Genomic DNA, 112,977 nt, shown 5'->3' on the forward strand with positions numbered 1-112,977 from the left:
CGCGATAGATGATCGGCGCCGAACGAACGATTGTGACGACGCGTTCCGGCGGCTTGGCGAAAGTGATGGTCTTGCCGCGATGATCGACGAAGGCGTTTTCCGCCTGAGAGGCGGCCGGCATTGAGATGAGAGCGGACCCGGCCAATACGGATGAGATTATCAGGCGGCTAAACATGGTTTGCTTCCTTGCGCTTCGGAGGGCTGACAGATGGTGCGACATGCCTTGGAACCGATATTATGAGCTTCGTATTCAAGTTATCGATGCATGTCCAGCATCCGATGAAGCGTTGGAGGCCTGGATCGGCGATGTATCGTTCCTCCCCTGAAAAAGGGGAACCTGGCACGTAGAGGGCCCAAGTCATTTTGGGATCGTGTCACGCCCCGGCCGGGAGGCGATTTACGAGATGTGCCTACGGCCCAAGGGCTTCCTTTTGGGTGACATGCCCGGCATCTACCGCATGCAGCCGTCGCGAAAATTCCTGTCGTGCGACGAAGAAAGCCGTCGCGGTCTTGGGAGTTTCGCAACGGCAAGCGCGCCTGTTCGTGCCGCTCGTGCGGCCCTGTGGCGGGACCGCTAGTTCAGAACGACCACGGCTTCCACCTCGAAAAGCATGGGGTCTATTGCCAGCTTGGGAACTGGAACCAAGGTCTGCGCGGGCAGCCTGTCACCGAACATTTCCGTGACGTTCCGGGTCAGTACCCCAAGCTTTGACATATCGTGATCCACCACGAAAACGGTGAGTTTGGCGACCTGGTCCGGCTTGGCGCCGAGCGCTTCGAGGGCGGCGCGCAAATTTGCATAGGCTTGTTTCACCTGGGCCGCGAAGTCGGGTGACAATGCTCCCGTGCTGTCCTGGCCGCCCTGTCCGGAAATATAGGCAATTTTGGCACCGGCAGGCACGATGACCGCCATGCTGTAGCCGTTCGGCGTCGGATCGCCGAGAATCGGCGGGTTGACGATGGTCAGCTCGTTCGCTGTCGCCGCAGTGGAAATTCCCATGATGATTAGCCCTCCAATGAGCAGATGCTTGATTGCGCGTGGCATGATTTTCCTGGTCCCTGGGGTCCGAGATAAGATCGGAGGGAGCATTGGCGTGTCGCCCGCTCCTGACCGACGACGCACTCTAAGCGGCCATACCTGTCAATTTGTGTCAGGTTGGATTACGCTTCCCGCATGCGTGCAAGCCGCCTTCTTTCCATCCTGACGACCCTGCAAGCGAAGGGACACGTCACCGCCCAGGCGCTCGCCGCAGAGTGCGAGGTTTCGCTGCGCACAATCTATCGCGATGTGGATGCGCTCAGCGCAGCAGGTATCCCGATCTACAGCGTGCAGGGCAGCAGCGGAGGCTATCGGCTGCTCGACGGCTACCGGGTCCGCCTGAACGGCTTGTCCTCGACCGAGGCCGAGGCGCTGTTCCTGGCCGGCCTCACGCGCGAGGCGGCCGAACTGGGATTGGGGGCGGTTGCTGCGAGCGCGCGCACAAAGCTCCTGGCCGCCTTGCCGCAAGACATGCGATCGGGCGCGATGCGGGCGCGTTTCCACTTCGACGCGCCAGCCTGGTTCGCCGAGGCCGAAACCCTGAGCCACCTGCCCGCCGTTGCCGATGCCGTGTGGAACCAGCGCCCTATCCGCATGCGCTACCAGAGCCGGAAGGCAGACAAGGAGCGGCGTGTCGAGCCTCTTGGAATCGTCCTCAAAGGTGGTGCCTGGTATCTGGTCGCCCAAATCGACAAGGCTGCCCGCACCTTCCGTATTTCTCGAATTAGAGAGATGGAGGTGCTGGATGAACGCTTTGAATATCCAAAGGCGTTTGACCTCGAAGCGTATTGGGCCGAGAGCATCCGGCGCTACGAAGTGGACCTTCATCCGAACCGGGCTGAAATCCGGCTTTCGTCCCGCGCCATCGGCATGATGGAGGAGCTTCTGCCGCCCTATGTCCGCGCCGGGGCTGTGATTTCCGGGGAGGCCGACGTGCGGGGCTGGCGGCGGGTAACTCTGTCGGTCGGTTCCATGGATCACGCCGCGATGGAGATCCTTCGCTTTGGTGCAGACGCCGAGGCCGCGTCCGTCAAGTTGGTGTAATTTCGGGTGTGGTTCCGGGCCGTCATGATCAGGCGGCTCTGGGTGTAATTTGAAGTGTGGTTTCCTCCTCGACTGTCGATGGATTCAGCTCGGCCATCGCCTCGACCTGCATGTATCGGCTGAGCAGCTGCCATTCGTCGTTGGCTTCGAGCAGGACCGCGCCGATGAGCCGGACGATGCTGTCCTCGTTGGGAAAGATGCCGACGACATCGGCGCGGCGCTTCACCTCCTTGTTCAGCCGCTCCAGCGGATTCGTCGAATGTAATTTCGTGCGGTGCTGCGCGGGGAAGGCCATGTAGGCCAGCACGTCGGCCTCGGCGTTGTCCATGAAGGTGCCGAGCCTGGGCCATCTGACGCGGAGCTGGTCGGCGACATGCCGCCAGGTCTGGACGGCATTGTCATGGTCGGGCTGGATGAAGGCCTGGCGGATCGCGGCGGCGACCATGGTGTGCTGGCCCTTGGGAACGTAGGCCAGCGCGTTGCGCATTGCATGAACGCGGCACCTTTGCCATGTCGCGCTGAGGATGCGGGTGATGGCGGCCTTCAGCCCTTCATGAGCATCGGAGATCACCAGTTTGACGCCGGTGAGGCCCCGGCGCACCAGATCGCGCAGGAAGCTCGTCCAGAACGGCTCGGCTTCGGAGGGGCCGATATGCAGGCCGACGATTTCCCTTTTCCCGTCCGTGTTGACTGCCACCGCGATTATCGCCGCCACCGATACAATGCGCCCGCCCTCGCGCACCTTCAGATAGGTGGCGTCGAGCCATAGATATGGCCAGTCGCCGGAAAGGGGGCGCTTGAGGAAGGCGTTCACCCGCTCGTCGATGTCCTTGCAGAGCTTGGAAACGGAGGATTTGGAGATGCCCGTCATGCCCATCGCCTGCACCAGTTCATCGACCTTGCGCGTCGAGACACCGTTGATCCACGCCTCCTGGATCACGGCGACCAGCGCCTTCTCCACCATCTTCCTCGGCTCCAGGAAGCCGGGAAAGTAGGCTCCCTGCCGCATCTTCGGTATCTTCAGGTTCAGCGTGCCGAGCCGGGTGTCGAGCGAGCGGTCGCGGTAGCCGTTGCGCCATGTCTGGCGGCCGTCACCACGTTCATAGCGGCCAGCGCCGATCAGACCGTCAACGTCGGCTTCCATGATCAGTTGCAGCACGCTTTCGGCAATCGCTCGCAGAAAATCACTGTCGCCGCTCTTCGCGGCAAGCTCGGCAAGGGGTAATCTATCGTCGGTCATCGGGGTTCCTTTCGGTCTGGTTGAAGCTTTGCAACTCCACCTTCTCCGACAGGCCCGGTGCCCACCTTGCGCTCAACGAATACGGCAGCCCATTCTCCACCGCCGTTTCCACCTCAATGCGCCTCCGAAATTACACCATCTGCGCGGACGCTACCGACGCCGAAGTCGTCGGGCCGCCAGAGCTTCGCGCCAGAATGGCGGAGATCGTCGGCACTTTGGCTAAAGTCTATGCCGGTGACGTTCCTTCCGCCCCCCTGTCGCAATCAGAACCTACATGACAATCGCCCTTCGGATGCCGATGACGGGGCGAGGGTCTTCGTTCTGATCCTTCTGTTCGTAAGGGCATGTCCGGCTCCACGGATACCCGCGCATATCCGATGTATCTGGCGTCCCCCGACGTCGGCTCCCGACCTCATTGCAGACGTTCAGCAGCAACGCAGGCGGTTACCGGAAGCAGACATTCACGGCCCCTGAACAAAGACGCAGACGCGCTGATTGGCGCTAGGGCAAGGTGTCACATCAGCCCATTGTCCTTGAGCAGTTGGACTTCATCGCCAGTGATCCAGCCAAAAGCCTTCAGCTTCCCGTCGTTCTGCTCAAGGAGATAGGTGTTGGTGAACGGGATATTGATATGCCTGCCATCCTTCTCGAACTCGCTATTCCAGCCCACGTGAGCGAGACAGTGCGTTTTGTCGATTGGATGCACCTCGACGGCGGTGACGGTCATCGCCTTTGTTCCGATCTGGCGATACTGTTCATATTCTTTCGACATACGTTCGCCGAAGGCATCATCGTTGTCGCCTGCCATGACCCCTTGAGGTCCCGCGGCAATGAACTGGGTAGAGTAGAGGGAACGGAGAGTTTCCATATCGAGCGAGCCCTCCAAGCCGTGCTTGAACACCATGGCATATCGATGAAAAAACTGCTCCACATCGCCTTTCGAGATAGTCATCCGTAGCTCCTTTCTCGGCGTTCGAACGCGTGTCCGCTATAATAGCCGGCTCCATTGGAAGCTGTCAGACCGCTTACGGTCGAAAGCTGCCATTCTCGTGCGCAGAAATCCCGAGTTTTGCGAGGAGATCGGCGGAGAAGGCTGTCTCCGTGGCCTCATGGAGCGCGGCCGGCAGAACGGACCGCGGCCTGATCAGCAGTTCAGCCGTGCGGCCACGTCCGAAGGATCAATTGACGTGCGTCGTCTGCGGCAGCGCGCGTTCCGTCACGGGGCAGCCCTCCTGAATCTTGGTCCAGGAGGAGACGTTCAGTTTCATCTCGCAGCGTGCGAGATAGGAGCCGCCATCGACCCTCAGGCAAGAGGTCTCACCGAGCTCGAACATGACGCCGCGATTCCGGCATTTGCAGTTGTGAGCATCTGCCAGGGTGGGGATCAAGGCCATGACCAGGCCAGCTACGAGCACTCCGAGACGCATGGATGAGGCTCCTGACGATAGGTCGCCAGATTACACCTGTCCGTCGGCATCGTCAAAACGACCATCAGGCGGTCGAGATCGACAAGACGCTGGGAACGCCTACGTCATTTGCGGCGAGGGCCTCCTCCATCGATCCAGCGTCCCCGAGGTCCGGATGGCCGTCGGTATCGGGGGGTGCCGGAAGCGTCCGTTGTTCGACCAAACGACGCCCTGTGGATTGGAACAACAGTAGAGAGATCGGAACCATGGCGCTCAAGCGGATGGATAATATCGGATTCGTCGCAGCGCGGGCCTGTCCTTCCCGTATGGGATCATCCTCGATGAGTACAATCGCGTGGAGTTCGACAAGGCATCCGACTTCGCCTCGACCAAGTCTATCGGAAGCGTGAGTGCGGTTTTCTCGAAAGGATCGCAGCGGTCATCAAGCAGGCTTCCGCCAGCCGCCAGGTTAAGGGCGTCAACAAAGGACAGCCGTCGTCGGCGAGCCGCTGGATATATTCGGCGCGCGATGGAAGAACCCGGTCATCGGCCTGCTTTTTTGCGGCGTGGTAGCCTCGGCGCTGGCAACGATTGCCGCGGTCTATATCGGCCGGCTGGTCCTTCAGCCCGTCGAGGCACTGGCGGTCCATAGCCGCGCGATCATTGCCGGCGGTGACGCTGCTGACCTTTCTTCGCTCCGGCCTTCGACACGGCTGCGTGATTTGATGTCGCCGGCTGAAGCCCGCCGACTTGCCGGCGTTCGCATAGGCGGATGCCGCCCGATATCCTGTTTTCTACGCCACGCGCCCGCGCGGCCGCTTTGGGTCTCCCTCCGGCAATGTTCTCGGTGACAGCGCCTACCCGGCGGATCTTTCGTGATCGTTTTTGATCGTTCTTTACTGAATGATCTTCCTCTCTGCTCGGATCGGCCGGTCTTCCCGTTGATATGCTGCAACGTCTTGGTGATTGTGCCTGGGGAGGAGATCAAATGATCAAAGAGCAGCGACACGCGCGGATTCTTTCCCTGCTGCGCCAACAGGGCGTGGTGAGCATGGAGGAATTGCAACGCTTCATGCCCGGCGTCGCCGCGGTGACGATCCGGCGCGACCTTGTCCAACTGGACGAGCTCGGCGCGCTTCGGCGCCGTCATGGTGGCGCGGTGTTGCCGGACGATACGCTCGTACGCTCCAAGGGCGCTCTGCCGGGCACGGAAACGAACCCGCTCGCCTCCGATCTCGATTCGCTCAATGCAGTCATCCTGCCGCCGATCTCCGGGCGGGGAAGCGAGGTGCTGAGGCGGGAGATCGTGCGCCGCGGCATTCCCTTCATCGCGGAAAGCGCATCCCAGCCGGGCGGGGCCTATCTCGGGCCGGACAACTTCGCCGCCGGGGTGGAACTCGGCCGGCTGGCAGCGCGCGAGGTCGGCGACAGGCCGCTGTCGATGCTCGTGATCGGCGTCGCCGAATTGCCCAACACGCGCGAGCGTGTGGCGGGTTTCGAGGCGGGCCTGGCCGAGGCTGGCGTCAGGCCGGCGGCAGTCCATCGGGTCAACGGTCAGGGCAGCTACCGGATCGGCCTGCGCGTCGCCCACGATGCTTTCGCCGCGGACGAGACGATCAACCTGGTCTTCGCGGTGAACGATCATGCCGCCATAGCGGGGATCGAGGCGGCGGAGCGCCTGGACAGGAAGGTCGCCGTCTATTCGATGGGGGGAGAGAGCGCCGCGTTCATGGCGCGGCTTCTCGAACGGGGCCCGCTTCGGGCCGTCGGCGCTTTGTTTCCGGAGGTCGTCGGGCGCCTTGGCATCGATATGGCCGTTCTCGGCATTCTCGGGCAAAGTCCGCCGCATACCGTCACGCCGCATGCCATCGTCACGCCGGAAACCCTGGCCGACTATTTCGAGACGGGCGTGCAAGGCTGGCGCCTGAGGGAAGACGTCCTTGAGCGGCTGGGCGATATCGGCCCCAGCTTCCAGGCGAAGCTTATTCGCACGCGCCGGATCGGTTTCCTGCCGCATTATCCGGCCCACGACTGGTATCGCAGCATGGCGGCGGCCATGCAGGTGCGTTGCAAGCTCTATGGCGCCACGCTTGTCGTATCGCCGCCGCATCACGGCATTTCCGCGGAGATTGCCCGACTGCGCCGCGAAATCGCACAGAGCGCGGCCCAACTCGTTCGTCCCGGAATGATCGTCGCCCTGAACGAGGGGCAGGCGAATACCTTCCTTGCGGAGGAACTGCGCAGCCTGGCCGTGCGCAAGCCGGAGCAGATGCAGGGCGTCACGGTCGTGACGAACGCCTTCGATGTGCTGCATGCGCTCGAGGACGTCGCCGCGATCAAGGTGATCCTGACCGCCGGAGAATACCAGAAGGCGGACCGCTGCCTGGTCGGCCCGAGCCTCGGGGCGATCTTCGAGCGGGTACGCCCGCACCTTGCCTTCATCGCCGCCGACGGCGTGACGCCCGGCTTCGGTCTCTCCTCGCTCGATGAGCGCCGGGCGCTGGCGGCGCTGCGGTTCATCAATGCGGCGGAGGCGGGCATCGTGCTCGCCGACAGCGTCGCGCTCGGCTCGGACGCCAACCATCGCATCGCCGGCATCTCGCAGATCCGCTCCGTGCTCACCGACGACGGCGCCTTGCCCGAGGATCGCCAACGCTTCCGCTCGGTCGGCATCGACGTGCTGATTGCGGGCGAAATCCATCCCGAGCCGACGGCAGAGGCGGACGGGAACTACCGAAATCAATCCTGAGACAATCCAATCGCGAGGGAGGAAACCATGGCGCGATCACTGATGACGACCGTATTTTTTGGAACGGCCCTGCTTTCGGCAAGCCCGGTGCTTGCCCAGCAGGTGACGCTGCAGTTCTGGGACAACCAGCAGACCGAAAGCGGCCTTTCCGATGTGCAGAAGGCGGCGGTCGAGTGGTTCATGACGGAAAACCCGGATATCCGGATCGAGGTGACGACCGTTCCCTATCCGGAATACCAGCAGCGGCTGCTGACGGCGGTGCAGGGCGGCAATGCGCCCGATATCGCAACGCTCGACCAGATCTGGGTCGGCGCCTTCGCCAAGGCGGGGGCGGTTTCCGATCTGACGGAAGAGGCTGCCGCAGCCGGCCTTTCCCGCGACGGCTTCTTCGGCGGCGCCTGGGATTCGGCCGTGCTGGACGGCAAGCTCTACGGCATTCCGTTCAATGTCGATGTCTGGCAGTTCAGCTATTACAACAAGGCGCTGCTCGATGCGGCCAAGGTCGATCCGGCCAGCCTCGGCACCTTCGAGGGCCTGAAGGCGGCGGCCGAGAAGCTCACGGCCGACGGCAAGTTCGGTGTCGGCCTGTTCGGCCACAAGGGCGAGGACACGGTCGTCGTCGGCGATTCCTTCATCTTCTCGAATGGCGGCCGGATCCTCAACGACGACGGAAGCTGCGCCCTGACCGAGGCGCCCGCCGTCGAGGCGCTCACCTATCTCCAGGAGCTTTCGAAGTTCGCGCCCGGCGGCATCCTGAACGCGTCGTCGGGCGACATGCGCGAATTGTTCCTGAACGGCTCGCTGGCCATCGAGTTCTGGCCCGCGCTGGAGCAGCCGACCCTGCAGAAGAGCAGCCTCAGCTGGGGCTTCGTGAACGGCACGGCGCCCGAGGGCAAGACCCCGGTCGGCACCTTCGGCGGCTGGAACCTCGCCGTCTTCGAAACCTCCGCGCACAAGGACGCGGCCTGGAAATTCATCCAGTTCATGGTGCGCGAGGACGTCAACGGCGACGTCGTCGACCTTATCCCGGCCAACAAGAAGGCTGCCGAAGCCTTCCTGGCGGAAAACCGCCAGGAGCCGCAGACGATCATGACGCATCTCGACAATGCCAAGGCCCGGCCGCTCTCGCCGCGCTATCTCGAGCTTGCCGACGCGCAGGTCGCGATGTTCCAGGACATCTATGCGGGCGGCAAGCCGGCCGATGCGGCGGCGAAGGCCTGCGACACCATCAACGCCCTCAACTAATCCATCTTCCGCCGCATCCCGGAAACGGGATGCGGCACAGGACAAGGCTTTTCCGATGCGCCAAGACCGCCGGCTTCACTGGCTGCTTCTTGCACCCGCCCTGCTTCTGATGGCGGTCATGCTGTACTATCCGATGGTCGGTACGGTCTATGAGAGCTTTCACGAGACGAGCTTTCTGAACCCGGATCCGAAATTCGCGGGCCTCGCGCTCTATCGGCGCGTCCTTGCGGACGGCACCTTTGCGGAAGTGCTCGTCAATTCGATCGTCTGGACCCTCGGCGTGGTGCTGCTCCAGAATGTTTTCGGCTTCCTCGCCGCGCTTCTCTTGAACCAGAACCTGCCGATGCAGGGCGCTTTGCGCGCCATCGTGCTCCTGCCCTTCATCCTGCCGGGCGTCGTCGCCGCGATCCTGTGGCGCTTCATGTACGATCCGCAGCTCGGCCTCGTGAACTCGCTGCTTCTTTCGGCGGGACTCATCGAGAACAGTGTCGCCTGGCTCGCCGACAGCCGCATGGCCATGGCCTCCGTGATCGTCGCGGCCGTCTGGAAAGGGTTTCCCTTCTCCATGCTGATCTATCTGGCGGCACTCCAGAATGTCGACAGGAGCCAGATCGAGGCGGCGATGCTCGACGGGGCAGGGCCGGTCCGCCGGCTGATCGACGTCACGCTGCCGGCGATCCGGGACGTCATCGTGGTCAATATCGTGCTGACGCTGATCCTCACCTTCAACTATTTCGACATCATCTGGGTGCTGACCAAGGGTGGTCCGCAATCGGCGACCCACATCTTCCCGACCAAGATCTTCGAAACGGGCTTCGGCCAGTTCCGCTTCGGCGAGGCGGCGACCTACGGCGTGTTCTCGATCCTCGTTTTGTCCGTGCTCGTGGCGCTCTACGCCGTCGTCCAGGGCGGGGCCAGCCGGCGGAGGGCCGCGGCATGAACCAGACCCGCGCGACGCGCCTCGGACTGATGCTGCTCCAGCTCCTGCTGGCGACCGTCGTCCTCCTGCCGTTCTTCTGGATGATCTCCGTGAGCCTCAAGCCGCCGACGGAGCCCTTCGCGATCCCGGCCCGGCTCTGGCCCGACGACCCGACGATCGACAACTACATCACGGCGTTCCGGCCCGAATTCCGGACCTACTTCCTCAACTCGCTCGTCGTGTCGCTTTCGACGGTCGCCATCACGGTCAGCCTCGGCCTGCTCGCCGCCTACAGCTTCACCCGCGGGCAGCTTGCCGCCATTTCGGCGCTGATCGGGCTGGTAGTCCTGGCCCAGATGTTTCCCCATTCGGCGATCATCATCCCGATCTACAAGATGATGCGCGGCGCCAATCTGCTCAATACCTACTGGTCGCTGATCCTTGCCTATGTGTCGGTGACGCTGCCGGTGGCGATCTGGATGCTGCGGGGGTTCTTGCTGAAGCTTCCGGCGGCGCTGGAGGAATCGGCGGCCGTGGACGGCGCGACGCCGATGCGGGTGTTCTGGGACATCGTCGTGCCGCTCTCGCGGCCGGGCCTCATCGCGACCTCGGTCTACGTGCTGATCGTGACCTGGCAGGAATTCCTTTTCGCGCTTTCCTTCACCTCGACGAAGGAGATGCGCACCCTGCCGGTCGGCCTCAACGACTTCATCGGCCAGTACGGTATCCGCTACGGCGAACTCATGGCCTCCTCGGTCATGGTCTCGCTGCCCGTCATGGCCGTCTTCTTCTTCCTGCAACGCTACTTCGTCGCCGGCATCACCGCCGGTGCCGTGAAAGGTTAGGCCATGGCGCTGATCGAACCGTCGGATCTGTCTCCCGGCATCCGCCAGATTCTCTTCAACCGGCCGGAAAAGCTGAACGCGCTCTCGACGCCCCTGATGCGGGAATTCGAGACCGCGCTGGATGCGGCCGCTGCCGATTCCGGCGTGCGCGTCATCGTGCTGCGCGGGGCGGGCGGCAAGGCCTTCGTCGCGGGCGCCGACATCGCCGAATACCAGGGCAACAAGCGGGCGGAATTCACTGCCTACCAGTTCAACTCCCGCCGTGTCTTCGACCGGCTCGAACGCATCGGCAAGCCGGTCATCTGCGCGATCGACGGCTTTGCGCTCGGCGGCGGTTTCGAGATCGCACTGTGCTGCGACATCCTTATCCTCTCCGAGACGGCGCAACTCGGCCTGCCGGAGGGCCGGCTCGGCCTCTGCCCGGGCGGCGGGGGCACGCAGCGGCTGCTCCGGGCGATCGGCAAATATGCGGCCTCCGACCTTCTCCTCGCAGGCTGGCGGCTTTCGGCGCAGCGCGCCTTGGAGCTCGGCATCGCCGCCGACGTGGTGCCGGCGGCGGGCATGGACGAGGCGATCCTGCGGCGGGCGCGCGCCTGTCTCAAGGTTGCCCCGCTGGCCGCGGCCGAGATGAAGCGGCTGCTGCGCGAAGGGCACGACGCAGGCATCGAGACGGCCAAGAGCCTCGAGCAGGAAGTGCTGTTCCGCCTCTATTCGACGGCTGACGGCCAGGAGGGGATCGATGCCTTCCTGGAAAAGCGCGATCCCCAGTTCAGGATGGAATAATCATGGAATTCAAGGGCAAGGTCATTGTCGTGACGGGCGGCGCCAAGGGCATCGGCCGCTCCTGCGTGGAGATTTTCGCGGCACGGGGCGGGCAGGTCGTCTTTTCCGACATCGACGAGACAAGCGGTGCAGCGCTGGCGGACAGGCTCGGGAACGACGTTGCATTCCTGCGCGGCGACGTCCGCCGTCTTGCGGACATGGAGGCGATGGCGCGGCTTGCCGAAACGCGCTTTGGCGGCCTCGACATCATCGTGAACAATGCCGCCGTCGCCCTCAACGGCGTGATCGACGAGATCGACGAGGAACGCTGGACGACGGTGATCGACACCAACCTGACCGGCTTCTGGCGCACGATGAAGGCTTGCGTGCCCCTGCTCCGCAGGCGCGGCGGCGGGGCCGTGGTCAACCTCTCCTCGGTCCAGGGGCTGATCGGCTTCCAGGGCTGGCCGGCCTATGCGGCCGCCAAGGGGGCGATCATCGCGCTGACCCGCCAGTGCGCGATCGATCTCGCCAAGGCGGGCATCCGCGTCAACGCGGTCGCGCCCGGCACCATCATGACGCCGATGAACGAGAAGATCTTCGAGGAGACCGAGGACGCGCAGGCCCTGATCGATAGCTGGAACCGGGCGCATCCGATCGGCCGCTTCGGCCAGCCGATGGAGGTCGCCGAACTCATCGCCTTCCTGGCGTCGGACAAGGCGAGCTTCATCACCGGCGAGATCGTGCGCTGCGACGGCGGCCTCGCCATCCGGGGCGAATGATGCAGGATCTCGTGTCCATCGGCACGGCGTGCGGTACGCTGCAGTTCGACCCCGCGGTCGGCAACATCCCGCGGCTGCGCTTCCACTGGGCCGGCCGGTCGTTCGAACCGCTCTATGCCGCGCCCTGGCGGGAGGAGCCGGCGACGCGGACGCTTCCCGGTCTTTCGCCCGCCGAACGCCGGCTTGCGGGAGACTTCTTCTGCGCCCCGTTCGCGGCCGCCGCCGATCCGGACGTTCCCGCCCATGGCTGGACCGCCAACAGCCCGTGGCGTGTCGAGGTGCAAGAACCCCATGCCATCTGCTCCGTTCTCGCGCGCGACGTATCCGGCGCGCGGATCACGAAGCGCCTCGAAATCGCGAAGGACGCGCCGCTGCTCTACCAGGAGCACAGGATCGACGGGGGGCAGGGCGTGCTGCCCGTCGCCCATCACCCGATGCTGTACCTGGCGGGTCGCGGGCGCTTCTTCACCTCGCGCAAGCGCGCCGCGCTCACCTTTGCCGAGGTTTTCGAGGCGGGCCGTTCATGCCTTGCCTATCCGGCGCGCAGCACTGACCTTTGCCGGGTGGCCGGCGCCGGGGGCAAGACCGTCGATCTGTCGCGCTGGCCGATCGGCCGGCGCAACGAGGATTTCGTCACCCTCGTCGAGGCGCCGGATGCGGCGCTCGGCTGGTCCGCGGTGATCCGCGAGGATGAGGACGACATCGTCTTCTTCCTCAAGGATCCGTCCGTCCTGCCGGTCACCATGCTCTGGTTTTCGAACGGCGGGCGCGACCATGCGCCATGGAACGGCCGGGTCGTCGGCGTGACGGGCATCGAGGACGGCTGCTGCGCCGGGCCTGCCGGCGAAGCAGCGACCGCGGCCGCCAATCCGGTCGCCGCCGAGGGCGTGGCGACGGGCCTGCCGCTTGCCGCGGGGCGCAGCCATGTCGTCCGCCATGCGATGGGCGCGTTGCCCCTTCCGGAGGGGTGGGCCGATATCGCGAACATTTCCGTCGAGGGGGATCGGCTTGCGATCTCGGACAGTGCCGGGCGGCGGATCGAACTGCCCTGGCGCCGCGACTTCCTGAAAGGACACAAGTGACATGGCCGCAATCGAACTGCGCAAGCTGACCAAGAGTTTCGGCGCCTATACCGCCCTTGCGGGGCTGGATCTTTCCATCGGAGACGGGGAGTTCCTCGTCCTGCTCGGCCCCTCGGGCTGCGGCAAGTCGACGACGATGCGCATCGTCGCGGGGCTGGAAGAGCCGACCTCGGGCGAGATCCATATCGGCGGCCGGCGGGTCAACGACACGCCCGCACGCGACCGCGACCTTGCCATGGTCTTCCAGAACTACGCGCTCTACCCGCACATGACGGTCGGCGAGAACATCGCCTATCCGCTGAAGATCCGAAAGATCGCGCGGCCTGAGCGGGAGGCGCTGGTACGCGCCGCCGCCGAGCGGGTGGACATGGGCCATCTCCTGACCCGGCGCCCCGCCGAACTGTCCGGCGGCCAGCGCCAGCGCGTGGCGCTGGCGCGCGCCATCGTGCGCCGTCCGCAGGTCTTCCTGATGGACGAGCCGCTCTCCAATCTCGACGCGAAGCTGCGCACGGTGATGCGGGGCGAGCTGAAGAACCTTCAGCGCGACCTCGCCGTCACGACCATCTACGTGACCCACGACCAGGTCGAGGCGATGACGCTGGCCGACCGGATCGTCGTGCTCAACAAGGCGACGATCCAGCAGATCGGCACGCCGGCCGAAATCTATGCCCGCCCGGCCAACACCTTCGTCGCCGGCTTCATCGGCTCGCCGCCGATGAACCTCCTACCGGGCCGGCTTCTGGACGGCTGGTTCTCCAGCGAGGGCGGGCGTTTCCCGCTGGCGCATGCGGCCGGCGACGTCCTTTTGGGCGTGCGGCCCGAGCATGTGCGCATCGCGCCGGAGGGCAACGGTCATTTTTCCGGCACGGTCTTTTCGTCCGAACTGCTCGGCGACTGCACGATCCTGACGGTGAAAGCCGGCGATGCCCTGATCGCCGCAAAGCTTGCGCCGGAGGCGGGGCTGGAGCGCGGTGCGCCCGTCACCCTGAACTTCGAGCCCGGGCGCATGCATCTCTTCGATGCGGCGACCGGCCTGCGCCGGGGGGAGGTGTGATGCCGGTGCCTCTCCTCGCGCAGGATCGCCTGCGGGTGTTCTTCGACGGGATCTGGAGCGAGCCGCGGCTCAGCCATCCCGAAGGCGTGGCTGTCGGCCCGGATGGCTGGGTCTGGTGCGGCAACCAGGACGGCGAGATCTGCCGCATCGCGCCGGATGGCAGCCGCATCGAGCGGGTCGCGGGGACGGACGGCTTCATCCTCGGCCTTGCCTTCGATGGCGACAGGGCGCTCTATGCCTGTGACCTCAAGCACGCCGCCGTCTTCCGGCTGGACCTCGCCGCCGGCTCCCTCCGGCGGCTTGCCGCACCGGGCCTGCGCATTCCCAACTATCCGGTGGTCGATCGGCTGCGGGGCCGGCTTCTCGTCTCGGACAGCCATGATCCCGGCCAGCCGGGGCCGGGCATCTGGTCCTTCGATCTTGCGGGCGGGGCTGGAAGCCTCTGGTGCGATGCCGGCTTCACCTTCGCCAACGGGCTCGCCATGCGGCCGGGCGAGGAGGCGCTCTACGTCTGTGAGACCTTCGCCCGGCGCGTGTCGCGCATCGCGATCGCGGCGGATGGCGGCGCGGGCGCGATCACTCCGTTCTCCACGGACCTGCCCGGCTATCCGGACGGGCTTGCCTTCGACGGGGCCGGCAATCTGCTGGTCGCGCTATACGAGCCTTCGCGCATCCTGCGCGTCGATGCGCACGGCGCCGTCGCCACGCTGGCGGAGGATCCGACGGCCCATGTGCTCTGCCATCCCACCAACATCGCCTTCGACGGCACACGGCTTTTCGCGGCCAATCTCGGCCGTTGGCATATCGCGGCGATCGACTGCGACATCGGGGCGCCGCCGCTGTGGAGGGCCACGGCATGACCTTTATCGGCCTCACATGGGATCATCCCCGCGGCTACGATGCCCTGGCCGAAACCGCGCGCCGGGTGAATGCGGGTCTTGCGCAGCCGCTCATCCACTGGAACAGGCAGCCGCTCGAAGGCTTCGAAAGCGCGCCCATCCGCGCGCTCGCCGAACGCAACGACCTCCTGGTGATGGACCATCCGCATATCGGGGAGGCGGTCGCGGAGGACTGTTTCATCCCGCTCGAAGAACTCTATTCCGCCGAACAGCTTGCGACCTGGCGGCGGGACAGCATAGGCCCTTCCGCCGAGAGCTACCGCTGGGACGGCAGGACCTGGGCGCTGCCGCTGGACGTCGCTACCCAGGTCATGGCCCGCCGCGCGGACCTCATTGCCGAACCGCCCCGTGACTGGGACGAGGTTTCGGCACTGGCGGCGCGCCTGCCGGTGGCGCAGTCGCTCGCCGGCCCCCATGCGGTGCTGACCCTGATGTCGATGGTGGCGGGCGCGGGCGGCCGCGTGGGGGGCGGGGACTTCCTGCCCGATGCGGAAGGCGCGGCCGCGCTGGAGATCATGCACCGCCTCTATGCCCGCCGGCCCGCGGCAAGCGAAAGGCTCAATCCGATCGGCCTTCTGGAGGCCATGGCGCGCGGCCGGGACATCGCGCTCGTGCCGCTGGTCTTCGGCTACGTCACCTATGCCGCGCCGGGCCATGCGCCCAACGTGATCCGTTTTTCCGACACGCTGTGCCAGGCAGGCGGTGCGGGCGGCGTCATCGGCGGCACGGGCATTGCGTTTTCCCGCCGCTGCAAGCCGACGCCGGCGCTGCTGGCGCATGTCGCCTCCCTGCTTTCTACGCCGACGCAGGTCGAAATCTTCCCCGCCTTCGGCGGCCAGCCCTCGGCGCGGGCCGCCTGGCAGGATGCGGGGACGAACGCCGCCTGGGGCGATTTCTATCGCAACACGCTCGCAACAGTGGAAACGGCGCTGCTGCGCCCCCGCTTCGACGGATACATCGCCTTCCAGACGGCCGCGGCGGAACGCATCCGCCTGGCGCTGGAGCGGCGGGAAGAACCGGAAACCACCCTTGCCGTCCTGCGCACCCTCTGGCTCCGCGCGCGCCATGGTGCGAGGGGCCATCTCGACGACCGAAAAGGCTGACACCATGACCGAGACCCAGACGTCCACGCCCGCCGCCCTCGCAGGCATCCGCATCCTCGATTTCTCGCACCTCCTGCAAGGCCCCTTCGCCACGCAGCTTCTGGCCGACATGGGGGCGGACGTCATCAAGGTCGAGCGTCCCGGCAAGGGCGATCTCTTCCGCTCGCTGACCTTCCGCAACAAATGGGTGGGCGGCAGCGAGAGCCCGAACTTTCTTGCCTGGAACCGCAACAAGCGTTCGATCGCGCTGAACCTCAAATCCCCGGACGTGCATGGCGTCCTCATGGAGATGGCGAAGAGCGCCGACATCGTGGTCCAGAACTTCCGGCCCGGCGTCATGAAGGCGATGGGCTACGGATACGAGGATTTCCGGGCGGTCAATCCGCGGATCATCTATTGCTCCGGTTCCGGGTACGGCGAGGACGGTCCCTATGTCGACCGGCCGGGCCAGGACATGCTCGTGCAGGGACTTACCGGCATCATGGCGGCGACAGGGCAGGCCGACGCACCCCCGACGCCCGTCGGCGCCGGCTTTTCCGACCAGATCGGCGCGATGAACATGGTCTACGGCATTCTCTCGGCGCTTTACTGGCGCGAGAAGTCCGGACAGGGGCAGGAGGTCAAGGTGAATCTCCTGGCCGGCATGCTCGCGCACCAGAACCAGGAAATGGTGATGGCGCTGAACTTCAACGAGGATTTCCAGCGGCCGCGTTCGGGCATCGGCCATCCCGGCATGGATGCGCCGTTCGGCACCTATCCGACCCGGGACGGCTGGGTGACGATCGCCATGAGCCCCTACCGCACGCTCGTCGGCGTGCTCGGCAACGACGAGCTTCTCGTCTATGACGATCCCGAAAAGCTCTTTGCGCAACGCGACGAGATCTGGCGCCGGCTGGCGGCGGAGACCGGAAAATGGACGACGGCGGCGCTGCTGGAGGCCTTGCTGGCCGCCGACATCTGGTGCGGCGAGGTGAAGTCCCACCTCCGGGCTGCCGAGGACCCACAGGTGCGCCACATGGGCCTGGTGACGAGCTACGAGCATCCGCGCGCCGGCACGGTCAAGGTCATAGCGCCCGCGGTGCGCCACTCCGAGACGCCTGCGACGATCCGCCGGCCGGCGCCGCTGGTCGGCCAGCATACCCGCGAGATCCTGCGGGAATTCGGCTATGCGAACGAGCAGGTCGACGCCTGGCTCGCGTCCGGGGTCGCGTATTCGGACCCGGCCCCTGAATAGGGTGGGCAAGCATCATTCATGTGAACCGAACAATGTTTGTTCCATGGTCATGGCGATCGTGTCAGGGCGACCTACGCAGCGTGGACCGGACCCGGCGTGAGTGTCCACTGCGATGGTATAGGCATACCAATATGGCCAGCGTGGATACGGGGCGCAGAGCATCGTGGTTCTGCGCGGCAAGGAGCCGGAAGGTCGAGGTGCCCTGCGCCAGCCCCGAAATGGTCGTCTAAAGACACTGGCAATCGTTCCGCCCGTCTTCTTTGGTGGCCTCACCATACCGGCGTCCTGGAACTGGGCAGATGCAACCGGATGTGATGTCAGGAAATCTGTCGAATATGCCGCACGGTTACCGATTTCAGCTTCTCGACGTCCTTCATCGCGATGGCATCGACCATCTCGTAGTGTTCCAGGCTCGACTGCTGGATTCGCGCGCGCGTGATCCATTGCGAGACCGGCGCGGAAGACGTGCGCTGCCGGATCTCGGCTATAAGGTTCACCAGCTCGACATTGCCGCAAAGCGATAGCAAGGTGTGGTGAAACGCCAGGTTGGCTTCATAAAGATCGATCGTCGTTCCATTCAGAATGACGGAATCAAATCGGTCGGCGAGCTGTCGCAATTCCGCGACCGCATCCGCGGTGGCATTCTCGACGATCTTTTCCGCAACACCGGTTTCAAGCAATATGCGGATCTCGCTGACCTGCCGCGCGCGATCCCCGTCCGGCTCGAAGACGTGATAGCCCCTGTTCGGGACATGCTCCACGATCCTTTTCTGCGTCAAGCGGTCCAGCGCGCGCCGAACATCCGGCCTGCCGCAACTGTACCGCCTCTCGAGATCGATCTGCTTCAGCCATGATCCCGGGGCAAGGACGCCCGTCTGGATGTCGTGGAGGATGAGGTCCGTCACGTCGACGGTCTGCACCGCCTCGCTTTCCTTCGGCTTCATCGTCTTCATCCGCCCCAATCTCCCATAGCGTCGAGCCCCAATGTGCTTCGTGCGAAAATATAATCGGCGCAGGCTCTTGCGTAAATCCAAAATCGGAGCATAAATTGGTGCCAATTTTGGATAACATTGAAATCGAGGCGGATCGATGAAGAATGCGGATGCGGTTTGGGCGCTGGTTGACGAAAAGGGGCCGGCCTTTGCGGCTCTTAGCGACCGCATCTGGGACACGCCTGAAACGAACTACGAGGAGTACCGCTCGAGCGCCGAGCAGGTCGCAATGCTGGAGGCGGAAGGTTTCCGCGTCGAGCGCGGCATCGCGGGCATGCCCACCGCCCTCATGGGCGAGGCCGGCGAGGGCGGTCCGGTCATCGCCATCCTCGGCGAATTCGACGCTCTGCCCGGCCTCAGCCAGGAAGCGGGCGTCGCGGAAGAGCGGCCGATGGTGGACGGTGGAAACGGCCACGGCTGCGGGCACAATCTGCTGGGGTCCGGCTCCATGCTGGCGGCGGCGGCCGTCAAGGACTACCTGAAGAAGAACGGCCTGCCGGGCCGTGTACGCTATTACGGCTGCCCGGCCGAAGAAGGCGGTTCCTCCAAGGGTTTCATGGTCCGCGCCGGCGTCTTCGACGATGTCGACATCGCCATTTCCTGGCATCCCGCCGCTTTCGCCGGCGTCAACAATCCCCTGTCGCTTGCCTGCAACGAAATCGTGTTCCGCTTCATCGGACGCGCATCGCACGCATCAGCCTCTCCCCATCTGGGACGCAGCGCGCTCGATGCCGTCGAACTCATGAATGTCGGCGTGAATTATCTGCGCGAACACATGCCGTCCACCGCGCGCATCCACTACGCCATCACCGATACCGGCGGCCATGCGCCGAATGTCGTGCAGGCCAGGGCGTCCGTGCGGTATCTCGTCCGGGCGCGGACGCTGCCGGAACTGCTCGAACTCGTGGAGCGGGTGAAGGACGTCGCCCGGGGGGCCGCCCTGATGACGGGAACGTCCGTCAGCGACGCGGTGGTGAGCGGCGATGCCAATCTGGTCGGCAACACGCCGCTGGAGCAACTGATGCACCGCAACCTCGAACGCCTTGGGCCTCCGGAGTTCGACGATGCCGACCGCGATCGCGCGGCGCAATTCCAGCGCACGTTCAGCGATGCCGATATCGCCGCTTCGTTCGGCCGTTTCGGCCTCAAGGTGCGCAAGGGCGTTCCCCTTTGCGACGTGATCTTCCCGCCGGAAAGCGGCGATGGAACGCTGGTCGGCTCGACCGATGTCGGCACGGTCAGCTGGGTGGTGCCGACGGTGCAGATGCGTGGTGCGACCTATGCCGTGGGAACGCCGGGCCATTCCTGGCAGCTCGTCGCCCAGGGCAAGTTGCCGGCCGCGCACAAGGGCATGATCCACGCGGCCAAGGTCATGGCCGGCACGGCGGTCGATCTCCTTGCCGATCCGCAGGAGATCGCCGCCGCCAAGGCCGACCATGCCGCCCGGCTGGAAGGCACGCCCTTCGTCAATCCGATCCCCGACGACGTCAATCCGCCACTGCCGGAGAAGGCCGATGCCTGAGCGTTCCTTCGAGCCGGACCGTGACCGGCTGATGGCCCATATCGGAGAATTCGCCAGGCGTGTGAAACTCTCCGGCACGCCGCAGGAGCGCGAGAGCTTCGCCTATCTCCAGCGGCAGATGGCCTCCTATGGCTATGAGACTCGGATCATCGAGCACGATGCCTATATCAGCCTGCCCGGCGAGGCCCGGCTGAGGGTCGAGGGCGGCGATATCCGCTGCATCACCCATTCCATGTCCGCCTCCAGCCCTGCCGACGGCCTGACGGCCGAGGTCGTCTACGGCGGCGACGGCGGCCCGGTGGATTTCGCCCGCCTCGACGCGCAGGGACGGATCGTTCTGGTCGATGGGATTGCGACCGAAGAGGTCGCAGCGCAGGCGCGCGATCACGGTGCCGCGGGGCTTATTCATGTCAGCCCGAACGAACTGCTCTACGAGATGTGCGTCTCGCCGGTCTGGGGCAGTCCTTCGCAGCTCACCCGCGATCAACTGCCGGCCGCCGTGATCTGCACCATCGCCGCAGAAGCCGGCGCGGCTCTGCGGGAGCGCTGCAAGTCCGGGGAGACCGTCAGCGCAACCATGTGGGCGAGCGTCGACACGGGCTGGCGCAAGACGCCGATCCTCGTCGCGGAGCTCGACGCCTTCGATACGACCGATGCCGAACGGCCCTTCGTCCTGTTCTCCGGCCATCACGATACCTGGCATTTCGGCGTCATGGACAATGGCGGCGCCAACGCCACCATGCTGGAGGCGGCGCGGCTGCTGGCCGAAGGCCGGGGCCGCTGGCGCCGGGGCCTGCGCCTCTGCTTCTGGTCGGGCCATTCCCATGGGCGCTATTCGGGGTCGGCCTGGTATGCGGACGAATATTGGGACGAACTTGACCGGCGCTGCGTAGCGCATGTCAACGTCGATTCCACCGGCGGCGAAGGTGCGGACGTCCTCACCAATTCCGCCGTCATCGACGAGCTGAAGGCGCTTGCCGCCGAGGCCGTGCTGGCGGAGACCGGTCAGGTGCATGCAGGGCGGCGCCACGGCCGGGCGGCCGACCAGTCCTTCTGGGGCGTGGGCCTGCCCTCGATGTTCGGCAGTCTCAGCCATCAGCCGCCCGGGCCGGTCAGGATGCCGACGGCGCTCGGCTGGTGGTGGCACACGCCCCAAGACACCGCCGAGCATATCGATCCCGCCAATCTCGTCCGCGACACGCGCATCGTGCTGCGCGTATTGGACAGGCTGCTGACGGACGAGGTGCTGCCGCTCGACTACGGCGCCACCGCGGCGTCGCTGCAGCGCGAACTCGAACGGATCGGCACCGATCTCGCCGGCCGGTTCGATGTCACGCCGCTGATCGCCGAGGCGCAGCGACTCGGCGAGCTGACCGAGGCGGTCAGGGTGCGAGCGGCCTCGGCGACCGGCGCAGCAGCGCACGCGATCAATCGGGCGCTGATGCGGGTCGCCCGGCTGCTGGTGCCGCTCAACTACACGCAAGGCAACCGCTTCGTTCACGACAGCGCCCTGCCTCATGCGCCCTGGCCGTCGCTCGACGGGCTGCGCGCGCTGGCGGCCGCTGAGGCGGGCGAGGACGTGCTCTTTCATGCCGTGCATGCACGGCAATGCAGGAATCTTGCCGCATACGCATTGCGGGAAGCCAAAGCCGCGCTGGCGGCACTCTAGCCACCAGTGCGATTCAACAGGACCGGACAGAAGGCCGGTTCGAAGAAAGGGGAATTCGAAATGACCAAGCTGGGAATTCTTGCGGCCGTGACCGCAATGGCCCTGTCCGCAGCCGTCGCACCGGCAGGCGCGAAGGACTGGACCCATGTCAAGGTGGGCATCGAAGGCGCCTTCCCGCCATGGAACGCGCTCGACTCCAAGGGCGCTCTCACGGGTCTCGACGTCGAGGTCATCGATGATCTCTGCGCCCGGGCCAAGGTGGAATGCGAGCTCATCACCGGCGAATGGAGTGCGATGATCCCGAGCCTGAACGCCGGCAAGTTCGACCTGATCATGACGCTGGGCATCAATGCCAAGCGCAAGGAAGTGGTGGACTTCACCGTGCCCTATGCCTCGGGTGTCGCCACCTTCATCGTCCTCAAGGATGGCCCTGTCGCCGCGCTGCCCATGGCCGGCGAGCGGCTGAACCTCAATGACAAGGCGACGGCCGATCCGGTGATGGCCGAAATCGGGACCATGCTGAAGGGCAAGACCATCGGCGTCGTCCAGTCGACAAGCCAGGAACAGTTGATCAACGCCTATTTCGGCGAGAGCGTGACGGTTCGCACCTACAAGAATTCCGCCGAGCGCGACCTCGATCTCAAGGCGGGCCGCATCGACGCAGGCTTCGACAGCGGCGTCTACGGCACCTCGATGCTCGCCAAGCCCGGAAACGAGGATCTCGCCATGGCCGGCCCGCTGCTGAAGGGCGCCATGCTGGCAACGGAAGTGGCCATGGGTCTGCGCAAGGGCGAGACCGACCTCAAGGAAAAGTTCGATGCCGCCATCAAGGAGGCGGCCGCCGAAGGGGTCATCAGGAGCCTTTCGGAAAAATGGAGCAAGCTCGACCTGACGCCGTCCTTTGACCAGTAGAGAGGTCGCGCCGCCCCTGCCATCGCGGGGCGGCCCCTCAATGATCGCTGACAGCGTGCGGAAGGATCGCGCATGAATTCACCTGGCTTTTTCGAGATCTTCGGCTTCGGGCCGGACGGCTGGGGCGCCGCGCTTGCCGCCGGCGCCGTGATGACCGTGCTGATCGCCGTATCCGGCTTTGCGATCGGGGCCGTCATCGGCATTTTCGGCGCCTGGGCGAAGATCGCCGGTGGCCCGGCGGCCCGCGCCGTCGCCGGCACCTACACCACCGTCCTGCGCGGCATTCCGGACCTGCTCGTCATCTACCTCTTCTATTTCGGAGGATCGGCCGCCATCTCGGCGGTCGGGCGGCTGTTCGGCAACGAGGGCTTCATCAGCTTCCCCGGATTTCTCGCCGGTGCCCTTGCCGTCGGCGTCACGTCGGGGGCGCAGCACACCGAAGTGTTTCGCGGCGCCTTTCGCGCGGTCCATCCCGGCGAAATCGAGGCGGCGGTCGCGTGCGGCATGCCGCGGATGCTGCGGTTCCGCCGTATCGTTGCCCCGCTCACGCTGCGCCACGCACTGCCTGGCCTCGGCAACGTGTGGCAGGTCGTTTTGAAGGAGTCGGCCCTCGTCTCCATCACCGGCGTCGTGGAACTGCTCCGCCAGTCGCAGATCGGCGCCGGCTCGACCGGAAGGCCGTTCGATTTCTACGTCGTCGCGGCCGCCCTCTATCTCGCGATCTCCACCTTCTCGGGCCTCGCGCTGCAACTGGCCGAAAAGCGCAGCCGGCGCGGAACCGGGAGGGCGTCATGAACTTCGTCTTCATGTGGGAGACCTTCCTGGAGCTCATCGCGGCCGTGCCGACGACGCTCCGGCTGGCGGTGACGGCCGTGGGTCTCGGCGCCGTGCTGGCCTTGCTGCTCGCGCTTTGCCGCACGTCCGGCCTGCGCATCCTCGACTGGCCGGCGCGCTTCTACATCTACGTCTTCCGCGGTTCGCCGCTCCTGGTGCAGATCTTCCTGATCTACTACGGTCTCAGCCAGTTCCCCGAAGTGCGCCACAGCGTCGTCTGGCCGATCCTGCGGGAGCCCTACTGGTGCGCCGTCATCGCGCTGATGATGAACACGGCCGCCTATTCGGGCGAGATCATCCGCGGTGGGCTGCTTTCGGTTCCGCAGGGGCAGATCGAGGCGGCGCGGGCCTGCGGCATGTCCCGGTTCCTCGCCTTCCGGCGCATCGTGCTGCCGCTCGCCATCCGTCAGGCGCTGCCCGGCTACGGCAACGAGATGATCTCCATGGTGAAGGCCACTTCGCTCGCCTCGATCATCACGATCATGGAGATCACCGGCGTGGCGGCCAGGATCATTTCCGAGACCTACCGGGCGATCGAGGTCTTCCTTGTCGCCGGTGCCATCTATCTCGCCATCAACTTCGTCCTGACGCGCTGCGTCGCGTTCCTCGAATACCGGCTGAGCGGCCATCTGCGCCAGCCCCTGCCAACCCGATTGCGGGAGACTGGAGACAGCCCATGACCATGTCCGAAATCCCGTCCGAACCCGTGGTGGTCGTGAAGGACCTTCACAAGAGCTTCGGCGCCGTCAAGGTGTTGAAGGGCATCTCCCTCGACGCACACCAGGGCGAGGTGATCTCGATCCTCGGATCGTCCGGCTCCGGCAAATCCACGCTGCTTCGCTGCATCAACATGCTGGAGACGCCCGATGCGGGAACCATCACGGTGGCGGGCGAGACGATCCGCCTCGTTCCGGCGGCGCACGGCAGGAGCCGGCCCGCCGACCAGCGGCAGGTCGACCGGATCCGTACCGGTCTTGGAATGGTGTTCCAGAGCTTCAATCTTTGGACCCACAAGACGGTCCTCGAAAACCTGATCGAAGCGCCGATCCATGTGCAGAAGCGAGCGCGTGCGGAATGCATCGAGGAGGCGGAGGCGCTCCTGGAGAAGGTCGGCATCGCCGAGAAGCGGAACGCCTATCCGGCGCATCTGTCCGGCGGCCAGCAGCAGCGGGCCGCCATTGCCCGCGCGCTCGCCATGCGGCCGAAGGTCATGCTGTTCGACGAGCCGACCTCGGCGCTCGACCCGGAGCTGGTCGGCGAGGTGCTGCGCGTCATGCGTGCTCTGGCCGAAGAGGGACGCACCATGCTGGTCGTCACCCACGAGATGGGGTTCGCCCGGGACGTCTCGAGCCGCGTCGTGTTCCTGCACAAGGGCGAGATCGAGGAGCAGGGAACGCCGGCGGATGTCTTCGGCAACGCCCGTTCCGAGCGCTTCCGCCAGTTCATCAGCAAATAACCAATCACTGCATCGAAACGAAAAGGGGAATTCAATGCACAAACATGCAATCGTCCTGGCAGCGACGCTGGCCGTCGCCGCCGCCTTTGCGCCGGCCGCATCGGCCGGGGACAAGATCACCATCGCCACCGAGGGCGCCTTCCCACCCTACAATCTCACGCGTCCCGACGGCACGCTCGATGGCTACGACGTCGAGCTGGGCAACGACCTTTGCGCCCGCATGAAGATCGAATGCACCTTCGTCGCCCAGGCCTTCGACGGCATGATCCCGGCGCTCACCGCCGGCAAGTTCGACGCCATCATGGCCGGCATGTCCGCCACCGACAAGCGCAAGGAAATCATCGACTTCTCCATTTCCTATGGCAGCACCGGCCAGTCGTTCGCCACGCTGAAGGGAAGCCCGCTCGCGGATCTGCCGATGAAGGGCGAACTCTTCTCGCTGGCGACCAACGAAGCCGGCGCGCGCAAGGCCGCGGAGGAGCTGAAGCCGCTGCTCAAGGGCAAGGTCATCGGCGTGCAGACCGCATCCATCGCCGCCCGCTTCATCAATGAATACCTGAAGGACGCGGTCGAGGTCCGCGAATACAAGACCACCGAGCAACATGATCTCGACGTGATCGCTGGCCGTGTCGATCTCACCATGGCCTCGATGGGGTACCTGGTGACCGCAGTCGAGAAGCCGACCAATTCCGACATGGTCATCGCCGGTCCGCGATTCCAGGGCGGCATGCTCGGTGCCGGCAGCTCCGTGGGCCTGCGCAAGGAAGACACTGCCCTCAAGGCCAGGTTCGACGGAGCCATCGAAGCGGCAATAGCCGACGGCACCATCAAGCGCCTGTCGGAAAAGTGGTTCGGCTTCGATCTGACACCGCAATAACGTCCATCATCGATTTCCCGATCACCGCCGCAAATGGTGGTGATCGGCGTCACGCTCTGGATCGCTGAAGCCGGGTTTTCCGGCAATGGAGGCCCGGCGACTTTTCCACCTGCGCGTTCAAAGATATTCCTTGAAGAAATCCAGCACCGCCTTGCGCATATGCGCTGTTTCCCGGTGGCCGGTACCTGCTTCGCTGAGGAGCGCAAGCCGATCGGAGGCCGCAGCGCGAAAATAGGCGCCGGCCGTCTGCCGGAAGGCACGTTCGACGGCAAGTGGCGGCGTCAACGGGTCTTCCGAGCCGATGCAGACGAGCTGCGGGCGCGGCGCCACGAGGCCGGCGATTTCACCGGTGGAGGTCTCCGCCAGGAGGCCGGGCATGGTGAGATAGTGGCCGTGCAGGTCGTGCGCGCCGGTTTCCACGAGCGTTGCGAAATCGGTGTAGCAGCAGAGATGGGCGACGGCGGCGATGCGCGTGTCCAGGGCGGCGAGGAAATAGGCGAGCGTTGCGCCCATGGAAAGGCCCGTCATGCCGATGCGGGCGGGGTCGACATCTGGTCGGGCCGCAAGCCAGGCAAGGGCGGCGGCCTGTTCGCCGAGCATCTGGCCGCACAGCGTCCGCCCCTGCCAGAGCGCGGCCTTCACCGCCGCGCTTTCCGTGATGTTTGCGCGCTCGCCAAAGGTCGGCATGTCGATGGAGAGCGTCACATAGCCCTCGCGTGCCAGCACCGGCCCCGGCGGATTGAGCAGGGCAGGGCGACCCTCCGTCAGTTCGCTTGCGCCCACCTCATATCTGTTGCCATGGGCATGAGCGTAGAGGATGGCGGGATGCGTGCCTTCGTGCGAAAGCGGCCGCGTCAGAAGCCCGCGTACCGGTGTGCCTTCGGGCAGGCGGAAGCGCAGGCGCTCGACAGCATGGTCCTCGCGCGTTTCGACAAGGCTTTCCTCCAGCCGCAGTTCGGTTTCGGCAAAGCCGGTGAGCAGCCGGAGCCGCTCGGAGGAGATCGTCATGATGCGTGCCTACCGAATGAGCCAGCCGCCGTCGACGGGCAGCACCGTTCCGGTGACATAGCCGGCGGCGGGGGAGGCGAAGAACAGCACCGCCGCGTCGAGATCGCCGGGCGTGCCCCAGCGGCCCATGGGAATGCGGGCGGAAATCTGGGCGTTGCGGTCCGGGTCGCCGCGCAGCGCCTCGGTGTTGTCCGTCGCCATGTAGCCGGGCGCGATGGCGTTGACGGTGATGCCGTGCGGGGCAAGCTCGTTCGCCATCGCCTTGGTGAGGCCGGCAATGCCGTGTTTGGAGGCGGTGTAGGCGGGCACGCGGATGCCGCCCTGGAAACTGAGCATGGAGGCGACGTTGACGATGCGGCCGGGCCGTTTCGTCGCCACCATGTGGCGGGCGGCGGCCTGCGACAGCCGGAAGACGGCCGTCAGATTGACGTCGATGACGCTGTTCCAGTCGTCCTCCGAATACTCGAGCAGGTCGGCCCGGCGGATGATTCCGGCATTGTTGACGAGGATGTCCACGCCGCCGGCCGTCGAGACGGCCTCGACGAGGACGGCGCCGGCATCGAACGGTTTGGAAAGATCGACCGTCATGGCATGGAAGCGGCGGCCCATCGCGGCCACCCGTTCCGCCGTCTCGGGCATGGCGGAAGAACCGAGGGCGACGATGTCGGCGCCTGCTTTTGCAAGCGCCAGCGCCATGCCCTGGCCGAGGCCGGTGCGCGCGCCGGTGACGAGCGCGACCTTGCCGGTGAGGTCAAACAGCGTGTTCAAGGCGCAGCCCCCTTTCGTCGAAGAGGTGGATCGGCGCTGCGGCGAGCGACAGCTCGATGCTTTGGCCCGGCGCAAGGTCATGCTGGCCCGGCGCGACGACGAGGATCTTCTGGCCGGCGAGATCGGCATGCAGCACGGTCTCGGCGCCGAGCGCCTCGACGAGCGTGAGTTTTGCCGAAAGGCTGCTTTCGCTGCGGCCGAGCGTGATGTGGTGCGGGCGCGCGCCGACGGTCACGCGCGAACCCGCCTTGCCGGCGATGCCGGTCGAGGGCAGTTCCAGCTTCTGGCCGCCGGCGAGCGCCACGACGCTCCGGCCCGCCCCCGATGTCTCCACCGTGCCGTCGAGGAAGTTCATGTGCGGCGAGCCGATGAAGCCGGCGACGAAACGGTTGGCGGGGCGGTTGTAGAGGTCGAGCGGCGTGCCGACCTGCTCGATGCGCCCGGCGCGCAGCACGACGATGCGGTCCGCCAGCGTCATGGCCTCGACCTGGTCGTGGGTGACATAGATCATCGTGGCGGAGAGGCGGGCGTGGAGGGCGGCAAGCTCGGCGCGGGTGGAGCCGCGCAGCTCCGCGTCGAGGTTCGACAGCGGCTCGTCGAGCAGGAAGGCGACGGGACGGCGCACGATGGCGCGGCCGATGGCGACGCGCTGGCGCTGGCCGCCCGAGAGCTGGCCCGGCCGGCGGTCGAGATAGGCCTCGATCTCCAGCATGCGCGCGGCTTCCCCGATGCGCGCGGCGATCTCGTCCTTCGGCATGCGGGTGTTTTCGAGGCCGAAGGCGAGGTTCTGGCGCACGCTCATATGCGGGTAGAGCGCGTAGGACTGGAAGACCATGGCAAGGCCGCGGTCGGCGGCCGGCACGGTGTTGACCACCTTGCCGTCGATAGCGAGATCGCCGCTGGTCGGCCGGTCGAGGCCGGCGATCATGCGCAGCAGCGTGGACTTGCCGCAGCCCGACGGGCCGACGAAGACGACGAACTCGCCGTCCTCGATCTCCAGGTTGACATCGTGGATGACGTCGACGGCGCCGAACGATTTCTTCACGTTGGTGAGCTTGATATGGCCCATGGTGCCCCCCTTATTTCAGCCCGGTGCCGGCGATGCCGGTGGTGATGAAGCGCTGCAGGAAGATGAAGACCAGCACGACCGGGATCATGGTCACGACGGTCATGGCGAGGATGAAGTGCCACTGCACGTTCAGTTCGCCGGAATAGATGCTGAGGCCGACCTGCAGCGTGTAGAGCTCCTTGCGCGAGAGCACGATGAGCGGCCACAGGAAGTCGTTCCAGCGCCAGACGACGGAGAAGATGGCGAGCACCGCCAGCGCCGGCGCCGTCAGCGGCAGGATGATGCGCCAGTAGATCTGCCATTCGGAGGCCTTGTCCATGCGCGCGGCGTCGACCAGTTCGTCCGGTATGGTGAGCATGTACTGGCGCAGGATGAAGACGCCTGTCGGCGTCGCCACCGTCGGCAGGATCACGCCCCACAGATTGTTGAAGAGACCGAGCGCCGACACGATGGAATAGAGTGGCACCATGATGACGGAGAGCGGCACCATCAGCGTGGCGAGGATCAAAAGCATCGCCAGCGTGCGGCCGCGGAACTCGTATTTGCTGAGTGCGAAGGCCGCCATGGAATTGACGACGAGCGTGATCAGCGTCGCCGTCACCGTCACGAAGACGGAGTTCCAGAGGTAGCGCACGAAATCGAAATGGGTGAAGGGCTCGGTGTAGTTGTCCGTGGCGAAGGACATTTCCCGGACCGGCATGCGCTTGGCGATGTTGACCTTGACGATCTCGCCGGGGTTCTTGGGATCGACCATCTGGCTGACGACGCCGATGCGGCGCACTTCCGCCAGCACCGCCGTCGAGCCGTCCTCCAGCGTCGCCTCGTAGAGGTCGAGCGGCTTGTCGTAACCTTCGACCGTCACCTTCTGCGTGACATAGGGCAGGATGGTGGGCGGGAATTCGGCAAGGGCCGCCGGCGACTTGAAGGAAGAGCCCACCAGCCAGACGGCGGGGCCGAACATGATGAGAAGACCGCCGATGAGCCAGGCCCAGGTGACGATATCGGTCCAGTGCCAGCCCTTGCCGCCCCTGCGGCGCGTGAGGAAGCGTATCATCCCGCTCATTTTCGGCCTCCCTTCTTTTCGGAGCGGCCGAGGCCGAGCTGGAGCAGTGTGAGCACGACGAGCACGGCGCCCATGAGGATGGAGGCGGCGGCGGCAAGGCCGGGATTGCGCAGTTGCGCGGCAAAACCCGTCTCGTAGATGTACTGCGTGAGATAGAGCGTGCTGGTGCCAGGCCCGCCGCCGGTCAAGACGTAAACCTCATCGAAGATCTGTACGGCGCGGATGAGAACGAGCACGACGACGACGAGGAGGTTGGGCATCAGGAGCGGCAGCGTGATGCGCCAGAAGGCGCGTGCCGGCCGGGTGCCGTCCATCTCGGCGGCCTCGTAGAGGTCCTTCGGGATCGCCTGCAGGCCGGCGAGCAGGATGAGCGTGTAGAAGCCCATATGCGCCCAGATCGACACGCCGATGGTGGCGGCGAAGGCCCAGTTGCGGTCGTTGAGCCAGACATAGGGATCGAAGCCGAGGCTGTAGAGTCCGAAATTGAGGAGGCCCTGGCGCTGCAGGATCCACTTCCAGATGAGACCGACGACGACGGGCGAGAGCAGCACGGGGAAGAAGAACACCGCCCGCCAGAAGCTGCGCGCGGCAAGGTCGCGGTTGAGGATGAGGGCCGTGACGAGCGAGACGAGGATCATCAGCGTGACCTGGAGCACGACGAACCAGGCGGTGTTCTTCACCGCGGTCCAGAACGTGTCCTCCACGCAACTGCCCGGTTCCAGATAGCTGCCGCAATCGAAGAGGCGCGCATATTGCCCGGCCCCGACGAAGGAGCGGTCGGGCAGGAAGAGCGCGGTGCCGCCGGTCATCGAATAGGCGAAGTTGATGAAGAAGGGCAGGAGCACGAAAATGCCGAAGATCAGCATGTTCGGCATCAGGAAGAAGGCCGCCATGCCGCCGATGCCGCTCACGCGCTGCAGCCAGCGCAGCGGCGCATCGAGAATGCCCATGAGGAAATGTATCGGCGCCAGCACGATCGCGCCCAGGCCGGATTTGCCGGAATTGTCCGTTCTCATTCTGTCCCTCCCATGCCGGTGGCGCCGCCCGGCAGGGCCGGGCGCCATCTGCGGCGCGCGACGGGGGAGGCGCCCCGCCGCAGATGGCGGCTTCATGCCGCCGGCATCGCGTTTCCGCGCCTGTCCTGCCGGCGGCGCGCGGTCCGGCCCTTAGAGGCCGGAATCCTTCACCTTGGCGGCGATATCGGCGTCGATGCGGGTGAAGGCTTCCTCCACCGGCATTTCGCCGGCCGCCGCCTGGCTGATGCGCGTCACCATGGCCCCGTAGAACGTATCGGACCAGAACCAGCCCGGCAGCTTCTGGGCGAGCTCGGAGAGCGAGCCGGTCGCCGCGACGAAGGCGTTGAGCGCTTCCTTTGCCTGCGCGTCGTCGGTCTTGAAGTCGAGGCCCTTGGCGAGCAGTCCCTTGTGCGCGGGCAGGAACAGCGTGCGCTCGGAGAATTCCTTCACGATGTCTTCGCGGGCGAGGTAGTCCATGACCTTGGCGACTTCGGCCGGGTTCCTGGTGTACTTGATCGCCACCAGGCCCGCGCCACCCGGCATGCCGGTGCAGTTGACAGGGCCGCAGGGGCTGCCCGTTGCCACCCAGTCGAAGTTCGAGCCGATCTTCGTGGAGAAGTTCGGCACCTGCCAGGAGCCGGAATAGTAATAGGCAAGCTGGCCGTTGATGAAGTCGTCGGCGGCCGCGCGATAGGTGGAGCCGGCCGCAGAGACCCAGACGTCCTTGCTCATCGTGCCGTCCTCGATCCAGCCGACGAACGTCTTCAGGAAGTCCTTGGCGCCCTGGTCGAGGAGAGCGGGCTTGCCGTCGGTGCCGATATAGTTCGCGCCATAGGCAAGGACCGGGCCGGTCAGGCGGTGGCCGGAGCGGTCGAGCGCCATGGCGAAGGGCACCTGCTGGTTCTCGGCGACCTGCTTGGCGGCCTTCGCCCAGTCGTCCCAGGTGGCGTCCTTGCCTGGAATGGCGACGCCCGCCTGCTCGAACAGCGTCTTGTTGGCAAAGCCGCCGGCGAGCGTGATCTGCGTCATGAAGCCGGAGATCTGGTTGGAGCCGTCAGGGCGCATCCAGTCGGCCTGCGCACCGAAATTCTCGTCCCAGTAGGCGGCGTCGGCGACGAGCGGGCGCAGGTCGAGCCAGTGCTGGCTCTGGGCCTTGAGGTTGGTGACGCGCGCGATGTCAGGACCGTCGCCCGCTTCGAGCTGCACCGGAAGCTGCTCGCGCACCACGCTGTAGGAAACGTTGTCGAGGATGACGTTGATTCCCGGATTCTCCTGCATGAAGCGATCGAGGAGATCCTTCAGGACCTCGCCTTCGACGCCGTCGGAATACCACATGATGCGCACGTCGCCGGCCAGCGCCGACGTGGATGCCAGAAGCCCGACGGCCAGCGCCGCCAGAATGGTCTTGGTCTTCGTCATGGTCGTTCTCCTCCTGAAAGCGGGCCTCCCGCCCGCTGCGTTCGAAGCCGCCTGCCTCATGCAGGCGGGTATGCCGGCTAAGCTGCCGATAACATCGTCGCCGTGCCGGCGACGGTGAATGTCTTGGGCACGATGGTGCGGCCTTCCGCCTCGGCCGAGCCGTCGGCGCGGAACCGCACGGTGCCATAGTCGGGATCCTCGATGACAAGCGTGCCATCGGCCTCCTCCTGCACGAGAAGCGCCGAGAACCGGTTCTCGACGGCCGCAAGGCCCGGGGCCTCGCAGACGCGTACGATCCAGCGTGTCCTGCGGCCATGCAGGCGCAGTTCCGCATTGGTCGAGGGACCTTCCTTCACGCTCTCGAAGGGCGCGTTGCCCTTGAGGAACAGTGCGCCGCCGCCGCTGCGGGCAAGGGCGATATTGCCGGAAACGCGGCTCTCGTCGAATTCGGCGACCGGGAACCAGGCGTGGCTGAAATCGGCCTGTTCGTCGACCGTGGTGAAATCGAGCACGGCGAGGCCGCGATACTGGTGGGTACGCGGGACAGCGCCGCAGCCGCCCCAGTAGGACGGGCGGCCATAGCCGAACTGGATCGTCTCGCCGGGATGGTTGATCCAGACGGCGGCCTCCGGTCGCTCGCCGATGCGAAGATGCAGCACCGTTTCCTGGTAGCCCCACTCGTCCCAGCGGTAATGGGCGGCCGAGCCCATGGCGAAGGCGCGGCCCTTGTAGTGATAGAGCGTGGCAAAGCGGTTCTCGCCCTGCGCGAAGCACCACTCCTGATGCTCTTCGCCGCGATGGTTGGCGATTGCCGCGAACGCCTCGGGCACAACGAGGCCATGGTCGCGCAGGCACACGGCAAGCTGGGGCAGCGCATGGACGCGCCGCCCGTACCAGCCGCGCCCCCAGAGCAGGCGCGCGACCGCGGAAAGCTCCAGCGAGCGACCGGCGCAGAGCGTGTGTTCGTAGGAGCGCCCCTGCGCCGCCGTGACCATGCCGTGATGGGCCGAGCGCGCGATGATCTCGCAGAGCCGCACGATGCCCTTGCGGGCGCGTTCGGCGATGTCGGCGTCGGGGGCGAGGGCGGCAAGCGCCGTCAGGCCCTTGAGGTCGATCGGGAAATAGGGGGCGGAGTTGAATTCCGCCATTTCCCAGACCTCGAAATGATCAAGCCAGGCACGCACCCGCGCGGCACCGACGGCGCGCTGCTCCGAGCCCCTGCGGCCGGAGCGCACGAAGGTTTCTTCCGGCAGCAGGTTGCCGGCAAGATAGGCCGAGGTGTGGAAGAGCAGCGCGTGGTTTTCGGAGAAATACCACTGCACGTCATTGCCCGGCTCGTCCATCCAGTAGCGGAAGCCGAGGATGGCGCGGTCGATGCGCGCGCGGGTCGCCGCGCCGATGGCGCTGCCCCAGGTGGTGCGCGACCAGATCAGCGGCACCAGCGAGAAGTCGGCGCAGTCGTGGCAATCCTCGATGGAGGGCAGGATCTCCTCGATCATCGCATCCGTATCCGCCCCGCCGCGGCCGCTCGCGAGGCGCGCGAAAGCGCGCACCGTGTCGCGCTCGGAGAATTCCGAAATCTCGTCGAGGGTTTCCGCGATGCGGGCGGCAAGCGAGGCGGGCGCTTCGCCCTGGCGCTTCGTGTGGCAGATCTCCACGCCGATCGAACGCGCCGCGACGAAGCCGTTCGCATCGAGCGTCACGCGAAAATGGCGGAAGTCGGCGGGCATGGCGCTTGAAGAGCCGACACGCAGATGGGTCTCGCCGGCCTTCAGCGTGAAACCGTAGTCGAGGCGCTCCGTGGACATGAAATCGCCCTCGACCGCGACGTCGACGCGCACGTCCGTCGGCAGGGGGGCGGCGAAGATCAGCGTCATGTCGCCGTCGAAATAGGCCGGCCGGTCGAAATGCATGCCGTCGAGCGCGGCTTCCACCACCTCCACGGCATGGCCGGCGCAGGGCACCGGCACGGCAACAGCGGCCTTCGGGCCGGAGAGATAGTCGAGCTGGATGAAGTAGCGGGCGTCACGCTCGGCCAGATCGTCGAAGAACAGGACGATCTCGTTGAGGCCGGCCGTCAGCGGCAGGTCGAATTCGGCCTTGGCTTCGAGGTTGCGGCTGTAGGGCGCCATCCAGCCGGCTTCCGCGCCGTTCAGGAAGACGACGGCGCCGCCGCAGGTGCCGAGACGCACCTTGGCCGTGCCGGCGGTGTCCGCCTCGATGAAGGTCCGCGCCCAGGTGGCAAGGCGTGTCGGGCGGAACCAGAAGCCGGAGAGGTCGAGCCGCGGCGAGCCGAAGGGCAGCCACCAGCGGGCGGCGTTGAAGGCGCCGCGCACATCCGGCCGGGCGCCGCGATAGCGCTCGGCGAAGACGGTGCGGCAGGGATATTCGTGCGGAATGAAGTTCTTGTGCTTGGTCAGGAAGAAGAAGGGGTCCATCTCGCCCTTCATCGGCTGGTCCGGCACGTCGAAGCGCTCCTCGGCAATCGCGCCGAGCTGCCAGTAGCGGATGGCCTCGCCCGCAAGGAGGGGCTTCCTCATATGGAAGGTCGTATCGGTCATTTCAGCTCAGCCACGGCTACGGGGGAAACGTCGTTGTATTCCTGATTCTCGCCGGTCATGCCCCAGACGAAGGCATAGGGACCGGTGCCGGCGCCCATATGGATCGACCAGGCGGGCGAGAGCACCGCATCGCCATTGGCGACGACGAGGTGACGGGTTTCCTCGGGCCGGCCCATCATGTGCATGACGCGGTCTTCCGGGGCGAGGTCGAAGTAACAATAGGCCTCCATGCGCCGTTCGTGCAGGTGCGGCGGCATGGTGTTCCACGCGCTGCCCTCGGCAAGATCGGTGATGCCCATCAGGAGCAGGCAGGAGGGCGAGACCTCCGGGTGGATATACATGGCGAGCCGGCGCTTGTTGGAGCGCCTGGTATCGCCAAGATCCAGCGGCTTCGCCTCCTTACGGGTGATCAGCCGGTGCGGGAAATCGGTGCCGGCGGGCACGGAGTTCATGTAGAAACGGGCCGGCACATCCGCCGACAGGCTGGAGACGACGATCTCCCGGGCACCGCGGCCGACATAGAGCACGTCGCGGTTTTCCAGCGTGAAGGTCTCGCCGTCCACCGCGATGGTGCCCGTGCCGCCGAGATTGGCGATGCCCATCTCGCGGGCGGAGAGCAGGTAAGGCGTGCCGATATCCTCGCCGGAGCCGAAGGCAAGGCGGGTTTCCACCGGCATCGCGCCGCCAAGGATGAGGCGATCGACATGGGTATAGGCGAAGTTGACCCGGTCGGCGGCAAAGAGGTCCGTCATCAGGAACGCGTCGCGCAGGCGCTGCGTGTCGTAGCCCTTCACGTCATCCGGCGCCGCGCCGTAGAGTACCTTCATCGTCATGCTGCCTGTCCTTCTTTCTCGACATGTTCCAGTGCCTCGGCAAGGCAGAGGATGGCCAACGCCTGGCCGTAGCCGGTCGGCTGGATCGGGATGTCCTTGTAGAATTGCAGATCGTGGCCCATGCGCGTGCCGTAGGAGACGTTCAGCACCGTGCCGCTTTCATCGATATTGTCCATCACCGCTTCGAGCGCCTTCATGCCCGCCGCGCGCCAGGCCGGCGTGCCGAGGCCGAGGCGATAGCCCTTGAGCAGGCCGTAGCCGATGCCGGCGGTCGCCGAGATTTCCTCGTAGGAAGAAGCGTCGTCCAGCAGCGTGCGCCAGGCGCCGGAAGGCGCCTGAAGGGTGAGCAGCGCATCGACCTGCGCGACCAGGACACCTTCGAGGAACTGCCGCACCGGGCGGTCGAGTTCGGCAAGGTCGAAGAGGTCGAGCACGCCGGCCGTGATCCAGGCATTGCCGCGCGCCCAGCGGGCACGGGCGAAATTGTGCCGGCCGTCGAAGGTCCAGCCGTGGAACCAGAGGCCGGTCTCGGGATCGGCGAGATAACGCGCATGGACGAGGAACTGGCGGGAGGCTTCGTCGACCAGTTCGCGCCGGCCGCTCGCCTGTCCGTAGGAGGCCAGGAACAGCGCGACCATGTAGAGCGTGTCGTCCCACAGTTCGTTGTCGTTGACCTTGTCGGAGACGTGGTGCTCGAAGCCGCCTTCCGGCGTGCGGCCCATTTCGGAGAGCACGCGGTTCGCCCAGGCGTCCAGCACCGGCTGCCAGCGCGGGTCGCGGGTCCTGGCCCAGAGCAGCGAGAGACCGAGCATCGGGGCGGTCGTGTTGACGTTGAGGGTCGGAAGCCCCGCGGCGATCTGGGAGGAATACCAGTCCTCGACGCGCATACGCAGGTCTTCGCGCCCGGTCAGCAGCCAGAGGCGCACGAGGCCGTAGAGACCGACGCCCTGCGGCCATTCCCAGCTGTCGAAACTGATATAGTCGCCGGCCGTGCCGTCGAGGTTCGGTTCATGAAAACGGCCGCTATGCTTGAGGCCGGTCATGCCGGCGACAAGGCGATCGAGTCCGGTGCTGATGTCATGGCCCGTAAGGCCCATGGCGCTCCTCCCTGCGGTCACCGATGGACGAATTGGGGTCGATAATGCATGGTGATTTTTCTTGCGCAATCTGAAAATTTTTCTCATGATCAGGCGCAAGAGAGGTGCGCGGTGACCGTCAAACCATTGCCCGGCAAACGGGGAAAGAAGAGCAGGAAGGTCCGGCTGGAGGACATCGCCGAGCGCTGCGGCGTCTCGCTCAGCACGGTTTCCCGGGCGCTTGCGGGTGAAAAGGGCGTCCGCCCGGAAATCCGCCAACTGGTGCTGGAGGCGGCCAAGACGGCGAACTACGTCATGCCGACGGCAGTGGCCGGGCAGAAGGTCATCCTCGCCGCCTCCAGCGCCGCGATGATCGACTACGTGCGCAACCAGTTCACGCTTTACGTACTCGACGGCCTGAAGGAGCGGGCGCAGGCGCTCGGCCTGGAAATCATCACCCGCCCCATCGCCGACAAAAGCGAGGAACTGTCGCTCTTGAAGGAGGCGAAGGACGATCCGGAAATCCTCGGCCTTCTGTTCCTCACCGTCGACGACGAGGCGCTGCTTGCCGCCACACGCGGCTTCGAAAAACCGGTGGTGCTGCTCAACGGCGACGACCCGTTCATGCGGCTGTCGAGCGTGACACCGTGCAACCGGTCGAGCGCGCGGCTTGCCGCCGACCATCTGATCGGTCTTGGCCATCAGCGCATCCTCTTCCTCATGCGGCCCGGGCGGCGCACCATCGAGCGCCGCTTCGAGGGCTGGCGGGACGCGCTGCTCCATCGCGGCATTTCCGTCGATCCCGATCTGGTCGTGCCGGTCGATGACTGGTTGCCGGAACTGGCGACGCAGGCCATCGTTTCCCGCATCGGGAAGCGCGGCCTGGATTTCACCGCTGTCCTTGCGGCCGGCGACAGCCTTGCCGTCGGCGCGATGCTGGGCATCCAGCAGATGGGTTATGGCGTGCCGCGCGACGTCTCGGTGATGGGCATGGACGACCTGCCGCAGGCCGCATTCCTCAACCCGCCCCTGACGACGATGCACATTCCGATGCGGGAAATCGGCTCGTCGGCCCTTGACCTCCTGCGCGACAGCCTTTCCAGTCTGCCGTTTCCGCCCCGAAGGCTGGAGCTTGCCTGCCATCTGGTGGAACGTTCGTCCACCGGACCGGCTTCCAGACAAGCTGCAAAACCAAGGCCTGCAGATGGGAACAAGGCATCTTGAGGCGATTTAGTCTCAGCTTTGCGGGGAGCCTGCGACGTCAGGTCTTTGAGATCGTCTCACGCCCAAAACGCTGAATGAGAAAATCGAGAAAGACACGGATTTTCGGAGCCACGTGCTGACGTGAGGGATAGACTGCAAAATGCGTGATCTCCGCCGTCGCCCAGTCAGTCAGCACCGTTTCCAATCGCCCCTCCTGAATGTCGTTCTCGACGTAGGGACGCGGGATCAGGCTGATGCCAAAGCCCGCGCGCAGCGCATCCCGCACAGCAAGGCTGGAGGATACCGAGTAGCGTGCCTTGACCGGAATGCGTTCGGTCTGGCCGTCCCTTGTGAACTCCCAGACATCGGCGTTGCCTCCATAGGGAAAGCGGATGTGATGCAGAGCCTTGAGGTCGGAAGGCGTCTGCGGTTTTCCGTGCGTTTCGAAATAAGCGGGAGCTGCGCACAGCACATGCGGCATTACCCCGAGCTTCCTCGCGATCAGGCTTGAATCTTCAAGGTTGCTATAACCCCGAATGGCGAGATCGAAGCCTTCGCGGACGATATCCACGCGGCGGTCATCGAGATGGAGTTCAAGGCTGAGATCGGGATAGCGCGAGAGGAATTCGGGGACCGCTTCTGACAGGCGGACTAGCGCGACGGTCATCGGGGCGCTGACCCGCAGCGTGCCGACGGGCGACGATTTCGCGGGCGAAAGCGCTGCTTCGGCTTCGATCAGGGCATCCAGGCCCCGCGTGACATGGTCGAGGTAGGTCTTGCCCTCTTCGGTCAGCGCCATGCGCCGCGTGGTCCGGTTGATCAGCCGCACGCCCAGATGCGCTTCCAGCTCTGCCACGTTCTTGCTCACCGCGGGAGGTGAAAGACCGAGCTTCCGGCCCGCTTCGGCAAAGCTGCCCAACTCGGCCACATGCCGAAACACCTGCAAGGCCGTATACCGATCCACTCTATTCTTTCCTATTGGATATGAATATCTTTCAAAATTACCATATTATGATCCAGTATGGAATTCTTTATCTCCATGGAAAAGAAATTTCGCCAGGAGATACCAATGCACCATCCAGCAATTGACCTGATCGAGCGACGTGTTTCCGCCAATCGCTTCGATCCATTACATTCCCTGACGAACACCGAGATCGAAGGCCTCGTGCGGCTTGCAACGCGCGCGCCCACGGCCTTCAACCTTCAGAACTGGCGTTTCATTGCCGTCCGGAAAGCGGAGGCCAAAGCGAAACTGCGAGACCTCGCCTATGGTCAGGTCAAGGTTTCCGACGCCGCTGTAACCTTCATCATCTGCGGCCAGTCGCCCGATCACGAGAGCCTTGGCGAGCGACTGCGGCCCTTTGTCGAAACCGGCCTGATGCCGGAAGCGATGGCTTCGGGATGGCAAGAAACCGCCCGTGCCAAATATGCCGCCGATAGCGAAGCGAGTCGCGATGAAGCCATCCGCTCGGCAACCCTCGGGACGGCAACGCTGATCTACGCAGCCGAGGCCATGGGGCTCGCGTCAGGCCCGGTGAGCGGGTTCGACGCTGCCGCCGTTTCTCGCGAGTTCGGTCTCGCCGGGGGTGAGATCCCCGTCATGCTTCTTCCTGTCGGTCGCGCAGCGCCGGGCAACTGGCCCCAGAAGCCGCGCCGTCCACTTTCCGAGGTCCTTCAACTGTCATGAAACAGAACCTTTCAGACCTGTCGCTGACGGCCCTCGCACCGATGGTCTGGGGCAGCACCTATATCGTATCGACGGAATTCCTCGTGGGATTCTCGCCGATGACGGTCGCAATGCTGCGTGCGTTGCCGGCAGGCGTATTCCTGCTGGCGATCGTACGCCAGTTGCCGGCCGGCATCTGGTGGTTGCGCTCCTTCATCCTGGGTGCGCTCAACATCTCGATCTTCCTCAGCATGTTGTTCGTCGCCGCTTATAGGCTTCCTGGCGGTGTCGCTGGCACCGTGCTCTCGGCCCAACCGCTGATCGTCGTCTTCCTGGCTTCGTTTCTGTTGTCTTCCCGGCTTCGCGCGTTGGCGGTCCTGGGCGCGTTGGCGGGCATGATCGGGGTTGCTTTGCTCGTCCTGACGCCGGACGCTGCGCTCGACCCCATCGGCATTGCAGCCGGTCTGGCTGGCGCGACCTCCATGGCCATGGGCGTCACTTTGGCGCGCAAGTGGCAGCCACCCGTGTCGCCGCTCACCTTCACGGCATGGCAGTTGACCGCCGGTGGCCTCCTTTTGGTTCCTGTCGTCGTGCTGATCGATGGCTCCATCCCTGTTCCAACGCTTTCCAATCTCATGGGCCTTGTCTGGCTTGGCCTGATCGGCGCAGCTTTGACTTATGTCCTCTGGTTTCGCGGGATTGGACGGCTGGCGCCTTCGGTTGTCTCCTCGCTCCTGTTCCTTAGCCCCCTGACAGCGATGCTGTTCGGATGGGGGTTCCTCGGACAGTCCCTGACGGTGTTGCAGATCACCGGCGCCAGCCTCGTCATCGGCAGCATCTGGCTCATCCAGCGCTCGAGCTGATGCACGTCCGGGGGATGCGATGCAAGCCGGCTTCGGCGCGCCCCGCAAGGGACGCCATGCCGGTCACATCTTGCCGATGAGGACCAGGCGGCCGGGCTCGATGACGCGGATGGCGTGTTCCACGCCCGCCTCGACCACGAGATGGTCGCCCGGCCCGCAGGAAAGCGTGGTGCCGTTCATGCTCAGCTCGAAACGGCCGGAGACGACGATGGCGAATTCGGCCGTTTCTCCCGCATGGGACGGGATGTCGGCTTCCACCGCAGCGTCGATCACCAGCATGTCGCCGAGCCTTCCGGTGATGCGGCCGCGAAAGCCGGGGGCCTCGATGCGTGTTTCCTCGCTCATGCCGCTTCCTCCCTGGTGGCGATGAAGAGATAGCCGGCGCCGGCGACGTCGCGCGTTTCGACCGGCACCAGCCCGGCATCATGCGCCCATCGCGCGAGCGTCTCCGGCTCGTCGAAGCGCATGGTCTCCGCCATGCTGGCGGAAACCCTGGCGATCTGCCGGCGGAAGGCGGGCGGGGACGTGACGAGCGCCAGCTGGCCGCCGGGTTTCAGCACGCGCGCCATCTCCTTGAGGCTTTCGGACGGCTGGGGAAAGAAGAAGAAGGCATTGAGGCAATAGACCTTGTCGATCGTGCCGCTCGCGACGGGCAGGGCCGCGGCATCGGCCTCGTGCAATGTCAGCCGCCCCCCGGCGAGCGCCCTGGCGTTCAGCCGGCCGGAATTGGCCACCATGTCCGGGCTGTGATCGATGGCGACGGCGCGACAGCCGCTTTTCAGCAGCCGGCGCAGGAAGACGCCACCGCCGCAACCGACCTCCAGGACGAGATCGTTCCTTTCCGGCGGAAGCCGCCGGAGCGCCAGATCGAAGCCGATCTTGTGGCCGAGGGGAAAGCGGTAGAGCAGGTAGCCGAGAAGGCCACCCGGCCGCCGCGCGATGCGGTCGACCATCGTGGAGGAAAGTTTCAGCATGGACTGGCCTCGATTATCGGGTCACGGGGATGGCGCGCGCGGCGCGCGAGACGAAGAGAAGGGCAAGGACGAGCGCCAGGCCCGCGCCGGCGAAGGCGGGCACATAGCCGGTGCGCCCCGCCACCCAGACGACGAGGCCGGCAATCGCCATCTCGCCGAGGACGTTGGCGCTCTGGAGCACGGTGACATCCGTGCCCGCCTGTTTTCCCGCGCCGCCGAAGGCCATGATGATCGTCGCCGCCGAGACGGCGATGAAGCCGCTGGCGACCGACAGCACGCCCATTGCCGGCAGGACGGAAGACCAGCCTGTCGGCAGGATGCCCGCGGCGATGAGGCCGAAGAGGGCGAAGGACACGGCGGCGAGCGTCATGCCCGTCCCCATGGCGAGCCAGCGGTTGCGGGCCGTCAGCGCGCTGCCGAGCGGGCAGCCGAGCGCCAGCATCGCAAGGCCGCTGAACGTGGCGACGAGACCCGTATCCTGGTTCGACCAGCCCTGGTCGACGAGGAAGATCCTGCTGACGCTGAGCCCGCCCGCATGGGCGCCGCCATAGATGAAGGCGAGCAGCAGAAGCAGCGCGATGCCGGGGCGGCGGAACGTATCGGCGAGCCGGGCCTTGCCGCTGCCATGTGCCGTGGCGGGACGCGGCGGCTCGCGCCAGGAGAGGGCGAGCGCGATGGTCAGGACCGGGGCCAGCGCGAGCAGCAGGAATATGCCCTGCTGGCCAAGCCTGTCGGCGACCATCAGCACGCCGCCGCCGCCCACCATGAAGCCGCCCATCATGCCGCCGACCTGCAATGCATTGGCATAGGCAAGTCCGCGTCCTGCAAGCTGCTCGGCAGCCAGGCCGTCCGTCGCCGTGTCCTGCGTGGCGCTGGCGATCGAGCCGATCATGAGCGCCGTCACCGCCATCCAGAGGCCGGCCCCATCGAGCGGAAGGACGGCGAGCAGAAGGAGGCAGGCGGCAAGGATCGCCTGCATCGGCACGATCCAGCTCTTGCGGCGTCCGAGGCCTGCGCGCCAGCGGTTGTCGACCGTCGGTGCCCAGAGGAACTTGACGATCCAGGGCAGGCCGGCGAGCGGCACCAGCGCGATGACGTCCATGGAGACGCCGCTCTGGCGCATGAGCACGGGCACGGCCTCCATGGCAAGCCCCATGGGCAAGCCTTGCGTGAAGTAGAGCGCGCCGATCAAAAGGAAGAAGCGCAGCCGGCCGGCTTGCGCCGGCGCGGGCGCGTCGGAGGCGGCGAGGAGCACGGCATTGTCGGTTCCGCTCATGTCACCACACCCTGGCAAGCGTGATGCCGATCGTCCGGCCGGGCGCGGCCACGCCCATGTCGGTGCCGCTATAGCTGAAATAGTTCTTCAGGTAGCGCTCGTCCGTCAGGTTCTTGGCCCAGAGGCTGGCGCTCCAGCCGTCCTTCTCGACGCCGACATGGGCGTCCACCAGATGCGTCGGCGCCTGCCGGTACGCGTTGTCGGCGGTGAAGGCGTAGGAACTGCGGAACGTATAGTCGAGGCCGGCCTTCAGCACGGCGCCGGCGTCGAGTTCGCGCTCGAAGCGCAGGCCGGCGCTGAAGCTGTGGCGCGGCGCGAAGGGCAGGTCGTTGCCGGTATAGACCGCGCCCATCACCGTATCGACAAAATCGTCGTACCGGGCACGAGTGTAGCCGTAGCCCGCCCGAAGCGCGAATTCCTCGGTGATCTGCGCGGTCGCCTCGATTTCCAGGCCCCTCGACGTCGCCGCCGCGGCATTGCGATAGACGCGCGTGAAGGGCGTCGTGTAGATGACCGCCTGCTGGTCCTTCCAGTCGATGTAGAACAGCGAGGCCGCCAGGGTGAACCGGCCGTCGTCGGATGTCGCCTTGGCGCCGAGCTCGTAGGACGTGGTGGTTTCCGGGTCGTAGCGGTTCGCGTTGCCGTCCGCCTCGATATAGGGGCTGATGCCGCCGGACTTGTAGCCGCGGCTGACCTTGGCATAGGCGATGTTGCCTTCGGAGACGTGATAGGTAAGGGCCGCCTCCGGCGAGAAATTGGAGAAGGAGACGTCGCCCTCGGCCCGGCCGGGCATGCCGAACATGAAGCTGCCGCTCGGCGAGGAAATTTCGCTCGTCGTCGACTTGCGGTCGTAGGTGTAGCGCCCGCCCGCCGAGACCTCCCATTGCGGCGTCAGGAAATAGCCGACCTCGCCGAAGACCGAAACCGTATCGGCCGATTGCTCGAAGACGTCCCGGCTCCAGACATCGCGCGGGAAGGACGCCAGGTCGAAATACTGCGTGCCCTCGAAGCGCTCGTGCATGTAGAAAAGGCCGCCGCTCCAGCGCAGGACGTCGTCATCCAGCGAGGACAGGCGGATTTCCTGGCTGAACTGGCGCTGCGTCTCCTCCTGGGCCTGGCCGATGAAGGGCGTGGCGGTGAAGTCGCCGTCAAGATAGCTTTTCATCCGGTGGCCGCGGAACGCGGTGATGGAGGTCAGCCGCACGGTCTCGAAGTCATGGTCGATGCGCACGGAAAGGCCGCCGCTGTCGACGCTGTTTTCCGGCTCGAAGTCGTGGGTCGCCTCGTGGTCGAAGGCGAGCGGCAGCGGCGCATACCAGAGCCCGCCGTCGCCGCGGTCGCGCGTGTAGTCGCCGATGATCCTGACCGTCGTGCCGTCGCCCACCTCGCCGGTGGCGACGATGCGGCCGGAGAAGAGATCGGTGTCGCTGACATCCTCGCCCGTCACGAGGTTTTCGATATAGCCGCGATTGCCGCTCCAGGCGGCGGAGGCGCGCACCGCCCAGTCCGTCCCCTCGATCGGCGTCTCGAAAGCCGCCTTGAAGCGCGTGTCGAGGTCGGTGCCGATGGTGGCGGAGACCGTGCCGCCGGGGGTGTCGCCGGGTGCGCGTGAGATCAGGTTGATCGCGCCGCCGATCGTGTTCTTGCCGTAGAGCGTCGCCTGCGAGCCGCGCACCACCTCGACGCGCTCCAGGTCTTCGAGGATGAAGGGGTAGCCCATCGGGCGGGCAAGGTAGACGTCATCGAGGAACAGGCCGACGGCCGGCTGCCGGTCGACGCCGCCGGCAATGCCGAGCGAGGTGACGCCGCGAATGCTGACGGGGCCGCCCTGTCCGTTGAAGAGCACGTTCGGGGTCCTGAAGGCGGCGTCCTCCATGGTGTCCGTCCGGCCCTTGCCGAGCTCCTCGGCGGGGATGGCGGTAACGGCGACGGGCGCCTCCTGGATCTTCTCCTCCCGCCGCCGCGCGGTGACGACGATCTGTTCGAGAACGGTTGCCCCGGACGTATTGCCGCCGGCCTCTTGCTCCTGCGCGGCAGGCGAACCGGCGTCGATGAGAACGAGGCCCGTGGCCGCAAGGACGGTTGCGGCGCGCAGGGCGGCGTGGCGTTTTCCATTCATGATGAATTCCCTCATATTTACGAGGGTCTTCGCATGGGGGCTGCCCGGCGGACAATCGCATGGCCGTTCGGGATCGCGGCAAAGACGTTCGGGAATCGGACTATCGGGCTCAGCGCGCCCTGCCGGCGATGGTGGTGGGCGCGACGCCGAAGCGGCGGCGGAATTCCGTGGCGAAATGCTGCGGCTGGTAGCCGACCTGCCGGGCGACGCGGGCGATCGACGTCTCGCCGCCCTCCAGCAGCAGCCGGGCGGCATCGAGCCGGCTTGTCTTGACGAAGCCGTAGACGCTGGTGCCGAACAGCGCCTGGAAGCCGCTGCCCAGCTTCTTGGCGTTCGTGCCGACGCGGCGGGCGAGCTCGGGCACGCTGGGCGGGGAGGCGAGCTCGGCGAGCAGGATGCTGCGCGCCTCGTGCAGACGGGCGATGTCACGCGCCGGCCATGCCGCCGTGATGCCGGCGCCGGTACGGTCGGGCGCGCTGGCCTCATCGAGGACGTGGGCGACCATCTCCATCGCCTTGCCGGTCATGTAGAGACGGCGGGCCGGGCCCTGCAGCGGGCAGCCGAGCATCTGCCAGGCGATGGTGCGCGCGGCTTCCGGCAAGGCAAGGCGGGGATCCGGCGTCTTGCGCGAGATCAGCGCGAGCGTGTCACCGCCGACCAGCGGTTCGGCCATGTCAGCCTCGATCTGCACGAAGACGGCCGCAACACTGCCGTCGCGCTGAACGACATGGCGCGTGGCGACATTTTCGCTGGTGGAGAAGATCGTGCCGCCGCCGCTTTCCCAAAGGTGCTCTCCGAAACCCTCCTGCTGGACGGACAGGCTGCCTTCCAGCAGGGTGCCGAGCCAATGGCCGGGCGGCGTGATGCTTTCCCAGACCGTTTCCCGCCGCACGGTGGCGGTCTCCAGGAAGATGTTGAGGCCACAGGCGCGGATGATCTCCACGGCATTCTCCGGGGGAGAGGGAGGCGTTGCGGCTGGCGTGATGCGGTATGCCGCGAACGCGTGTTTCGACCGGAGAACGATCACAATATATGAGTATGATAGTCAAGTTAATTGTGCGATCGACCTACCAAGGAAACGGCGGCGCCAGCCGGCTCGACGGGGATCTGATGAAGAGGCGTGACAGCATGACCGGCGGAATCCAGGATTGCGCCCCGCAGGTCTTACGGGTCGGTTCCGCGGTGAGATATGGGCGCCTGCGAGAACAAATCACCGGGATTCATCAGGTCGATATTGTCGTCGGACGTAGACCGACTGCAGCGATTGAATCCCCAGCCCATGAGCCCAGAACGGTAGGGCTCATGAGTTTGGCCTCGTATTGGCCTATCGGAGAATACGGCGCAGCCTCGCGTCCATCTGCGCTGCTGCATCTTCAGGGCTCATCGAGCCTCCGATTACCGCGTTGAAGAGCGTGCGGATGATCTCGCTCACTTCGTTATACCGCGGCGTCACTGGCCTGGGGATTGCACTTTCAACGACGGCACGGGCGCTTTCAACCCAGGGCATGGCGTTCTGTACGTCCGGGTCGGTGTACAGTGCAGTCCGCGGCGGGAGATAGGAGGCCTCGATGGCCTTGATCTTGGTGGCTTCCGCTCCCGACAGGAAGGTGACGAGCTTCTTTGCTTCCTCCTGATGGCGCGAATAGGCGGAAACGGCCCATTCCCAGCCGCCGAGGCAACTCACGACCTTGCCGCCGTCGACCGCGGGCAGGGTCGCGACGCCGACCTTGCCCCGAACAGCGGCATCCTCGCCCTGGAAGTTGCTCCAGCCATAGCCCCATAGCGACGCGAACACCGCCTTTCCGGCCTGGAATTCCCGGCGCGTGTCGTCGGTCCCGACCTCCGAAATGTTCTTCTTCGCGATGCCTTCGTCGACGAGGCTCTTCCAGACGTTGAAGGCCGCGACCGCGCCGTCCTTGTCGAAGGAGAATTCGCCATTCTTCGTCAGGTCGTGGCCGGCGCTCCAATAGGGCAGCAGGAAGGTGCAGACGGCGCCTTCGATGGCCTTGCCCTGGAAGCTCATGCCCTGCAGGTTCGGGTCGCCTTCGCCGGCCAGGATCTTCCTTGCTGTTTCGGCAAGCTCCGTCCAGGTTTTGGGCACGGGAAGCCCGTATTTGTCGAGCAGATCCTTGCGATAGTAGAGAAGCAATGCGTCGGCATGTGCCGGCATGGCGATGAGCTTGCCGTCGACGGTGTTCGCGTCGGCATAGGCCTTGATGTAGTCTTCGAGCATGGGCGCGGCTGCAGCCGCATCGCCGAGCGGAGAGATCCAGCCGGCAGCGCTGAACTGCGCAGGGCGGATGATGTCGAGGATCAGCACGTCCAGCGACGGATCGCGGCTGGACAGGACCGTGTTGAGGTATTGCGCCTGCAATTCCGACGTGGCGCCGCCGAGTTCGATCTCGATCTTGATGCCGGGATTCCGCTGCTCGTACAGGTCGGCGATCTTGCGGTGGATGCCCGGACTTCCCTGGCTCGAGACGAACATGCGCAGCGTCGTATCGGCATGGGCCGGCGCTTGCAAGCCGATGGCAAGCGCTGCCGCCGTCCAGGCGATGATGGGGCTTTTCATGCTTGGTTCCTCCTCCAAATTGCTCCCATGCTAATAATAGCGCTGCATAATGATGCGTCAATCTGTGAATCGAGTTCGGAAAATGATCGTATTTCCACAATATTTGTATGTTAAATCAGCTAGATAATCACAATATCGGTGCGGTCGCTTATAATAGCGCTACGATTTTATTTGATTTTACCCGCCTTGCTGCGTAACGTTTCCTCGGTCAGAGGCTCCATGGCGGCGGTGCTGCCGGGGCGCAATCGAGAGGAGGAATGGGATTGTCAGACCTTATACGCTACGGCCTGATCGGGGCCGGCATGATGGGGCGCGAGCATCTTCGCAATATCGCGATGACGCCGGGCTCCAGGATCACGGCCATCGCGGATCCGGATGCCCGGTCGCGTGCGCTGGCCGCCGAATGCGTTCCCGAAACGGCCCAGCTTTTCGACTCGGCCGATGCGCTCCTTGCCAGTAACGCCGTTGACGCCCTGGTGATCGCAACGCCGAATGACACGCATGCGGATGTGCTGGCAAGGATCCTCGACCGGGGCCTCAGCCTGCCGATCCTTCTGGAAAAGCCCGCCTGCACCTCCGCCGAACAACTTACCTGGATGTCGACGGCGCTTGCCGGCTACACGGCGCCGCTATGGATCGGCATGGAGTATCGCTACATGCCGCCGGTTACGGAACTCGTGGAAGAGGTTCGCAAGGGAACGGTCGGCGACCTCAGGATGATCGCGCTGCGCGAGCATCGCTTTCCCTTCAAGGAGAAGGTTGGCAACTGGAACCGCTATGCGGCGCGTACGGGCGGCACGCTCGTCGAGAAGTGCTGCCATTTCTTCGATCTCATGCGGCTGATCGCCGAGGACGAGGCGGTGCGCGTCTATGCCTCCGCCGGCATCGACGTCAACCATGCCGACGAGCGGCGCGAGGACGGGAAGCGGCCCGACATCATCGACAATGCCTTCGTCACGGTCGACTTCAAGTCGGGAATCCGCGCCTCGCTCGATCTTTGCATGTTCGCCGAAGGCGCTCTCTGGCAGGAGGAGTTCGCCGCGACCGGCTCGCTCGGCCGGGTCGAATGCTTCGTGCCGGGGCATCGCGGCGAGGAGGCCGGCAGGCATTCCGAAATCGAAATCAGCTTCCGGCAGGAAAAGCGCCAGCCCGAACGCCGCATCGTCGAGGTGGACGCGCAAGTGCTGCATGCCGGCGCACACCACGGCGCGACCTTCTACGCGCACCAGAAATTCCGCAAGGCGATCCTGGGTGCCGGTCCGGTCGAAGTGACGTTGCAGGACGGCCTGAAGGCGGTTGCCATCGGGCTGGCGGCGGAACGTTCCGCCAAGGAAAAACGCGTCGTCACCATCGACGGACTGACGCTGAACTGACGGGCATGGCGGCGGCAAGCGAAGGATCGGCGGTGCCGCCGATCCTTCGCTTGCCCCGTTGAGAAGCCCGCTCCGTTCGCGCCCAAAGGGCAACTCTTCGTTTCCGTGCAATCGGCGACAAGCCGCACCCTGCGCTCCCGCCGGAAATGCCCTAGCTGCTGCGGCGGTGCTGCAGCGTGAAGCGGGTGTCGATCGTGCGATGTGCGTCCGCTTTTTCGCCGTGCAGGTGCTCTTCGATCAACCTTGCAGCCTCCCGGCCGATCAGGTCGCCGGACGGACGGATCGTGGTGAGCGGCGGGTTGCAGGCGGCGCTGAAGCTGAGATCGCCAAAGCCGATCACGGCGAGCCGGTCCGGCACGGCGATCTTCTGGCGCTCGCAGGCAAAGAGCACGCCGAGCGCGATATGGTCGTTCGAGCAGGCGATGCCATCGGTCTCGGGGTGGAGTCGCAAGGCTTCCGCCAGCAGCATCGAGCCGATTTCGGCGGAGGCCGTGTCGGGATGCTCGACGACTTTCGCAGCCGCTCCGGTCACCCTGGCCGCCTGCAGGAAGCCGTTGCAGCGCTGCCTGGCGCGGCGGTCCTGGTGCATGCGCGCGCCGAGGAAGAGAAGGTTGCGACGGCCCTGCCGGACCAGGTGCTCCGCCGCCGCGATGCCGACCTGATCGTGGTGGAAGCCGATGGCGGCGTCGATCTGCGGGCCGCCCAGCTCCCAGATCTCGATGACGGGGATGGCGACATTGGCCAGCAGCCGGCGCGTCGCCGCGCTGTGCGAAAGGCCGGTCAGGACGATCGCCGCCGGCGCCCAGGAGAGCGCCATGCGGACCAGTTCCTCCTCTTCCTGCTCGTCATATTCGGTATGGCCGAGAATGAGCTGCAGGCGCTGCTTCTTGAGCGCCGTCTGCATGGAAGAGACCGTCTCGGCGAAGAAGGCATTGCGCACCGAAGGCACGAGGATGCTGACGGCGCGGGAGGACGCAGCGGCCAGGCCGCCGGCCATGAGGTTCGGCACATAGTTGAGCTTGTCGATCGCCCGGCTGATCGCCTGGCTCGCAGTCGCCGAAACCGCCTCGGGCTTGCGCAGGAAGAGCGACACGGTGGAGGGGGAGACATTGGCGAGCTCGGCCACGTCGGACATCGTGACGGACTGCATCTTGCGGCGATGGCGCGGCGGCTTTCGCATTGTGTTGTCCACGGTCAACTCCATAGCGCTATTATTGTATAAATAGCACACTTTTGATCATGTCGCAACGACAATCGCAGGTGTGCGAATATGTAATATTCTGAAAATAAAGAGACTTTTGTCAAATTTCATGGAAATTGCGTTCTCCCTCGCACCAAAAAACATTTTTCAAGCCCGTCTTGCATCAAATAAATCGTAGCGCTATTATCGCCTGAGATGAGCCGGATGCCCGGCCGCGCTTGGGAGAGAGGAATGGCTTCTGTCAGCCTGCGAAAGCTGGAAAAAAGTTACGGTTCGCTGCGAATCGTGAAGGGCGTCGACCTTGAAATCGCCGATGGCGAGTTCGTCGTCTTCGTCGGCCCCTCGGGCTGCGGCAAGTCCACGACGCTGCGCATGGTCGCCGGCCTCGAAAGCATCAGCGGCGGCGAGATCCGCATCGGCGAGAAGGTGGTCAACCGCCTGCCGCCGCGCGAGCGCGACATCGCCATGGTCTTCCAGGACTATGCGCTCTATCCGCACAAGACGGTGCGCGAGAACATGGGGTTCAGCCTGAAGGTTCATGGCGTGCCGGCGCGCGAAGCGGATGTCCGCATCAATGAAGCTGCGGAGATGCTCGGCATTTCCCATCTGCTCGAGCGCCGCCCCGGCCAGCTTTCCGGCGGCCAGCGCCAGCGCGTCGCCATGGGGCGCGCCATCGTGCGCCGGCCGAAGGTCTTTCTGTTCGACGAGCCACTGTCCAATCTCGACGCCAAGCTGCGCGGCCAGGTGCGCACCGAGATCAAGCGTCTGCACCAGCAGATCGGCACGACGATCATCTATGTCACGCACGACCAGGTCGAGGCCATGACCGGCCGCAAAGCGTCTTCGTCGGCGGCTTCGTCGGTTCGCCGGCGATGAACTTCGCCAAGGCGAAGGTCGAGGCGGGCTGTCTTGCCTTTGCAGACGGCAACAAGCTGCGGCTGGAGGCCGTGCGGGCCGGGCGCGAGACCGGTGTGGAGGGTCGCGACGTGGTCGTCGGCATCCGGCCGGAGCATTTTGGCACGGCAGCCGATCCGGCGGCCGCGCTTGTCGCCCGCGTGCAGGTCGTCGAGCCGCTCGGCTCGGACACGCTGGTGCACTTTGCCGTCGGCGGCGACGTGCTGACCGCACGCATGCCGCCGGAGATGCGGCCGGAGCCCGGCTCGGAATTCCGGATCGGCGTCGACCCCACGAAAATCCATCTTTTCGATGCCGCAAGCGAACGCGTCATCAACTGAATGCCAGGCGCTTTGTGCGCTCCATCAACGGGAGGATAGAATGAACACCAGGATCCTGGCGGGTGCGCTCGCCACTGCCGCCATGCTTGCCTTCGCCGCGCCGGCCTTTGCCGACACGGATCTGAAGATCTTCGTTTCCAGCCAGCACCAGCCGGATGTCTGGCGCAAGGTGCTCGACAAGTACGAGGCCGAAAATCCGGGCGTCAAGGTGGCGATCGAGACAGGCGGCAACACCTCGGAAGCGCAGGCGCAGTACCTCAATACCGTCATGTCCGCCAAGGACACCAATCTCGACGTGCTGATGCTCGACGTCATCCGCCCGGCGCAATATGCCGCCGCCGGCTGGACCTCCGCCTTCGAGGGCAAGGACATGTCGGTCTACCTGCCGGCCTATGTCGAGGCGAATACGGTCGACGGCAAGGTCGTCGCGCTGCCGGCCTTCGCCGACGCCATGTTCCTCTACTACCGCAAGGACCTGCTCGACAAATACGGCATTACGCCGCCGAAGACCTGGGACGAGCTGGCGGCCGCCGCCAAGAAGGTCGCCGAGGGCGAGAAGAACCCCGACCTGCAGGGCCTTTCCTTCCAGGGCAAGGCCATCGAGGGCGCGGTCTGCACCTTCCTGCTGCCCTACTGGAGCCAGGGCAAGAATCTGGTCGAGAACGGCAAGCTGACCTTCGACCATGACGCCGCCGTCACGGCGCTGTCGCTGTGGAAGGGCTTTGTCGACGACGGCACGGCCAAGAAGAACATCGCGGAAGTCGCCACCGACGATACCCGCAAGGAATTCCAGGCCGGCAGCGCGCTCTTCGCGGTCAACTGGTCCTATGCCTGGACGCATTTCCAGGGCGCGGAATCGGCCGTCAAGGGCAATGTCGGCGTGACGCGCCTGCCGGCGCTCGGCTCCGGCGAGCAGGCAAGCTGCCTCGGCGGCTGGGAATGGGGCGTCTCGGCCTATTCCACCCATCAGGACGAGGCCAAGAAACTTGTCGAATACCTGTCGAGCGAAGACGTTTCCGTCTTCATGGCCGCCAACGGCTCGCTGCTGCCGACCTATGCCGGCGCCTACAAGAACGACGAGGTGCTGAACGCCGTGCCGTGGTTCGCCGACGCGCTCCAGGTGGTTGAGACCGCCAAGGCCCGCCCGGTCACGCCGCGCTACAACGAGGTGAGCGAGGTCATCCGCACCACGGTCAACGCGGTGCTCGCCGGCGTCACGACGCCGGAGGACGGCGCAAGCCAGATCGAGGCGCGCCTCAAGCGCATCCTGCGCTGATCGCGATACCCATCGCCGGAAGGGCAGGGCGGCCTGCCCGCCCTTCCGCCTCCCCAACCTGAATTGCCGGGAGTTGCCCCCGTGTCGACGACCTCCACCCTCAATGCGGCAAGCTCTGCCGACCGCGGCCCGCCGGCCTGGACGCGCTGGCTCGATCTCGGCGACCGGGCGCTGGCCGTGGTCCTGCTCGCGCCCGCCGCGATCCTCCTCGCGCTGATCATCGTCTACCCGGTACTGCGCCTCGGCTATACCAGCTTCTTCAGCCTGTCGCTGACGTCAGGCCTGCCGGCGGAGTTCGTCGGCCTCGAAAACTACAGCCTGATGCTGGAGGATCCGGTTTTCTGGGAAACCACCTGGAACACCATCCTCATCACGCTCATCACCGTGCCCGGCGCCCTCCTGGTCGGGCTGGCACTGGCCCTGCTCGCCAATCTCCCCTTCGGCGTGCAGTGGCCGGTGCGCCTTTCCCTGCTGATCCCCTGGGCGCTGCCGCTCTCCTTCGCCGGCCTGATCTTCGCCTGGTTCTTCCATTCTGAATACGGCGTCGTCAACGACGTGCTGAACCGCCTCGGCTTCGAGGGCATCATCTGGTTCAACTCGCCGAACTGGGCCTTTGCCGCCATCTGTCTGACGATCATCTGGAAGACCTCGTCCTTCATGGCGCTGATCATCCTCGCCGGCCTGCAGACGATCCCGCGCTCGCTCTATGAAGCCGCCGATGTCGACGGCGCCGGGCGCATCCGCCAGTTCTTCGAGATCACGCTGCCGCTCCTGAAGCCCTCCATCGTCGTCGCGCTGATCTTCCGCACGATCACGGCGCTGCAGACCTTCGACATCCCCTACATGATGACCGGCGGCGGCCCCGGCACGTCCACCGCCACGCTCGCCATGTACATCCACCAGAACACGGTCTCCTTCCTCGATCTCGGCTACGGCTCGGCGCTCGCCGTCGTGATGTTCGCCCTGTCGATGTGCGTGACCGCCGTCTATCTCCGCGCCATCCGGACCAAGGAGTAAGCCATGAGCGCCGTCGCCAATCCCGGATTCTCCTCGCTTCTCTCCGGCCGTCCGCTGCGCTTCATCGCCGGTGGCGCGCTGATCGTCAACGGCATGTTCCCGGCGCTGTGGATCCTCTTCACCTCGCTGAAGACGGAAGCCGAACTCACCGCCAAGCCGATCACCTGGATCCCGCACGCCCCGACGCTCACGAACTACATGCAGGCCTTCTCCGACCAGCCGCTGCATCTCTTCCTGTTCAACAGCTTCATGGTGGCGCTGCTGTCGACCTGCCTGACGCTGCTGGTCTCGGTGCTGGCGGCCTATGCGCTGGCGCGGCTCAACCTGCGCTATCGCGGCCTCATCCTGTCGCTGATCATCGCCGTCTCCACCTTCCCGCTGGTGACGCTGCTCGTGCCCCTCTTCGAGATCATGCGCACGCTGAACCTGCTCAACACCTGGGTCGCGCTGGTGCTGCCCTATACCGTGCTGTCGCTGCCGGTCTGCACGCTGATGCTCGTCTCCTTCTTCGAGGGCATTCCGCGCGATCTGGAAAACGCGGCGATGATCGACGGCTGCACGCGTATGGGGGCGCTCTTCAAGGTGGTCGTGCCGCTCTGCGCGCCGGGCGTCTTCACCGCCGGCATCCTTGCCTTCGTCAATGCCTGGGACGAGTTCCTGCTGGCGCTGTCCTTCAATTCCAATCCGTCGCTGCGCACACTGCCCGTCGGCATCCAGCTCTACCAGGGCGAGTTCGCCTTCCCATGGCCGGTCATCTCCGCAGCCCTCGTCGTCGGCATCGTCCCGGTCGCCGTGCTGATCGTCATCTTCCAGGAGCGCGTCGTCTCTGGTCTCACCGCCGGGGGATCAAGGGATGACGAAGCGCGAGCTTTCCGAACTGCGCAGCCAGCGCTGGTTCGCCTCCGACGACATGCGGGCCTTCGCGCACCGCCAGCGCACCCAGCAGATGGGCATGCGCCGCGAAGAATTCATGGGCCGGCCGGTGATCGGCATCATCAACACCTGGAGCGAGATGAGCCCCTGCCACGCGCATCTGCGCGACCGGGCCGAGGCCGTCAAGCGCGGCGTCTGGCAGATGGGCGGCTATCCCGTCGAGCTGCCGGCGATCTCCGTCGGCGAGGTCATGGTGAAGCCGACCACCATGCTCTACCGCAATTTTTTGGCCATGGAATGCGAGGAGCTGCTGCGCTGCCATCCGATCGACGGGGCGGTGCTGCTCGGTGGTTGCGACAAGTCCACTCCGGCGCTGCTGATGGGCGCCTTCTCGATGGATATCCCGGTGATCTTCTGCCCCGCCGGACCGATGTCGAACGGCCAGTGGCGCGGCGTGAAGACCGGGGCGGGCACCCACACCAAGAAATACTGGGACGAGCTGCGCGCCGGCAACATCACCCGCGAGGACTGGGTGGACCTCGAAAGCCGCATGACGCGCTCGCCCGGCACCTGCAACACCATCGGCACCGCCTCGACCATGACCTCCATCGTCGATGCGATGGGCATGACGCTCTCCGGCGCCTCCTCCATCCCCGCCGTCGATTCCGGCCATACGCGCATGGCCTCCGCCTGCGGGTCGCGCATCGTCGAAATGGTCTGGGAGGACCTGAAGCCGTCGAATATCCTGAATCGCGACAGCTTTTTGAACGGTCTCGTTGCCTATATGGCGCTCGGCGGCTCGACCAATGCGGCCGTGCATCTCATCGCCATGGCGAAGCGTGTCGGCGTGGCACTGACGCTGGACGACATGGCGGCAATGGCGGGCAAGGTGCCGGTCGTCGCCAATGTCTTCCCGTCGGGCGAATATCTGATGGAAGACTTCTACTTCGCCGGCGGCATCAATGCGCTGCTACGGAAGCTCTCGCGGCATCTCAACCTCGACCGGCCGACCGTCAACGGCCGCACGCTCGGCGAGAATATCGCCTCGGCTGATTGCTGGAACGACGAGGTGATCCGCAGCGAGGACAATCCCGTCGTGCCGCTCGCACGCGGCAAGACGCTGGAAGTGCTGCGGGGCAACCTCGCGCCGAACGGCGCGGTGATGAAATCCTCCGCCGCCAATCCGAAATTCCTGAAGCATGTCGGCCCGGCCATCGTCTTCGACGACCCGCGCACGATGAACAGGACACTGGACGACCCGGACCTCGACATTACCGAGGATACCGTCATCGTGTTGCGCAATGCCGGCCCGGTCGGCGCGCCGGGCATGCCGGAATGGGGCAACCTGCCGATCCCGAAGAAGCTGCTAAAGCAGGGCGTGCGCGACATGGTGCGCATCTGCGACGGGCGCATGAGCGGCACCCATTACGGCACCTGCATCTTGCACGTCTCGCCGGAAGCCGCCATCGGCGGGCCGCTGGCGCTGGTCAGGACCGGCGATCTCATCGAGCTCGACGTTGCCGCCGCGACCATCAACATGCGCGTCTCCGACGAGGAACTGGCCCGCCGCCGCGCCGAGTGGAAGCCGACCGCGCCGATCTACGAACGCTCCTTCGCCGCCCTCTACCAGCGCCATGTCAGTCAGGCGCACGAGGGCTGCGACTTCGACTTCCTGACCGGCACGCAGCCCGTGCCCGAACCGCCGATCTACTGAGGACCGATAGCATGAGCAGCAACAACCCCTTCAAGTCCTGGCTCGGCGACACGACGCGTGCCACCCCGCTCGGCACCTGGCTGATGGCTGCCGCGCCCGCGACGGCCGAAGCGCTCGGCTATGGCGGCTTCGATTTCCTCGTGGTCGACATGGAGCATGTGCCGGTCGAGTTCACCGACCTCGCCCATATCCTGCGCGCCATCGGCTGCACGCCGGCCGACGCCGTGGTGCGGCTCGCCTGGAACGACCAGGTTCTCGTCAAGCGGGCGCTCGATGCCGGCGCGCGCACCGTCATGCTGCCCTTCGTGCAGAACGCGGAGGAGGCGAAGGCCGCCGCATCCTATACGCGCTATCCGCCGCACGGCATCCGCGGCGTTGCCGCCGTGCATCGCGGCTCGCGCTTCGGCACGATCCCGAACTACCTGAAATCCGCCAATGACGACATCTGCACCATCGTCCAGCTCGAAACGCCCGAAGCCATCGAGCGCCTGCCGGAGATCGCCGCCGTCGAGGGCATCGATGCGCTGTTCGTCGGTCCCGGCGATCTCTCCGCCGCCATGGGCCATATCGGCAATATCGCCCATCCCGAGGTGCAGGCGCTGATCGAGAGGGCGGCGAAGGACGCGCACGCCGCCGGCAAGCCGGTCGGCATCGTCGGCCCCAACCCGGACATGGTGAAGCGTTTCATCGGCTACGGCTACGATTTCGCCGCCATCGCCTCCGACATCGCCCTGATGACCGGCCGGGCGAGCGAATGGCTCGGCCAGTTGAAGGGCGTCGAGAAGGCCCCCGCAACGCCGATGGCGGCTTACTGAGGGCGGCGCGGTGGAAGAAGGTTTTGCCCCCGTCCTCGATTTCAAGGCCGCGCTCGGTGAATGCCCGCTGTGGTCGGTCGCGGAGCAGGCGCTCTATTTCGTCGATATCAAGCGCTGCCGCATCCACCGCTACGATCCGGCGACGGGCGCGCTCGACGCGATGGAGCTGCCCGAGGAAGTCGGCTGCATCGGCCTTGCCGAGGGCGGCGGCTTCGTCGCGGGCCTGCGCTCCGGCCTCTGGCTTATCGACGCGGACGGCACGCTCCGGAAGAAGCTCGCGGACAATCCCGAGGACCAGGCGACCAGCCGCTTCAACGACGGCGGCGTCGATCCCGTCGGCCGCTTCATCGCCGGCACGGTGGACGAGACGCGCGAAAAGGGCATCGCCAGCCTCTACCGCTATGATACTCGCGGCCTGGCGCGCCTTGCCGGCGGGCTGCTCACCTCCAACGGCGTCGCCTTCTCGCCGGACGGCAAGCGGTTCTATCATTCCGATACGCTGCGCTACACGCTCTATGCCTGCGATTACGATGCCGAGACCGGCGAGGCGACGAACCGGCGGGTTTTCGCCCGCTTCGGTAGCGAGAGGGACAAGGGCCGGCCGGATGGCGGGGCGGTGGATGCTGAGGGTTGCTACTGGACCGCGCTCTATGAGGGTGGCCGCGTGCAGCGCTATGCGCCGGACGGCAGGTTGCTGGCCGAATACCCGGTGCCGGCGAAATGCCCGACCATGATCGCCTTCGGCGGGCCGGATATGAAGACGCTCTATTGCACCAGCGCCTCGATCGGCCGGCCCGACGAAGAGCTTGTCGAATACCCGCTTTCCGGCGCGCTCTTCTCCATGCGCACCGCTGTCGCCGGCCTCGCCCGACCCCTGTTCAACCCAGCCCGCTGAGGCATGCCATGACCTACGATACCGTACGCTACCATTCGCTCGAAGGCCGCACCGTGCTGATCACCGGCGGTGCCTCCGGCATCGGCGAGGCCATGGTGATGGCCTTCCGTGCGCAGGGCGCCCATGTCGCCTTCCTCGATATCGACGAGAAGGCGGGCAAGGCGACGGCGGAAGCGACGGGCGCGGAGTTTCATGCCTGCGACCTTACGGACATTCCGGCTTTGCGCGATGCGGTGGCGAGGGTCGAGGCTAGGCACGGCGCGGTCGACGTCCTCGTCAACAATGCCGGCAAGGACGACCGCCACCGCATGGACGAGGTGGAGCCGGACTACTGGCGACGCATGCTGGCGCTGAACCTCGACCACCAGTTCTTCGCGACGCAAGCGGTCGCCAAAGGCATGCGCGAGAAGGGCAGGGGCTCCATCGTCATGATGGGCTCGGTGTCGTGGATGCGCGGCAATCCGGTGATGGTCGGTTATACGACGGCCAAGGCCGCGATCAACGGCATGACGCGCACGCTCGCCCGCGACCTCGGCCCCGACGGCATCCGCGTCAACTGCATCGTGCCGGGTGCCATCGTCACGGAGCGGCAGAAGGCGCTCTGGGCGGGTGCGGAGGAGAGCCAGAAGTTCATCGACCTGCAATCGTTGAAATTCCGTCTCGACGCCGGCCATGTCGCCCGCCTCGCGCTCTTCCTCGGCTCGGATGAAAGCAGCGGCTGCACCGGCGCCAATTTCATCGTCGACGCCGGCCTCACGCAGAACTGAAGGTTTCGCCATGCTCCTCGAAAAGACCGCCACCGGCTTCACGCTCTCCCTCGACGGCCGCGAAATCCTGCGCCACGCGGCTGACAATCCCGCCCTCTTCACTGGCCGCGGCGAGGAGCGCATGGACATGTATCGCGGCAATTTCGATATCGAGGACTATGTGGTCGAGCGTGTGGCGCTCGCCCATGCCGAGGTTGAGGGCGACACGATCCGCCTTTCCAACGCGCCCGGCCAAGCGGTGCGCCTCGTGCTGACGGTCGAGGGCGACAGCCTGCTGCTTGCCGCGCCCGACGCCTCCGTCAACCGCCTCTGGCTGCGCACGGTCGCCGGGAAGGACGAGCACGTCTGGGGCGGCGGCGAGCAGATGTCCTATTTCGACCTGCGCGGCCGCCGTTTCCCCCTCTGGACCTCCGAGCCCGGCGTCGGCCGCGACAAGACGACCGAGATCACCTTCCAGTCCGACGTGACGGGCAAGGCCGGCGGCGACTACTACAACACCAACTATCCCCAGCCGACCTATATCTCCTCCCGGCGCTATGCGCTGCATGTGGATACCACGGCCTACGCCGTCTTCGATTTCCGCCGCGAGACCTTTCACGAGGTGGAAGTCTGGGAAGTGCCGGAAAAGATCGAATTCTTCGCCGCCGATACCTTCCGCGACCTCGTCGGAAAGCTCTCGCTGCGCTTCGGCCGCCAGCCGCAGTTGCCCGAATGGGTCTATGGAGGCGCGATCATCGGCCTCAAGGACGGCAAGACGTCGTTCGAACGACTGGAAAAAATTCGCGCCGCCGGCGTGAAGGTCTCGGGCCTGTGGTGCGAAGACTGGGTGGGCCTGCGCCACACCTCCTTCGGCGCGCGCCTCTTCTGGGATTGGGTGGGCAACGAGGAGCGCTATCCGCATCTGCGCCAGAAGATCGCCGAGCTTGCCGACGAGAACATCCGCTTCCTCGGCTATGTGAACCCCTATCTGTGCGTCGACGGCTCGCTCTTCCCGGAGGCCGAGGCCAAGGGCTATTTCGCGACGGATGCCGAGGGCAAGACCGCGCTGGTCGATTTCGGTGAATTCGATTGCGGCGTGGTGGACTTCACCAATCCCGATGCGGCGGCCTGGTTCGCCGAGCGGGTGATCGGTGAGAACATGCTGGATTACGGCCTGTCCGGCTGGATGGCGGATTTCGGCGAATACCTGCCCATCGACGTGAAGCTTGCCAACGGTGTTGACGCCAAGCGGATGCACAATGCCTGGCCGACGCTCTGGGCCGAGGTGAACGCCAGGGCCGTGGCAAGCCGCGGCAAGACGGGTGAGGCGCTGTTTTTCATGCGTGCCGGTTATACCGGCGTGCAGGCCCATTGTCCGCTTCTGTGGGGTGGCGACCAGTCGGTGGATTTCTCCCGCCATGACGGCCTTGTGACGGTCATCTCCGGCGCGCTTTCTTCCGGTCTCCTCGGCAATGCCTATCACCATTCCGATATCGGCGGTTACACCAGCCTCTTCGGCAATGTCCGCACGGCCGAGCTGCTGATGCGCTGGGCCGAGATGGCGGCCTTCACGCCCGTCATGCGCAGCCACGAGGGCAATCGCCCGCGCGACAACCTGCAGATCGACCAGGACGAGGTGGTACTCGCCCATTTCGCCCGCATGACGACGATCTATGTGCACCTCGCTCCCTACCTGAAGGTGCTTTCCGCGGAAGCGGCCGAAACGGGCCTGCCCGTCCAGCGCCCGTTCTTCCTGCATCACGAGGACGACCGCGCCACCTATGCCATCCAGGACGCCTATCTCTACGGCGCGGATCTCCTCGTCGCGCCGGTCTGGCGAGCGGGCGAAACGGAACGGACCGTCTACCTGCCGAAGGGCGCGCGCTGGGTGCATGTCTGGAGCGGCGCCGCACATGAGGGCGGCTTCGAGGCGACCGTCGCGGCGCCGATCGGTCAGCCGCCCGTGTTCTATCGCGCGGGTGCGGCGCACGAGAAATTGTTCGCGGATATCGGGACGCTCTGATCATGGACACGGCAAGCCTTGCCGTCCTCCTGCTGCTCGCGGCGGGCGCCTCCTATGTGCAGACGCTGACCGGCTTCGCCCTCGGCCTGCTGATGATGGGCGGCGTGGGGCTGACGGGCGTCGTGCCGCTGCCGGATGCGGCCGTTCTCGTCGGCATCCTCGGGCTCGTCAATGCGGCACAGGTGCTCGCCAGGGGCTGGCGCGATATCGCAAGGCGCGAATTCCTGCTGGTGATCTTCGTCAGCCTCGCCTTCCTCGTCCTCGGTTACTGGTTGCTCGGCCTGTTGCTCGCGGCCTCCCTCGACTGGTTGAAACTGGTGCTCGGGGTGATCATCGTCCTTTCCAGCCTCCAACTGCTCCTCAGGCCCGCACCCTACGAAAAGCCGTCGGGACCGGGCTCCTTCGTCTTCTTCGGGGCGATTGCCGGGGTCATGGGCGGGCTTTTTTCCACGGCCGGCCCGCCGCTCGTCTATCATTTCTACCGCCAGCCGCTGCGGCCGGTTTCCATCCGCGAAACGCTTGTCGCCATCTTCGCCGTCAACGGCATCCTGCGCCTGTTTCTGGTGGGGCTGGCCGGCAACATGCCGTCCGCATCCTTCTGGTGGGGCCTGCTTGCGATCCCGGTCGTCATGGCCTTCACCGCGCTCGCCCGCCTCTACCCGCCGCCGCTGACGCCGACGGGCCTGAGACGTGTCGCCTTCTGTCTTCTGTTCCTGTCCGGCCTGTCGCTCGCCGCGCCCGCCTTCCTCAAGCTTTTCGGAGATCTCTCATGACGCACCCGCTGAAAACCGCGCTCAAGGATGCAAGCCTGCTCGCCGACAAGGCCTTCGTCGCCGGCCGCTGGGTTTGCGCCGCCGATGGCAGGACCTTCCCCGTCACCGATCCCTTCGACGGCTCCGTGATCGCCGAGGTTCCCTCGCTCTCGCGCGAGGAGGTTTCCGCCGCCATCGACGCCGCCGAGACGGCACAGAAGCTCTGGGCCAGGCGCACCGCCAAGGAGCGTGCCAAGGTGCTGAACACCTGGTTCCAGCTCATCCTCGACAATGCCGACGATCTCGCGCTCATCCTCACCTCGGAACAGGGAAAGCCGCTCGCCGAGGCGAAAGGCGAGGTGATCGCCAACGCCGCCTATCTCGAATGGTTCGCCGAAGAGGCAAAGCGCATCGATGGCGATATCATCCCCGGCGCCAATGCCGGCCAGCGCATCCTGGTGCTGAAGCAGCCGGTCGGTGTCTGCGCCGCCATCACGCCCTGGAACTTTCCCAACGGCATGATCACCCGCAAGGCCGGCCCGGCGCTCGCCGCCGGCTGCTCCATGCTGCTGAAGCCCGCCTCGCAGACACCGCTCTCCGCGCTGGCGCTTGCCGTTCTCGCCGAGCGTGCCGGCGTGCCGGCGGGTGTCTTCTCCGTCGTCACCGGCGAGGCGCGGCCGATCGGCACGGAGTTCTGCCATAACCCCAAGGTCGCCAAGATCACCTTCACCGGCTCGACCGGCGTCGGGCGTTGGCTGATGAAGGAGGCTGCCGACGGCATCAAGCGCCTGTCGCTGGAACTCGGTGGCAACGCACCCTTCATCGTCTTCGACGACGCCGACCTCGATGCGGCTGTCGACGGCGCGATGATCTCGAAGTTCCGCAATGCGGGCCAGACCTGCGTGTGCGCCAACCGCATCTATGTGCAGGAAAGCGTCGTCGAAGCCTTCACGGAGAAGCTGCTGGCGAAGGTTTCTGCGATCACGCTCGGCCGGGGCACGGACGCCGGCATCACGCAAGGTCCGCTGATCGACGACAAGGCCGTCGCCAAGATCGAGGAGCATGTGGCGGACGCGCTGGAGAAGGGCGGCCGGCTGGTGGCGGGCGGCAAGCGCAGCGTGCTCGGCGGCACCTTCTACGAGCCGACGGTCATCACCGGCGTCACGCAGGCGATGAAGGTGGCGGCGGAAGAGACCTTCGCCCCGTTGGCACCGATCATTTCGTTCAGGGACGAGGACGAGGTCATCGCCATGGCGAACGACAGCGAATACGGCCTTGCCTCGTATTTCTACGCGAAGGACATGGCTCGGGTCTGGCGCGTCGCGGAGGCATTGGAGGCGGGCATCGTCGGCGTGAATTCCGGCCTGATCGCCAACGAGATGGCGCCCTTCGGCGGCGTCAAGCAGTCTGGCCTCGGCCGCGAGGGCTCCAAATACGGCATCGAGGGCTTCCTCGAAATCAAATATGTCTGCGTCGCGGGGCTTTGACATGGCCCTCGATTGCGACATCCTCGACCTTAACTGAGCGCGTCAAGCCAACAAAGCTCACGGTTACGCAGCCCCACAAGCGGAATGCGCCTTGGAGGTGCCTCAGGCCGTCGCTCCCCATCTGATCTTCAGATCGAGTACGACGGGTTCCCGTTCGGCATCTTCCATTTGATTGCGCTCGGTCAGGGACCATCCACCTTGAGGGCGGCAGGGTTGGTGGTTTCGCGGACGATCCGGCTCAGTAATCCACGATCCGGTCGTCGGCCGGGTCGGCCCAGCGCGTGTTCGGCACGGTCGAGAACCAGCCAGGGCGGGCGGGGTCGCGGTCATAGGCGTAGCCGCCCAGCGACTTGTAGAGATCGGAATACCGGCCGAGCTTGTCGTGGTCGAGCGTGACGCCGAGGCCGGGGGCGGTGGGCACGGCGATCTTGCCGTCGACATAGCGCATCGGGCCGCCGACGATCACGTCGTCGACGAGCTGGTGATAGTGCGCATCGCCCGTGAAGACGAGGTTCGGCAGCACCGCGCCGAGATGCAGCATGGTGGCGAGCTGGATGCCGAGCTCGCCGGAGGAGTGCACGGCGATGCCGAGCTGGAAGGTCTCGCAGACGGCGGCCGCCTTGACGCAGGGCCGGATGCCGCCCCAGAAGGTCGTGTCGAGCAGGATGACGTCGCAGGCCGGCGCCAGAACATTGGTGGCAAGCTGCTCGAAATTGACGACGATCGTGTTGGTGGCGAGCGGTATATGCGTGTTCTCGCGCACGCGGCGCATGCCGTTGAGGCCCCAGGTCGGGTCCTCGTAATAGTCGTTGTTGAGGTCCTCGATGCCCTTGGCGAAGCGGATCGCCTCCTCCACGGTGAAGGCGGCATTGGGGTCGTAGCGCACGCTGTCGGTGCCGACGGCCTTGGCCAGCGCCCGGTAGACCTCCAGTTCGTAATCCGGCGGAAAGACGCCGCTCTTCAGCTTGTGGGCGGTGAAGCCGTGCGACTTCTTGAGGTTGAGCGCCTGATCGATGAGCTGGTCGGCAGTGCGGATCTCGCCCGCGCCTGTCTCCTTGTTCGGCAGGCGGAAGAACAGGTAGCTGGCAAAGCCCACCGCATCGCGCATCTTGCCGCCGAGAAGATCATAGACCGGCACGCCGAGGAACTTGCCCATGATGTCGAGGCAGGCGAACTCGATGGCCGCATGCATCTGCGTGCGGTTGTTGTAGAGGCTGGCGGTCGGATTGCAGATCTTGAAGCGGAGCTGCTCCAGTTCGAACGGATCGTGGCCGACGAGATAGGGCTTCAGCGCCCGGAAGGCGGCCTCGGCGCTTTCGCCGCCGCCGCCCATCTCGCCGAGCCCGACGAGGCCGACATCGGTCTCGACCTCCACGATGGTGCGCACGAAGCGTCCCCAATGGGCGCCGTTGGAATGGCGCAGCGGCGCCTCGAGCGGCACCGTCACGGTGGTGGCGCGGATGTCGGTGATGACGGGCCGTTTCATGGCGGGTCTCCGGTTCTCGTTCATTCGGGCAGGACGATGCCGAGCTTGGCCATCGTGCCGCCATCGATCTTGATGTCCGCGCCCGTGATGAAGCGGGCCTTGTCGCTGGCGAGGAAGGCGACGAGATCGGCGATCTCGGAGGGCTTTCCCACCCGGCCGACCGGATGGCCCTTGCCCCACAGCGCGATCGTCTCGTCCTGGCTGTGCTCGCCCTTCCACAGGTCCGCCGCCCAGCGCAGCATGGGCGTATCGACGGAGGCGGGGCAGACGGCGTTGACCGTGATGTTGTCCGCCGCATGGTCGAGCGCCATCGCGCGCACCAGGGCATTGATCGCGCCCTTGCTGGCCGTATAGGCCGCGACGCCCGCCTGCGAGGCGTAGGCCTGCACGGAGGAGATGGCGACGATCGCCCCCCCGCCGCGCTTGCGCATTTCAGGGATGGCGAAGCGGGAGGCGAGGTAGATGCCCTTCAGATTGATGTCGAAGACGTCGTCCCAGACATCTTCCGGCGTGTCGACGACCGTGCCGTAGCGCTGGATGCCGGCGCAGCAGGCGAGCACGTCGAGGCCGCCATGGCGCGCCACGGCCGCGGCGACGGCGCGCTCCATGTCGTCCGCCCGGCGCACGTCGCCGACGAAGCCGGAGGCATTCGGCCCGATCGCCGCGACGGCCTCGTCCACCGATGCGGCATCGTTCGCGACGACGAGGACCCTGCCGCCGGCACCGGCGAACCGTTCCGCGCAGGCCCGGCCCATGCCGAGGCTGCCGCCGGTCACGATGATGCTCCTGCCGGAAAATTCATCCGCGCTCATGATCGTTCTCCTCCACATCCTTCCTAGCTAACATTCTACCATACCAGATTGTCAACCGGCATTTCTCAGAAGTGTCAGCCGGCGAATTTCGGTTCGGGAATACCGGTGCCGGCCCCGTCGATCGCAACGAGGCTGCCTTCCGCCGGATTTGCGGCAAGGTGCTCGGCCGTCATCGTGAAGCGGGCGGAGGTGACGTAGAGGGTGGAAAAGTCCGGGCCGCCGAAGGTGCAGCTCGTCGGCCAGGTGACGGGCAGTTCCGCCAGCGCCAGCAGCGCGCCATCGGCGGTAAAGCGCGCGACTGAGGCGCCGCCGACCACCCGGCAGTTCCACAGCGTGTCCTCGGCATCCATGCAGGAGCCGTCCGGCAGGCCGCGCTCGAAACCGCTGACGATGGTGCGCCGGTTGCTGATCGTCCTTGCGACGGGGTCGTAGGCGAAGGCGTAGATTTCGTTTTCCGGCGTATCGGCGAAGAGGAAGCGGCCGTCGTGCGTCCAGCCCATCGTGTTGGTGATGCCGTATTCGCGTGGCGTGAGCTGCGTGACGGTGCCGGTGGGGTCGATCCGGTAGATGGCGCCGGACTTGCAGTCCATCGCCCGGGGCGAGCCGTCCGGGTTGAGATTGTTCTGCATGGTGGCGACCCAGAAGGAGCCGTCGGGCGCGACGCGGCCTTCGTTCAGCCGGTTGTCGGCAAGGTCCGGCTCGGGCACAGCGAAGGTCTCGAAGGCCTCGCCCGGCCGCCAGAAGGCGACCTCGCGGCGCAGCCCGACGATGAAGCCGCCGGAGGCGCGAAGGCCGATCGACGTCGGGAAATCCGGTGCCGGCCAGGTGGCATGCTCGCCGCTGCGCGGCACGTGGCGGTGGATGCGCTTGCCGCCGATATCTACCCAGTAGAGCGCCTGTTCCTCGCCGGACCAGATGATGCTTTCGCCGACGATGTCGCCCGCGGCGTATTCGATCCTTGCCTTCACGCGCAGCCCTCCCGCATCTGCCAAATTCACGTTGACAATAGCTGAGAGTGAATCTAATTCAATGTCACTAGGTACCTATATGATAGGTAGGAGGCGACGGGATGGAATCGAAGTCGGAACCGGATGCGGCCGGCGGGCAGAAGGGTGGCGAAGGTCTGCTTGGCGGCGTCATGGATGCCGTCCGGATCCACATCCGCGAAAACGGCCTGCAGGTCGGCGACTGGCTGCCGAGCGAGGGCGCCTTTGCGGAAAAACTCGGCGTTTCCCGCGGCATCGTGCGCGAGGCCTATCGTTCGCTGTCCGCGCTGACGCTGATCGATATCGGCAACGGCCGGCGCCCGCGGGTGGCCGCGCCGAGGGCCGACGTGCTGGCGCTGGTCACAGACCATGCCGTGCACACCGACCAGGTGACGATACAGCAGATTTTCGATGTCCGCCGCACGGTCGAGCGCCGGACGGTCGTGCTCGCCGCGATGCGCCGCACGGACCGCGAGGCCGCCGCGATCGTCGCGCTGGCCGAGGCGATGCAGCGCGATTTCGACGCGCCGCAAAAGGTGATGGAGCACGACATCGCCTTCCACGAGGCGATCGGCGCGGCGTCGCGCAATCCGATGTTCTCGCTGATCGTCGGCTCGTTCCATGTGGTGACGCGCCAGACCTGGCCGATCGGCTGGGCAAGCCGCGCCAGCAACGAGACGCGGCAGGAAAGCATCGACGGTCACATGACCATCGCCCGGGCCATCGCCAATGGCGACCCGACGACGGGTGAACAGGCGATGGTCGAGCATTTCGACCTGACGGTAAAGGCGCTGCTGGCGGCGGGAGTGTATTGAGCATGAAGATCACAGCCTTTGAAACCGTCCGCGCCCGCGACTTTCCCAACATCCTCTGGGTGCACATCCACACCGACGAGGGCCTTGTCGGGCTCGGCGAGACCTTCTTCATGGCCGCGACGGTGGAAGCCTATATCCACGAGGTCGTTGCGCCGAAATTGCTCGGCCGCGATCCCCTGGAGATCGACCGCATCTCGAAGGACCTGACCGGCTATCTCGGCTTCCGCTCGACAGGGGCGGAGATGCGCGGCAATTCGGCGGTGGATATCGGCCTGTGGGACCTTTTCGGCAAGGCGACGAACCAGCCGATCGCCCAACTGCTCGGCGGCTTCTCGCGGCGCGAGATCCGTACCTACAACACCTGCGCCGGCAACACCTACATGCGCGACGCGAAGGGCCAGCAGACCGGCAATTACGGCATCGGCGGCCCGCGGCGCGACCATGACGACCTCAACGGCTTCCTGGAGCGGGCGGACGAGCTTGCCGAGGACCTCCTGTCGGAGGGCATCACGGCCATGAAGATCTGGCCGTTCGACATCGCGGCGGAAAAGAGCGGCGGCCAGTACATTTCCGGCCCGGACCTGCGCAAGGCGCTCGAACCCTTCGAGAAGATCCGCAAGCGCGTCGGCGACCGCATGGACATCATGGTCGAGTTCCACTCCATGTGGCAGCTCACCCCGGCCATCCAGATCGCCCGGGCGCTCGAGCCCTACGCCACCTTCTGGCACGAGGACCCGATCAAGATGGATTCGCTCTCCAGCCTCAAGCGCTATGCGGCGGCCAGCCGCGCGCCGCTCTGCGCCTCGGAGACGCTCGCCACCCGCTGGGCCTTCCGCGACCTGATGGAGACGGATGCCGCCGGCGTCGTCATGCTCGACCTTTCCTGGTGCGGCGGGATCTCCGAGGCCAAGAAGATCGCCACCATGGCGGAGGCCTGGCACCTGCCGGTCGCCCCGCATGACTGCACCGGTCCCGTCGTGCTCGCCGCCTCGACGCACCTGTCGCTGAACGCGCCGAACGCGCTCGTGCAGGAAAGCGTGCGCGCCTATTACAAGACCTGGTACGCCGATCTGACGACGCAGCTGCCGACCGTGGCGAACGGCATGATCACCGTTCCCCCCGGGCCGGGCCACGGCGTCGATCTCGCGCCGGATCTCGACCGGAAATTCGATGTCTCGCGCCGGACTTCGGCGCTGGAATAATTGCGTCATGATGACCGCTTGACTTGTATGGTAGTAGGCTAGTAGCCTGTAACGGGATGGAGGAGGCCGGAATGCAGAACATCAAACCGCAGCGCGTTCTTTCGGCCGCCGAAGCCGTCGGGCCGCAGGTCTACCGCATCCTGCGCGAGCAGATCATCCAGGCCGAGCTGACGCCGGGCGAGCGCATCTCCGAGGCCGAGATCGCCAAAAGCCTGTCGATCAGCCGCCAGCCGGTGCGCGAAGCCTTCATAAAGCTGTCGGAGGAGGGCCTTGTTCAGGTCCTGCCGCAGCGCGGCACCTATGTGACGCGGATTTCCACCGCCTCCGTGATGGACGTGCGCTTCGTGCGCGAGGCGATCGAGGCCGATATCGTGCGCCAGGTCGCCGGCGAGCACACGGCCGAGACCGTGCGGGCGCTGCGCGACCAGATCGCAAGGCAGAAGCAGGTGCCGCAGGACGACCGCGCCGCCTTCCTGCGGCTCGACGAACTCTTCCACCACACGCTCGCGGCGGCCGCCGGCCGCGCCTATGCCTGGAGCGTCATCGAAAGCGTCAAGGCGCAGATGGACCGCGTCCGCTTCCTCAGCGTCGACGACCTCCACATCGGCCGGCTGATCGACCAGCACGAACGCATCGTCGATGCGATCGCCGCCGGCGACGTCGGCAAGGCCGAGACGGCGTTGCGCACGCATCTGCGCGAAATCCTCAAATCGCTGCCCGAGATCGCCCGGGCGCGCACGGAATTCTTCGACGGCGTGGCATGACGCCGGGACGACAACGATTGATGTTCAACGGGAGGTACGCATCATGACGATCCGGAAATTTCTTGCAGGAACGGCTCTCGGGCTGGGGCTGATGGCCTCGGGCGCCAGCGCGGAAGGTCTCAATATCGCCTTCATCAGCCATTCGTCCGCCTCGAACACCTTCTGGCAATCGGTCAAGAAGGGCTATGACGATGCCTGCGGGAAGGTCGGGGCCTCGTGCCAGCTGATCCTCACGCAGACCGAAGGTTCGGTCGAGCAGGCCGTCGCCAATCTTCAGGCGGCCATCGCCTCCAGGCCGGATGCGATCTTCGTCGCGATCGTCGACAACAACGCCTATGACAATGTGATCAAGGAAGCCGTCGATTCCGGCATCCTCGTGCTCGCCGTCAACGTGGACGACAGCGACGGCGCCAACGGCAATGCCCGCAAGGCCTTCATCGGCCAGGGCTTCACCGCGGCCGGCTATTCTCTCGCCAAGGCGCAGTCGGAGAATTTCCCCAAGGAAGGCCCGCTCAACCTGCTGGTCGGCGTCAATGCGCCGGGCCAGACCTGGTCCGAGCAGCGCGCCGGCGGCGTGATGAAGTTCCTGGAAGAGTACAAGGCCGAGCATGCCGACCGCGAGATCACCATCACGCGCATCGATTCGGCCACCGATCTCGCGCTGACCGCCGATCGCATCGGCGCCTATCTCAATGCCAACCCGGACACCACGGCCTATTTCGACACCGGCTACTGGCATGCCGGCGTCGCCAAGGTGCTGAAGGACCGCGGCATCGAGCCCGGCAAGGTGCTGCTCGGCGGCTTCGACCTCGTGCCGGAGGTCCTGCAGCAGATGGAAGCCGGCTATGTGCAGGTGCAGGTCGACCAGCAGCCCTACATGCAGGGCTTCATGCCGGTCATGCAGGCCTACCTGTGGAAGACTGCCGGCCTGACGCCGTCGGACATCGACACGGGGCAGGGCATCGTCACGCCCAAGGACGTGCCGACGATCCTCGAAATGGCAAAGCAGGGCCTGCGCTGATCCGGCGCTCCTATGGGAAACCGGTGCCTTGCCGCTCGGGCGGGGCACCGAAGCACGAGTGGAGCCCATGAAGCGGTTTCTGAAAATCTATCTCGACAAGCCGGAGCTTGCGGGCCTTGCCCTGCTGATCGTCCTGCTTGCCGTCTTCCAGGTGAAGTCGAACGGCGTGCTTCTCTCCTTCGAGAACGTGCGCGGCGTCATGGGCCTCCTGCCGGAAATGGCGCTCGTCGGCATCGGCGTGACGATCCTGATGATCTGCGGCGAGTTCGACCTGTCGGTCGGCTCCGTCTTCGCGCTGATGCCGATGTCGATGGCGGTGATCCTCAATTCCGGCGTGCCTTTCACCGCCGCCGTGCTGCTCGGCCTTGCGATCTGCGCGGTGATCGGCTTCGTCAACGGCTATGTGACGCTGCAATTCTCGATCCCGAGCTTCATCACCACGCTCGGCATGCTGTTCATCGCCCGCTCGCTCACCATTGTCATATCCGGCGGCTTTCCGCCGCTGCTGCCCTCCGACCTGCCGACCTGGCTCTTCACGGACTATATCTGGCAGGGCGCGCTCTTCCGCATGTCCTTCGTCTGGTTCGTCGGCATCGCCGTTCTTGCCGCAGCGCTCCTGTCGCTCACCAATTTCGGCAACTGGATCCGCGCCACCGGCGGCTTCAACGAGGCGGCGGCCTCGATGGGCATTCCCGTCAAGCGCGTGAAGATCATCTGCTTCATGCTCTGCTCGGTGCTTGCCGGCTTTGCAGGCCTGCTCCAGGTGCTGCGCCTCGGCTCGCCGCTGCCCTCGATCGGCGAGGGGCTGGAGCTACAGGCGGTCGCCGCGGCCGTCATCGGCGGCACGGCGCTTGCCGGCGGCATCGGCACGGTCTTCGGCGCCATCATCGGCACGCTGCTCATCCGCACCATCGACAACGGCCTCGTGCTGTCGCGCGTCGATGCCAACTGGTTCAAGTTCGCCATCGGCGTGCTCACCATGTTCGCGGTGATCGCCAATGCCTGGATGGGGAAGATGTCCCGCAAGATCAAGGTGGAGGCGCACAAGTGACGACACCGGTCATCGAATGCCGCAACCTGCAGAAATGGTACAGCGGCGTACACGCGCTGAAGAATGTCAACCTCACCATCCATCCCGGCGAGACCGTCGGCCTCGTCGGCGACAACGGCGCCGGCAAGTCGACGCTGATCAAGATCCTCTCCGGCGTACATCACCAGGATTCCGGCGAGGTGCTGATCGAGGGCAGGAAGGTGGACCTGCGCAGCCCGAAGGATGCGATGCGCCACGGGCTGGAGACGATCTACCAGTACAATTCCATGGTCCCGACCATGTCGATCGCCCGCAATCTCTTCATCGGCCGCGAGCCGTTGAAATGGTCGGTCTTCGGCTTCGGCCTCATGGACCAGAAGCGCATGCGCGCCGAAAGCGTGCAGGCCATCGCCGATGTCGACCTGCACCTTCGCTCGCCGGATGCCTTGGTCGGCGAACTGTCCGGCGGCCAGCGGCAGGGCGTGGCGATCGCCCGCGCCATGCATTTCAAGTCGAAGGTGCTGATCCTCGACGAGCCGACCAACCATCTTTCCGTCAAGGAGACGGACAAGGTGATCGGCTTCGTGCGCGGCCTGAAGGCACAGGGCCTCACCGGCATCTTCATCTCGCACAACATGCAGCACGTCTTCCAGTCCTGCGACCGCATCGTCGCCATGGCGCGCGGCGAGATCGTCTTCGACAAGCCGACCGCCGCGACCTCGATCGACGAGGTCCACGCCCTTCTGTGAGGAGACCATGACAGAGCTTTCGGGAAAGACCGTCCTCATCACCGGCGCGCTCGGCACGCTCGGCCGCGCCCAGGCCGCGCGGCTCGCCCGGGCCGGCGCCAGCCTCCTGCTGCTCGACCGCCCGGCGGCCGAGGGCGGCACGGCCTTCGCGGCGGATATTGCCGCGACACATGATGTGAAGGCAGCCTATGTCGGCGAGGACCTGAACGACCTTGCCGCGGCGGAGCGGCGGGCGGCATCGCTTTCGCGCGAGCATGGCGGCATCGACATCCTCATCAACAATGCGGCGCTGATCATCAACAAGCCGTTCGAGGATTTTTCGCTGGAGGAATACGAGGACCAGGTCCGTGTCAATTCCTCCGCCGCCTTCGCGCTTGTCCGGGCGGTCGCGCCGGCGATGAAGGAAAAGTGCTACGGCAAGATCGTCAATTTCTGCTCGGTCACCCTGAACGGGCGCTGGGACGGCTATGTGCCCTATGTCGCCTCGAAGGGCGCGATGCTGGGCCTGACGAAATCGCTGGCGCGCGAACTCGGGCCGCATGGCGTGCGCGTCAACGCGGTGTCTCCGGGCGCGGTGGTGTCCGAGGCGGAGGCCCGCGTCTTCGCCGATCGCCTGCAGCAGTACAATGACTGGATCCTTGAAAACCAGTCGCTGAAGGCGCGCATCCAGCCGGCGGATGTCGCCGATCTCGTGCATTTCCTCGTCTCGCCGGCCTCCGACATGATTTCCGGCCAGAACATCGCGATCGACGGCGGCTGGTAATGGCGCTCGAACTCGATAACGGGGCGGCGCGCATCCGCGTGCGGCCCGATCTCGGCGCCGGCCTGACATGCTTCGATGTCCGGCATGGCGGCGCCTGGCTGCCGGTCTTCCGCACGGTCGGTCCCGCCACGGCCCATCCCTTCGCGCTGTCCAACATCCTTCTTGTGCCGTTTTCCGGCCGGGTCTCCGGCGGCGGCTTTACCTTCGACGGTGCCTTTCACGCCCTGCCGCGCAACATGGAGACGGAGCCCTATCCGATCCACGGCAACGGCTTTTCCGCCGCATGGACAGAGGCCTCCCGGAGCGACGATTCCATCACCCTGACATTATCATCGGACGGACCGGGGCCGTTCCGCTACGAGGCGACGATGTGCTATCGCCTTGAAGGCACCGGCCTCGTGATGGAACTGAGCCTTGTCAACCGCGCCGAAACACGGCTGCCCTACGGCGTCGGCTTCCACCCCTGGTTCGTGCGCGATGTGGATACGACGCTCGCCGCGCCGTCGAAGGGCGTCTGGCTGGAGCAGCCCGATCACCTTCCGAAGGCTTACGAGCCCATCGCCCGGCATCCGGATATGGATTTCAACGTGCCGCGGTCCCTGCCGCCGCGCTGGATCAACAACTGGTTCGACGGCTGGGATGGCAAGGCGCGTATCGACTGGCCGGCGCGCGGACTGCGGGCCGAGGTCGAGGCAAGCGAGGCGCTGGATCAGTATGTGGTCTTCTCGCCTGCAGCCGATGCCGATTTCTTCTGCTTCGAGCCGGTGAGCCATCCCGTCGATGCCTTCAACCTGCCTGATCGGCCGGACGCCTACGGCCTGAAGGTGCTTTCTCCCGGCGAGGGGCTGGATATCTGGACCCGCATCGCCGTTTCGCCGCACAAGGCGGCCTGACCTCGCAAGACATCCGACCTGCACACCCTGGCAGCCCACATGGTTGCCGGGGCTGATCGCGTGGCCACGGCGGGGGAAGCGTCCGTCAATGCAGCATCTGACGGGGTTTCCAAGGCTTGAAACGGCAATCCATATATGAAAGAATAATTCAAATAAGAATTTCATTGGCGCGACCTTGAGAGCGCAGGAGGAGATGTGCATGCAGGATGAGACGGGACTTCTGGCCGGCCTGACCGTGGTCGATATGAGCCAGTTCCTCTCCGGTCCCTATTGTTCGTTGCGGCTTGCCGATCTCGGCGCCCGCGTCATCAAGATCGAGCGGCCGGATGGCGGCGATCTCTCCCGCCGGCTCTATCTCAGCGACACCGAGATCGGCGGCGATTCGACGCTCTTCCACGCCATCAACCGCGGCAAGGAAAGCCTCGGCATCGACCTGAAGAACCCCGATGACCTCGCCTTCCTGCGCAGGCTTCTCGGCAAGGCCGACGTGCTCATCCAGAATTTTCGCCCGGGGGTCATCGAACGCCTCGGGCTCGATCATGCGGCCGTCAGGGCGATCAACCCGGCGATCGTCTATGCCTCGATCAGCGGCTATGGCGAGGATGGTCCCTGGGTCATGCGGCCGGGGCAGGATCTCCTGGCGCAGGCGCGCTCCGGCCTGATGTGGCTGAACGGCGACGAGACGCAGGGGCCGGTGCCCTTCGGCCTTGCGGTCGCCGACATGCTCGCCGGCGCCAATGCCTGCCAGGGCATTCTTGCCGCCCTCGTGCGCCGCGGCATGTCCGGCAAGGGTGCCCATATCCAGACGAGCCTGCTCGAAAGCCTCATCGATTTCCAGTTCGAGGTGCTGACCACCCATCTCAACGACGGCGGCCGCAAGCCGAAGCGCTCGGATTTCCGCAGCGCGCATGCCTATCTCTCCGCGCCCTACGGCGTCTATCCGGCAAGGGACGGCTACCTCGCGATCGCCATGACGCCGCTCGGCCACCTGCAGGATCTGCTGCAGATCGAGGCGCTGGCGCCCTATCGCGACGACAGCAAGGCCTGGTTCACCGCGCGCGATGCGATCAAACGGATCATCGCCGGCCGCATCGCGACCGGGACCGTCGAGCATTGGCTCTCCATCCTGGAGCCTGCCGACATCTGGTGCTCGAAGGTGCTGGAATGGCCGGAGCTTCTGGCCAGCGACGGTTTCCGCATCCTCGATATGCTGCAGACGGTAACGCGCGAGGATGCGGTTTCGATCGGCACGACCCGCTGCCCCGTGCGCGTGAACGGCCGGCGCCCTCTCGGCCATCGCGCCGCGCCGCGCGTCGGCGAGCACTCGGCAGCGATCCGCGCGGAGTTCGCGTGATGGGCGCGATCACGCTGAGGGGCATGACCTGGAGCCATCCGCGCGGCTACGACCCGATGGTGGCCTGTGCGCAGGACTGGCGCGCCAGAACCGGCATCTCCATCGAATGGGACAAGCGCTCGCTGCAGGATTTCGAGAGCTTTCCGGTCGAGGACCTCGCCCGCCGCTACGACCTCATCGTCATCGATCATCCGCATGTCGGGCAGATCACGGCGGAAGGCTGCCTCACGCCGCTGGACCTGCCCGGCCGCGAGATGGCCTTCGCGGCCCTTGCTGGCGGCAGCGTTGGCCTCTCGTTCCCGAGCTACAACTGGCAGGGCCGCCAATGGGCCTTCCCGATCGACGCGGCCACCCAGGTGCTCGCCTTCCGGTTGGATCGGCTGGGCAGGGCACCGGGCACATGGGCGGAGGTGCTGGATCTGGCAAAGGCCGGTGAAATGCTGCTGCCGCTACGCCCGCCGCATTCCCTGATGTGCCTCTTCACGCTCTGCGGCAATCTCGGCCGGCCCTGCGCGGTGGAACGGGATCAGCCCTTCGTCGATGCCGAAATCGGCGTGCAGGCGATCGAAATGATCCGGGAGCTTGCCACGCTCGCCGACCCTGCCTGTACCGGCATGGATCCCATCGCCGTGCTGGACCGGATGGGCGAGGCTGGATCGCGCTACAGTCTCTCGCCGTTGATCTACGGTTATGTCAGCTACTCGCTCGCCGGCTTCCGGGCAAATCGCATCGCCTTTGCCGACATGCCGGTTGCCGGCAGCAAGGGGCCGGTTGGCTCAGCACTCGGCGGCACGGGCATCGCCGTCTCCGCCTTCTCGGCGCAGCGCGAGGCGGCCGTGGATTTCGCTTATTGGATTGCGGCTGGGCCGCAGCAGGCGGGCCGCTACTGGCAGGCCGGCGGCCAGCCCGGCCATGCGGCAGGCTGGGAGGACGAGGCGGCCAATGCCGCGACGCTCGGCTTCTATCGCAACACGCGCCGGACGCTGGAGGGCGCCTGGCTGCGCCCCCGGCACGCCGGCTACATGCCCTTCCAGGAGGCCGCCTCGCAGCGCATCAACCAGGCCGTGACGGGCCGCGAGCCGGCGGCAAAGGCCGTTGCGGACCTCAATGCGCTCTTCCTGAAAAGTTTTGCGGGGGACGGGTGAGCCTTCGCCGCGCTGGCGAATCATGCCTTCAGATGCGAAGCCTGTTGCTCCTCGGCATTGAAGCCGGCGCCTGCCATTTCCGAGAGCCTGCGCGTCGTCTCGCCCAGCAACTGGATGGTCGTCGAGATATCCGGCGCGACCGGCGTGTTGATCAGGGTGATATAGGGGATCGTCAGGGCGGCGATCGCCCGGCCGTCCGCGCCGAGCACGGGCGCCGAAAGGTTGATGACGCCCGCGGTCTGGGCGCTCGGCATCATTTCGTAGCCGCGCGAGCGGATGAGATCGAGCCGCGCCAGGAATTCCGGCGTGACGCGCATGTCCGTGCCGCCGTCGCCCACATGCTCGGCGATCATGCGCAGGCGCTCTTCCGGCGAGCGGAAGGCGAGCAGCGCGTGGCCGGATCCCGTGTCGAACAGGCCGATGCGCGAGCCGACGCGGATCGAGATGCCCCAATAGCCGGGCGCCTCCTGCTGGGCGATGACGACGGGATTGCCGCGGTCGAAGACGACGAGCTGGTTGGCCTGGCGCGAGGCTTCGGCCAGTTCGCGCATCAGCGGCACGGCGAAGGAGACGAGCCGGCGCACCGGCGCGTGCAGTTGCGCGAGGCCGAAGAGTTTCAGGGTCAGCGAGAAGCGGTCGCCGTCGATGCGGGTGACGTAGCCGCGTTTCACCAGCCGGTCGAGCATGCGGTAGAATTCGTTCGGACTGCGATCGAGCCGCTTGGCGATCTCCGCCTGGGTGAGCCCGCCATCGACGCCGGCGAGAAGCTCCAGGATGTCGAGGCCCTTGTCGAGCGCCGGCGCCCTGTAGCGATCGTTTTCCTCGTCCGACACCCGAATTCCTCCAGTGAATGAGTAAATTCATATACGCAGAAATAGGGCGTGACAATCCCGGGATGCCGATTTCCGCTTGACGATATGTGAATAGTAAGTTTGTATATGAATGAAGCTCTTATTGGTAAGGGCTGGCGAAAAGCCAATGGGAGGAGAAGATGACGAGATTTCTAGCCGGCGTGGCCGCCGGTGCCGTGATCTGCGCTTGGGCGGGCGCTGCGCTTGCCGCCGATCTGCCGGGAAAGTTCGAGGGTGTGACCGTCGATGCGAAGCTCATCGGCGGCCAGCAGTATGAAGCGCTCTATGCGCGCATCGCCGAATGGGAGAAGGCGACCGGCGCGAAGGTGAACGTTCTTTCCAAGAAGAACCATTTCGAGCTGGACAAGGAGATCAAGTCGGACATCGCGACCGGCAACATCACCTGGTGCGTCGGCTCGAACCATTCGTCCTTCGCCCCGCAATACCCCGACATCTACACCGATCTTTCGGCGCTGCTGCCGAAGGAGGAGATCGACGCCTTCGTGCCGGCCAACATCGCGTCCTCGACGCTCGACGGCAAGCTGGTGATGCTGCCGCGCGCGCAGTTCGACGTTTCCGCGCTCTACTACCAGAAGAGCCTTTATGAGGACGACGCGAAGAAGGCGGCATTCAAGGAGAAATACGGCTACGACCTCGCCCCGCCGGACACCTGGCAGCAGGTCGCCGACCAGGCGATCTTCTTCGCCAATCCGCCGGATTTCTACGGCACGCAATATGCCGGCAAGGAGGAGGCGATCAACGGCCGCTTCTATGAGATGCTGGTCGCCGAGGGCGGCGACTATCTCGACGCCGACGGCAAGCCGGCCTTCAACTCGGAAGCGGGCGTTCGCGCGCTCGACTGGTTCGTCAACCTCTACAAGGCGAAGGCCGTGCCGGTCGGCACGACCAACTATCTGTGGGACGACCTCGGCCAGGGCTTTGCCTCCGGCACCATCGCCGTCAACCTCGACTGGCCTGGCTGGGCGAGCTTCTTCAACGACCCGAAGTCGTCGAAGGTCGCCGGCAATGTCGGCGTGAAGGTGCAGCCGGCAGGCTCCTCCGGCAAGCGCACCGGCTGGTCCGGCCACCACGGTTTTTCCGTGACGGAAAGCTGCGCCAACAAGGAAGCCGCCGCCTCGCTCGTCTGGTTCCTCACCAACGAGGACAGCCAGAAGCTGGAATCGTCCGCCGGTCCGCTGCCGACGCGCACGGCCGTCTGGGATTACAATATCCAGCAGGCGGAGAGCGATGCCTATCGCAAGGAAGTCCTGATCGCCTTCCAGGAAGCGGCGAAGCACGCCTTCGCCGTGCCGCAGACGCCGGCCTGGATCGAGATCTCCAACGCCGTCTATCCGGAGCTGCAGGCCGCCATCCTCGGCGACAAGACCTCTAAGGAAGCGCTGGACGCGGCAGCCGAGAAGGCGACGCAGATCCTTGAGGATGCGGGCGCGCTCTGAGGCAAGCTTGCCCCTCACCCTAACCCTCTCCCCGCAAGCGGGGAGAGGGGACGTGCCCCACGAACGGGCATTGGTTGAGGAAACCGGCACGGCATATCCCCTTCGCCCCGCTTGCGGGGAGAAGGTGGCCGGCAGGCCGGATGAGGGGCTATGCCTTATCCGCAACCTCTCCTGCGTCATGGTCGGGCTTGACCCGACCATCCACCCTATGCCGGTGGGTGGGCTCGGCACCGCGCCCCAAGCAAACAAACCAGCGGCCGCCCCCAGCGGCCGCTTCTTGAAATACGGCGGCGTCCGGAAAGGGCGACCGACCAGAGCATATCCAAGAGGCATTCATGAAAGGCTGGAGGCCACCGGCGCCGTTTCTGCTTCTGCTGCCCGCCATCGTGGTGCTCGCGGCCGTCGTCATCATTCCGCTCATCCTGTCGCTCTATTCGAGCTTCACGCCCTTCCGGCTGACGCAGCCCGCCTCGCTCTATACCTTCGTCGGCTTCCGCAATTATGCGCGCATCCTGACGGATCTCGAATTCTGGACGGCGTTCGGCCGCACCGTGCTCTTGCTCACCGTCGCGCTGAATGTCGAAATGCTGCTCGGCCTCGGCCTTGCCATGCTGGTGGAGAAGGCGACGAGCGGACAGCGGCTGCTGAGAACCATCATGATGTTCCCAATGATGTTCTCGCCGATCCTCGTCGGCTTCCAGTTCAAGTTCATGTTCAACGACAATATCGGCCTCGTGAACAACGCCCTGCAATCGCTCGGCCTGACGGACCAGGCGATCCCCTGGCTGATCGACGGCACGCTCGCCTTCACCGCGATCCTCATCGCCGAAATCTGGTCGTCCACCTCGGTCTTCGCCATCCTCATCCTCGCGGGCCTGCTCGCCATGCCGAAGGAGCCGATCGAGGCGGCGCGCGTCGACGGCTGCACGCCCTGGCAGACCTTCCGATACGTCACCTGGCCGTTCATCATGCCGTTTGCCTATATCGCCATGACCATCCGCTCGCTCGATGTCGCGCGCGCTTATGACATCGTGAAGATCATGACGGACGGCGGGCCAGCCAAGCGCACCGAGCTGCTGTGGACGCTCGTCTCGCGCACCGCCTATGCCGATGCCCGCATGGGTCTCGCCAATGCCATGGCCTATGTCGCGATCCTGCTTTCCATCCTCTTCACCGTCTATTTCTTCCGCAAGCTTGCGGCGGCGCGGACCCAGATCGCGGCCGAATGGTAAGGGGGGAGTGGTAAAGATGAACGAGAACACGAAAGCCCGTCTCAACGGCCTTCTCCTCTCCGCCGCGCACAAGATCGGCCTCTTCCTGGCGATGACCGTCATCTGCCTGCCGGGCCTGTGGATCGTGCTCGCCTCCTTCCGCCCGACGGTCGAGATCATGGCGAAGCCGCCGGTCTGGATCCCCGAGGACCTGTCCTTCGATGCCTATGTCGCGATGTTCTCCGGCGTCGGGCAGGGCGGCATTCCGGTCATCGAATATTTCCGCAATTCGCTGATCATCTCCGTCACCTCGACGGCGATCGCGCTCGCCATCGGCATGGCCGGCGGTTATGCCTTCGCGCGCTTCCGCTTCAAGGCGAAGTCGTCGATCTTCCTCGGCCTGATGCTGACGCGCACGGTGCCGGGCATCGCGCTCTCGCTGCCGCTGTTCTTCGTCTATTCGAAGCTCGGCATCATCGACACGCATTTCGGGCTGATCATGGCCTATGTGGCGCTCAACGTGCCCTTCACCATCTGGCTGATCGACGGTTTCTTCCGCCAGGTGCCGAAGGATCTCGCCGAGGCCGCGCAGATCGACGGGTGCACGCGCTGGCAGGCCTTCTGGCAGGTGGAGTTCCCGCTCGCCGGCCCCGGCATCGCGTCGGCCGGCATCTTCGCCTTCCTCACCTCGTGGAACGAGTTCGCGCTCGCCTCGCAGCTCACCCGTTCCGTCAATTCCAAGACGCTGCCCGTCGGCCTGCTCGACTATACGGCGGAGTTCACCATCGACTGGCGCGGTATGTGCGCGCTGGCGGTGATCATGATCATTCCCGCCCTCGTGCTGACCTTCATCGTGCAGAAGCATCTGGTGTCCGGCCTCACCTCCGGCGCAGTCAAAGGATAATCCATGGCAACCGTTTCCCTCGAAAAGCTGGTCAAGCGCTACGGCGCGGTCGAAGTGGTCCATGGCATCGATCTCGACGTCGCAGACCGCGAGTTCATCGCCCTCGTCGGCCCCTCCGGCTGCGGCAAGTCGACGACGCTGCGCATGATCGCCGGGCTGGAACCGATCTCCGGCGGCAATCTCAGGATCGGCGGCAAGATCGTCAACGACCTGCCGCCGCGCGCGCGAAATCTCGCCATGGTCTTCCAGTCCTACGCGCTCTATCCGCACATGACCGTGCGCGAGAACATGGGCTTCTCGCTGAAGATCGCCGGCCAGAAGCCGGAGGAGATCGCCCCGCGCGTCGAAGAGGCGGCAAAAACGCTCGACCTCACGCATCTCCTCGACCGCCGACCCTCGCAACTGTCAGGCGGCCAGCGCCAGCGCGTCGCCATGGGCCGTGCCATCGTGCGCCAGCCGGAAGTCTTCCTCTTCGACGAGCCGCTGTCGAACCTCGATGCGAAGCTGAGGACCCAGATGCGCGTCGAGATCAAGAAGCTGCACGCCAAGGTGCAGTCGACGGTGATCTACGTCACGCACGACCAGGTGGAGGCGATGACGCTCGCCGACCGCATCGTCATCATGCGCGACGGTCATATCGAGCAGGTCGGCACGCCGGAGGATGTGTTCCAGCGGCCGAACTCGAAATTCGTCGCCGGCTTCATCGGTTCGCCGCCGATGAACCTCAAGGACGCCGAGATCGCCGATGGCCATGTGGTCTTTTCCAATGGCGACCGCCTGCCGCTGCCGTGCCGCTTCCGGGACCGGGTGACGGCCGGCCAGAAGGTGACTTTCGGCCTGCGCCCGGACGATCTCTATCCCGCCGGCCACGGCATCCATTCCGGCGAGGATGCCGATGTATACAGGCACGACCTGCGCGTCATCCTCACCGAGCCGCTCGGCAACGAAACCCTCGTCTTCTCCGATTTCGGCGGCGCGGAATGGGTCGGCCGCATGCTGAACCCGCGGCGCCTTGCGTCCGGCGAAGCGCTGCCCTTCTGCTTCGATCTCTCCCAGGCTCACCTCTTCGACGGTGAGACCGGCAAGACGCTCAGGGGCTGACATGGCGAGGATCGAACGCATCGAGCTGAAAATGGTCGACCTTCGCCCGAAGGTCGAGCGCACGGACGCCATCCAGAGCTTCGTTTCCCAGGAAACGCCGCTCGTCACCATCACCGACAGCGACGGGGCGGTCGGCACCGGCTACAGCTACACGATCGGCACCGGCGGCTCCTCCGTCATGCGGCTTCTGGCCGATCATCTCGCGCCGCGCCTCCTCGGCCGCGACGCCGACCGGATCGAGGCGATCTGGCACGAGCTGGAATTCGCGACCCACGCGACGACCATCGGTGCGATCACCTCGATCGCGCTCGCCGCCATCGATACCGCGCTCTGGGATTTGCGCGCGCGAAAACAGAACCTGCCGCTCTGGAAGCTCGCCGGCGGCGCGAAGGACCGCTGCCCGCTCTACACGACCGAGGGCGGCTGGCTGCACATTCCGGTGGAGGCGCTCGTCGAGGATGCGCTGGACGCCAAGGCGAAGGGTTTTTCCGGCTCCAAGGTGAAGATCGGCAAGTCGCACGGGTCCGAGGATCTTGCGCGCCTTTGCGCTGTGCGCAAGGCGGTCGGCGACGGCTACGAGATCATGACGGACGCCAACCAGGGTTTTTCAGTCGACGAGGCGATCCGCCGCGCCGAGCGCCTGCGCGACCTCGATCTCGGCTGGATCGAGGAACCGTTGCCGGCGGACGACATCGACGGCCATGTCCGCCTCAACCGCGCGACGGCGACGCCCATCGCCGTCGGCGAATCGCTCTATTCGATCCGCCATTTCCGCGAATACATGCAGAAAGGCGCGTGCTCCATCGTGCAGGTCGATGCCGGCCGCATCGGCGGCATCACGCCCTGGCTGAAGGTGGCGCATGCGGCGGAGGCCTTCGATATGCCGGTCTGCCCGCATTTCCTGATGGAACTGCATGTCAGCCTGACCTGCGCGGTGCAGAACGGCAAATATGTCGAATACATTCCGCAGCTCGACGACATCACCACCTCGCGCTTGACCATCGAGAACGGCATGGCGCTCGCACCCATGACGCCCGGCCTCGGCATCGACTGGGACTGGGATGCGATCCGCGCCCGCTCGATTGCCGAATTCGAGCGCGAAATCCGGGAAAGGGTCTAGGACATGCAGCGCATCGGCATGGTGATCGGCGTGAAGCCGGAGAAGATCGAAGACTACAAGCGCCTGCACGCCGCCGTCTGGCCGGAGGTGCTGGCGATGATTTCCGCCTGCAATATCAGGAACTATTCGATCTTCCTGAAGGAGCCGGAGAACCTGCTCTTCTCCTTCTTCGAATATCACGGCGGCGACTATGCCGCCGACATGGCGAAGATGGCCGCCGACCCGAAGACGCAGGAATGGTGGGCCGTCTGCATGCCCTGCCAGTCGCCACTGGAGACGCGGAAGGATGGCGAGTGGTGGGCGGGCATGGAAGAGGTGTTCTTTCATGCGTGAATCTCCGCGCTCGCCCCTCACCCCAACCCTCTCCCCGCTCGCGGGGAGAGGAGACGTGCCCTGCGACCGGTCGCAATATGCTGAAAACAGCGCGACATCCCCTTCTCCCCGCTTGCGGGGAGAAGGTGGCGGCAGCCGGATGAGGGGCGCACGTGTGCTGCGGGAGCTGAAGCCATGACCTTTGACCCCGAAACCCTCACCCAATCCTGGCCGCTGCCGGCGAACCCGCGTCCCATCGTCACCTTCGGGGCCGGCTCGATCGTCGGCGACGCGCATTATCCGGCCTATCGCAAGGGCGGCTTCCCGATCGCCGGGCTCTATGATCCGGACCACGACAAGGCGAAGGCGCTCGCCGAAAGGTGGGGCGTCACGGCCTACCGCACCGTGGAGGAAGCCGCGTCCGTCGAGAACGCCATCTTCGATCTCGCGACGCCCCCGGCCGCGCATGCGAACGTGCTGGCGGTGCTGCCGGAGGGCGCGGCGGCGCTGATCCAGAAGCCGATGGGCGCCGACCTTGCCGCTGCGACGGAGATTCTGACGATCTGCCGCGACAGGAAGCTCAAGGCGGCCGTCAATTTCCAGCTTCGTTTCGCGCCGATGATGCTGGCGCTGAAGGACGCCATCGCCAAGGGGCTGCTCGGCGAGGTCGTCGATTTCGACGTCCATCTGGCGCTCGATACGCCCTGGCAGCTCTGGTCCTTCCTCGAAGGCCTGCCGCGCATCGAGATCGCCATGCACTCGATCCATTATCTGGATGTGATCCGCCAGGTGCTGGGCGATCCCGGGGGCGTGCACGCCAAGTCGATCGGCCACCCGAACCACGGGATGGCGCAGACGCGCACCACGGCGATCCTCGACTATGGCGACCGTGTCCGCTGCGCCCTTTCGATCAACCACGATCACCGATTCGGCCGCAGGCATCAGGCCTGCGAATTCCGCGTCTCGGGCACGCAGGGCGCGGCCTATCTCCAGCTCGGCGTCAATCTCGATTATCCGCGCGGCGAACCGGACATTCTGGAGATCCATCCCAAGGGCGGCGACGGCTGGGTGCCGGTGCCGCTGGAGGGAACGTGGTTCCCGGACGCCTTCGTCGGCCGCATGGCGAACCTTCAGCGTTTCGTGTCGGGCGAGGATGCGGAACTCGTCTCCTCGGTGGAGGATGCATGGATGACCATGGCGCTCGTCGAGGCGGCCTATGCCTCCAGCGCGGCGCCCGCGACGCCGCTCGCCGCACGGCCCTAGACAGGAACAGCCATGGAACAGGTCAAATATTTCGAAGAGTATGAAATCGGCGAGGGGCGCAAGACGAGCGGCCGCACCATCACCGAGACCGATTTCGTCGTGCATGCCGGCCATACGGGCGATTTCTTCCCGCACCACATGGATGCCGAATTCATGAAGACGCAGCCTTTCGGCCAGCGCATCGCCCATGGCACGATGGTGTTTGCGATCGGTGTCGGGCTGACGGCGAGCGTCATCAATCCTGTTGCATTTTCCTACGGTTATGATCGCATGCGCTTCATCAGGCCGGTCTTCATCGGTGATACGATCCACACCCGCGTGACGATATCAGGCAAGGAGGATGATCCGAAACGCGCCGGCTTCGGCCGGGTGATCGAGCGCACGGAAGTCGTCAACCAGAAGGGCGAGGTCGTTCTCGCCGCAGACCATATCTACGTCGTCGAGCGCCGCCCGGGCGCCTGACGCACCACAAGGAGCCATCATGAGCCTTTCCCTTCAAGACAAGCGCGTCCTCATCACCGCCGCAGGCCAGGGCATCGGCAAGGCGAGCGCCATCGCCTTCGCCCGCGCCGGCGCCAAGGTCGTCGCGACCGATATCAATGCCGATGCGCTGAAAAGCCTTGCGGGCGAGGCAGGCATCGAGACCTATGTGCTCGACGTCCTGAGCGAGGAGGCCGTCAACCGCGTGGTCTCGGCGACCGGCTCGTTCGACGTGCTCTTCAACTGCGCCGGCTTCGTGCATGCCGGCACGATCCTCGACATGCCGGACAAGGACCTCGACTTCGCCTTCGATCTCAATGTCCGCGCCATGGTGCGCACCATTCGCGCCGTGCTGCCGGCGATGCTGGAGAAGAAGGGCGGCGCGATCATCAACATGGCCTCGGTCGCCTCCAGCGTGAAGGGCGTGCCGAACCGGGCGGCCTATACCATCACCAAGGCGGCGGTCGTCGGGCTTACCAAGTCGGTGGCGGCCGACTACGTGGCTGAGGGCATCCGCTGCAACTGCATCTGCCCCGGCACGGTGGAAAGCCCCTCGCTGCAGGATCGCCTGCGCGCGCAGGGCGACTACGAGACGGCGCGCGCGGCCTTCATCGCCCGCCAGCCGATCGGCCGCATCGGCACGCCGGAAGAGATCGCCGACCTCGCCGTCTATCTCGCGAGCGCCACCTACACGACCGGACAGGCCTACGCCATCGACGGCGGCTGGACCATCTGAGACATTTTTTAGCCGGCAGAGCGCCGGCCATTGCAAGGGCCGCACCATGACCAAGATCACCAGCCTTCGCTCGATCGACCTGCGCTTTCCCACTTCGCAGAGCCTCGACGGCTCGGACGCCATGAACCCGGATCCGGACTATTCGGCCGCCTATGTGGTGCTCGGCACGGATGCGCCCGGCCTCGAAGGCCATGGCCTTACCTTCACCATCGGCCGCGGCAACGAGATCTGCTGCCTGGCGATCGAGGCGATGAAGCATCTGGTGGTCGGCCTCGACCTTGCCTGGGTGCGCGAAAATCCCGGCCGCTTCTGGCGCCATGTCACGAGCGACAGCCAGTTGCGCTGGATCGGTCCGGACAAGGGCGCGATGCATCTGGCGACCGGCGCGGTGGTGAATGCCGTCTGGGACCTCCTGGCCAAGCAGGCGGGCAAGCCGGTCTGGCGGCTCGTCGCCGAGATGCGCCCGGAGGAGATCCTTTCGATCATCGACTTCCGCTACCTGACGGATGCGCTGACGCCGGAGGAGGCGTTGGCCATCCTGGAGAAGGCGGAAGCCGGCAAGGCGGAGCGCATCGCGACGCTGGAGAAGGAAGGGTATCCCTGCTACACGACCTCGGCGGGCTGGCTCGGCTATGACGACGAGAAGCTGCGCCGCCTTTGCCAGGAGGCCGTCGACCAGGGGTTCACCCATATCAAGATGAAGGTCGGCCGTGACCTCGAAGACGACAAGCGGCGCCTGCGCATCGCCCGCGAGGTGATCGGCGACGAGCGCACCATGATGATCGACGCCAACCAGATCTGGGAGGTGGGGCAGGCGATCGACTGGGTTTCGGAGCTGAAACCCTACAAGCCCTTCTTCATCGAGGAGCCGACGAGCCCGGACGACATCGCCGGCCACAGGGCGATCCGGCAGGCCGTTCATCCGGTCAAGGTGGCGACGGGCGAGATGTGCCAGAACCGCATCATCTTCAAGCAGATGATCGCCGGCGGCGCGATCGACATCGTGCAGATCGACAGTTGCCGCATGGGCGGCCTCAACGAAGTGCTCGCCGTGCTGCTGATGGCGGCGAAATACGGCCTGCCGGTCTGGCCGCATGCCGGCGGCGTCGGCCTGTGCGAATATGTCCAGCATCTGTCGATGATCGACTACATCGCCGTGTCCGGCACGAAGGAGGGCAGGGTGATCGAATATGTCGACCACCTGCACGAGCATTTCGTCGACCACTGCCGCATCGAGAACGCCGCCTATATGCCGCCCGCGCGGCCGGGTTTCTCCATCGAGATGAAGCCGGAGTCGATCGCGGCCTATACGTTCGGGTGACGAGGGGCGGGGCGGCTGTCCCCGCCGCCCCTTCGACAGGCGGATATCAGGACACGGGCTTGAGGGTGCCGTCCATCACGAAGCGGGGCGTCTCCTCCGGGCGATCATGGACCTGCCAGCGGATGGCGTTCGCGCCGATGTGGAATACGGCGGTCGCCAGCGTGTTCTCGTGGTCCGGGTCGTCCGGCTGCGCGCGGTAGATGGGCAGCGGCGATACGGCCTTGTCCCACAGGATGGCGTGTGGATCCCGCAGGCCTTCCCCGCCCTCGGCGATGATTTGGTCCCCGCGCTGCTGCCGGGACCGGGAGGAGCCGGTGATCACCTGTCGTTCGCCGGCCATGCCGGCATGAACGAGGTGGTTGGCGTGGCATTGCGGGCGGTCGAGCGTGACGGCGGAGCAGTGCTCGTGGGTGAATTCCACGCCGACAAGCCGCGGATCGCCCCTTTGCCCGAGCGTCATGTGGAACGCGCCGGCGCGTTCCGAACGCTCCAGCAGGCGGACGGCCGCGTCGATCGACGGGCAATCCAGCAGGGCGCGCCCGAGCACCATGCGCGGCAGGCCGGCGCCGACACCGCGCGAGCGGATGTTGTTGACGGTCTGGACGAGACCCGTCGCCGTCACCGCAAAGGTGTGGCCGGGGATCGAGGCCGGGTAGACGAAGCTGGTGAAGGCCGTGCCGCCCTCGGGGCGGATATGGGCGAGCGCGCAATGGCCGCGAAAGCCGGGATCGCCGTCCTCGTTGTGGGCGAGCAGCGGTTCGGCACCCGGTATCTGCACCGTCGTGCAGCCATCCGGCGCGAAGGCCCAGAGGTCGCCGCGGCAGTTCCACAGGAAGACGTCGTCGAAGGGAAGATCGAGGCCGAGGGCGAGGCCCTGCAGTTCCGCCCAACAGGCGGGGAAGCGGGCCTCCACCATCCGGCGCATCGCGGCAACGCGCGGATCCGCGCGAAAGGCGAGGACCGAGGCCCAGGCATGGCCGTGCACGAGGTGGCGATGGGCGATGTCGCGGCCGAAACGGCCGAGCTGGAGGCCGATCTCCCGCGGCATGCCGGCGATCTCGATGTAACCCAGCCGGTTGTCAGTGGACATGCTGCAAGAACTCCCGCAGGCGTGGATTTTCCGGATTGGCGAGCAGGTCGGCCGGCTTGCCGTCGACGGAGATCTTGCCATCCTCCATGAAGATCAGCCGCGTACCGACCTGGCGGGCAAAGGCCATTTCGTGCGTGACCACGATCATCGTCATGCCCTCCTCGGCGAGCGCCTGCATGACGCGCAGCACCTCGTGGCGCAGTTCCGGGTCGAGCGCGGAGGTCGGCTCGTCGAACAGCATCAGCTTCGGCTTGACGGCCAGCGCCCGGGCGATCGCCACGCGCTGCTGCTGGCCGCCGGAAAGCTCGGCCGGATAGTGGTGGCCGCGCTCGGCAAGGCCGACCTTGGCGAGCAGCGCCCTGGCCTGCTCCTCGGCCTCGGCACGGCTGATGCCGCGCACCCGTCGGGGGCCGAAGGCGACGTTTTCCAGCGCCGTCATCTGCGGGAAGAGGTTGAACTGCTGGAAGACCATGCCGGCCTCCTGGCGGATGAGGCGAACCTGCGAGCGGCCGGCCTTGACGCTGATATTGTCGACGACGAGATCCCCGCCGTTGATCTCCTCCAGCGCGTTGATGCAGCGAAGCAGCGTCGACTTTCCCGAGCCGGACGGGCCGATCAGCACGACCACCTCGCCCTTGTCGATGTTGAGGTCGACCTCGCGCAGCACCACGACGGGGCCGAAGGTCTTGGTGACGTTTCGAAATTCCACGATGCTCACAGAATCCGCATCCTCTTTTCGGTGACGCGCAGGATCAGCGTCAGGGTTCCGGTCATCAGGAGGTAAAGGATCGCCACCGCGCTCCAGATCTCGACCGCGCGGAAGTTGGCGGCCATGATCTCCTGGCCCTGGCGGGTGAGTTCGCCGACGCCGATGACGATGAACAGCGAGGTGTCCTTGAGGCTGACGATGAACTGGTTGCCGAGCGGTGGGATCATCCGCCGGAAGGCGACGGGGCCGATGATGTAGACCAGTACCTTCCACAGCGGCAGGCCGAGCGCCAGGCCGGCCTCCTTCAATCCCCTGTGCACGGAGAGGAAGGAGCCGCGCACGATCTCCGCGATATAGGCGCCGGCATTGACGACGATCGCCGTGACGGCGGCGGTCATCGGATTGACGCGGATATCGGCGAGAACCGGCAGCGCGAAATAGATGAACATCACCTGCACGACGATCGGCGTGCCGCGGATGAGCTCGATATAGGCAAAGGCGATGGCGTTCAGGAACGCATTGCCATAGGCGCGCATCAGGCCCGCGACGAAGCCCACGGCAAGGCCGCCCACGAGGCCGGCAAGGGTGATGAGGATGGTAAGGCGTGCGCCGCTCAACAGGGCGGGCATGGCCTCGCCGATGACGGACCAGTCGAATTCCATAAAAGGCTCCCCGGCGTGAGGAGGGCGCGCCAGCCTGCCGGCGCGCCCGGGGCTAAGGCATCAGAGCTTCGGCTCGGTGCCGAACCACTTCTTGTAGATCTCGGTGTAGCGGCCGTCCTTCTTCATGTTGGCGAGGGCGGCGTTCACCTTGGCGACGAGCTCGCTGCCCTTCGGGAAGCCGATGCCGTATTGATGGGCCATCATCTGCTCGCCGACGGCCTTCACCTTGCCGCCGCCGGCGGTCTTCACGTAGTAGAGCACGTTCGGCGTATCGTGCATGGCGGCGTCGACGCGGCCGGTCTGCAGTTCGAGATAGGCATTGTCGATGTTGGGGAACTGGCGCAGCTCCGTCTCCTTGAAGTGCTCCTTGGCGTAGTCCGTCGCCGAGGTGCCGGTCTTGGTGGCGAGGATCTTGCCCTTCAGGTCCTCGGCGCTCGTAACCGTGCTGTCCGCCGGCACCATCAGCAGGAAGCCGCTGTCGTAATAGCCGTCGGAGAAATCGATCGCCTTCTTGCGCTCGTCCTTGATGGTGATGCCGGCGAGCGCGACATCCACCTGCTTGGTCTGGAGCGCGGGGATGATGCCGTTGAAGTCCATCGGCTGCAGCGTGTAGGTGACGCCGATCTCCTTGGCGATGGCATCCCACATGTCTATGTCGAAGCCGACATATTTGTCGCCTTCCTTGAATTCGAAGGGCACGAAGGCCGTGTCGGTGGCGACCACAAGGTCCTCGGCCTGCGCGGCCTGGCCGAAGGTGAGGGCCGATGCGAAGGCGGCAAATAGAATGGTACGCAGTTTCATGGTCGTTCCCCTTTTGCTTGGTTATGCGTGTGGAAGTGTGCTGACGGCGGCATCGATCGCATCGCCCAGCCGCTCGACGATGCGCGTGATGTCCGCGCGCTCGACGATGAAGGGCGGGGCGATCAGCACATGGTCGCCCTGCCGACCGTCGATCGTGCCGCCCATCGGATAGACCATCAGGCCGCGCGCCATGGCTTCCTTCTTGATCAGGACGTTGAGCTTGAATTTCGGGTCGAAGGGCTGCTTGCCGGCGCGATCGGCCACCAGTTCAACCCCGCGGAACAGGCCGCGCCCGCGGATGTCGCCGACATGGTGGTGGTTGCCGAGGCGCTCGACGAGCTGGCTTTCCAGCTCGGCGCCCATCGCAACGACGTTGGCAAGAAGGTTTTCGCGCCGGATGACCTGCTGCACCGCAAGGCCGGCGGCGGCGGCCATCGGATGGCCCATATAGGTGTGTCCGTGCTGGAAGAAGCCGGAGCCGCTGGCGAAGGCCTCGAAGATCTTCTCCGAGAGGAGCACCGCGCCGACCGGCTGGTAGCCGCCGCCAAGCCCCTTGGCGATGGTCATCAGGTCCGGCGCGACGCCGTCCTGTTCGCAGGCATGCAGCGTCCCGGTGCGGCCCATGCCGCACATCACCTCGTCGAGGATGAGCAGCACGCCGTAACGGTCGCAGATGGCGCGGATGCGCTTCAGGTAGTCGGCGACGGGCGGGACCGCGCCGGCCGTGGCGCCGACGACCGTTTCGGCGACGAAGGCGATGACCTCGTCCGCGCCGAGTTCGAGGATCTTGTCTTCGAGCTGCTGCGCGGCACGGGCCGCATAGGCCTCGTCGCTCTCACCGGTCTCCTGCAGGCGATAGGCATAGCACGGGTCGATATGGTGGGTTTCGACGAGCAGCGGCTTGAACTGCGCGCGCCGCCACTCGTTGCCGCCCGCGGCAAGCGCCCCGAGCGTGTTGCCGTGATAGCTCTGGCGGCGCGCGATGATGTGGCGGCGCTGCGGCTCGCCCTTCTCGACGAAATATTGCCGCGCCATCTTCAGCGCCGCCTCGACCGCTTCCGAGCCGCCGCTGACGAGATAGGCGTGGCTCAACCCTGCCGGCGCATCCGCGATCAGCAACTCCGCCAGCGCCTCGGCAGCCTCGGAGGTGAAGAAGCCCGTATGGGCATAGGCGAGCCGGTCGAGCTGTTCGTGCAGGGCGGAAAGGACGGCGGGATGGGCGTGGCCGAGGCAGGAGACGGCGGCGCCGCCCGAGGCGTCGATATAGGCCTTGCCCTTGGCGTCGAACAGCTCGATGCCCCTGCCGCCCACGGCGACCGGCATGCGGGAATGGATGGCGCGATGCAGAAGGCGGGTCACGGGCGCTTCGTCCTCGTCTTGAGATGGGTGTTGAGGGCGGCCGATTGGTGATCGACGGCGGCAAGCGCGGCGCCTGCCGCATCCCCTGCCTGGCCGGCGACCAGCGCGCCCAGCACCTCGGCGACGACGAAGGCCGGCGACATGGTGTGCAGGAACGACGGGCTTTCGGTCGGCACGACCAGCGTGCAGGCGGCAAGCTGGGCGAGGGGGGCGACGAGGCTGTCGGTGATGGCGATCAACGGCACGCCCGCCTCGCCGGCATAATCGGCGATCTCGATCGTCTGGCGCGTATAGGGCAGCACGCTGACCGCGACCATCACGTCCTCGCCGCTCGCGCTGCCGAGCGCATCGGCGCCGATGCCGCCGACGGCATCCAGCATGATCGAGTGTTTTCCCGCGAGCGACAGGATGTAGTGCAGGTGCCAGGCCGGAGAATGGCTGGAGCGCAGGCCGAGGCAATAGATGCGCCGCGCGGCGCCGAGCCGGCGGGCGGCTTCCACCAGCATTTCCAGCGATTGCGGCTGCGAGAGTTGGCCGACCTGCGCGGCGATGCCGCCCAGCATGTCGGCTGCCAGCGTCTGGTCGCCCTTCAGCTTCTGGCTCTTCGCCTGCGCGCCGACGCGGCCGGCAAAGCCCGTCACGTCGCCGCGCATGGCGTCCGCATGGAGCTGGCGGATGTCCTCGTAGCCGGCAAGGCCGAGATGCTTGGCAAGCCGCGTCATGGTGGCGGGCTGCACGCCCGCCTGCCGTGCCTGCTCGCGCATGGACAACAGCGCGACCTCGCGCGGCTGGTTCAGCACATAGCGCGCGGCGGCCCGGAGCTGCTCCGACATCGTGTCGAAGGCCTGGACGATCTGGTCTGCGAGAGGGCCGTTTTGCATGGCGATCGAATACACCTTTCCAAATTGCTTTGCAACAGTTGTTTCATTAATGTAGATATATGATCCATATGAATCATATCCTGGATGCACGATGACAGATTCTCGCGAACCGCGCCGCGTGGCCATTACCGTGGCCCCGAACGGCGGCCGCCGCACCAAGGCGGACCATCCCGCCATCCCCCTGACACCGGGCGAACTGGCGCGCACTGCAGCCGAATGCCTGGACGCGGGCGCCGCCATGATCCACGTCCATGTGCGCCGACCGGATGGCCGTCATCTCCTCGATGCCGATGCCTATGGCGCGGCGATTGCGGCCATCCGCGCGGCGGTGGGCGATCGCCTGGTCATCCAGATCACCACGGAAGCGCTCGGCCTTTATGCGCCGGCCGAGCAGATCGCCGTGCTGAAGGCCGTAAAGCCGGAAGCAGCCTCGCTGGCGTTGCGGGAACTCGCGCCGGATACGGCCACCGAACCCGCCTTCGCCGAGGCGCTCTTCTGGATGAAACGGGAAAACGTCCTGCCGCAGATCATCCTCTACGAGCCGGCGGAGGCGATGCGCCTTGAAGGCATGATCCGCCGCGGCCTCGTGCCCTGGCCGAATATCCCCGTGCTCTACGTGCTCGGCCGCTATACCCTGTCCCAGACCTCGCAGCCCGTCGACCTGCTGCCCTTCCTCGCACCGGATGCGCCGCGCTTTTCGAACTGGAGCGTCTGCGCCTTCGGACGCCACGAGGCGGCCTGCGTTACTGCCGGTGCCCTGCTCGGCGGCCATGTCCGCGTCGGCTTCGAGAACAATCTCTTCAGGCCCGACGGCAGCCTCGCCGCTTCCAACGCCGACCTTGTCGAAACAGTCGCGACGGCCCTCGATCACTTCGGTCACGCGCCGTGCAGCGCTGCGGATGTGCGCGAGAGCTTTGGCGCCCCGACCTGACGCGTTTGAATGCATTGAGCTGCAAGCCTCTGCTTATGCGCCAGAGCGCCTCGGCTTGCGAGGCCCGGAAAACTGTCATACGGAAAGAAGGAGACACGCAGGAGGGGCGCCATGCAGGATCGAAACGCGGCTTTGCGGGAGGACGTGCGGCTCGACGATCCCGAGCGGGCCTATCGTGTCCTGATCGCCGACTTGATCGGCCTGCGGTTCGACGCGGAGGGGCGGCCCGATTTCAGCGAGGTCGCGGCGTATATCGAGGAAAAAGGCGGCACGTTTCACGATGCGGCCTTTGCGGGCGAGGCCCTGCCGCCCGGCATCCATTTCTTCTACCAGCCGGATATCAGCACCGAGGTGGAGATCCTGGCGCAGACGTCGCGCGGTCAATATGACGCCCTCATCGCCGCCGCGACCTTCATCCCGCGGCTGGCGGTCTTTCCGCTCGGCGGCGTGCGCATCGGCGCGGGCACCGGCAATATGGGCTCGCTCTCCTGGGGCGGTGGCAATGGCGAGGGCGGCATCGCGCCCCTCATGAATACGCCCGGCATCAACAGCCGCGCGACGGCGCAGATGGTGATGAAGGCGCTTTTGAAGGTGACGCCGGACCTGCCGGTCGATGTTCTGCACGAACGCGTGGCGAACGGCGATTTCGACACGGGCCGCGACCTCAAATCCTACCCGACCGCCAAGCTGGAGGGACGTCGCATGGCGGTCATCGGCTATGGCAATATCGGCCGTGAAGTGGCCAGGCTCGCCCGCGCCTTCGGCATGCAGGTGGCGATCCATGCGCGTCCGAAGCACCGTCAATGGATCGAGGCGGAGGGCTTTGACTACGCCAGCTATCCGGCAGAGGCCGCGAGCGGGGCGGATGCGCTGTCCGTCCATGTCGGCCTCGGCCGGCTCGATCCGGTGACGCGCGCCTATGCCAATGCCGGCATCGTCGGTGACGCCGTGCTCTCGGCGATGAACCGCGGTGCCGTCGTCGTCAACTACGACCGCGGTGAGGTGGTGGATGCCGGCGCGCTCGACCGGGCGCTCGCCTCCGGCCAGCTCCGTCATGCCGCCATCGACGCCGATCTTTTCAAGGATGCGCAGAGCGGCGCGCTCAGCGGGCCGATGCTGCCCTATCTGACGCTCGCCGCCCGGCATCCCGGCAAACTCGAACTCCTGCCTCATGCGGCGGCCGATACGGACCATCCCTCGCGCGTCGCCGGCGCCTGCCAGGCTGTCGACCAGATCATCGATGTCATCCGCCATCGCCGCGTCCGCAATCTCAAGGGCGACCTGCCGGAGGGCTATGTCGATGCCGGGGCGAAGGTGCCGCACGGCATCGGGCGCGTCACGACCGCAACGCTCGCCGCCGCCGTCGCCGATCCGCGGTTCTCCGAGCTGCACGGTGTCTCGCGCGAAATCTTCGATACGCTGGAAGCCATCGTCGAGGCGGTGGACGAGGGCATGACGCACCAGCCGGCGGCCGGCGACGTCGTTGCGCTCACCCATCTCCTGTTGCGCCAGCGGCGGCTTCTCGAAGCGCTCGGGCTGGACGGCCCGGCGGAGGCCTGAGGCGGTTCGGGGGAACTTTCGTCGTCACCGCCAGTTCCCTTCCTGACACGATCTTCAGGGAGTGACCGCCATGACCCATCAGCAAGACGAACGCGGCGATCCGCTGACCCGCACCCATGATCCCGCCCGGAAAGACTATGCCGCGCGGGAAACCCGACAGGGCGGCCTCGGGCGGCCGGTGCTGAAAGTGCTCGGCATCAGCCTGGCGCTCGCCTTCCTCGTCTGGGGGGCGGTCGAGATCTGGGGCGAAAGCGCCGATCCCACGGTCGATACGGAACAGACGTCCTCCGCCTCCGACGGCACGCAGACGCCGACCCAGGATACGATCGACGATAGCGTCCCCGGCGGTGGCGAGACCGTTCCGACGGATCGCGATCCCAATGCGGATTCCAGCACCGGCGGACAGAGCCAGCGCGTGACGCCCGACGGCACGGGCAACTGACCGCGCCGGGGATCAGGGCATGGCCGGCGCATCCGCGTGCCGGCCATATCGCTTCATCACCGCCACCAGTTCGTCGTGCCGGATGGCGTCGACGCGCAGACGGTCATGCGGCGTGCCGCCGCTGTCCTTCGCCGCCAGCATGGCATTGACGACGGCCTCCTCCACGCTTTCCACCGCCGCCAGATAGACCGGATCGAGCTGTTCGTCGTTGACCATGTCGAGGGCGAGCAGCGCCGGTGCGCGATGGGCCATCGGCTGCGGATTGGCGGTGGAGAAGGCGAGGAAGATGTCGCCGGAATTGTTGCCGCCGGGCGTGCCGTTGCGGCCGATGCCGATGGCGGCGCGGCGGGCGAGGCGCTTTAGCTGGTGCGGGGCCATCGGCAGGTCCGTGGCGATGACGACGATGATCGAGCCGCGCTCCTTGAGCTGGCTTTGCGGCGTGTTGTCCTGGAGATGTTTTCCGACCGGCACACCGCAGATCGTCAGCCAGTCGCGCTGGCCGTGGTTGGCCTGCACCAGCGTGCCGATCGTATAGTCCTTGTCTCCGACCGTGACGACACGGGAGGCGGTGCCGGTGCCGCCCTTGAAACCATAGGCGATCATGCCCGTGCCGCCGCCGCAATTGCCTTCCGCGACGGGGCCGGAGGAGAGGTTTTTCAGAGCTGCCCGGGCATCCGCCTCCGTCACCGGCATGGCATTGATGTCGCTGAGCACGCCGTCATAGGTCTCGGCGATGACAGGCATCAGCCAGAGGAAATCGCCCACCTCGTAGGTCGAGGCATAGCGCTCCAGCATCCAGCGGATCGTTGCATGATGGGTGATGCCGACGCCGTGGGTGTTGGTGATCATGACAGGCCCCAGGAACGTGCCGCCGTCCTCGATCCAGTGGGTGCCGGTCATCTCGCCATTGCCGTTGAAGCGGTGCACGCCGGCATAGACGGGGACGGGCGTCGGGCTCTCGCTATGGGGCAGGATGGCGGTGACGCCGGTGCGCACCGGGAGTTTGCGGCCGGGGCGTGGGGTTTCCTCGACAATGGTGCGGAAGCCGACGGTGATGCCTTCCACATCGGTGATGGCGTTGAACGGGCCGGTGCGGCCGGTGAAGGGCAGGCCGAGGGTGCGGGCGCGGGGTTTTGCTGTCTGGGTCATGGTCATTTCTGCCGGGAGCGGAGATAGAGGCCGAGCGAGGCGACGACGAAGGAGAAGGTCAGCATCATCACGGCGATGGCGTTGATCTCCGGCTTGATGCCGCGCCGGAGCATGGCGAAGATGAACATCGGCAGGGTCGTCACGTCGACGCCGGCGATGAAATAGGTGATCACCAGATCGTCCATCGAGATGATGAAGGCGAGCAGCGCGCCGCCGACGATGCCCGGCAGGAGCTGCGGGAACACCACCTTGCGGAAGGTCGTCCATTCGTTTGCGCCGAGATCGGCCGAGGCGTGCTCCAGCGTGCGGTCCATGCCGGCGAGCCGGGCGGAGACGACGATGAAGACGTAGGAGATCAGGAAGGTGCACTGACCGATGATGATCGTCTTCAGGCCGAGATTGACGCCGGCATTGACGAAGAAGATCAGGAGCGCGATGCCGAGAACGATATCCGGCATCAGCATCGGCATGAACATGACGACGCGGTAGAAGCGCCTGCCAAAAAAGTCGAAGCGGTAGAGGGCGATGGCGATCGCCGTGCCGAGCACGGTGGCGATCGTCGTCGTCGAGGCGGCGATCATCAGGCTGTTCCAGACGGCCTGGACGAGCTGGTCGGTCGATTCGATATAGAGCGCGTTTTCCGAGACCGTCGTCTTGAAGCCGAGGACCTGGGCGTACCATTCGGTGGTGAAGCCGGTCCAGGTCATCATGTTGATCGGGTTGGAATTGAACGAATAGACCGCGATCAGCATCAGCGGAATGTAAATGAAGGCGAAGAACAGCGCGGTATAGGCGATCAGGCTGCCGCGGGCGAGGGAGGCGAAGATCTTCATCGAAAAGCCTCCTCAGCGCCCGGTCGCGGCATCGATGCCGCGGCGACCGGAAACGATGACATAGGCGAAGAGCAGGACGAGCATCACGCTCATCACCATCATGGCGAGCGCCGAGCCGAAGGGCCAGTTGCGCGCGGCGAGGAACTGCTGTTCGATGAGGTTGCCGAGCATCATCACCTTCGCCCCGCCGAGGATGGCCGGCACGACGAAATTGCCGAGCGCCGGGATGAAGACGATCACCGCCCCGCCGGCAATGCCGGGCGCCGTCAGCGGCAGGATGATGCGCAGGAACGTGCGGATCGGCCCGGCGCCGAGATCGAGCGAGGCGCGCACCAGCGTCCAGTCGAGTTTTTCGACGCTGGCATAGACCGGCATGAACATGAAGGGGATGAAGACATAGACCATGCCAAGCACGATCGCGCCGTCCGTATAGATCAGCTCCAGCGGCCGGGCGACGACGCCGGTGTTCAGCAGCACCGCGTTGACGAGGCCGGTCTGGCGCAGGATGAGCACCCAGATGAACAGCCGCACGATCAGGCTGGTGAAGAAGGGCAGGGTGATGAGGAACAGGCAAAAGTTCTTCCAGCGTTCCGAAAGCCGGCTGATACAGAAGGCGGCCGGGTAGCAGACGAGGAGCGTGGCGACGACGGTGAGCGCCGCGATCTTCAGCGAGCGCAGGAAGATGGCGATATAGACCGGATCGAAATCCTCGAACATCGGATCGGCGAAGCCGAGGATGCGGCCGTAATTGTGCGGATACCAGGTCCACTCCACCCCGCCATAGAGGCCGGGCGCCAGAAAGCTCGTCACGATCATGATGGCGAGCGGGCCGAGGAAGAAGACGGCGAGGAACAGCGAGACCGGCCCGAGCAGCAGGCCGAGCTGGGCGCGGCGGCGAAAGGCGATCGACGACATGTCAGGCGGCCTCCGCCGGGATGAGGTGGACTGCCGCGGGATCGTAGGCAAGGCGGGCACGGCGTGACTGCTCGATCTCGCCGACGAGGTTGCGGCGCGTCGCCGGGATTTCCGCGATGACGCGCCGGCCGGTCGCCGTGCGGCCGAAAAGCTCGAAGGTGGAGCCGACGAAGACGATCTGTTCGAGGTCGACGTCGAGGGCCGGAGCGGTGTCGCCGGCCTCGGCGATGAAGAACTGTTCCGGGCGGATGAGCGCGGTCGCCGTGCCGCTCGTGCCGGCCGTCGAATGGGCGATGGAAAGGCCGTCGCCGGTGACGAGCCGCGCGCCCTCCGCCCGGCCCTCGAAGAGATTGCTCGCGCCGACGAAAGTGGCGACGAAACTGTTCTTCGGCTGGTCGTAGATGGCGCGGGGCGTATCGAGCTGCTGGATGCGGCCGCCCGAAAGGACCGCCACCCGGTCCGACATGGTCAGCGCCTCCTGCTGGTCATGCGTGACGAAGATGAAGGAGATGCCGAGCTCGTGCTGGAGCGTCTTCAGCTCGATCTGCATGGCCTGGCGCAGGTTCTTGTCGAGGGCGGAGAGCGGTTCGTCGAGCAGCAGCAGTTTCGGACGGGCGATGATGGCGCGGGCGAGCGCCACGCGCTGCTGCTGGCCGCCGGAAAGCTGGCGCGGCTTGCGGCCCTCCATGCCTTCCAGGCCGACCATGCGCAGCGCGTCTGCGACGCGCCTTGCCCGCTCCGGCCGCGCGACGCCCGCCACTTCCAGCGCATAGCCGGTGTTTTCCCCCACCGTCATATGCGGGAAGAGGGCGTAGTTCTGGAACACCGTGTTGACCGGGCGGCGATAGGGCGGGCGGTCCGTGATGTCCTCGCCGTCGATCAGGATGCGGCCGGAATCGAGCTCCACGAAGCCGCTGATCGCCTGGAGCAGGGTGGTCTTGCCGCAGCCGGACGGGCCCAGCAGCGTCAGGAATTCGTTGCGGCGCACGGTAAGGTCGATCGCGTCGAGCGCCGTCACCGTCTGTCCTTCGGGCGTGCCGAAGGCTTTCGCCGCCTTCTCCAGGCGGACTATCGAATCTCGCATCGTCGTTCCCCAAAATGTTATTAAAATAACGCTTGTGCGATTTCGATAGTTGGATACCATTTGGCCATCCAAGTCAACGGCCGAAAGAAGCCGGGACGGGAACATCCGGTGCAAAGGAAAGCACCGGGGCCACGACGGGCCAAACCATCAGAGGAGATCATTCGATGACGAAGTCTTATCGCGCCGGCGCATCCGGCCTTGGGGCATGGACGCGCCGCACCGCCTTCTCGCTCGCCGCCCTCGTGGCGACGGCAGGCATGGCGAGCGCCGCCGAACTCAACATCTACAACTGGGGCGAATACATCAATCCGGAGGTTCTGAAGAAATTCGAGGAGGAGACCCAGATCAAGGTCAACCTCTCGACCTATTCCTCCAACGAGGAAATGCTGGCGAAGATCCAGGGCGGCGCGACAGGCTACGACATCGTCTTCCCCTCCGTGCACATGCACGACATCATGGCCAAACTCGACCTTCTGGAAAAGACCGACATCAACACGTTCGAGGGCTTCAAGAACATCGATCCTGCCTTCCTGCGCGCGAAAAGCGACCCGAAGGGCGAATATTGCCTGCCCTATGCCTGGGGCTCGGTCGGCATCTTCTACAACCGCACGATCCTCGGCAAGGACGTTACCGGCTGGAAGGACCTGATCGAGACGGTGGAGGCCAAGGGGCTGAAATTCACCCTGCTCGACGACATGCGCGAGGTGCTGGCGGTCGGCCTCATGCTGAACGGCCACAAGATCAACTCCACCGACCCGGCGGAGTTGCAGCAGGCGGCCGAGACGATCATCGCCATGAAGCCCCATGTCGCGGCCTTCACCTATGACACGCGGCCGATGGTGCAATCCGGCGATGTCGCAGCCGGCCATTTCTTCGTCGGCGCGATGGTCGACGTCTTCGGCGACGAGAAGGACCTTGGCTATGTGATCCCCGAGGAGGGGGCGACCATGTACCAGGAGGACGTCTGCGTCTTGAAGACGGCTCCCAACAAGGAGAACGCCATCAAATTCCTGCAATTCTACACCCGCCCGGAAATCGCCGCGCTCAACGTCGCGCAGCAGACCAACGGCACGGCCAACGTGCCGGCGCGGGAATTGACCCCGGAAAAGATCAAGAATAGCAAGGAGATCAATCCGCCGGCCGAGACCATGGCGCGGCTCCAGATCTTCGAGGACCTGGGCCCGGCACTGCGCCAGCTCGATCGCGTCTGGACGCGCATCAAGACGGCGCAGTGAGCGCGCCGGATCCCCGCCCGTCTTTCTGGCGGGCGGGACTTTGGGGAGAGGGCGACGTGTCGAAACGCATTCTGAAGCTCGTTCAGTCCGACGACCTCCGGCGCTCCAAATCCGACAGGCTGATCGCCCACTATATCGAGCGCAACATCGCCGAACTGCCCTTCGAGACGGCGCGCTCCATCGCCCAGCGCCTCCAGGTCTCGCCCATGACCATCGGCCGGTATCTCCGCCGCATGGGGTTCGACGGGCTCGACGAACTGAAGAGCGAACTGCGCCGCGGCGGCTCCAATCCGGCCTGGGAGGTCAAGGGGCCGGTCGCCTCGCTGGAGCAGGACCGCAAGGAGGGAAAGCTTCTTGCCGGCCTCATCCAGCAGCAGATCGACAATCTCGGCCAGATCTACGCCATCACCAGCGCGCCCGAATGGCAGCAGACGATCGACGCGCTGATCGGCGCAACGGAAGTCTATGTCGCCGCCTATCAGAACGTGCGCGGCATCGCCCAGTATTTCGCCAGCCAGCTTTCCTATACGCGGCCGCGCGTGCAGTTCGTCGATGGCCTCAACGGCACCTATTCGGAACTTCTCGACGGCTCCGTCGAGGGACGGCTGCTCTTCCTGCATGACGTGCGCCGCTTTGCCGCCAAGGCGCGGCCGCTTGCGCTGGAGGCGCGGCGGGCCGGCGTGAAGGTCGTGCTGCTCACCGACGAGTTCTGCCCGTGGGGACCTGAGGTCTCCGACATCTGCCTTATCGTGCCGGGCTCGCACGGGCCGCTCTGGGACGGCGCGGCCACCATGACCGCCGTCATGGACCTCATGCTCAGCAACATCATCGTCGTCATGGGCGAGGCGGTCAGCGAGCGCGTCGATACGCTGACCCGCCTCCAGGACATCTTCGGGGATTTCGAGAGCTGAGCGCCTTGACGCTGCCAAGCGCGGCGGACTAAGGATGGATCGACGGTTCCCCGAAGGATGACTCCCAGGGGATTAATAGGGAACACGGTGCGGACGACCCAACAGGGACCCATTCCGTGGCTGCCCCCGCAACTGTAGGCGGATTGCCGCCTGTCCTTGGGACGCGTTTTGCGTCATGCCACTGCGGTTTTCCGCGGGAAGGCAGACAGGCAGCAGATATCCGTGAGCCAGGAGACCTGCCGTCAGAGCAACAATCCAAGTCACGGGCGGGGATGCCCGGAACAGGAGACGCCATGACGACCCTGGCTGCCGGAGACGGCAGGACTCCACTCGTTTTCTCCCGACCGCAATCGGTTCGCCTCCATCGGCTTACCGGCTGAGCCCGCACGCTTTCATTCATCCGGGAGAAACCCATGACCATTCTGCCTGCGGCCGCGCGTGCCGCATCCCTCGTTTTCGCCCTGGCCGGCGCCGCCGTGCTCGTCCTGTCGTCGGGCACGGCCCAGGCGGCCGCGACCCAGTATCCGCTGACGCTGGAAAACTGCGGCCGCAAGGTCACCTTCGAAAAGGCACCGGAGCGCGCCGTTTCGCTGGGCCAGAGCTCGACCGAAATCCTCTATCTCCTCGGCGTCGGCGAGCGCATGGTCGGCACGGCGGTCTGGATCGGCCCGGTGCTGTCGGGCTACGAGGACGTCAACGCCAAGGTCGAGCGCCTTGCCGACAACGATCCGAGCTTCGAGAGCGTCGTCGCCAGGAAGCCGGATCTCGTGACGGCGCAGTTCCAGTGGCATGTCGGCCCCGAGGGCATCGTCGCGACGCCCGAGCAGTTCGAGGAGCTGAACATCCCGGTCTATACCTCGCCTGCCGATTGCATCGGCAAGGACAATTCCGGTGGCGGCGACGGCGTGCGCAATACGGTCTTCACCATGGACCTGATCTACAAGGAAATCAGTGAGCTGGCGCAGATCTTTGATGTGCAGGACCAGGGCGGGAAGGTCATCGCCGACCTGAAGGCGCGCGAAGAGGCGGCCCGCAGGAAGATCGCCTCGGCGGATGGCAAGCTCTCTGCCGTCTTCTGGTTCTCCAGCGCCGAACTCGACATCGACCCCTATGTCGCCGGCCGCAACGGCGCGCCGGGCTACATCATGTCGGCGCTCGGCATCCGGAACGTCATCGAGAGCGACGAGGAATGGCCGACGGTCGGCTGGGAAACCGTCGCCAAGGCCGACCCGACGATCATCGTCGCCGGCAAGATGGAGCGCCGCCGCTTCCCCGCCGATGACGTCGCGGTCAAGCACGAGTTCCTCAAGACCGATCCCGTCGCGAGCCTGATGCCGGCCGTGAAGAACGGCCATGTCGTCGACATGGACGCCCAGGCGATGAACCCGACGATCCGCACGATCGAGGGCATCGAGGTGCTTGCCGACGCCATCGAGAAAGCCGGCCTCGCAAAGTGACGGCGGATCGCCCCATCCTGCTGCGCACGGGCGCCGCCTTCGCGGCGCTCGTGCTGCTCGTCGCCGCGCTCGGTATGGGCGCGGCGGTGGGCGAGACCGCCATTCCGCTCGATGTCGTGGCGAAGACCGTGGCGAACCGTCTCTGGCAGGCGGGGCACGCCATCGAACCGATCGACGAAGGCATCATCTGGAACTATAGGCTGAGCCGGGCCGTGGTTGCCGCCTGCTGCGGTTCGGCGCTCGCGCTCTGCGGCGTGATCCTGCAGTCGCTGCTGCGCAATGCGCTCGCCGATCCCTACATTCTCGGCATTTCCGCCGGCGCCTCCACCGGGGCGGTGGCCGTGGCGATCCTCGGCATCGGCGCCGGCATCCTGACGCTGCCGATCGGCGCCTTTCTCGGGGCGCTCGTCGCCTTCGGCCTCGTCAGCGCGCTTGCGGTGCGCGCGGGCCGCGGCACGGGGGCGATCATCCTTGCGGGTGTCGCCGGCTCGCAGCTCTTCAACGCGCTGACCTCCTTCATCGTGACGAAGGCGGCCAATGCCGAGCAGGCGCGCGGCATCATGTTCTGGCTGCTCGGCAACCTCTCGGGCGTGCGCTGGCCGGATGTCTGGCTGGCGCTGCCGGTCGCGCTTCTCGGCCTTGTCGTCTGCCTCTGGCATGCCCGCGCGCTCGATGCCTTCACCTTCGGCACGGAATCGGCGGCCTCGCTCGGCATTCCGGTGCGGCGGGTCTATGTCGTGCTGATCGCCGTCTCGGCGCTGATGACGGCCGTGATGGTCTCCATCGTGGGGTCGATCGGCTTCGTCGGGCTCGTCATTCCCCATGCCGCGCGCATGGTCGTCGGCGTCCGGCACGGGCTGCTGCTGCCGGCCTCGGCGCTGATCGGCGCGGTCTTCATGATCGCCGCGGACGTGCTGTCGCGCGTCATCATTCCCGGCCAGGTGCTGCCCATCGGCGTCATCACGGCGCTGTTCGGCGCCCCGGCCTTCGCGCTCATCCTCAGCCAACGGAGGTCGGCCCTGTGACCCTTTCGGCAAAAGGCCTCTCCTGGTCGGCCGGCGGCACGACCATCCTGTCGGACGTCTCGCTCGACGTGCGCCCCGGCGAATTTCTGGGCATCATCGGCCCGAACGGCTCCGGCAAGACCAGCCTGATGGCGCTGATGGCCGGCATCCGCAGGCCGCAGGCCGGCGTGGTGACGCTCGACGGCAGGCCGCTCTCCGCCCATGGCCGGCAGGCGATCGCCCGCCGCATCGCCTTCGTGGAGCAGCAGGCCGAGACCACCGAGCGCATCACCGCGCGCCAGGCGGTCGAGCTCGGCCGCACGCCCCATCTCGGCGCCCTGACGCCCTGGTCGCGCACCGATGATGCCATTGTCGACCGGGCGCTGGAGGAGGTCGACATGGCGCGCTTTTCCGGCCGGCTGTGGCACACGCTCTCCGGCGGAGAGCGCCAGCGGCTGCACATCGCCCGCGCGCTCGCCCAGCAGGCGCCGATCCTCCTCCTCGACGAGCCGACCAACCACCTCGACATCGGCCACCAGATCAGCCTGCTCCAGCTCGTGCGCGAGCAGGACCTGACCGTCGTCGCCGCGCTGCACGATCTCAACCACGCCGCCATGTTCTGCGACCGCATCGCCGTCATGCAGGGCGGCCGCATCGTCGCGCTCGGCACGCCCGCCAAGGTATTGGAGCCGCAGCGCCTCGCCGACGTCTTCGGCGTCACCGTCGATGTCGAGCGCGACAGCACCGGCGGCTGCTTCATCCGCTATCGCCGGCCGGAACCGCGGCCTGCCAAACTCAAGCTCGTTGCAGAGGCATGATGAAAACCGGTCTCCTCCTCGCCGCGGCCTTCGCCGCCCTCCTCCATGCCGTTCCCGCCGCGGCCGAAACGTTTCGCGTCGAGATGCGCAACCGCGGCGAAAGGGGCTCCATGGTCTTCGAGCCGGATTTCCTGGCGATCAAACCGGGTGACAGCATCAAGTTCGTCGCCACCCACAAGAGCCACAATGCCGCAAGCATCGACGGCATGGTTTCCGAGGGCTATGCGGGCTTCAAGGGCAAGATCAACGAGGAGATCGAGGTGACCTTCGACCAGCCGGGCTACTACGGCATCAAGTGCTCGCCGCATTTCGGCATGGGCATGGTCATGCTGGTCAAGGTTGGCGCAGCGGAGCTGACGGAGGCGATCCGCAAGGTCGAGGTCCCGGCCCGCGCCCGGCCGCGCTTCGACGATATCTTTGCCCGTATCGATGCGGGCGAGGGGCAGTGATGCACGGCCCGCGCCCCAACAGCCATCTCAAGGAAGACATCCGCGACTACTGGTCGCGTCGCTCCGAAACCTTCGATCTCGCCTTCGGCCACCGCATTCCCGAAGGGCCGGAATTCGACGCCTGGGCGGCGGCGATCCGCGAGCGGCTCGGCCCCGAGCCGCGCCGCGTGCTGGAGCTTGCCTGCGGCACGGGGGAAGTGACGCGCCTGCTCCTTTCCCTCGGCCATGAGGTGACGGCGCTCGATTTCTCCGAGGCGATGCTGGCGGTGGCACGGAAAAAGCACGCCGGGGCGAGGGGGCTTCGCTTCCTGCTCGCCGATGCGGAAAACCCGATGGAGCCGGACGAGAGCTACGACGCCATCGTCTGCCGCCATCTCGTCTGGACACTGACGACGCCGGCCACGGCCTTTGCGGAATGGCACCGCATGCTGAAGTCCGGCGGCCTGCTTCTGTTCTTCGACGGCGACTGGGCCGCGCCGACCCGGCTCGGCCGGCTGGCAAGCCGGGCCATCGCCATGCTGGACAAGGTCGTCGGCACCGATCCGCACTATGACGGCGCGATGAGCGAACGGCACGCCAGCATCATGGAGCGCCTGCCCTTCGGCGACGGGCTCACCGTCGAGCGCGTGCTGCCGCTGCTGGAGGCGGCGGGTTTTCGCGACATGACGGTCGGCTCGCATGCGCCCATCGCAAAGGCCCAGCGCCGCACGGCGGACCTGCGCAACCGGCTGCGGACGCTGCTTTACCGCCGTTTCATCCTCTGCTGCCGTCGGGCTCCGGCTCCACCGTCAGCTTGACCCGGTCGGCGGCAAAGCGCGTACGAGAGAACTGGATCGGAACGCCGTCGAGGTCGGTGTTGACCGCCGTCGCCACGAGGATGATCGCCCCGGGCGAGAGCTTCAGGTGGCGGATGTCGTCGCCCTCGGCGTGGATCGCGGAGATTTCGGTCGAGCGGCGGACGTAATCCGGCACGCCGAGTTCGCGGAAGGAGGCGGTGATGGAGCGCGTCCTGTCGTAGATCGCGTCGATCCCCGCGAAACGACCGGCCGGGAAATAATGTGTCCCGCAGGAGACGGGGCGCCTGTCGGCGCTGTTGACGGTTTCGAGCCGCATGCAGGGAGTGCCGGGCGCAAGGCCGAGCGCCTCGGCGACGGTGGCGGGCGCGGCCTCCGTTGCTGCCGCCAGCAGCCTTCCCTCCAGGTTGCGCGTCTGGTTGCCGAGGCCCTGCGAGAAGCGTGTCCGGCGGGAGATGGGAAAGCGCAGGCGGTCGCGCCGCTCGATGCGTGTGCCGATGCCCTGGATCGGGCGCACGATGCCTTCCTCCGCCAGCGCCGCCATGGCGCTGCGCACCGTATGCCGGTTCACGCCGAAGCGGGCGGCCAGCACCACTTCCGGCGGCATCATGCCGGTCTCGTCGAAATCGCCATTGTTGATCGCAAGGCGCATGCGATCCGCGATCTGTCGCCAGAGCGCCACGCCCGATTGCCGTTCCACCATTTCCGCCCCCGCGAAGCCCGCTGTCACACCCTTGTCATCCCGGCCGATTAAGACGAGACTTAGATGTTCGGTTGTCTAGATTAATAGACATTTGGAGATGAGGCAATGGCATCAATTCGGAAATCTGCCGAAAGCGCCGCGATGGGCGAACGGCAGAGGGCGATGGGTCTGCTCGCGAAGGCGAGCCGGGCCGAACTGCAGGCGGCGTTCGACGCGCTCGGCGACAAGCCGGCCGCCCAGCCGGTGCGCGGCCCGGAAACGGGCCTCGTCATGGTGCGCGGGCGCATCGGCGGCGGCGGGGCACCGTTCAATCTCGGCGAGGCGACGGTGACCCGCGCGAGCGTCCGTCTCGAAGACGGCACGGTCGGCCACGGCCAGGCGCTCGGCACCGACAGTGCCAAGGCGCGGCTTGCGGCGATCTTCGACGCGCTCTTCCAGCAGCCGGCCCGCAGGGCCGGGGTGGAGGCGCTGCTTGACGCCGTCGCCGCGCGCATTGCCGACGAGGACGCCGAAAAGGCGCGCCAGACGGCCGCCACCCGCGTCGATTTCTTCACCATGGTTCGCGGAGAGGACTGATGACGACAGACACGCTCGCCTTTGCCGGCGGTTTCGACCGGCCGGTGTTCGAGGCCCAGGCCGCGTTCCGCACGTTGATGGACTGCATGGCCCGCCCGGGCACGATCGGCCGCATCGATGCGACCGTCGTGCCGCCCGCGCCGCTGAACGCGACGGCCGGCGCCATCGCGCTGACGCTCTGCGACCACGATACCACCGTCTGGCTCACCCCGGCGCTCTCCCGCTCGGCGCTGCCGGGCTGGCTCGCCTTCAACGCCGGCGCGACGGTGACCGACGAGCGCCAGAACGCGCGCTTCGCCTTCGTGGAGAAGGGTGCAATGCTGCCCAATCTCAGCCTCTTCGCGCAAGGCACGCAGGAATATCCGGATCGTTCGACGACCCTAGTGGTCGAGATCGATGCTTTCGAGGGCGGGCGGCCGCTCGTGCTGAAGGGGCCGGGCATCCGCACCGAGGCGGAGATCGCGCCGGCGGGCCTGCCCGACATGTTCCCGCATTTCTGGTCGGAGAACCGGCAGAATTTTCCGCGCGGCGTCGACCTGATCCTCGTTGCGGGCGCAAAAATCCTCTGCCTGCCGCGCACCACCATTGTCAGCGTGAAGGAGGCGTAAGACCATGTACGTTGCCGTCAAGGGTGGCGAAGCCGCCATCTCCAACGCCCACCGCCTCCTCGCCGACCGCCGCCGCGGCGACCGTTCGCTGCCGGCCATCGGCATCGAGCAGATCGTCGCGCAGCTCGGCCTTGCCGTCGACCGCGTGATGGCCGAAGCCTCGCTCTACGACCGGTCGCTCGCGGCGCTTGCCGTCCGCCAGGCGCGGGGCGACATGATCGAGGCGATCTTCATCCTGCGCGCCTACCGCACCACGCTGCCGCGCTTCGGCTATTCCAGGCCGGTCGAGACGGGCGACATGCGCGTCGAGCGCCGCGTCTCGGCGACCTACAAGGACCTGCCGGGTGGCCAGCTCCTCGGGCCCACCTTCGATTATACGCACCGCCTGCTCGATCCGTCGCTCCTGACGGACGAGGCGGTCGAAGCGCCGCTGGAGCGCGAGGAGGCCGGCGAGCCGGTGATGCGCGTCTCCGACATCCTGGTCGGCGAGGGCCTCGTCGAGGATGACGGCAGTCTGCCGGACGGCCACGTCGCCGGCGACCTGACGCGCGAACCGCTGGAATTCCCGATGGCGCGGGACCTGCGCCTGCAGGCGCTCGCCCGCGGCGACGAGGGCTTTCTGCTGGCGCTCGGCTACTCCACGCAGCGCGGCTATGCCCGCACCCATCCCTTCGTCGGCGAGGTGCGCATCGGCGAGGTCGAGGTGGAGTTGGACATGCCGGAACTCGGCTTTTCCGTCTCGCTCGGTCGCATCCAGGTGACCGAATGCCAGATGATCGCCCAGTTCAAGGGATCGGCGAAGAACCCGCCGCAGTTCACCCGCGGCTACGGCCTCGTCTTCGGCCAGAGCGAGCGCAAGGCCATGGCCATGTCGCTGGTCGACCGGGCGCTGCGCGCGGAGGAATTCGGCGAGGATATCGTCGCCCCGGCGCAGGATGAGGAATTCGTCATCTCCCATTCCGACAATGTGCAGGCGACCGGCTTCGTCGAGCACCTGAAGCTCCCGCACTACGTGGACTTCCAGGCCGAACTCGATCTCGTGCGCCGCATGCGGCGCGAATACGAGGCCGCGCAGAACATCGATCTTCCGGAGGCCGCAGAATGAGCACGGCAGACCTGGCGACCTACAATTTCGCCTATCTCGACGAACAGACCAAACGCATGATCCGCCGGGCGATCCTGAAAGCGATCGCCATTCCCGGCTACCAGGTGCCCTTCGCCTCGCGCGAAATGCCCATGCCCTATGGCTGGGGCACCGGCGGCGTGCAGGTGACGGCGGCGATCCTCGGCCCCAGGGATGTGCTGAAGGTCATCGACCAGGGGGCGGACGACACGACCAACGCCGTCTCCATCCGCGCCTTCTTCCAGAAGGTCGCCGATGTGGCGGTGACGACAAAGACGCGCGAGGCGACGATCATCCAGACGCGCCACCGCATTCCCGAGGAAAAGCTGACGGCCGGGCAGACGCTCGTCTACCAGGTGCCGATCCCCGAACCCTTGCGCTTCCTCGAACCGCGCGAGACCGAGACGCGCAAGATGCACGCGCTGGAAGAATACGGCCTGATGCATGTCAAGCTCTACGAGGACATCGCCCGCAACGGCCATATCGCCACGACCTATGCCTATCCGGTGAAGGTGGAGGGCCGCTATGTGATGGACCCGTCGCCGACGCCGAAATTCGACAATCCGAAGATGCACATGTCGGAAGCGCTCCAGCTTTTCGGCGCGGGACGCGAAAAGCGCATCTACGCCGTGCCGCCCTTTACCGAGGTCGTCAGCCTGGATTTCGAGGACCATCCCTTCGAGATCCAGACCTTCGACAGGCCCTGCGCGCTGTGCGGCGCGGAGAATGTCTACCTCGACGAGGTCGTGCTCGACGACAAGGGCGGGCGGATGTTCGTCTGCTCGGACACCGATCATTGCGAAGAACGCTGCGCGGGCGGCCATCGCGGCTCTCTCGCCTATGACAAGGAGGCTGCCGAATGACCGACACGCCGCTTCTCAAAGTCCGCGACATCTCGAAGTTCTACGGCGCGCGCATCGGCTGCCAGAACGTCTCCTTCGATCTCTGGCCGGGTGAAGTGCTGGCGATCGTCGGCGAATCCGGCTCCGGCAAGACGACGCTGCTCAACTGCCTCGCCACCCGCCTGATGCCGAGCTCGGGCTCCGTCGAATATCGCATGCGCGATGGCGGGATGCGCGACCTGTCCCGCATGAGCGAGGCGGAGCGCCGCTTCCTGATGCGCACCGACTGGGGTTTCGTGCACCAGAACCCGGCCGACGGCCTGCGCATGGCGGTCTCGGCCGGCGCCAATGTCGGCGAGCGGCTGATGGCCGTCGGCGAGCGACACTACGGCAATATCCGCGAAACGGCCGGCAACTGGCTCGGCCGCGTCGAGATCAGCGTCGACCGCATCGACGACCAGCCGCGCGCCTTCTCCGGCGGCATGCGCCAGCGCCTGCAGATCGCCCGCAATCTCGTGACCTCGCCCCGCCTCGTCTTCATGGACGAGCCGACGGGCGGCCTCGACGTCTCGGTGCAGGCCCGCCTGCTCGATCTGTTGCGCGGCCTCGTGCAGGACCTCGGCCTTTCCGCGATCATCGTCACGCATGACCTTGCCGTCGCCCGCCTCCTCTCGCACCGCATGATGGTGATGAAGGACGGCGTCGTCATCGAGCAGGGGCTCACCGACCGCGTGCTCGACGATCCGCGCGAAGCCTATACCCAGCTCCTCGTCTCCTCGATCCTTCAGGTGTGACCATGCCGACCCCGCTCGTTGTTTCCGAAGTCGCGAAGAGCTTCACCATGCATCTTCGCGACGGCATCCGCCTGCCCGTCATGTCCAATGTCGCCTTCTCGGTGAAGGCGGGCGAATGCGTCGTGCTGGGCGGCCCGTCCGGCATCGGCAAGAGTTCGCTGCTCAAGATGGTCTACGGCAATTACGCCGTCGACAGCGGCCAGATCCTCATCGAGCATGGCGGCCGTCTGCTCGATCTGGCGGCCGCCGATCCGCGCACGATCCTGTCGGTGCGCCGCGCCACGCTCGGCTATGTCAGCCAGTTCCTGCGTACCGTGCCGCGCGTCGCGGCCGTCGATGTCGTCGCCGAACCGCTCACCGCCCGCGGTGTCGATGTGGCCGAGGCAAAGGCGACGGCGGAGGCGATGCTCGCCCGGCTCAACCTGCCGCGCGAACTCTGGCAGCTGCCGCCGGCCACCTTCTCCGGCGGCGAGCAGCAGCGCGTCAACATCGCCCGCGGCTTCATCACCGATCACCGCATCCTGCTGCTCGACGAGCCGACCGCCTCGCTCGACGCGAAGAACCGCGCCGTCGTCGTCGAGATGATCGCGGAGAAGAAGGCCGCCGGGGTCGCGCTTCTCGGTATCTTCCACGACGAGGACGTGCGCGAGAAGGTTGCCGACCGCATCGTCGACGTCTCTGCCTTCTCGCCGCGAAAGGCCGTCGCATGACCCGGCTGTCCGAAACGCCGCTGATCCATCCGACCGCCGTCGTGTCAGACACGGTGCTCGGCCGCTACACGGAGATCGACGAGAACTGCCGCGTCAGCGAAGCGGAGATCGGCGACTACTCCTACATCATGAACGGCGGCTCCGTCTGGTGCACGACGATCGGCAAGTTCGCCAACATCGCCGCCTCGGTGCGCATCAACGCGACGAACCACCCGATGTGGCGCGCGACGCTGCACCATTTCACCTACCGTGCCAACGACTACTGGCCGGATGCCGACCAGGAGGCCGACTTCTTCTCCTGGCGGCGCGACCATCGCGTCACCATAGGCCATGACGTGTGGATCGGTCACGGATCGACCATCCTGCCGGGTGTCACGATCGGCAACGGCGCTGTCATAGGCTCGGGCGCGGTTGTCACAAAGGACGTCGAACCCTACATGATCGTCGGCGGCGTCGCGGCGAAAGTCATCCGCGAACGCTTCCCCCGAACCATCGCCGAACGCATGGAAAAACTCGCCTGGTGGGACTGGGATCACGCCCGGCTGCGCACGGCTCTGGACGACTTTCGCAAACTTGACGCAGAAGCCTTCCTCGCCCGTCACGACGGGTGAGGAGGCCCTCTCCGATGCCGGAAATTCAGGCCTGTGGACTGTTATTTTTCCGACATGAAACTGACATCGCCCCTTCATCAACAGCGTTTAGAGCCAGTCCCGAAAACGACGAGGCCCGACCTCGATCCGACACAGGACAAAAGGGATCCATCATGTTTCGACTGAAGAATGTTACCCGCCGGTTCGGCGAGCGCGTTGCGGTCGACGACGTGACCTTCGACATTCCGCAGGGCCAGATGGTCGGCGTCATCGGCCGCTCCGGCGCCGGCAAGTCCACCATGCTGCGCATGATCAACCGTCTTGCCGATCCGAGCGAGGGTTCCATCCACTTCAATGACGTCGAGGTCTCCGCGTTGCGCGGCGCGGCATTGCGCAACTGGCAGCGCGACTGCGCCATGATCTTCCAGCAGTTCAACCTCGTGCCGCGCCTCGATGTGCTCACCAACGTGCTGCTCGGCCGCCTCAACCATCGTTCGGCCGTGCTGAGCATCCTCAACCTCTTCACCCGCGAGGAGCGCATCATGGCGATTGCCGCGCTCGAGCGCCTCGGCATCGAGCAGACCGCGCTGCAGCCGGCCGGCACGCTCTCGGGCGGCCAGCAGCAGCGCGTGGCGATCGCAAGGGCGCTGATGCAGAACCCGAAGATGCTGCTCGCCGACGAGCCGATCGCCTCGCTCGACCCGCTGAACGCCAAGATCGTGATGGACGCGCTGCGCGACATCAACGAGCGCGAGGGCATCACCGTCATCACCAACCTGCACACGCTGGATACGGCGCGCGCCTATTGCGAGCGCATCATCGGCATGTCCGGCGGCCGCGTCGTCTTCGACGGACCGGCGCGTGACCTGGATGCCGAGGCGGTGCGCACGATCTACGGCACGGGCGCCGATGGGGCGGAGATCGACGAGAGCGTCACCTCCACGGCGATCCGCAATCCGGCCCGCCAGGACAACATCAAGGAATCCGCCAGCCCGACACCGCTGGCACTGGCCGGCCTTTGAGCCGACCGGGATCGATTGGCCCGCGTGAAGGGCCATCATTTTTCAAGAGCCCGGCAGAGCCGGTCAAACAGGAGAAAGACCATGCTGAAGAAAGCTCTTCTCGGCGCCGTCGCGCTCATCGCGCTCGCCGGCCACGTACAGGCTGAAGACCTCAAGGAATTCCGCGTCGGCATCATCGGCGGCGAGAACGAAGCCGACCGCCTGCGCAACTATCAGTGCCTCGGCGATCATCTGAAGGCCGAGCTCGGCTTCGAGAAGGTCTCGTTCTTCCCGGCCGCCGACTATGACGGCGTCATCCAGGGCCTGCTCGGCGGCACGCTCGACTATGCCGAACTCGGCGCTTCCGGCTTTGCCAAGATCTACCTCGCCAAGGCCGACGCCGTCGAGCCGATCCTGACGACCGTCCAGACGGACGGCTCGACCGGCTACCACTCGATCATGGTCGCCCGCAAGGATTCCGGCATCACCAAGCTGGAGGACCTGAAGGGCAAGAAGCTCGGCTTCGCCGATCCGGACTCCACCTCCGGCTACCTGATCCCGCTCGTCACGCTGCCGGAATCGATCGGCGGCCCGGTCAAGGAATATTTCGCT

General features: G+C 65.7%; 108 protein-coding genes, 3 pseudogenes and 1 riboswitch (2 of these 112 only partly in view). Of the genes and pseudogenes, 73 read left to right on the plus strand and 38 right to left on the minus strand.

Annotated features, from left to right (window positions below; genetic code table 11):
* Both shn_RS24190 and shn_RS24195 read right to left on the minus strand, forming a co-directional pair.
* Positions 1–121: the 5' portion of an ABC transporter substrate-binding protein gene (locus tag shn_RS24190; RefSeq protein WP_245337433.1), read on the minus strand. The gene continues 893 nt to the left of window position 1, outside the view; only the first 121 of its 1,014 coding nucleotides appear in the window; its start codon is at positions 119–121; its stop codon lies beyond the left edge, outside the window.
* 453 nt (positions 122–574) lie between these two features.
* Positions 575–1,045: a RidA family protein gene (locus tag shn_RS24195; protein WP_064333063.1), complete on the minus strand. Its 471-nt coding sequence runs from the start codon at positions 1,043–1,045 to the stop codon at positions 575–577.
* A gap of 129 nt (positions 1,046–1,174) precedes the next feature.
* Between shn_RS24195 and shn_RS24200 the strand changes: the two genes are divergently transcribed.
* Positions 1,175–2,083, plus strand: a complete 909-nt coding sequence (locus shn_RS24200; RefSeq protein ID WP_064333064.1) for a YafY family protein — start codon at positions 1,175–1,177, stop codon at positions 2,081–2,083.
* 28 nt (positions 2,084–2,111) lie between these two features.
* Here the strand turns inward: shn_RS24200 and shn_RS24205 are convergent, their stop codons facing one another.
* From shn_RS24205 to shn_RS24215, 3 genes are all read right to left on the minus strand, one after another.
* Positions 2,112–3,323 (minus strand): IS256 family transposase, encoded by a 1,212-nt coding sequence (locus shn_RS24205; RefSeq protein ID WP_064329943.1) that lies wholly within the window; start codon positions 3,321–3,323, stop codon positions 2,112–2,114.
* A 514-nt stretch (positions 3,324–3,837) separates the two neighbouring features.
* On the minus strand, positions 3,838–4,275 hold the full coding sequence (locus shn_RS24210) for a DUF4440 domain-containing protein (RefSeq protein ID WP_064333065.1): 438 nt from the start codon (positions 4,273–4,275) through the stop codon (positions 3,838–3,840).
* Between the two features lie 226 nt (positions 4,276–4,501).
* A complete protein-coding gene (locus tag shn_RS24215) occupies positions 4,502–4,750 on the minus strand; it encodes a hypothetical protein (protein WP_064333066.1) in 249 nt (82 codons plus the stop codon).
* A gap of 967 nt (positions 4,751–5,717) precedes the next feature.
* On the opposite strand from shn_RS24215, the gene shn_RS24220 reads away from it, so the two are divergent.
* Genes shn_RS24220 through shn_RS24270 form a run of 11 tightly spaced genes read left to right on the plus strand, consistent with a single transcriptional unit; the run spans position 5,718 to position 17,403 of the window.
* Positions 5,718–7,478, plus strand: coding sequence for a substrate-binding domain-containing protein (locus shn_RS24220; RefSeq protein WP_064333067.1), 1,761 nt, complete (start codon positions 5,718–5,720; stop codon positions 7,476–7,478).
* A gap of 27 nt (positions 7,479–7,505) precedes the next feature.
* Positions 7,506–8,723 carry an ABC transporter substrate-binding protein gene (locus tag shn_RS24225; protein ID WP_064333068.1) on the plus strand — a complete coding sequence of 406 codons (1,218 nt, stop codon included), beginning with the start codon at positions 7,506–7,508 and terminating at the stop codon, positions 8,721–8,723.
* Between the two features lie 55 nt (positions 8,724–8,778).
* Positions 8,779–9,663: a carbohydrate ABC transporter permease gene (locus shn_RS24230; RefSeq protein ID WP_064333069.1), complete on the plus strand. Its 885-nt coding sequence runs from the start codon at positions 8,779–8,781 to the stop codon at positions 9,661–9,663.
* A complete protein-coding gene (locus shn_RS24235; RefSeq protein WP_064333070.1) occupies positions 9,660–10,487 on the plus strand; it encodes a carbohydrate ABC transporter permease in 828 nt (275 codons plus the stop codon). The genes shn_RS24230 and shn_RS24235 overlap by 4 nt, the downstream gene beginning before the upstream one ends.
* A 3-nt stretch (positions 10,488–10,490) precedes the next feature.
* Entirely contained in the window at positions 10,491–11,270 is a 780-nt protein-coding gene (locus tag shn_RS24240) for an enoyl-CoA hydratase/isomerase family protein (protein WP_064333071.1), read from the plus strand.
* Between the two features lie 2 nt (positions 11,271–11,272).
* On the plus strand, positions 11,273–12,031 hold the full coding sequence (locus shn_RS24245; RefSeq protein WP_064333072.1) for an SDR family NAD(P)-dependent oxidoreductase: 759 nt from the start codon (positions 11,273–11,275) through the stop codon (positions 12,029–12,031).
* Positions 12,031–13,113 carry a hypothetical protein gene (locus shn_RS24250; RefSeq protein WP_064333073.1) on the plus strand — a complete coding sequence of 361 codons (1,083 nt, stop codon included), beginning with the start codon at positions 12,031–12,033 and terminating at the stop codon, positions 13,111–13,113. The genes shn_RS24245 and shn_RS24250 overlap by 1 nt, the downstream gene beginning before the upstream one ends.
* A 1-nt stretch (position 13,114) precedes the next feature.
* Entirely contained in the window at positions 13,115–14,167 is a 1,053-nt protein-coding gene (locus shn_RS24255; RefSeq protein WP_064333074.1) for an ABC transporter ATP-binding protein, read from the plus strand.
* The gene (locus shn_RS24260) at positions 14,167–15,027 is read left to right on the plus strand and encodes an SMP-30/gluconolactonase/LRE family protein (RefSeq protein ID WP_064333075.1); all 861 of its coding nucleotides are present in this window, start codon (positions 14,167–14,169) and stop codon (positions 15,025–15,027) included. The genes shn_RS24255 and shn_RS24260 overlap by 1 nt, the downstream gene beginning before the upstream one ends.
* Entirely contained in the window at positions 15,024–16,169 is a 1,146-nt protein-coding gene (locus shn_RS24265) for an extracellular solute-binding protein (RefSeq protein WP_064333076.1), read from the plus strand. Before shn_RS24260 ends, shn_RS24265 begins: the two co-directional genes overlap by 4 nt.
* Positions 16,170–16,173: 4 nt before the next feature.
* On the plus strand, positions 16,174–17,403 hold the full coding sequence (locus shn_RS24270; protein ID WP_064333077.1) for a CaiB/BaiF CoA-transferase family protein: 1,230 nt from the start codon (positions 16,174–16,176) through the stop codon (positions 17,401–17,403).
* A gap of 317 nt (positions 17,404–17,720) precedes the next feature.
* Here shn_RS24270 and shn_RS24275 read toward each other — a convergent pair whose 3' ends face one another.
* Positions 17,721–18,356: a GntR family transcriptional regulator gene (locus shn_RS24275; RefSeq protein WP_064333078.1), complete on the minus strand. Its 636-nt coding sequence runs from the start codon at positions 18,354–18,356 to the stop codon at positions 17,721–17,723.
* Positions 18,357–18,492: 136 nt separating this feature from the next.
* Here shn_RS24275 and shn_RS24280 point away from each other — a divergent pair, with 136 nt between their 5' ends.
* From shn_RS24280 to shn_RS24310, 7 genes are all read left to right on the plus strand, one after another.
* Positions 18,493–19,917, plus strand: coding sequence for a M20 family metallopeptidase (locus shn_RS24280; protein WP_064333079.1), 1,425 nt, complete (start codon positions 18,493–18,495; stop codon positions 19,915–19,917).
* Entirely contained in the window at positions 19,910–21,586 is a 1,677-nt protein-coding gene (locus shn_RS24285; RefSeq protein WP_064333080.1) for a M28 family peptidase, read from the plus strand. Before shn_RS24280 ends, shn_RS24285 begins: the two co-directional genes overlap by 8 nt.
* Positions 21,587–21,646: 60 nt before the next feature.
* Positions 21,647–22,498 (plus strand): transporter substrate-binding domain-containing protein, encoded by an 852-nt coding sequence (locus shn_RS24290; RefSeq protein WP_064333287.1) that lies wholly within the window; start codon positions 21,647–21,649, stop codon positions 22,496–22,498.
* A 72-nt stretch (positions 22,499–22,570) separates the two neighbouring features.
* The gene (locus tag shn_RS24295) at positions 22,571–23,293 is read left to right on the plus strand and encodes an ABC transporter permease (protein WP_064333081.1); all 723 of its coding nucleotides are present in this window, start codon (positions 22,571–22,573) and stop codon (positions 23,291–23,293) included.
* Positions 23,290–24,012: an ABC transporter permease gene (locus shn_RS24300; RefSeq protein WP_064333082.1), complete on the plus strand. Its 723-nt coding sequence runs from the start codon at positions 23,290–23,292 to the stop codon at positions 24,010–24,012. The genes shn_RS24295 and shn_RS24300 overlap by 4 nt, the downstream gene beginning before the upstream one ends.
* Positions 24,013–24,014: 2 nt before the next feature.
* On the plus strand, positions 24,015–24,788 hold the full coding sequence (locus shn_RS24305) for an ABC transporter ATP-binding protein (RefSeq protein WP_064333288.1): 774 nt from the start codon (positions 24,015–24,017) through the stop codon (positions 24,786–24,788).
* Positions 24,789–24,822: 34 nt separating this feature from the next.
* A complete protein-coding gene (locus tag shn_RS24310; protein ID WP_064333083.1) occupies positions 24,823–25,665 on the plus strand; it encodes a transporter substrate-binding domain-containing protein in 843 nt (280 codons plus the stop codon).
* Between the two features lie 117 nt (positions 25,666–25,782).
* On the opposite strand, the gene shn_RS24315 is transcribed toward shn_RS24310, so the two are convergent.
* From shn_RS24315 to shn_RS24355, 9 genes are all read right to left on the minus strand, one after another.
* A complete protein-coding gene (locus shn_RS24315) occupies positions 25,783–26,673 on the minus strand; it encodes a S9 family peptidase (RefSeq protein ID WP_064333084.1) in 891 nt (296 codons plus the stop codon).
* A 9-nt stretch (positions 26,674–26,682) separates the two neighbouring features.
* Positions 26,683–27,441, minus strand: coding sequence for a 2-dehydro-3-deoxy-D-gluconate 5-dehydrogenase KduD (kduD, locus tag shn_RS24320; RefSeq protein WP_064333085.1), 759 nt, complete (start codon positions 27,439–27,441; stop codon positions 26,683–26,685).
* Positions 27,425–28,510, minus strand: coding sequence for an ABC transporter ATP-binding protein (locus tag shn_RS24325; protein ID WP_064333086.1), 1,086 nt, complete (start codon positions 28,508–28,510; stop codon positions 27,425–27,427). Before shn_RS24325 ends, kduD begins: the two co-directional genes overlap by 17 nt.
* 10 nt (positions 28,511–28,520) lie before the next feature.
* Positions 28,521–29,573 (minus strand): carbohydrate ABC transporter permease, encoded by a 1,053-nt coding sequence (locus shn_RS24330; protein ID WP_064333087.1) that lies wholly within the window; start codon positions 29,571–29,573, stop codon positions 28,521–28,523.
* On the minus strand, positions 29,570–30,589 hold the full coding sequence (locus shn_RS24335; RefSeq protein ID WP_064333088.1) for a carbohydrate ABC transporter permease: 1,020 nt from the start codon (positions 30,587–30,589) through the stop codon (positions 29,570–29,572). The genes shn_RS24330 and shn_RS24335 overlap by 4 nt, the downstream gene beginning before the upstream one ends.
* A gap of 150 nt (positions 30,590–30,739) precedes the next feature.
* Complete coding sequence (locus shn_RS24340; protein ID WP_064333089.1) at positions 30,740–32,008, minus strand: ABC transporter substrate-binding protein; 1,269 nt, start codon at positions 32,006–32,008, stop codon at positions 30,740–30,742.
* A gap of 77 nt (positions 32,009–32,085) precedes the next feature.
* Positions 32,086–34,569 carry a hypothetical protein gene (locus shn_RS24345; RefSeq protein ID WP_064333090.1) on the minus strand — a complete coding sequence of 828 codons (2,484 nt, stop codon included), beginning with the start codon at positions 34,567–34,569 and terminating at the stop codon, positions 32,086–32,088.
* Positions 34,566–35,402: a 5-dehydro-4-deoxy-D-glucuronate isomerase gene (gene kduI / locus shn_RS24350; RefSeq protein ID WP_084438426.1), complete on the minus strand. Its 837-nt coding sequence runs from the start codon at positions 35,400–35,402 to the stop codon at positions 34,566–34,568. Before kduI ends, shn_RS24345 begins: the two co-directional genes overlap by 4 nt.
* Positions 35,399–36,499 carry a glycoside hydrolase family 105 protein gene (locus tag shn_RS24355; protein ID WP_064333091.1) on the minus strand — a complete coding sequence of 367 codons (1,101 nt, stop codon included), beginning with the start codon at positions 36,497–36,499 and terminating at the stop codon, positions 35,399–35,401. The genes kduI and shn_RS24355 overlap by 4 nt, the downstream gene beginning before the upstream one ends.
* Positions 36,500–36,610: 111 nt before the next feature.
* Here shn_RS24355 and shn_RS24360 point away from each other — a divergent pair, with 111 nt between their 5' ends.
* Positions 36,611–37,702, plus strand: a complete 1,092-nt coding sequence (locus shn_RS24360) for a LacI family DNA-binding transcriptional regulator (protein ID WP_064333092.1) — start codon at positions 36,611–36,613, stop codon at positions 37,700–37,702.
* A gap of 37 nt (positions 37,703–37,739) precedes the next feature.
* Here shn_RS24360 and shn_RS24365 read toward each other — a convergent pair whose 3' ends face one another.
* On the minus strand, positions 37,740–38,645 hold the full coding sequence (locus shn_RS24365; protein WP_064333093.1) for a LysR family transcriptional regulator: 906 nt from the start codon (positions 38,643–38,645) through the stop codon (positions 37,740–37,742).
* 57 nt (positions 38,646–38,702) lie between these two features.
* Between shn_RS24365 and shn_RS24370 the strand changes: the two genes are divergently transcribed.
* Positions 38,703–39,368: a nitroreductase family protein gene (locus tag shn_RS24370; RefSeq protein ID WP_245337434.1), complete on the plus strand. Its 666-nt coding sequence runs from the start codon at positions 38,703–38,705 to the stop codon at positions 39,366–39,368.
* Positions 39,365–40,210 (plus strand): EamA family transporter, encoded by an 846-nt coding sequence (locus tag shn_RS24375; protein ID WP_064333094.1) that lies wholly within the window; start codon positions 39,365–39,367, stop codon positions 40,208–40,210. The genes shn_RS24370 and shn_RS24375 overlap by 4 nt, the downstream gene beginning before the upstream one ends.
* A 63-nt stretch (positions 40,211–40,273) precedes the next feature.
* On the opposite strand, the gene shn_RS24380 is transcribed toward shn_RS24375, so the two are convergent.
* The 6 genes from shn_RS24380 to shn_RS24405 form a co-directional block, all read right to left on the minus strand.
* Positions 40,274–40,555, minus strand: coding sequence for a cupin domain-containing protein (locus shn_RS24380; protein WP_064333095.1), 282 nt, complete (start codon positions 40,553–40,555; stop codon positions 40,274–40,276).
* On the minus strand, positions 40,552–41,184 hold the full coding sequence (locus shn_RS24385) for a class I SAM-dependent methyltransferase (protein WP_064333096.1): 633 nt from the start codon (positions 41,182–41,184) through the stop codon (positions 40,552–40,554). The genes shn_RS24380 and shn_RS24385 overlap by 4 nt, the downstream gene beginning before the upstream one ends.
* A gap of 13 nt (positions 41,185–41,197) precedes the next feature.
* Positions 41,198–42,460: an MFS transporter gene (locus tag shn_RS24390; protein ID WP_084438430.1), complete on the minus strand. Its 1,263-nt coding sequence runs from the start codon at positions 42,458–42,460 to the stop codon at positions 41,198–41,200.
* 1 nt (position 42,461) lies between these two features.
* Positions 42,462–44,579, minus strand: a complete 2,118-nt coding sequence (locus shn_RS24395; protein WP_168168963.1) for a TonB-dependent receptor — start codon at positions 44,577–44,579, stop codon at positions 42,462–42,464.
* Positions 44,580–44,688: 109 nt separating this feature from the next.
* On the minus strand, positions 44,689–45,522 hold the full coding sequence (locus shn_RS24400) for a helix-turn-helix transcriptional regulator (protein WP_064333098.1): 834 nt from the start codon (positions 45,520–45,522) through the stop codon (positions 44,689–44,691).
* Positions 45,523–45,903: 381 nt separating this feature from the next.
* Entirely contained in the window at positions 45,904–47,151 is a 1,248-nt protein-coding gene (locus tag shn_RS24405; RefSeq protein ID WP_064333099.1) for an ABC transporter substrate-binding protein, read from the minus strand.
* Positions 47,152–47,414: 263 nt separating this feature from the next.
* Here shn_RS24405 and shn_RS24410 point away from each other — a divergent pair, with 263 nt between their 5' ends.
* Complete coding sequence (locus shn_RS24410) at positions 47,415–48,524, plus strand: Gfo/Idh/MocA family protein (protein WP_371328613.1); 1,110 nt, start codon at positions 47,415–47,417, stop codon at positions 48,522–48,524.
* A 151-nt stretch (positions 48,525–48,675) separates the two neighbouring features.
* Here the strand turns inward: shn_RS24410 and shn_RS24415 are convergent, their stop codons facing one another.
* Complete coding sequence (locus shn_RS24415) at positions 48,676–49,716, minus strand: LacI family DNA-binding transcriptional regulator (protein ID WP_245337435.1); 1,041 nt, start codon at positions 49,714–49,716, stop codon at positions 48,676–48,678.
* A gap of 240 nt (positions 49,717–49,956) precedes the next feature.
* Here shn_RS24415 and shn_RS24420 point away from each other — a divergent pair.
* The 11 genes and pseudogenes from shn_RS24420 to shn_RS24475 all read left to right on the plus strand — a co-directional run bounded on the left by shn_RS24420 (position 49,957) and on the right by shn_RS24475 (position 62,558).
* A pseudogene (locus tag shn_RS24420) lies at positions 49,957–50,960 on the plus strand (ABC transporter ATP-binding protein).
* 40 nt (positions 50,961–51,000) lie between these two features.
* Positions 51,001–52,236 (plus strand): ABC transporter substrate-binding protein, encoded by a 1,236-nt coding sequence (locus tag shn_RS24425; protein ID WP_064333101.1) that lies wholly within the window; start codon positions 51,001–51,003, stop codon positions 52,234–52,236.
* Positions 52,237–52,317: 81 nt separating this feature from the next.
* Entirely contained in the window at positions 52,318–53,253 is a 936-nt protein-coding gene (locus shn_RS24430; protein WP_064333102.1) for a carbohydrate ABC transporter permease, read from the plus strand.
* Between the two features lie 3 nt (positions 53,254–53,256).
* Positions 53,257–54,099 (plus strand): annotated as a pseudogene (locus shn_RS35205) (carbohydrate ABC transporter permease); the annotation flags it as partial.
* A gap of 7 nt (positions 54,100–54,106) precedes the next feature.
* A complete protein-coding gene (gene araD / locus shn_RS24445; protein WP_064333105.1) occupies positions 54,107–55,840 on the plus strand; it encodes an L-arabinonate dehydratase in 1,734 nt (577 codons plus the stop codon).
* Positions 55,841–55,851: 11 nt separating this feature from the next.
* Positions 55,852–56,655, plus strand: a complete 804-nt coding sequence (locus tag shn_RS24450; RefSeq protein WP_064333106.1) for an HpcH/HpaI aldolase/citrate lyase family protein — start codon at positions 55,852–55,854, stop codon at positions 56,653–56,655.
* Positions 56,656–56,665: 10 nt separating this feature from the next.
* Entirely contained in the window at positions 56,666–57,550 is an 885-nt protein-coding gene (locus shn_RS24455; protein WP_064333107.1) for an SMP-30/gluconolactonase/LRE family protein, read from the plus strand.
* Between the two features lie 8 nt (positions 57,551–57,558).
* Complete coding sequence (locus tag shn_RS24460) at positions 57,559–58,317, plus strand: SDR family NAD(P)-dependent oxidoreductase (protein ID WP_064333108.1); 759 nt, start codon at positions 57,559–57,561, stop codon at positions 58,315–58,317.
* A 10-nt stretch (positions 58,318–58,327) separates the two neighbouring features.
* Positions 58,328–60,319, plus strand: a complete 1,992-nt coding sequence (locus shn_RS24465) for an alpha-glucosidase (protein ID WP_064333109.1) — start codon at positions 58,328–58,330, stop codon at positions 60,317–60,319.
* Positions 60,320–60,321: 2 nt separating this feature from the next.
* Complete coding sequence (locus shn_RS24470) at positions 60,322–61,092, plus strand: TSUP family transporter (protein ID WP_064333110.1); 771 nt, start codon at positions 60,322–60,324, stop codon at positions 61,090–61,092.
* On the plus strand, positions 61,089–62,558 hold the full coding sequence (locus tag shn_RS24475) for an NAD-dependent succinate-semialdehyde dehydrogenase (RefSeq protein WP_064333111.1): 1,470 nt from the start codon (positions 61,089–61,091) through the stop codon (positions 62,556–62,558). Before shn_RS24470 ends, shn_RS24475 begins: the two co-directional genes overlap by 4 nt.
* Positions 62,559–62,796: 238 nt before the next feature.
* Here the strand turns inward: shn_RS24475 and shn_RS24480 are convergent, their stop codons facing one another.
* The 3 genes from shn_RS24480 to shn_RS24490 all read right to left on the minus strand — a co-directional run bounded on the left by shn_RS24480 (position 62,797) and on the right by shn_RS24490 (position 65,824).
* Positions 62,797–64,044 carry an enolase C-terminal domain-like protein gene (locus shn_RS24480; protein ID WP_064333112.1) on the minus strand — a complete coding sequence of 416 codons (1,248 nt, stop codon included), beginning with the start codon at positions 64,042–64,044 and terminating at the stop codon, positions 62,797–62,799.
* A 20-nt stretch (positions 64,045–64,064) separates the two neighbouring features.
* The gene (locus tag shn_RS24485) at positions 64,065–64,856 is read right to left on the minus strand and encodes an SDR family NAD(P)-dependent oxidoreductase (protein WP_064333113.1); all 792 of its coding nucleotides are present in this window, start codon (positions 64,854–64,856) and stop codon (positions 64,065–64,067) included.
* Positions 64,857–64,930: 74 nt separating this feature from the next.
* Complete coding sequence (locus tag shn_RS24490) at positions 64,931–65,824, minus strand: SMP-30/gluconolactonase/LRE family protein (protein ID WP_245337436.1); 894 nt, start codon at positions 65,822–65,824, stop codon at positions 64,931–64,933.
* Positions 65,825–65,925: 101 nt separating this feature from the next.
* Between shn_RS24490 and shn_RS24495 the strand changes: the two genes are divergently transcribed.
* The 10 genes from shn_RS24495 (at position 65,926) to shn_RS24540 (ending at position 75,578) form a co-directional block, all read left to right on the plus strand.
* Positions 65,926–66,657 carry a FadR/GntR family transcriptional regulator gene (locus shn_RS24495; RefSeq protein ID WP_064333114.1) on the plus strand — a complete coding sequence of 244 codons (732 nt, stop codon included), beginning with the start codon at positions 65,926–65,928 and terminating at the stop codon, positions 66,655–66,657.
* Positions 66,658–66,659: 2 nt separating this feature from the next.
* Entirely contained in the window at positions 66,660–67,859 is a 1,200-nt protein-coding gene (locus shn_RS24500) for a mandelate racemase/muconate lactonizing enzyme family protein (protein WP_064333115.1), read from the plus strand.
* Positions 67,860–67,930: 71 nt separating this feature from the next.
* Positions 67,931–68,623: a GntR family transcriptional regulator gene (locus tag shn_RS24505; protein ID WP_064333116.1), complete on the plus strand. Its 693-nt coding sequence runs from the start codon at positions 67,931–67,933 to the stop codon at positions 68,621–68,623.
* 43 nt (positions 68,624–68,666) lie between these two features.
* Complete coding sequence (locus shn_RS24510) at positions 68,667–69,644, plus strand: sugar ABC transporter substrate-binding protein (protein WP_064333117.1); 978 nt, start codon at positions 68,667–68,669, stop codon at positions 69,642–69,644.
* Between the two features lie 67 nt (positions 69,645–69,711).
* Positions 69,712–70,695 carry an ABC transporter permease gene (locus shn_RS24515; protein WP_064333118.1) on the plus strand — a complete coding sequence of 328 codons (984 nt, stop codon included), beginning with the start codon at positions 69,712–69,714 and terminating at the stop codon, positions 70,693–70,695.
* On the plus strand, positions 70,692–71,423 hold the full coding sequence (locus shn_RS24520) for an ATP-binding cassette domain-containing protein (protein WP_064333119.1): 732 nt from the start codon (positions 70,692–70,694) through the stop codon (positions 71,421–71,423). The genes shn_RS24515 and shn_RS24520 overlap by 4 nt, the downstream gene beginning before the upstream one ends.
* 7 nt (positions 71,424–71,430) lie before the next feature.
* On the plus strand, positions 71,431–72,186 hold the full coding sequence (locus tag shn_RS24525; RefSeq protein WP_064333120.1) for an SDR family oxidoreductase: 756 nt from the start codon (positions 71,431–71,433) through the stop codon (positions 72,184–72,186).
* Positions 72,186–73,079, plus strand: coding sequence for an aldose 1-epimerase (locus shn_RS24530; protein WP_064333121.1), 894 nt, complete (start codon positions 72,186–72,188; stop codon positions 73,077–73,079). Before shn_RS24525 ends, shn_RS24530 begins: the two co-directional genes overlap by 1 nt.
* Positions 73,080–73,278: 199 nt before the next feature.
* Positions 73,279–74,433 carry a CaiB/BaiF CoA-transferase family protein gene (locus shn_RS24535; protein ID WP_064333122.1) on the plus strand — a complete coding sequence of 385 codons (1,155 nt, stop codon included), beginning with the start codon at positions 73,279–73,281 and terminating at the stop codon, positions 74,431–74,433.
* Positions 74,433–75,578 carry an extracellular solute-binding protein gene (locus shn_RS24540; RefSeq protein WP_064333123.1) on the plus strand — a complete coding sequence of 382 codons (1,146 nt, stop codon included), beginning with the start codon at positions 74,433–74,435 and terminating at the stop codon, positions 75,576–75,578. Before shn_RS24535 ends, shn_RS24540 begins: the two co-directional genes overlap by 1 nt.
* A 20-nt stretch (positions 75,579–75,598) precedes the next feature.
* Here shn_RS24540 and shn_RS24545 read toward each other — a convergent pair whose 3' ends face one another.
* On the minus strand, positions 75,599–76,411 hold the full coding sequence (locus tag shn_RS24545; RefSeq protein WP_064333124.1) for an IclR family transcriptional regulator: 813 nt from the start codon (positions 76,409–76,411) through the stop codon (positions 75,599–75,601).
* 158 nt (positions 76,412–76,569) lie between these two features.
* Here shn_RS24545 and shn_RS24550 point away from each other — a divergent pair, with 158 nt between their 5' ends.
* From shn_RS24550 to shn_RS24595, 10 genes are all read left to right on the plus strand, one after another.
* Positions 76,570–77,886 carry a sugar ABC transporter substrate-binding protein gene (locus shn_RS24550; protein ID WP_064333125.1) on the plus strand — a complete coding sequence of 439 codons (1,317 nt, stop codon included), beginning with the start codon at positions 76,570–76,572 and terminating at the stop codon, positions 77,884–77,886.
* Positions 77,887–78,221: 335 nt separating this feature from the next.
* Positions 78,222–79,118, plus strand: coding sequence for a carbohydrate ABC transporter permease (locus shn_RS24555; RefSeq protein WP_064333126.1), 897 nt, complete (start codon positions 78,222–78,224; stop codon positions 79,116–79,118).
* Between the two features lie 16 nt (positions 79,119–79,134).
* Positions 79,135–80,001: a carbohydrate ABC transporter permease gene (locus shn_RS24560; protein ID WP_064333127.1), complete on the plus strand. Its 867-nt coding sequence runs from the start codon at positions 79,135–79,137 to the stop codon at positions 79,999–80,001.
* Between the two features lie 3 nt (positions 80,002–80,004).
* A complete protein-coding gene (locus shn_RS24565; RefSeq protein WP_064333128.1) occupies positions 80,005–81,102 on the plus strand; it encodes an ABC transporter ATP-binding protein in 1,098 nt (365 codons plus the stop codon).
* A 1-nt stretch (position 81,103) separates the two neighbouring features.
* Positions 81,104–82,222, plus strand: a complete 1,119-nt coding sequence (locus shn_RS24570) for a mandelate racemase/muconate lactonizing enzyme family protein (protein WP_064333129.1) — start codon at positions 81,104–81,106, stop codon at positions 82,220–82,222.
* A gap of 3 nt (positions 82,223–82,225) precedes the next feature.
* Positions 82,226–82,555: an L-rhamnose mutarotase gene (locus shn_RS24575; protein ID WP_064333130.1), complete on the plus strand. Its 330-nt coding sequence runs from the start codon at positions 82,226–82,228 to the stop codon at positions 82,553–82,555.
* A gap of 174 nt (positions 82,556–82,729) precedes the next feature.
* Positions 82,730–83,797, plus strand: a complete 1,068-nt coding sequence (locus shn_RS24580; RefSeq protein ID WP_064333131.1) for a Gfo/Idh/MocA family protein — start codon at positions 82,730–82,732, stop codon at positions 83,795–83,797.
* A 12-nt stretch (positions 83,798–83,809) separates the two neighbouring features.
* Positions 83,810–84,259: a MaoC/PaaZ C-terminal domain-containing protein gene (locus tag shn_RS24585; RefSeq protein ID WP_064333132.1), complete on the plus strand. Its 450-nt coding sequence runs from the start codon at positions 83,810–83,812 to the stop codon at positions 84,257–84,259.
* 19 nt (positions 84,260–84,278) lie between these two features.
* Complete coding sequence (locus shn_RS24590) at positions 84,279–85,013, plus strand: SDR family oxidoreductase (RefSeq protein ID WP_064333133.1); 735 nt, start codon at positions 84,279–84,281, stop codon at positions 85,011–85,013.
* 46 nt (positions 85,014–85,059) lie between these two features.
* A complete protein-coding gene (locus tag shn_RS24595; protein ID WP_064333134.1) occupies positions 85,060–86,334 on the plus strand; it encodes an L-fuconate dehydratase in 1,275 nt (424 codons plus the stop codon).
* 46 nt (positions 86,335–86,380) lie between these two features.
* On the opposite strand, the gene shn_RS24600 is transcribed toward shn_RS24595, so the two are convergent.
* Genes shn_RS24600 through shn_RS24625 form a run of 6 tightly spaced genes read right to left on the minus strand, consistent with a single transcriptional unit; the run spans position 86,381 to position 91,836 of the window.
* Positions 86,381–87,424: a C45 family peptidase gene (locus tag shn_RS24600; protein WP_064333135.1), complete on the minus strand. Its 1,044-nt coding sequence runs from the start codon at positions 87,422–87,424 to the stop codon at positions 86,381–86,383.
* Entirely contained in the window at positions 87,414–88,142 is a 729-nt protein-coding gene (gene glnQ / locus shn_RS24605; RefSeq protein WP_064333136.1) for a glutamine ABC transporter ATP-binding protein GlnQ, read from the minus strand. The genes shn_RS24600 and glnQ overlap by 11 nt, the downstream gene beginning before the upstream one ends.
* Positions 88,139–88,795, minus strand: coding sequence for a glutamine ABC transporter permease GlnP (gene glnP / locus shn_RS24610; protein WP_064333137.1), 657 nt, complete (start codon positions 88,793–88,795; stop codon positions 88,139–88,141). The genes glnQ and glnP overlap by 4 nt, the downstream gene beginning before the upstream one ends.
* 60 nt (positions 88,796–88,855) lie before the next feature.
* Entirely contained in the window at positions 88,856–89,596 is a 741-nt protein-coding gene (glnH, locus tag shn_RS24615; protein WP_064333138.1) for a glutamine ABC transporter substrate-binding protein GlnH, read from the minus strand.
* Between the two features lie 21 nt (positions 89,597–89,617).
* Positions 89,618–90,955, minus strand: a complete 1,338-nt coding sequence (locus shn_RS24620) for an aspartate aminotransferase family protein (RefSeq protein WP_064333139.1) — start codon at positions 90,953–90,955, stop codon at positions 89,618–89,620.
* Positions 90,952–91,836 (minus strand): MurR/RpiR family transcriptional regulator, encoded by an 885-nt coding sequence (locus shn_RS24625; RefSeq protein WP_064333294.1) that lies wholly within the window; start codon positions 91,834–91,836, stop codon positions 90,952–90,954. The genes shn_RS24620 and shn_RS24625 overlap by 4 nt, the downstream gene beginning before the upstream one ends.
* Positions 91,837–91,927: 91 nt before the next feature.
* Here shn_RS24625 and shn_RS24630 point away from each other — a divergent pair, with 91 nt between their 5' ends.
* The 3 genes and pseudogenes from shn_RS24630 (at position 91,928) to shn_RS24640 (ending at position 94,769) form a co-directional block, all read left to right on the plus strand.
* Entirely contained in the window at positions 91,928–92,767 is an 840-nt protein-coding gene (locus shn_RS24630; protein ID WP_064333140.1) for a 3-keto-5-aminohexanoate cleavage protein, read from the plus strand.
* 144 nt (positions 92,768–92,911) lie between these two features.
* Positions 92,912–94,327, plus strand: a pseudogene (locus shn_RS24635) (NAD(P)-dependent oxidoreductase); the annotation flags it as partial.
* 70 nt (positions 94,328–94,397) lie between these two features.
* Positions 94,398–94,769 (plus strand): hypothetical protein, encoded by a 372-nt coding sequence (locus shn_RS24640; RefSeq protein WP_064333141.1) that lies wholly within the window; start codon positions 94,398–94,400, stop codon positions 94,767–94,769.
* A gap of 12 nt (positions 94,770–94,781) precedes the next feature.
* Here the strand turns inward: shn_RS24640 and shn_RS24645 are convergent, their stop codons facing one another.
* Genes shn_RS24645 through shn_RS24660 form a run of 4 tightly spaced genes read right to left on the minus strand, consistent with a single transcriptional unit; the run spans position 94,782 to position 98,750 of the window.
* Positions 94,782–95,924 (minus strand): P1 family peptidase, encoded by a 1,143-nt coding sequence (locus shn_RS24645; protein WP_064333142.1) that lies wholly within the window; start codon positions 95,922–95,924, stop codon positions 94,782–94,784.
* Positions 95,921–96,751: an ABC transporter permease gene (locus tag shn_RS24650; protein ID WP_064333143.1), complete on the minus strand. Its 831-nt coding sequence runs from the start codon at positions 96,749–96,751 to the stop codon at positions 95,921–95,923. The genes shn_RS24645 and shn_RS24650 overlap by 4 nt, the downstream gene beginning before the upstream one ends.
* A gap of 12 nt (positions 96,752–96,763) precedes the next feature.
* Positions 96,764–97,666 carry an ABC transporter permease gene (locus tag shn_RS24655; protein WP_064333144.1) on the minus strand — a complete coding sequence of 301 codons (903 nt, stop codon included), beginning with the start codon at positions 97,664–97,666 and terminating at the stop codon, positions 96,764–96,766.
* A gap of 1 nt (position 97,667) precedes the next feature.
* Positions 97,668–98,750 carry an ABC transporter ATP-binding protein gene (locus shn_RS24660; protein WP_064333145.1) on the minus strand — a complete coding sequence of 361 codons (1,083 nt, stop codon included), beginning with the start codon at positions 98,748–98,750 and terminating at the stop codon, positions 97,668–97,670.
* A gap of 164 nt (positions 98,751–98,914) precedes the next feature.
* Here shn_RS24660 and shn_RS24665 point away from each other — a divergent pair, with 164 nt between their 5' ends.
* The 7 genes from shn_RS24665 to shn_RS24695 all read left to right on the plus strand — a co-directional run bounded on the left by shn_RS24665 (position 98,915) and on the right by shn_RS24695 (position 105,421).
* Positions 98,915–99,985, plus strand: coding sequence for a spermidine/putrescine ABC transporter substrate-binding protein (locus tag shn_RS24665; protein WP_084438433.1), 1,071 nt, complete (start codon positions 98,915–98,917; stop codon positions 99,983–99,985).
* Positions 99,986–100,041: 56 nt separating this feature from the next.
* Positions 100,042–100,896 carry a MurR/RpiR family transcriptional regulator gene (locus tag shn_RS24670; RefSeq protein ID WP_064333146.1) on the plus strand — a complete coding sequence of 285 codons (855 nt, stop codon included), beginning with the start codon at positions 100,042–100,044 and terminating at the stop codon, positions 100,894–100,896.
* A 26-nt stretch (positions 100,897–100,922) separates the two neighbouring features.
* Positions 100,923–101,155, plus strand: a riboswitch (cobalamin riboswitch).
* Between the two features lie 154 nt (positions 101,156–101,309).
* Complete coding sequence (locus shn_RS24675; RefSeq protein WP_064333147.1) at positions 101,310–102,353, plus strand: ABC transporter substrate-binding protein; 1,044 nt, start codon at positions 101,310–101,312, stop codon at positions 102,351–102,353.
* A 74-nt stretch (positions 102,354–102,427) separates the two neighbouring features.
* The gene (locus shn_RS24680; protein WP_245337454.1) at positions 102,428–103,378 is read left to right on the plus strand and encodes an iron ABC transporter permease; all 951 of its coding nucleotides are present in this window, start codon (positions 102,428–102,430) and stop codon (positions 103,376–103,378) included.
* Positions 103,375–104,175 (plus strand): ABC transporter ATP-binding protein, encoded by an 801-nt coding sequence (locus shn_RS24685; protein ID WP_064333149.1) that lies wholly within the window; start codon positions 103,375–103,377, stop codon positions 104,173–104,175. Before shn_RS24680 ends, shn_RS24685 begins: the two co-directional genes overlap by 4 nt.
* Positions 104,172–104,624 (plus strand): pseudoazurin, encoded by a 453-nt coding sequence (locus shn_RS24690; RefSeq protein ID WP_064333150.1) that lies wholly within the window; start codon positions 104,172–104,174, stop codon positions 104,622–104,624. The genes shn_RS24685 and shn_RS24690 overlap by 4 nt, the downstream gene beginning before the upstream one ends.
* Entirely contained in the window at positions 104,624–105,421 is a 798-nt protein-coding gene (locus shn_RS24695) for a class I SAM-dependent methyltransferase (protein ID WP_064333151.1), read from the plus strand. The genes shn_RS24690 and shn_RS24695 overlap by 1 nt, the downstream gene beginning before the upstream one ends.
* Here the strand turns inward: shn_RS24695 and phnF are convergent.
* Complete coding sequence (gene phnF, locus shn_RS24700) at positions 105,378–106,121, minus strand: phosphonate metabolism transcriptional regulator PhnF (RefSeq protein WP_064333152.1); 744 nt, start codon at positions 106,119–106,121, stop codon at positions 105,378–105,380. The genes shn_RS24695 and phnF overlap by 44 nt on opposite strands.
* A gap of 105 nt (positions 106,122–106,226) precedes the next feature.
* Between phnF and phnG the strand changes: the two genes are divergently transcribed.
* The 9 genes from phnG to phnD form a co-directional block, all read left to right on the plus strand.
* The gene (phnG, locus tag shn_RS24705) at positions 106,227–106,697 is read left to right on the plus strand and encodes a phosphonate C-P lyase system protein PhnG (protein WP_064333153.1); all 471 of its coding nucleotides are present in this window, start codon (positions 106,227–106,229) and stop codon (positions 106,695–106,697) included.
* The gene (phnH, locus tag shn_RS24710; protein WP_064333154.1) at positions 106,697–107,305 is read left to right on the plus strand and encodes a phosphonate C-P lyase system protein PhnH; all 609 of its coding nucleotides are present in this window, start codon (positions 106,697–106,699) and stop codon (positions 107,303–107,305) included. Before phnG ends, phnH begins: the two co-directional genes overlap by 1 nt.
* A gap of 4 nt (positions 107,306–107,309) precedes the next feature.
* Entirely contained in the window at positions 107,310–108,410 is a 1,101-nt protein-coding gene (locus tag shn_RS24715; protein ID WP_064333155.1) for a carbon-phosphorus lyase complex subunit PhnI, read from the plus strand.
* Positions 108,407–109,291, plus strand: coding sequence for an alpha-D-ribose 1-methylphosphonate 5-phosphate C-P-lyase PhnJ (locus tag shn_RS24720; RefSeq protein ID WP_064333156.1), 885 nt, complete (start codon positions 108,407–108,409; stop codon positions 109,289–109,291). The genes shn_RS24715 and shn_RS24720 overlap by 4 nt, the downstream gene beginning before the upstream one ends.
* On the plus strand, positions 109,288–110,064 hold the full coding sequence (gene phnK / locus shn_RS24725) for a phosphonate C-P lyase system protein PhnK (protein ID WP_064333157.1): 777 nt from the start codon (positions 109,288–109,290) through the stop codon (positions 110,062–110,064). The genes shn_RS24720 and phnK overlap by 4 nt, the downstream gene beginning before the upstream one ends.
* 2 nt (positions 110,065–110,066) lie before the next feature.
* The gene (gene phnL / locus shn_RS24730) at positions 110,067–110,774 is read left to right on the plus strand and encodes a phosphonate C-P lyase system protein PhnL (protein ID WP_064333158.1); all 708 of its coding nucleotides are present in this window, start codon (positions 110,067–110,069) and stop codon (positions 110,772–110,774) included.
* The gene (locus shn_RS24735; RefSeq protein ID WP_064333159.1) at positions 110,771–111,385 is read left to right on the plus strand and encodes a DapH/DapD/GlmU-related protein; all 615 of its coding nucleotides are present in this window, start codon (positions 110,771–110,773) and stop codon (positions 111,383–111,385) included. Before phnL ends, shn_RS24735 begins: the two co-directional genes overlap by 4 nt.
* Positions 111,386–111,537: 152 nt before the next feature.
* Positions 111,538–112,386, plus strand: a complete 849-nt coding sequence (gene phnC, locus shn_RS24740; protein WP_064333160.1) for a phosphonate ABC transporter ATP-binding protein — start codon at positions 111,538–111,540, stop codon at positions 112,384–112,386.
* 81 nt (positions 112,387–112,467) lie between these two features.
* Positions 112,468–112,977, plus strand: the 5' portion of a protein-coding gene (gene phnD, locus shn_RS24745; RefSeq protein ID WP_064333161.1) for a phosphonate ABC transporter substrate-binding protein. Its footprint extends 396 nt past the window's final position; only the first 510 of its 906 coding nucleotides appear in the window; it begins with the start codon at positions 112,468–112,470; its stop codon lies beyond the right edge, outside the window.

This window comes from Shinella sp. HZN7 (assembly GCF_001652565.1).
GTDB classification, from domain to species: domain Bacteria; phylum Pseudomonadota; class Alphaproteobacteria; order Rhizobiales; family Rhizobiaceae; genus Shinella; species Shinella granuli.

What these genes read in the sequence shown, in the direction of transcription:
- shn_RS24195 (WP_064333063.1), bottom strand. Translation starts at nt 1,045, where the DNA reads ATGCCACGCGCAATCAAGCATCTGCTCATTGGAGGGCTAATCATCATG.
- shn_RS24200 (WP_064333064.1), top strand. Translation starts at nt 1,175, where the DNA reads ATGCGTGCAAGCCGCCTTCTTTCCATCCTGACGACCCTGCAAGCGAAG.
- shn_RS24205 (WP_064329943.1), bottom strand. Translation starts at nt 3,323, where the DNA reads ATGACCGACGATAGATTACCCCTTGCCGAGCTTGCCGCGAAGAGCGGC.
- shn_RS24210 (WP_064333065.1), bottom strand. Translation starts at nt 4,275, where the DNA reads ATGACTATCTCGAAAGGCGATGTGGAGCAGTTTTTTCATCGATATGCC.
- shn_RS24215 (WP_064333066.1), bottom strand. Translation starts at nt 4,750, where the DNA reads ATGCGTCTCGGAGTGCTCGTAGCTGGCCTGGTCATGGCCTTGATCCCC.
- shn_RS24220 (WP_064333067.1), top strand. Translation starts at nt 5,718, where the DNA reads ATGATCAAAGAGCAGCGACACGCGCGGATTCTTTCCCTGCTGCGCCAA.
- shn_RS24225 (WP_064333068.1), top strand. Translation starts at nt 7,506, where the DNA reads ATGGCGCGATCACTGATGACGACCGTATTTTTTGGAACGGCCCTGCTT.
- shn_RS24230 (WP_064333069.1), top strand. Translation starts at nt 8,779, where the DNA reads ATGCGCCAAGACCGCCGGCTTCACTGGCTGCTTCTTGCACCCGCCCTG.
- shn_RS24235 (WP_064333070.1), top strand. Translation starts at nt 9,660, where the DNA reads ATGAACCAGACCCGCGCGACGCGCCTCGGACTGATGCTGCTCCAGCTC.
- shn_RS24240 (WP_064333071.1), top strand. Translation starts at nt 10,491, where the DNA reads ATGGCGCTGATCGAACCGTCGGATCTGTCTCCCGGCATCCGCCAGATT.
- shn_RS24245 (WP_064333072.1), top strand. Translation starts at nt 11,273, where the DNA reads ATGGAATTCAAGGGCAAGGTCATTGTCGTGACGGGCGGCGCCAAGGGC.
- shn_RS24250 (WP_064333073.1), top strand. Translation starts at nt 12,031, where the DNA reads ATGCAGGATCTCGTGTCCATCGGCACGGCGTGCGGTACGCTGCAGTTC.
- shn_RS24255 (WP_064333074.1), top strand. Translation starts at nt 13,115, where the DNA reads ATGGCCGCAATCGAACTGCGCAAGCTGACCAAGAGTTTCGGCGCCTAT.
- shn_RS24260 (WP_064333075.1), top strand. Translation starts at nt 14,167, where the DNA reads ATGCCGGTGCCTCTCCTCGCGCAGGATCGCCTGCGGGTGTTCTTCGAC.
- shn_RS24265 (WP_064333076.1), top strand. Translation starts at nt 15,024, where the DNA reads ATGACCTTTATCGGCCTCACATGGGATCATCCCCGCGGCTACGATGCC.
- shn_RS24270 (WP_064333077.1), top strand. Translation starts at nt 16,174, where the DNA reads ATGACCGAGACCCAGACGTCCACGCCCGCCGCCCTCGCAGGCATCCGC.
- shn_RS24275 (WP_064333078.1), bottom strand. Translation starts at nt 18,356, where the DNA reads ATGAAGACGATGAAGCCGAAGGAAAGCGAGGCGGTGCAGACCGTCGAC.
- shn_RS24280 (WP_064333079.1), top strand. Translation starts at nt 18,493, where the DNA reads ATGAAGAATGCGGATGCGGTTTGGGCGCTGGTTGACGAAAAGGGGCCG.
- shn_RS24285 (WP_064333080.1), top strand. Translation starts at nt 19,910, where the DNA reads ATGCCTGAGCGTTCCTTCGAGCCGGACCGTGACCGGCTGATGGCCCAT.
- shn_RS24290 (WP_064333287.1), top strand. Translation starts at nt 21,647, where the DNA reads ATGACCAAGCTGGGAATTCTTGCGGCCGTGACCGCAATGGCCCTGTCC.
- shn_RS24295 (WP_064333081.1), top strand. Translation starts at nt 22,571, where the DNA reads ATGAATTCACCTGGCTTTTTCGAGATCTTCGGCTTCGGGCCGGACGGC.
- shn_RS24300 (WP_064333082.1), top strand. Translation starts at nt 23,290, where the DNA reads ATGAACTTCGTCTTCATGTGGGAGACCTTCCTGGAGCTCATCGCGGCC.
- shn_RS24305 (WP_064333288.1), top strand. Translation starts at nt 24,015, where the DNA reads ATGTCCGAAATCCCGTCCGAACCCGTGGTGGTCGTGAAGGACCTTCAC.
- shn_RS24310 (WP_064333083.1), top strand. Translation starts at nt 24,823, where the DNA reads ATGCACAAACATGCAATCGTCCTGGCAGCGACGCTGGCCGTCGCCGCC.
- shn_RS24315 (WP_064333084.1), bottom strand. Translation starts at nt 26,673, where the DNA reads ATGACGATCTCCTCCGAGCGGCTCCGGCTGCTCACCGGCTTTGCCGAA.
- shn_RS24325 (WP_064333086.1), bottom strand. Translation starts at nt 28,510, where the DNA reads ATGGGCCATATCAAGCTCACCAACGTGAAGAAATCGTTCGGCGCCGTC.
- shn_RS24330 (WP_064333087.1), bottom strand. Translation starts at nt 29,573, where the DNA reads ATGAGCGGGATGATACGCTTCCTCACGCGCCGCAGGGGCGGCAAGGGC.
- shn_RS24335 (WP_064333088.1), bottom strand. Translation starts at nt 30,589, where the DNA reads ATGAGAACGGACAATTCCGGCAAATCCGGCCTGGGCGCGATCGTGCTG.
- shn_RS24340 (WP_064333089.1), bottom strand. Translation starts at nt 32,008, where the DNA reads ATGACGAAGACCAAGACCATTCTGGCGGCGCTGGCCGTCGGGCTTCTG.
- shn_RS24345 (WP_064333090.1), bottom strand. Translation starts at nt 34,569, where the DNA reads ATGACCGATACGACCTTCCATATGAGGAAGCCCCTCCTTGCGGGCGAG.
- kduI (WP_084438426.1), bottom strand. Translation starts at nt 35,402, where the DNA reads ATGACGATGAAGGTACTCTACGGCGCGGCGCCGGATGACGTGAAGGGC.
- shn_RS24355 (WP_064333091.1), bottom strand. Translation starts at nt 36,499, where the DNA reads ATGGGCCTTACGGGCCATGACATCAGCACCGGACTCGATCGCCTTGTC.
- shn_RS24370 (WP_245337434.1), top strand. Translation starts at nt 38,703, where the DNA reads ATGGAATTCTTTATCTCCATGGAAAAGAAATTTCGCCAGGAGATACCA.
- shn_RS24375 (WP_064333094.1), top strand. Translation starts at nt 39,365, where the DNA reads ATGAAACAGAACCTTTCAGACCTGTCGCTGACGGCCCTCGCACCGATG.
- shn_RS24380 (WP_064333095.1), bottom strand. Translation starts at nt 40,555, where the DNA reads ATGAGCGAGGAAACACGCATCGAGGCCCCCGGCTTTCGCGGCCGCATC.
- shn_RS24385 (WP_064333096.1), bottom strand. Translation starts at nt 41,184, where the DNA reads ATGCTGAAACTTTCCTCCACGATGGTCGACCGCATCGCGCGGCGGCCG.
- shn_RS24390 (WP_084438430.1), bottom strand. Translation starts at nt 42,460, where the DNA reads ATGAGCGGAACCGACAATGCCGTGCTCCTCGCCGCCTCCGACGCGCCC.
- shn_RS24395 (WP_168168963.1), bottom strand. Translation starts at nt 44,579, where the DNA reads ATGAATGGAAAACGCCACGCCGCCCTGCGCGCCGCAACCGTCCTTGCG.
- shn_RS24405 (WP_064333099.1), bottom strand. Translation starts at nt 47,151, where the DNA reads ATGAAAAGCCCCATCATCGCCTGGACGGCGGCAGCGCTTGCCATCGGC.
- shn_RS24425 (WP_064333101.1), top strand. Translation starts at nt 51,001, where the DNA reads ATGAACACCAGGATCCTGGCGGGTGCGCTCGCCACTGCCGCCATGCTT.
- araD (WP_064333105.1), top strand. Translation starts at nt 54,107, where the DNA reads ATGACGAAGCGCGAGCTTTCCGAACTGCGCAGCCAGCGCTGGTTCGCC.
- shn_RS24450 (WP_064333106.1), top strand. Translation starts at nt 55,852, where the DNA reads ATGAGCAGCAACAACCCCTTCAAGTCCTGGCTCGGCGACACGACGCGT.
- shn_RS24460 (WP_064333108.1), top strand. Translation starts at nt 57,559, where the DNA reads ATGACCTACGATACCGTACGCTACCATTCGCTCGAAGGCCGCACCGTG.
- shn_RS24465 (WP_064333109.1), top strand. Translation starts at nt 58,328, where the DNA reads ATGCTCCTCGAAAAGACCGCCACCGGCTTCACGCTCTCCCTCGACGGC.
- shn_RS24470 (WP_064333110.1), top strand. Translation starts at nt 60,322, where the DNA reads ATGGACACGGCAAGCCTTGCCGTCCTCCTGCTGCTCGCGGCGGGCGCC.
- shn_RS24475 (WP_064333111.1), top strand. Translation starts at nt 61,089, where the DNA reads ATGACGCACCCGCTGAAAACCGCGCTCAAGGATGCAAGCCTGCTCGCC.
- shn_RS24480 (WP_064333112.1), bottom strand. Translation starts at nt 64,044, where the DNA reads ATGAAACGGCCCGTCATCACCGACATCCGCGCCACCACCGTGACGGTG.
- shn_RS24485 (WP_064333113.1), bottom strand. Translation starts at nt 64,856, where the DNA reads ATGAGCGCGGATGAATTTTCCGGCAGGAGCATCATCGTGACCGGCGGC.
- shn_RS24495 (WP_064333114.1), top strand. Translation starts at nt 65,926, where the DNA reads ATGGAATCGAAGTCGGAACCGGATGCGGCCGGCGGGCAGAAGGGTGGC.
- shn_RS24500 (WP_064333115.1), top strand. Translation starts at nt 66,660, where the DNA reads ATGAAGATCACAGCCTTTGAAACCGTCCGCGCCCGCGACTTTCCCAAC.
- shn_RS24505 (WP_064333116.1), top strand. Translation starts at nt 67,931, where the DNA reads ATGCAGAACATCAAACCGCAGCGCGTTCTTTCGGCCGCCGAAGCCGTC.
- shn_RS24510 (WP_064333117.1), top strand. Translation starts at nt 68,667, where the DNA reads ATGACGATCCGGAAATTTCTTGCAGGAACGGCTCTCGGGCTGGGGCTG.
- shn_RS24515 (WP_064333118.1), top strand. Translation starts at nt 69,712, where the DNA reads ATGAAGCGGTTTCTGAAAATCTATCTCGACAAGCCGGAGCTTGCGGGC.
- shn_RS24525 (WP_064333120.1), top strand. Translation starts at nt 71,431, where the DNA reads ATGACAGAGCTTTCGGGAAAGACCGTCCTCATCACCGGCGCGCTCGGC.
- shn_RS24530 (WP_064333121.1), top strand. Translation starts at nt 72,186, where the DNA reads ATGGCGCTCGAACTCGATAACGGGGCGGCGCGCATCCGCGTGCGGCCC.
- shn_RS24535 (WP_064333122.1), top strand. Translation starts at nt 73,279, where the DNA reads ATGCAGGATGAGACGGGACTTCTGGCCGGCCTGACCGTGGTCGATATG.
- shn_RS24540 (WP_064333123.1), top strand. Translation starts at nt 74,433, where the DNA reads ATGGGCGCGATCACGCTGAGGGGCATGACCTGGAGCCATCCGCGCGGC.
- shn_RS24550 (WP_064333125.1), top strand. Translation starts at nt 76,570, where the DNA reads ATGACGAGATTTCTAGCCGGCGTGGCCGCCGGTGCCGTGATCTGCGCT.
- shn_RS24555 (WP_064333126.1), top strand. Translation starts at nt 78,222, where the DNA reads ATGAAAGGCTGGAGGCCACCGGCGCCGTTTCTGCTTCTGCTGCCCGCC.
- shn_RS24560 (WP_064333127.1), top strand. Translation starts at nt 79,135, where the DNA reads ATGAACGAGAACACGAAAGCCCGTCTCAACGGCCTTCTCCTCTCCGCC.
- shn_RS24565 (WP_064333128.1), top strand. Translation starts at nt 80,005, where the DNA reads ATGGCAACCGTTTCCCTCGAAAAGCTGGTCAAGCGCTACGGCGCGGTC.
- shn_RS24570 (WP_064333129.1), top strand. Translation starts at nt 81,104, where the DNA reads ATGGCGAGGATCGAACGCATCGAGCTGAAAATGGTCGACCTTCGCCCG.
- shn_RS24575 (WP_064333130.1), top strand. Translation starts at nt 82,226, where the DNA reads ATGCAGCGCATCGGCATGGTGATCGGCGTGAAGCCGGAGAAGATCGAA.
- shn_RS24580 (WP_064333131.1), top strand. Translation starts at nt 82,730, where the DNA reads ATGACCTTTGACCCCGAAACCCTCACCCAATCCTGGCCGCTGCCGGCG.
- shn_RS24585 (WP_064333132.1), top strand. Translation starts at nt 83,810, where the DNA reads ATGGAACAGGTCAAATATTTCGAAGAGTATGAAATCGGCGAGGGGCGC.
- shn_RS24590 (WP_064333133.1), top strand. Translation starts at nt 84,279, where the DNA reads ATGAGCCTTTCCCTTCAAGACAAGCGCGTCCTCATCACCGCCGCAGGC.
- shn_RS24595 (WP_064333134.1), top strand. Translation starts at nt 85,060, where the DNA reads ATGACCAAGATCACCAGCCTTCGCTCGATCGACCTGCGCTTTCCCACT.
- shn_RS24600 (WP_064333135.1), bottom strand. Translation starts at nt 87,424, where the DNA reads ATGTCCACTGACAACCGGCTGGGTTACATCGAGATCGCCGGCATGCCG.
- glnP (WP_064333137.1), bottom strand. Translation starts at nt 88,795, where the DNA reads ATGGAATTCGACTGGTCCGTCATCGGCGAGGCCATGCCCGCCCTGTTG.
- glnH (WP_064333138.1), bottom strand. Translation starts at nt 89,596, where the DNA reads ATGAAACTGCGTACCATTCTATTTGCCGCCTTCGCATCGGCCCTCACC.
- shn_RS24625 (WP_064333294.1), bottom strand. Translation starts at nt 91,836, where the DNA reads ATGCAAAACGGCCCTCTCGCAGACCAGATCGTCCAGGCCTTCGACACG.
- shn_RS24630 (WP_064333140.1), top strand. Translation starts at nt 91,928, where the DNA reads ATGACAGATTCTCGCGAACCGCGCCGCGTGGCCATTACCGTGGCCCCG.
- shn_RS24640 (WP_064333141.1), top strand. Translation starts at nt 94,398, where the DNA reads ATGACCCATCAGCAAGACGAACGCGGCGATCCGCTGACCCGCACCCAT.
- shn_RS24645 (WP_064333142.1), bottom strand. Translation starts at nt 95,924, where the DNA reads ATGACCATGACCCAGACAGCAAAACCCCGCGCCCGCACCCTCGGCCTG.
- shn_RS24650 (WP_064333143.1), bottom strand. Translation starts at nt 96,751, where the DNA reads ATGAAGATCTTCGCCTCCCTCGCCCGCGGCAGCCTGATCGCCTATACC.
- shn_RS24655 (WP_064333144.1), bottom strand. Translation starts at nt 97,666, where the DNA reads ATGTCGTCGATCGCCTTTCGCCGCCGCGCCCAGCTCGGCCTGCTGCTC.
- shn_RS24660 (WP_064333145.1), bottom strand. Translation starts at nt 98,750, where the DNA reads ATGCGAGATTCGATAGTCCGCCTGGAGAAGGCGGCGAAAGCCTTCGGC.
- shn_RS24665 (WP_084438433.1), top strand. Translation starts at nt 98,915, where the DNA reads ATGACGAAGTCTTATCGCGCCGGCGCATCCGGCCTTGGGGCATGGACG.
- shn_RS24675 (WP_064333147.1), top strand. Translation starts at nt 101,310, where the DNA reads ATGACCATTCTGCCTGCGGCCGCGCGTGCCGCATCCCTCGTTTTCGCC.
- shn_RS24680 (WP_245337454.1), top strand. Translation starts at nt 102,428, where the DNA reads ATGGGCGCGGCGGTGGGCGAGACCGCCATTCCGCTCGATGTCGTGGCG.
- shn_RS24690 (WP_064333150.1), top strand. Translation starts at nt 104,172, where the DNA reads ATGATGAAAACCGGTCTCCTCCTCGCCGCGGCCTTCGCCGCCCTCCTC.
- shn_RS24695 (WP_064333151.1), top strand. Translation starts at nt 104,624, where the DNA reads ATGCACGGCCCGCGCCCCAACAGCCATCTCAAGGAAGACATCCGCGAC.
- phnF (WP_064333152.1), bottom strand. Translation starts at nt 106,121, where the DNA reads ATGGTGGAACGGCAATCGGGCGTGGCGCTCTGGCGACAGATCGCGGAT.
- phnG (WP_064333153.1), top strand. Translation starts at nt 106,227, where the DNA reads ATGGCATCAATTCGGAAATCTGCCGAAAGCGCCGCGATGGGCGAACGG.
- phnH (WP_064333154.1), top strand. Translation starts at nt 106,697, where the DNA reads ATGACGACAGACACGCTCGCCTTTGCCGGCGGTTTCGACCGGCCGGTG.
- shn_RS24715 (WP_064333155.1), top strand. Translation starts at nt 107,310, where the DNA reads ATGTACGTTGCCGTCAAGGGTGGCGAAGCCGCCATCTCCAACGCCCAC.
- shn_RS24720 (WP_064333156.1), top strand. Translation starts at nt 108,407, where the DNA reads ATGAGCACGGCAGACCTGGCGACCTACAATTTCGCCTATCTCGACGAA.
- phnK (WP_064333157.1), top strand. Translation starts at nt 109,288, where the DNA reads ATGACCGACACGCCGCTTCTCAAAGTCCGCGACATCTCGAAGTTCTAC.
- phnL (WP_064333158.1), top strand. Translation starts at nt 110,067, where the DNA reads ATGCCGACCCCGCTCGTTGTTTCCGAAGTCGCGAAGAGCTTCACCATG.
- shn_RS24735 (WP_064333159.1), top strand. Translation starts at nt 110,771, where the DNA reads ATGACCCGGCTGTCCGAAACGCCGCTGATCCATCCGACCGCCGTCGTG.
- phnC (WP_064333160.1), top strand. Translation starts at nt 111,538, where the DNA reads ATGTTTCGACTGAAGAATGTTACCCGCCGGTTCGGCGAGCGCGTTGCG.